The 115,343-nt window shown below is 56.1% G+C and carries 109 protein-coding genes, 1 other RNA gene and 1 pseudogene (2 of these 111 cut by a window edge); 55 read left to right on the top strand and 56 right to left on the bottom strand.

All coding sequences use genetic code 11. The features are described 5' to 3' along the window. The 10 genes from ftsW to rnpB all read right to left on the bottom strand — a co-directional run. A protein-coding gene (ftsW, locus tag WD071_RS12490; RefSeq protein WP_368048717.1) for a putative lipid II flippase FtsW crosses the window boundary here: on the bottom strand, window positions 1-555 show its start. The gene continues 636 nt to the left of window position 1, outside the view; 555 of the gene's 1,191 nt are visible here — the first part of the coding sequence; its start codon is at window positions 553-555; the stop codon falls past the left edge of the window. Then, a complete protein-coding gene (gene murD, locus WD071_RS12495; RefSeq protein WP_368048718.1) occupies window positions 552-1,916 on the bottom strand; it encodes a UDP-N-acetylmuramoyl-L-alanine--D-glutamate ligase in 1,365 nt (454 codons plus the stop codon). The genes ftsW and murD overlap by 4 nt, the downstream gene beginning before the upstream one ends. 39 nt (window positions 1,917-1,955) lie before the next feature. Beyond that, entirely contained in the window at window positions 1,956-3,038 is a 1,083-nt protein-coding gene (gene mraY, locus WD071_RS12500; protein ID WP_368048719.1) for a phospho-N-acetylmuramoyl-pentapeptide-transferase, read from the bottom strand. Then, window positions 3,038-4,405, bottom strand: coding sequence for a UDP-N-acetylmuramoyl-tripeptide--D-alanyl-D-alanine ligase (murF, locus tag WD071_RS12505; RefSeq protein WP_368048720.1), 1,368 nt, complete (start codon window positions 4,403-4,405; stop codon window positions 3,038-3,040). Before murF ends, mraY begins: the two co-directional genes overlap by 1 nt. Further along, the gene (locus tag WD071_RS12510) at window positions 4,402-5,952 is read right to left on the bottom strand and encodes a UDP-N-acetylmuramoyl-L-alanyl-D-glutamate--2,6-diaminopimelate ligase (RefSeq protein ID WP_368048721.1); all 1,551 of its coding nucleotides are present in this window, start codon (window positions 5,950-5,952) and stop codon (window positions 4,402-4,404) included. Before WD071_RS12510 ends, murF begins: the two co-directional genes overlap by 4 nt. A gap of 5 nt (window positions 5,953-5,957) precedes the next feature. Then, a complete protein-coding gene (locus WD071_RS12515; RefSeq protein WP_368048722.1) occupies window positions 5,958-7,685 on the bottom strand; it encodes a peptidoglycan D,D-transpeptidase FtsI family protein in 1,728 nt (575 codons plus the stop codon). Next, on the bottom strand, window positions 7,678-8,046 hold the full coding sequence (gene ftsL, locus WD071_RS12520) for a cell division protein FtsL (protein ID WP_368048723.1): 369 nt from the start codon (window positions 8,044-8,046) through the stop codon (window positions 7,678-7,680). Before ftsL ends, WD071_RS12515 begins: the two co-directional genes overlap by 8 nt. Before the next feature lie 54 nt (window positions 8,047-8,100). Then, complete coding sequence (rsmH, locus tag WD071_RS12525; RefSeq protein WP_368048724.1) at window positions 8,101-9,048, bottom strand: 16S rRNA (cytosine(1402)-N(4))-methyltransferase RsmH; 948 nt, start codon at window positions 9,046-9,048, stop codon at window positions 8,101-8,103. A 53-nt stretch (window positions 9,049-9,101) separates the two neighbouring features. Next, on the bottom strand, window positions 9,102-9,557 hold the full coding sequence (mraZ, locus tag WD071_RS12530) for a division/cell wall cluster transcriptional repressor MraZ (RefSeq protein ID WP_368048725.1): 456 nt from the start codon (window positions 9,555-9,557) through the stop codon (window positions 9,102-9,104). Window positions 9,558-9,930: 373 nt separating this feature from the next. Then, an RNA gene (rnpB, locus tag WD071_RS12535) (RNase P RNA component class A) lies at window positions 9,931-10,320 on the bottom strand. A gap of 71 nt (window positions 10,321-10,391) precedes the next feature. Here rnpB and WD071_RS12540 point away from each other — a divergent pair. From WD071_RS12540 to WD071_RS12550, 3 genes are all read left to right on the top strand, one after another. Then, complete coding sequence (locus WD071_RS12540) at window positions 10,392-12,386, top strand: YdbH domain-containing protein (RefSeq protein WP_368048726.1); 1,995 nt, start codon at window positions 10,392-10,394, stop codon at window positions 12,384-12,386. A 142-nt stretch (window positions 12,387-12,528) separates the two neighbouring features. After that, window positions 12,529-12,765: a YnbE family lipoprotein gene (locus tag WD071_RS12545; RefSeq protein WP_368048727.1), complete on the top strand. Its 237-nt coding sequence runs from the start codon at window positions 12,529-12,531 to the stop codon at window positions 12,763-12,765. A gap of 31 nt (window positions 12,766-12,796) precedes the next feature. Beyond that, window positions 12,797-13,147, top strand: coding sequence for a YdbL family protein (locus tag WD071_RS12550; protein WP_368048728.1), 351 nt, complete (start codon window positions 12,797-12,799; stop codon window positions 13,145-13,147). A 45-nt stretch (window positions 13,148-13,192) separates the two neighbouring features. Here WD071_RS12550 and rsmI read toward each other — a convergent pair whose 3' ends face one another. Continuing rightward, on the bottom strand, window positions 13,193-14,068 hold the full coding sequence (rsmI, locus tag WD071_RS12555; RefSeq protein WP_368048729.1) for a 16S rRNA (cytidine(1402)-2'-O)-methyltransferase: 876 nt from the start codon (window positions 14,066-14,068) through the stop codon (window positions 13,193-13,195). A 164-nt stretch (window positions 14,069-14,232) separates the two neighbouring features. Here rsmI and WD071_RS12560 point away from each other — a divergent pair, with 164 nt between their 5' ends. The 4 genes from WD071_RS12560 (at window position 14,233) to WD071_RS12575 (ending at window position 17,846) form a co-directional block, all read left to right on the top strand. Beyond that, complete coding sequence (locus WD071_RS12560) at window positions 14,233-16,095, top strand: penicillin-binding protein activator (RefSeq protein ID WP_368048730.1); 1,863 nt, start codon at window positions 14,233-14,235, stop codon at window positions 16,093-16,095. 96 nt (window positions 16,096-16,191) lie between these two features. Further along, window positions 16,192-16,611: a YraN family protein gene (locus WD071_RS12565; RefSeq protein ID WP_368048731.1), complete on the top strand. Its 420-nt coding sequence runs from the start codon at window positions 16,192-16,194 to the stop codon at window positions 16,609-16,611. Window positions 16,612-16,683: 72 nt separating this feature from the next. Continuing rightward, entirely contained in the window at window positions 16,684-17,277 is a 594-nt protein-coding gene (locus WD071_RS12570) for an SIS domain-containing protein (RefSeq protein WP_368048732.1), read from the top strand. Then, window positions 17,274-17,846: a BON domain-containing protein gene (locus WD071_RS12575; protein WP_368048733.1), complete on the top strand. Its 573-nt coding sequence runs from the start codon at window positions 17,274-17,276 to the stop codon at window positions 17,844-17,846. The genes WD071_RS12570 and WD071_RS12575 overlap by 4 nt, the downstream gene beginning before the upstream one ends. Before the next feature lie 33 nt (window positions 17,847-17,879). Here WD071_RS12575 and WD071_RS12580 read toward each other — a convergent pair whose 3' ends face one another. The 8 genes and pseudogenes from WD071_RS12580 to zapE form a co-directional block, all read right to left on the bottom strand. Next, the gene (locus WD071_RS12580; RefSeq protein WP_368048865.1) at window positions 17,880-18,308 is read right to left on the bottom strand and encodes a ClpXP protease specificity-enhancing factor; all 429 of its coding nucleotides are present in this window, start codon (window positions 18,306-18,308) and stop codon (window positions 17,880-17,882) included. 8 nt (window positions 18,309-18,316) lie between these two features. After that, window positions 18,317-18,949, bottom strand: coding sequence for a glutathione S-transferase N-terminal domain-containing protein (locus WD071_RS12585; protein WP_368048734.1), 633 nt, complete (start codon window positions 18,947-18,949; stop codon window positions 18,317-18,319). A 67-nt stretch (window positions 18,950-19,016) separates the two neighbouring features. Further along, window positions 19,017-19,649: a cytochrome c1 gene (locus tag WD071_RS12590; protein WP_368048866.1), complete on the bottom strand. Its 633-nt coding sequence runs from the start codon at window positions 19,647-19,649 to the stop codon at window positions 19,017-19,019. 114 nt (window positions 19,650-19,763) lie between these two features. Then, window positions 19,764-21,032, bottom strand: a pseudogene (locus WD071_RS12595) (cytochrome bc complex cytochrome b subunit); the annotation flags it as partial. Continuing rightward, the gene (gene petA, locus WD071_RS12600; protein WP_368048735.1) at window positions 21,032-21,631 is read right to left on the bottom strand and encodes a ubiquinol-cytochrome c reductase iron-sulfur subunit; all 600 of its coding nucleotides are present in this window, start codon (window positions 21,629-21,631) and stop codon (window positions 21,032-21,034) included. The pseudogene WD071_RS12595 and the gene petA, both read right to left, overlap by 1 nt. Before the next feature lie 398 nt (window positions 21,632-22,029). After that, window positions 22,030-22,422 (bottom strand): 30S ribosomal protein S9, encoded by a 393-nt coding sequence (gene rpsI, locus WD071_RS12605; RefSeq protein WP_368048736.1) that lies wholly within the window; start codon window positions 22,420-22,422, stop codon window positions 22,030-22,032. Window positions 22,423-22,459: 37 nt separating this feature from the next. Further along, entirely contained in the window at window positions 22,460-22,888 is a 429-nt protein-coding gene (rplM, locus tag WD071_RS12610; protein WP_070119093.1) for a 50S ribosomal protein L13, read from the bottom strand. A 98-nt stretch (window positions 22,889-22,986) separates the two neighbouring features. Continuing rightward, window positions 22,987-24,114, bottom strand: a complete 1,128-nt coding sequence (gene zapE / locus WD071_RS12615; RefSeq protein ID WP_368048737.1) for a cell division protein ZapE — start codon at window positions 24,112-24,114, stop codon at window positions 22,987-22,989. A 198-nt stretch (window positions 24,115-24,312) separates the two neighbouring features. Here zapE and WD071_RS12620 point away from each other — a divergent pair, with 198 nt between their 5' ends. The 3 genes from WD071_RS12620 to cysN all read left to right on the top strand — a co-directional run bounded on the left by WD071_RS12620 (window position 24,313) and on the right by cysN (window position 27,688). Next, on the top strand, window positions 24,313-24,789 hold the full coding sequence (locus WD071_RS12620; RefSeq protein WP_368048738.1) for a YhcB family protein: 477 nt from the start codon (window positions 24,313-24,315) through the stop codon (window positions 24,787-24,789). Window positions 24,790-24,864: 75 nt separating this feature from the next. Beyond that, a complete protein-coding gene (cysD, locus tag WD071_RS12625) occupies window positions 24,865-25,773 on the top strand; it encodes a sulfate adenylyltransferase subunit CysD (RefSeq protein ID WP_368048739.1) in 909 nt (302 codons plus the stop codon). 1 nt (window position 25,774) lies between these two features. Continuing rightward, window positions 25,775-27,688, top strand: coding sequence for a sulfate adenylyltransferase subunit CysN (gene cysN, locus WD071_RS12630; RefSeq protein ID WP_368048740.1), 1,914 nt, complete (start codon window positions 25,775-25,777; stop codon window positions 27,686-27,688). 22 nt (window positions 27,689-27,710) lie between these two features. On the opposite strand, the gene WD071_RS12635 is transcribed toward cysN, so the two are convergent. Next, complete coding sequence (locus WD071_RS12635) at window positions 27,711-28,472, bottom strand: Nif3-like dinuclear metal center hexameric protein (protein ID WP_368048741.1); 762 nt, start codon at window positions 28,470-28,472, stop codon at window positions 27,711-27,713. A gap of 146 nt (window positions 28,473-28,618) precedes the next feature. Between WD071_RS12635 and WD071_RS12640 the strand changes: the two genes are divergently transcribed. Further along, window positions 28,619-29,803 (top strand): S1C family serine protease, encoded by a 1,185-nt coding sequence (locus tag WD071_RS12640; protein ID WP_368048742.1) that lies wholly within the window; start codon window positions 28,619-28,621, stop codon window positions 29,801-29,803. A 22-nt stretch (window positions 29,804-29,825) separates the two neighbouring features. On the opposite strand, the gene hisD is transcribed toward WD071_RS12640, so the two are convergent. The 5 genes from hisD to WD071_RS12665 all read right to left on the bottom strand — a co-directional run bounded on the left by hisD (window position 29,826) and on the right by WD071_RS12665 (window position 34,166). Then, window positions 29,826-31,154 carry a histidinol dehydrogenase gene (gene hisD / locus WD071_RS12645; RefSeq protein WP_368048743.1) on the bottom strand — a complete coding sequence of 443 codons (1,329 nt, stop codon included), beginning with the start codon at window positions 31,152-31,154 and terminating at the stop codon, window positions 29,826-29,828. Between the two features lie 50 nt (window positions 31,155-31,204). Further along, window positions 31,205-31,864, bottom strand: coding sequence for an ATP phosphoribosyltransferase (gene hisG, locus WD071_RS12650; protein ID WP_368048867.1), 660 nt, complete (start codon window positions 31,862-31,864; stop codon window positions 31,205-31,207). Window positions 31,865-31,896: 32 nt separating this feature from the next. Next, window positions 31,897-33,159, bottom strand: a complete 1,263-nt coding sequence (murA, locus tag WD071_RS12655; protein WP_368048744.1) for a UDP-N-acetylglucosamine 1-carboxyvinyltransferase — start codon at window positions 33,157-33,159, stop codon at window positions 31,897-31,899. A 56-nt stretch (window positions 33,160-33,215) separates the two neighbouring features. Further along, on the bottom strand, window positions 33,216-33,467 hold the full coding sequence (locus WD071_RS12660; RefSeq protein WP_368048745.1) for a BolA family protein: 252 nt from the start codon (window positions 33,465-33,467) through the stop codon (window positions 33,216-33,218). A gap of 93 nt (window positions 33,468-33,560) precedes the next feature. Continuing rightward, window positions 33,561-34,166, bottom strand: a complete 606-nt coding sequence (locus WD071_RS12665) for a phospholipid-binding protein MlaC (RefSeq protein WP_368048746.1) — start codon at window positions 34,164-34,166, stop codon at window positions 33,561-33,563. A 229-nt stretch (window positions 34,167-34,395) separates the two neighbouring features. Here WD071_RS12665 and WD071_RS12670 point away from each other — a divergent pair, with 229 nt between their 5' ends. The 11 genes from WD071_RS12670 to yjgA all read left to right on the top strand — a co-directional run bounded on the left by WD071_RS12670 (window position 34,396) and on the right by yjgA (window position 43,099). Continuing rightward, on the top strand, window positions 34,396-35,346 hold the full coding sequence (locus WD071_RS12670) for a calcium/sodium antiporter (RefSeq protein WP_368048747.1): 951 nt from the start codon (window positions 34,396-34,398) through the stop codon (window positions 35,344-35,346). A 20-nt stretch (window positions 35,347-35,366) separates the two neighbouring features. Further along, complete coding sequence (locus tag WD071_RS12675; RefSeq protein WP_368048748.1) at window positions 35,367-36,341, top strand: SIS domain-containing protein; 975 nt, start codon at window positions 35,367-35,369, stop codon at window positions 36,339-36,341. Between the two features lie 74 nt (window positions 36,342-36,415). After that, window positions 36,416-36,961, top strand: coding sequence for a KdsC family phosphatase (locus tag WD071_RS12680; protein ID WP_368048749.1), 546 nt, complete (start codon window positions 36,416-36,418; stop codon window positions 36,959-36,961). Window positions 36,962-36,991: 30 nt separating this feature from the next. Beyond that, on the top strand, window positions 36,992-37,579 hold the full coding sequence (gene lptC, locus WD071_RS12685; RefSeq protein WP_368048750.1) for an LPS export ABC transporter periplasmic protein LptC: 588 nt from the start codon (window positions 36,992-36,994) through the stop codon (window positions 37,577-37,579). After that, on the top strand, window positions 37,566-38,213 hold the full coding sequence (locus WD071_RS12690; protein ID WP_368048751.1) for an LptA/OstA family protein: 648 nt from the start codon (window positions 37,566-37,568) through the stop codon (window positions 38,211-38,213). The genes lptC and WD071_RS12690 overlap by 14 nt, the downstream gene beginning before the upstream one ends. Next, entirely contained in the window at window positions 38,213-38,938 is a 726-nt protein-coding gene (gene lptB / locus WD071_RS12695; RefSeq protein ID WP_368048752.1) for an LPS export ABC transporter ATP-binding protein, read from the top strand. Before WD071_RS12690 ends, lptB begins: the two co-directional genes overlap by 1 nt. A 254-nt stretch (window positions 38,939-39,192) precedes the next feature. Beyond that, window positions 39,193-40,743 carry an RNA polymerase factor sigma-54 gene (locus WD071_RS12700; protein WP_368048753.1) on the top strand — a complete coding sequence of 517 codons (1,551 nt, stop codon included), beginning with the start codon at window positions 39,193-39,195 and terminating at the stop codon, window positions 40,741-40,743. Window positions 40,744-40,823: 80 nt separating this feature from the next. Next, complete coding sequence (gene ptsN, locus WD071_RS12705) at window positions 40,824-41,291, top strand: PTS IIA-like nitrogen regulatory protein PtsN (RefSeq protein ID WP_368048754.1); 468 nt, start codon at window positions 40,824-40,826, stop codon at window positions 41,289-41,291. A gap of 81 nt (window positions 41,292-41,372) precedes the next feature. After that, a complete protein-coding gene (gene rapZ / locus WD071_RS12710; protein WP_368048755.1) occupies window positions 41,373-42,251 on the top strand; it encodes an RNase adapter RapZ in 879 nt (292 codons plus the stop codon). Beyond that, on the top strand, window positions 42,248-42,514 hold the full coding sequence (locus tag WD071_RS12715; RefSeq protein ID WP_368048756.1) for an HPr family phosphocarrier protein: 267 nt from the start codon (window positions 42,248-42,250) through the stop codon (window positions 42,512-42,514). Before rapZ ends, WD071_RS12715 begins: the two co-directional genes overlap by 4 nt. A gap of 9 nt (window positions 42,515-42,523) precedes the next feature. After that, on the top strand, window positions 42,524-43,099 hold the full coding sequence (yjgA, locus tag WD071_RS12720) for a ribosome biogenesis factor YjgA (protein ID WP_368048757.1): 576 nt from the start codon (window positions 42,524-42,526) through the stop codon (window positions 43,097-43,099). 34 nt (window positions 43,100-43,133) lie between these two features. Here the strand turns inward: yjgA and WD071_RS12725 are convergent, their stop codons facing one another. Together WD071_RS12725 and WD071_RS12730 are read right to left on the bottom strand one after the other, a co-directional pair. Further along, the gene (locus WD071_RS12725) at window positions 43,134-45,362 is read right to left on the bottom strand and encodes a prolyl oligopeptidase family serine peptidase (RefSeq protein WP_368048758.1); all 2,229 of its coding nucleotides are present in this window, start codon (window positions 45,360-45,362) and stop codon (window positions 43,134-43,136) included. 20 nt (window positions 45,363-45,382) lie between these two features. Then, on the bottom strand, window positions 45,383-46,261 hold the full coding sequence (locus WD071_RS12730) for a LysR family transcriptional regulator (RefSeq protein WP_368048868.1): 879 nt from the start codon (window positions 46,259-46,261) through the stop codon (window positions 45,383-45,385). A 142-nt stretch (window positions 46,262-46,403) separates the two neighbouring features. On the opposite strand from WD071_RS12730, the gene WD071_RS12735 reads away from it, so the two are divergent. The 4 genes from WD071_RS12735 to WD071_RS12750 all read left to right on the top strand — a co-directional run bounded on the left by WD071_RS12735 (window position 46,404) and on the right by WD071_RS12750 (window position 50,230). Then, window positions 46,404-47,099, top strand: coding sequence for a histidine phosphatase family protein (locus WD071_RS12735; RefSeq protein WP_368048759.1), 696 nt, complete (start codon window positions 46,404-46,406; stop codon window positions 47,097-47,099). 37 nt (window positions 47,100-47,136) lie between these two features. Then, window positions 47,137-48,177: a phosphotransferase family protein gene (locus WD071_RS12740; RefSeq protein ID WP_368048760.1), complete on the top strand. Its 1,041-nt coding sequence runs from the start codon at window positions 47,137-47,139 to the stop codon at window positions 48,175-48,177. 89 nt (window positions 48,178-48,266) lie between these two features. After that, window positions 48,267-48,560, top strand: a complete 294-nt coding sequence (locus tag WD071_RS12745; RefSeq protein WP_368048761.1) for a DUF4212 domain-containing protein — start codon at window positions 48,267-48,269, stop codon at window positions 48,558-48,560. Continuing rightward, window positions 48,557-50,230: a sodium:solute symporter family protein gene (locus WD071_RS12750; protein ID WP_368048762.1), complete on the top strand. Its 1,674-nt coding sequence runs from the start codon at window positions 48,557-48,559 to the stop codon at window positions 50,228-50,230. The genes WD071_RS12745 and WD071_RS12750 overlap by 4 nt, the downstream gene beginning before the upstream one ends. A 1-nt stretch (window position 50,231) precedes the next feature. Here WD071_RS12750 and apbC read toward each other — a convergent pair whose 3' ends face one another. Next, window positions 50,232-51,053, bottom strand: a complete 822-nt coding sequence (apbC, locus tag WD071_RS12755) for an iron-sulfur cluster carrier protein ApbC (RefSeq protein ID WP_368048763.1) — start codon at window positions 51,051-51,053, stop codon at window positions 50,232-50,234. Window positions 51,054-51,213: 160 nt separating this feature from the next. Here apbC and WD071_RS12760 point away from each other — a divergent pair, with 160 nt between their 5' ends. Next, window positions 51,214-51,831 carry a hypothetical protein gene (locus WD071_RS12760; protein ID WP_368048764.1) on the top strand — a complete coding sequence of 206 codons (618 nt, stop codon included), beginning with the start codon at window positions 51,214-51,216 and terminating at the stop codon, window positions 51,829-51,831. 29 nt (window positions 51,832-51,860) lie between these two features. Here WD071_RS12760 and WD071_RS12765 read toward each other — a convergent pair whose 3' ends face one another. Further along, the gene (locus WD071_RS12765) at window positions 51,861-52,478 is read right to left on the bottom strand and encodes a hypothetical protein (RefSeq protein WP_368048765.1); all 618 of its coding nucleotides are present in this window, start codon (window positions 52,476-52,478) and stop codon (window positions 51,861-51,863) included. Window positions 52,479-52,683: 205 nt separating this feature from the next. On the opposite strand from WD071_RS12765, the gene WD071_RS12770 reads away from it, so the two are divergent. The 3 genes from WD071_RS12770 (at window position 52,684) to WD071_RS12780 (ending at window position 55,744) form a co-directional block, all read left to right on the top strand. Next, entirely contained in the window at window positions 52,684-54,069 is a 1,386-nt protein-coding gene (locus WD071_RS12770) for a hypothetical protein (RefSeq protein WP_368048766.1), read from the top strand. A gap of 68 nt (window positions 54,070-54,137) precedes the next feature. Then, window positions 54,138-55,376, top strand: a complete 1,239-nt coding sequence (locus WD071_RS12775; RefSeq protein WP_368048767.1) for a cystathionine gamma-synthase family protein — start codon at window positions 54,138-54,140, stop codon at window positions 55,374-55,376. A 23-nt stretch (window positions 55,377-55,399) separates the two neighbouring features. After that, window positions 55,400-55,744 (top strand): Rieske (2Fe-2S) protein, encoded by a 345-nt coding sequence (locus WD071_RS12780; RefSeq protein WP_368048768.1) that lies wholly within the window; start codon window positions 55,400-55,402, stop codon window positions 55,742-55,744. A 6-nt stretch (window positions 55,745-55,750) separates the two neighbouring features. Here WD071_RS12780 and WD071_RS12785 read toward each other — a convergent pair whose 3' ends face one another. Next, complete coding sequence (locus WD071_RS12785; RefSeq protein WP_368048769.1) at window positions 55,751-57,040, bottom strand: aminotransferase class I/II-fold pyridoxal phosphate-dependent enzyme; 1,290 nt, start codon at window positions 57,038-57,040, stop codon at window positions 55,751-55,753. Window positions 57,041-57,359: 319 nt separating this feature from the next. Between WD071_RS12785 and dksA the strand changes: the two genes are divergently transcribed. From dksA to WD071_RS12840, 11 genes are all read left to right on the top strand, one after another. Then, window positions 57,360-57,806: an RNA polymerase-binding protein DksA gene (gene dksA / locus WD071_RS12790; RefSeq protein ID WP_368048869.1), complete on the top strand. Its 447-nt coding sequence runs from the start codon at window positions 57,360-57,362 to the stop codon at window positions 57,804-57,806. 10 nt (window positions 57,807-57,816) lie between these two features. Then, window positions 57,817-58,716 carry a tRNA glutamyl-Q(34) synthetase GluQRS gene (gluQRS, locus tag WD071_RS12795; RefSeq protein ID WP_368048770.1) on the top strand — a complete coding sequence of 300 codons (900 nt, stop codon included), beginning with the start codon at window positions 57,817-57,819 and terminating at the stop codon, window positions 58,714-58,716. 11 nt (window positions 58,717-58,727) lie between these two features. Further along, a complete protein-coding gene (locus tag WD071_RS12800) occupies window positions 58,728-58,904 on the top strand; it encodes a hypothetical protein (RefSeq protein WP_368048771.1) in 177 nt (58 codons plus the stop codon). Then, window positions 58,894-61,821, top strand: coding sequence for an ATP-binding protein (locus WD071_RS12805; protein ID WP_368048772.1), 2,928 nt, complete (start codon window positions 58,894-58,896; stop codon window positions 61,819-61,821). The genes WD071_RS12800 and WD071_RS12805 overlap by 11 nt, the downstream gene beginning before the upstream one ends. Before the next feature lie 36 nt (window positions 61,822-61,857). Further along, window positions 61,858-63,249, top strand: coding sequence for a sigma-54-dependent transcriptional regulator (locus tag WD071_RS12810; RefSeq protein WP_368048773.1), 1,392 nt, complete (start codon window positions 61,858-61,860; stop codon window positions 63,247-63,249). A gap of 543 nt (window positions 63,250-63,792) precedes the next feature. After that, complete coding sequence (gene pcnB / locus WD071_RS12815) at window positions 63,793-65,349, top strand: polynucleotide adenylyltransferase PcnB (RefSeq protein WP_368048774.1); 1,557 nt, start codon at window positions 63,793-63,795, stop codon at window positions 65,347-65,349. Continuing rightward, entirely contained in the window at window positions 65,349-65,996 is a 648-nt protein-coding gene (locus WD071_RS12820) for a deoxynucleoside kinase (RefSeq protein WP_368048775.1), read from the top strand. The genes pcnB and WD071_RS12820 overlap by 1 nt, the downstream gene beginning before the upstream one ends. 43 nt (window positions 65,997-66,039) lie before the next feature. Continuing rightward, complete coding sequence (gene panB / locus WD071_RS12825) at window positions 66,040-66,852, top strand: 3-methyl-2-oxobutanoate hydroxymethyltransferase (RefSeq protein ID WP_368048776.1); 813 nt, start codon at window positions 66,040-66,042, stop codon at window positions 66,850-66,852. Between the two features lie 28 nt (window positions 66,853-66,880). After that, window positions 66,881-67,735: a pantoate--beta-alanine ligase gene (panC, locus tag WD071_RS12830; protein WP_368048870.1), complete on the top strand. Its 855-nt coding sequence runs from the start codon at window positions 66,881-66,883 to the stop codon at window positions 67,733-67,735. Between the two features lie 26 nt (window positions 67,736-67,761). Continuing rightward, window positions 67,762-69,699: an acetate--CoA ligase gene (gene acs / locus WD071_RS12835; protein ID WP_368048777.1), complete on the top strand. Its 1,938-nt coding sequence runs from the start codon at window positions 67,762-67,764 to the stop codon at window positions 69,697-69,699. Window positions 69,700-69,799: 100 nt separating this feature from the next. Continuing rightward, window positions 69,800-70,978, top strand: a complete 1,179-nt coding sequence (locus WD071_RS12840; protein ID WP_368048778.1) for an acetyl-CoA C-acetyltransferase — start codon at window positions 69,800-69,802, stop codon at window positions 70,976-70,978. 8 nt (window positions 70,979-70,986) lie between these two features. Here the strand turns inward: WD071_RS12840 and WD071_RS12845 are convergent, their stop codons facing one another. Continuing rightward, window positions 70,987-72,699: a SulP family inorganic anion transporter gene (locus WD071_RS12845; RefSeq protein ID WP_368048779.1), complete on the bottom strand. Its 1,713-nt coding sequence runs from the start codon at window positions 72,697-72,699 to the stop codon at window positions 70,987-70,989. 74 nt (window positions 72,700-72,773) lie between these two features. Further along, window positions 72,774-73,202 (bottom strand): TIGR01244 family sulfur transferase, encoded by a 429-nt coding sequence (locus WD071_RS12850; protein WP_368048780.1) that lies wholly within the window; start codon window positions 73,200-73,202, stop codon window positions 72,774-72,776. A gap of 281 nt (window positions 73,203-73,483) precedes the next feature. Here WD071_RS12850 and WD071_RS12855 point away from each other — a divergent pair, with 281 nt between their 5' ends. From WD071_RS12855 to WD071_RS12875, 5 genes are all read left to right on the top strand, one after another. After that, window positions 73,484-73,996 carry a GbsR/MarR family transcriptional regulator gene (locus WD071_RS12855; RefSeq protein WP_368048781.1) on the top strand — a complete coding sequence of 171 codons (513 nt, stop codon included), beginning with the start codon at window positions 73,484-73,486 and terminating at the stop codon, window positions 73,994-73,996. Between the two features lie 38 nt (window positions 73,997-74,034). Next, window positions 74,035-75,219: an efflux RND transporter periplasmic adaptor subunit gene (locus WD071_RS12860; RefSeq protein WP_368048782.1), complete on the top strand. Its 1,185-nt coding sequence runs from the start codon at window positions 74,035-74,037 to the stop codon at window positions 75,217-75,219. After that, window positions 75,216-78,359 carry an efflux RND transporter permease subunit gene (locus WD071_RS12865; protein ID WP_368048783.1) on the top strand — a complete coding sequence of 1,048 codons (3,144 nt, stop codon included), beginning with the start codon at window positions 75,216-75,218 and terminating at the stop codon, window positions 78,357-78,359. Before WD071_RS12860 ends, WD071_RS12865 begins: the two co-directional genes overlap by 4 nt. A gap of 278 nt (window positions 78,360-78,637) precedes the next feature. After that, on the top strand, window positions 78,638-78,970 hold the full coding sequence (locus WD071_RS12870; protein WP_368048784.1) for a hypothetical protein: 333 nt from the start codon (window positions 78,638-78,640) through the stop codon (window positions 78,968-78,970). A 106-nt stretch (window positions 78,971-79,076) separates the two neighbouring features. Then, the gene (locus WD071_RS12875) at window positions 79,077-79,274 is read left to right on the top strand and encodes a CsbD family protein (protein WP_368048785.1); all 198 of its coding nucleotides are present in this window, start codon (window positions 79,077-79,079) and stop codon (window positions 79,272-79,274) included. An 81-nt stretch (window positions 79,275-79,355) separates the two neighbouring features. On the opposite strand, the gene WD071_RS12880 is transcribed toward WD071_RS12875, so the two are convergent. The 3 genes from WD071_RS12880 to coxB all read right to left on the bottom strand — a co-directional run bounded on the left by WD071_RS12880 (window position 79,356) and on the right by coxB (window position 83,504). Next, the gene (locus tag WD071_RS12880; RefSeq protein WP_368048786.1) at window positions 79,356-80,054 is read right to left on the bottom strand and encodes a cytochrome c oxidase assembly protein; all 699 of its coding nucleotides are present in this window, start codon (window positions 80,052-80,054) and stop codon (window positions 79,356-79,358) included. 116 nt (window positions 80,055-80,170) lie between these two features. Continuing rightward, window positions 80,171-82,708, bottom strand: coding sequence for a cytochrome c oxidase subunit I (gene ctaD / locus WD071_RS12885; protein WP_368048787.1), 2,538 nt, complete (start codon window positions 82,706-82,708; stop codon window positions 80,171-80,173). Beyond that, entirely contained in the window at window positions 82,701-83,504 is an 804-nt protein-coding gene (gene coxB, locus WD071_RS12890; protein WP_368048788.1) for a cytochrome c oxidase subunit II, read from the bottom strand. The genes ctaD and coxB overlap by 8 nt, the downstream gene beginning before the upstream one ends. Before the next feature lie 96 nt (window positions 83,505-83,600). Here coxB and WD071_RS12895 point away from each other — a divergent pair, with 96 nt between their 5' ends. Beyond that, on the top strand, window positions 83,601-84,092 hold the full coding sequence (locus WD071_RS12895; protein ID WP_368048789.1) for a DUF2231 domain-containing protein: 492 nt from the start codon (window positions 83,601-83,603) through the stop codon (window positions 84,090-84,092). A gap of 14 nt (window positions 84,093-84,106) precedes the next feature. On the opposite strand, the gene WD071_RS12900 is transcribed toward WD071_RS12895, so the two are convergent. Then, window positions 84,107-84,559, bottom strand: a complete 453-nt coding sequence (locus WD071_RS12900) for a CopD family protein (RefSeq protein WP_368048790.1) — start codon at window positions 84,557-84,559, stop codon at window positions 84,107-84,109. A 188-nt stretch (window positions 84,560-84,747) separates the two neighbouring features. On the opposite strand from WD071_RS12900, the gene WD071_RS12905 reads away from it, so the two are divergent. Next, a complete protein-coding gene (locus tag WD071_RS12905) occupies window positions 84,748-85,158 on the top strand; it encodes a CBS domain-containing protein (protein ID WP_368048791.1) in 411 nt (136 codons plus the stop codon). A gap of 333 nt (window positions 85,159-85,491) precedes the next feature. On the opposite strand, the gene WD071_RS12910 is transcribed toward WD071_RS12905, so the two are convergent. Genes WD071_RS12910 through ssb form a run of 4 tightly spaced genes read right to left on the bottom strand, consistent with a single transcriptional unit; the run spans window position 85,492 to window position 88,996 of the window. Continuing rightward, the gene (locus tag WD071_RS12910) at window positions 85,492-86,265 is read right to left on the bottom strand and encodes a hypothetical protein (RefSeq protein ID WP_368048792.1); all 774 of its coding nucleotides are present in this window, start codon (window positions 86,263-86,265) and stop codon (window positions 85,492-85,494) included. Between the two features lie 43 nt (window positions 86,266-86,308). Then, a complete protein-coding gene (gene glp, locus WD071_RS12915) occupies window positions 86,309-87,529 on the bottom strand; it encodes a gephyrin-like molybdotransferase Glp (protein WP_368048793.1) in 1,221 nt (406 codons plus the stop codon). Beyond that, window positions 87,522-88,427, bottom strand: coding sequence for an NAD(P)-dependent oxidoreductase (locus WD071_RS12920; RefSeq protein ID WP_368048794.1), 906 nt, complete (start codon window positions 88,425-88,427; stop codon window positions 87,522-87,524). The genes glp and WD071_RS12920 overlap by 8 nt, the downstream gene beginning before the upstream one ends. Before the next feature lie 26 nt (window positions 88,428-88,453). Continuing rightward, on the bottom strand, window positions 88,454-88,996 hold the full coding sequence (gene ssb / locus WD071_RS12925; protein WP_368048795.1) for a single-stranded DNA-binding protein: 543 nt from the start codon (window positions 88,994-88,996) through the stop codon (window positions 88,454-88,456). A 185-nt stretch (window positions 88,997-89,181) separates the two neighbouring features. On the opposite strand from ssb, the gene uvrA reads away from it, so the two are divergent. Together uvrA and WD071_RS12935 are read left to right on the top strand one after the other, a co-directional pair. Further along, window positions 89,182-92,034, top strand: a complete 2,853-nt coding sequence (gene uvrA / locus WD071_RS12930; RefSeq protein WP_368048796.1) for an excinuclease ABC subunit UvrA — start codon at window positions 89,182-89,184, stop codon at window positions 92,032-92,034. Next, window positions 92,003-92,764 carry a hypothetical protein gene (locus WD071_RS12935; protein ID WP_368048797.1) on the top strand — a complete coding sequence of 254 codons (762 nt, stop codon included), beginning with the start codon at window positions 92,003-92,005 and terminating at the stop codon, window positions 92,762-92,764. The genes uvrA and WD071_RS12935 overlap by 32 nt, the downstream gene beginning before the upstream one ends. Before the next feature lie 105 nt (window positions 92,765-92,869). Here the strand turns inward: WD071_RS12935 and WD071_RS12940 are convergent, their stop codons facing one another. Both WD071_RS12940 and WD071_RS12945 read right to left on the bottom strand, forming a co-directional pair. Then, entirely contained in the window at window positions 92,870-95,053 is a 2,184-nt protein-coding gene (locus WD071_RS12940; RefSeq protein ID WP_368048798.1) for a PQQ-dependent dehydrogenase, methanol/ethanol family, read from the bottom strand. A gap of 129 nt (window positions 95,054-95,182) precedes the next feature. After that, on the bottom strand, window positions 95,183-95,920 hold the full coding sequence (locus tag WD071_RS12945; protein ID WP_368048799.1) for an SIMPL domain-containing protein: 738 nt from the start codon (window positions 95,918-95,920) through the stop codon (window positions 95,183-95,185). Window positions 95,921-95,956: 36 nt separating this feature from the next. Between WD071_RS12945 and pxpB the strand changes: the two genes are divergently transcribed. The 5 genes from pxpB (at window position 95,957) to WD071_RS12970 (ending at window position 100,449) form a co-directional block, all read left to right on the top strand. Beyond that, the gene (gene pxpB / locus WD071_RS12950; RefSeq protein WP_368048800.1) at window positions 95,957-96,703 is read left to right on the top strand and encodes a 5-oxoprolinase subunit PxpB; all 747 of its coding nucleotides are present in this window, start codon (window positions 95,957-95,959) and stop codon (window positions 96,701-96,703) included. After that, complete coding sequence (locus WD071_RS12955; protein ID WP_368048801.1) at window positions 96,700-97,686, top strand: biotin-dependent carboxyltransferase family protein; 987 nt, start codon at window positions 96,700-96,702, stop codon at window positions 97,684-97,686. The genes pxpB and WD071_RS12955 overlap by 4 nt, the downstream gene beginning before the upstream one ends. Further along, entirely contained in the window at window positions 97,683-98,456 is a 774-nt protein-coding gene (gene pxpA / locus WD071_RS12960; protein WP_368048802.1) for a 5-oxoprolinase subunit PxpA, read from the top strand. The genes WD071_RS12955 and pxpA overlap by 4 nt, the downstream gene beginning before the upstream one ends. Window positions 98,457-98,572: 116 nt before the next feature. Further along, window positions 98,573-99,205 (top strand): uridine kinase, encoded by a 633-nt coding sequence (udk, locus tag WD071_RS12965; RefSeq protein WP_368048803.1) that lies wholly within the window; start codon window positions 98,573-98,575, stop codon window positions 99,203-99,205. Window positions 99,206-99,240: 35 nt separating this feature from the next. Further along, complete coding sequence (locus tag WD071_RS12970) at window positions 99,241-100,449, top strand: NupC/NupG family nucleoside CNT transporter (protein WP_368048804.1); 1,209 nt, start codon at window positions 99,241-99,243, stop codon at window positions 100,447-100,449. Between the two features lie 60 nt (window positions 100,450-100,509). On the opposite strand, the gene gspN is transcribed toward WD071_RS12970, so the two are convergent. The 14 genes from gspN to WD071_RS13040 form a co-directional block, all read right to left on the bottom strand. After that, window positions 100,510-101,313, bottom strand: coding sequence for a type II secretion system protein N (gspN, locus tag WD071_RS12975; protein WP_368048805.1), 804 nt, complete (start codon window positions 101,311-101,313; stop codon window positions 100,510-100,512). Between the two features lie 4 nt (window positions 101,314-101,317). Next, window positions 101,318-101,812, bottom strand: coding sequence for a type II secretion system protein GspM (gene gspM / locus WD071_RS12980; RefSeq protein ID WP_368048806.1), 495 nt, complete (start codon window positions 101,810-101,812; stop codon window positions 101,318-101,320). Then, complete coding sequence (gspL, locus tag WD071_RS12985; protein ID WP_368048807.1) at window positions 101,809-103,098, bottom strand: type II secretion system protein GspL; 1,290 nt, start codon at window positions 103,096-103,098, stop codon at window positions 101,809-101,811. Before gspL ends, gspM begins: the two co-directional genes overlap by 4 nt. Window positions 103,099-103,115: 17 nt before the next feature. After that, window positions 103,116-104,180 (bottom strand): type II secretion system minor pseudopilin GspK, encoded by a 1,065-nt coding sequence (gene gspK / locus WD071_RS12990; protein WP_368048808.1) that lies wholly within the window; start codon window positions 104,178-104,180, stop codon window positions 103,116-103,118. Continuing rightward, window positions 104,177-104,911: a type II secretion system protein GspJ gene (locus tag WD071_RS12995; RefSeq protein ID WP_368048809.1), complete on the bottom strand. Its 735-nt coding sequence runs from the start codon at window positions 104,909-104,911 to the stop codon at window positions 104,177-104,179. Before WD071_RS12995 ends, gspK begins: the two co-directional genes overlap by 4 nt. 1 nt (window position 104,912) lies before the next feature. Further along, entirely contained in the window at window positions 104,913-105,317 is a 405-nt protein-coding gene (gene gspI / locus WD071_RS13000; RefSeq protein ID WP_368048810.1) for a type II secretion system minor pseudopilin GspI, read from the bottom strand. Next, on the bottom strand, window positions 105,314-105,880 hold the full coding sequence (locus WD071_RS13005) for a Tfp pilus assembly protein FimT/FimU (protein WP_368048811.1): 567 nt from the start codon (window positions 105,878-105,880) through the stop codon (window positions 105,314-105,316). The genes gspI and WD071_RS13005 overlap by 4 nt, the downstream gene beginning before the upstream one ends. 24 nt (window positions 105,881-105,904) lie before the next feature. Beyond that, window positions 105,905-106,357: a type II secretion system major pseudopilin GspG gene (gspG, locus tag WD071_RS13010; RefSeq protein ID WP_368048812.1), complete on the bottom strand. Its 453-nt coding sequence runs from the start codon at window positions 106,355-106,357 to the stop codon at window positions 105,905-105,907. 41 nt (window positions 106,358-106,398) lie between these two features. Then, window positions 106,399-107,619, bottom strand: coding sequence for a type II secretion system inner membrane protein GspF (gene gspF, locus WD071_RS13015; protein ID WP_368048813.1), 1,221 nt, complete (start codon window positions 107,617-107,619; stop codon window positions 106,399-106,401). A gap of 37 nt (window positions 107,620-107,656) precedes the next feature. Beyond that, the gene (gspE, locus tag WD071_RS13020) at window positions 107,657-109,168 is read right to left on the bottom strand and encodes a type II secretion system ATPase GspE (RefSeq protein ID WP_368048814.1); all 1,512 of its coding nucleotides are present in this window, start codon (window positions 109,166-109,168) and stop codon (window positions 107,657-107,659) included. Next, entirely contained in the window at window positions 109,165-111,207 is a 2,043-nt protein-coding gene (gspD, locus tag WD071_RS13025; protein WP_368048815.1) for a type II secretion system secretin GspD, read from the bottom strand. Before gspD ends, gspE begins: the two co-directional genes overlap by 4 nt. Window positions 111,208-111,246: 39 nt before the next feature. Further along, the gene (locus WD071_RS13030) at window positions 111,247-112,101 is read right to left on the bottom strand and encodes a type II secretion system protein N (protein WP_368048816.1); all 855 of its coding nucleotides are present in this window, start codon (window positions 112,099-112,101) and stop codon (window positions 111,247-111,249) included. 126 nt (window positions 112,102-112,227) lie between these two features. Next, entirely contained in the window at window positions 112,228-114,900 is a 2,673-nt protein-coding gene (locus WD071_RS13035) for a TonB-dependent receptor (RefSeq protein WP_368048817.1), read from the bottom strand. Between the two features lie 109 nt (window positions 114,901-115,009). After that, on the bottom strand, window positions 115,010-115,343 hold the end of the coding sequence (locus WD071_RS13040) for a hypothetical protein (RefSeq protein WP_368048818.1). It continues 1,313 nt past the right edge of the window; the window shows 334 of its 1,647 coding nt (coding positions 1,314-1,647); its start codon lies beyond the right edge, outside the window — the gene reads right to left on this strand; the stop codon is at window positions 115,010-115,012.

The following is a 115,343-nucleotide window of genomic DNA, read 5'->3' on the forward strand; positions in this document are numbered from 1 at the left end:
CATGATGATGACCATTGCACCGTGGTCCGGCTCAAAGTGCAGCAGCGCGATAACAGCACCCAGAATGATCATCGGTTTCATGAACCCTGACCAACGTTCGTGAACCTCATCGCGGTGGCGCTGAAGGAATGCCGCCATGTACATTACCATTGAGATCTTTGCCATCTCCGATGGTTGCAGGCGATAGAATCCCAGATCAATCCAGCGGGCGCTGCCGTTGACCACGGTACCGACACCCGGCACCAGCACCATTGCCAGCAGCACCACTGCCAGACACAAGAGCAACGGACTGCTGCGATACCAGATATCCATGTCGATATGCAGGGTGACAAGCATCAGCAACAATGACAGCCCAATAAAGAATACCTGGCGCTTGAAAAAATAGAATGGATCGCCTGCGAGGCTGTTGGCTATCTCCATGGAAGCGGACGTCATCATTATCAATCCGCTGCCGAGCAAGAGAAACAATACCAGCATCAAAGTGTTGACCGGTTGCGGCGTATCCCTGGCACTGACGCGAACAGCACCCTTGTTTTTGCTCATCATCACGCTCATTGCAAGGCCTCCACTGCTGCAGCGAAGACCCGACCACGATGGGCAAAATCTTTGAACATATCAAAACTGGCGCAAGCAGGTGACAGCAATACCGCGTCGCCGTCAACGGCACTGCTGGCAGCCTCCGCAACGGCCTCTTCCATCGTGGTCGCGCGCATGATGTCAGCGCGACTGCCAATCAACCTGGCCAGTTTGTCAGCGTCGCGGCCGATCAGCACCACACGTTTCACGTAACTTTCCAGCGCAGGCAGCAGTGGAGAGAAATCGGCATCTTTGCCAATGCCACCGGCTATCAGCACAATCTCGCCGCGGGTGCGCTCGGCAACCGATTCGATCGCTACCAGAGTCGCCCCGACATTGGTGCCTTTTGAGTCATTGTAATAATCCACGCCGCGCAAATTGCGAAGCAACTGACATCGATGCGGCAAACCGGCAAATTCACGCAGCGTGGTCACCATGGCTGAATCCGGAATACCGACCGCATGCCCCAGAGCAAGCGCAGCCATGGCATTGCTCACATTGTGCCGGCCCAGCAGATTGATCTCGCGTGTTGGCATCAGACGATTGGACCCACGCATCAACCAGGTCTCACCATCTCTGTACAGCAGACCATAGGCTTGTTCATCGACCGCCTCATTCATGCCGTAAGTCCAGCGTCGGCCTGATTCTTTCAGCCAGGGTTCGCTGGCTGAATCATCTCGATTTACCAGCACCTGGCGGGCACCGATGAATATCCGCTGTTTGGCCGCAGCGTAATCCTGCATGGACGCATACCGGTCCAGATGATCCTCGCTCAGATTAAGAATCACTGCTACTTCGGCATTCAACCGGGTGGTGGTTTCCAGTTGAAAACTCGACAGCTCAAGGATGTACAGGTCACGCTCACCGCTACGCAGCAGATCAAGTGCCGGCATGCTGGCCCTGCCATCAAGATTTCCGCCGACAGCAACCCGGATACCAACCTGCCGGGCCATCTCTGATACCAGTGTTACCACCGTACTTTTGCCATTGGAACCGGTCACGGCAATGACCGGGGCATCAACCTCATGACTGAAGATATCGATATCACCGGTCACCGGCACACCCTGACTGATGGCAAAAGCGATTTCCGGTGTCTGCAGACTGATGCCCGGACTCAGGACGATTTCACCGGCCTGTAACAACGCTTCCTGCGAAAAACCACCCAGTTCTATGACCGCCCCCGGGAACTCGGTTTCGAACTCAGCAAGCGCAGGTGGGCTGAAACGGCTGTCGATGACTTTGAACGAACGACCTCGCGCATGGAAATAACGCGCGCATGACAGCCCGGTCTTGCCCAGACCGACTATCACTGCATGTTTTTTATCCATCGCCTGCGTCATCGACGCGTCTCCGTTACCAAAATATATTTGCCAAACCCGTTATCGAAGTTTCAGTGTGGCCAACCCAAACAGGACCAGCATCACAGTGATAATCCAGAACCGCACGATCACGCGCGGTTCCGGCCAGCCTTTCAATTCAAAATGATGGTGCAGCGGTGCCATACGGAAGATGCGCTTGCCGGTCAGCTTGAAGGAAGCTACCTGCAGAATCACCGAAACCGTTTCCATAACAAAAATGCCACCCATGATGAACAAGACAATTTCATGACGCGAAATCACCGCAACGATGCCGAGGGCAGCCCCTAGTGCCAGTGCGCCGACATCACCCATGAACACCTGCGCGGGATAGGTATTGAACCAGAGAAAGCCAAGACCGGCCCCGAGCAGGGCACCACAGAAAATGACCAGTTCACCGGCACCGGTTACTGTGGGTATATGAAGATAAACCGAGAACTCAGCGTGTCCGGCGAGATAGGCAATGATCCCCAGCGCACCACCGACCATCACTGTCGGCAGTATGGCCAGGCCGTCAAGACCATCGGTCAGGTTCACAGCATTGCTGCTGCCCACGATGACAAAATAGGTGATAACAACAAACAGCAAACCCGTTTCGATGGCGACATCTTTGAAGAAAGGCACGATATAGGCTGTCTGTACCGGATCGGTCGCGGTGTAATACAGAAACAGCGCCGCTCCCAGGCCAATGACTGATTGCCAGAAATATTTCCATTTTGCCGGCAGGCCTTTAGGGTCCTTGCGGAAAACTTTTCTGTAGTCATCAACCCAGCCAATAGCGCCAAACAGCACAGTTACCAGCAAGGTGACCCATACGTAGACGTTGCGCAGATCAGCCCAGATCAGAGTACTCAGAGCAATGCTGACCAGAATCAGGGCCCCACCCATGGTCGGAGTACCCGCTTTGCTGAAATGGCTTTCCGGCCCGTCGGCTCTGACTACCTGACCTATTTGATGATAGTTCAGCCGCCGTATCATCCATGGGCCTATCATCAGAGAGATGATTAGCGCAGTCAGAATGCCCATGATGCCGCGCACGGTTATATACTGAATGACAGCAAAACCGGAATTGATCTGTATCAGGTATTCCGCGAGCAGTACCAGCATCAGACACTCTCCCTGCTGCGTAATTGTTGAACAACGTAATCCATACCGGCGCTGCGCGAGCCTTTGACAAGCGCGACCGATTTTTCGTCAAGATTTTCGGTGGCGAAGCTGATCAGGGTGTCTCTGTCCTGGAAGTGCCTGCCGCCCGAGCCAAAGGCCTGGCTTGCCAGTTCGCTGCAGGCCCCTGTACTCCATAACTCGTCAATGCCCAGATCGCACGCGTAGCGTCCGACATCACGATGTGCCTGCACAGTCATCGAACCTAACTCCGCCATGTCACCCATAATAAGAATACGGCGGACATGGTTTGTGTCATTGACCGTCGCCAACACATCAATGGCAGCCTTGAACGATGAAGGACTGGCGTTGTAGCTATCATCAAGCAACCGGCTATTTTGAATACCGGCTGCCGGGCACAGACGCCCGGGCACCGCCTTGACACGGGCCAGGCCATCACAAACGCTGGCAGACATAGCGCCTGCCTCAATGCAGAGCGCGGCGGCGGCCAGGGCATTTGCGACATTATGCCGACCCGGCAGCGGCAAAAAGCAGGCTATTCGCCCGCGTGCAGATACGATATCGAAACGGCTGCCATTGGCAGTCATGGAGAGATTAACCGCTCTGTAGTCGGCTGTTGTGTCCAGACCAAATGTCACACATCGCCGTCTGCCAGCGCGTTCGCGCCAATCTGCCGCGTTGACGTCATCGGCATTCAATATCACGGTATGAGTCGATGCTGCTGAATCAATAATTTCACCTTTGGCCTTTACCACGCCCGCCAGGCTGCCAAACCCTTCCAGGTGCGTCTCCGCCGCATTGTTGATCAACACAATGTGGGGGTCACTGAGCGCGGCCGTCCATGCTATTTCGCCAGCGCCATTTGCGCCCAGCTCGATCACCGCCTGCTGATGCGACTGATCAAGCTCAAGCAACACCAACGGCACTCCGATAGCATTGTTAAGATTGCCACGCGTTACCAGAACCTTGTATTGCTGAGACAAAATAGTGCCGGCTATCTCTTTTACCGATGTTTTTCCCTGACTGCCGGTTACAGCGACAACATTGGCGCGGGAGCGTTTACGATTGATATGGCCCAGCCAGCCAAGTGCAGCGGTGGTGTCTTCAACGACCAACTGAGGTATCGAAGTGTCCTGCTTTTTGCTCACGATAGCGGCCGCGGCCCGTTTTTCGGCAACCTGGGGCACAAAGCGGTTGCCGTCAAAATTTTCTCCACTGAGGGCAACAAACAGATCACCTGCCTCAAGCACACGCGAATCAGTACTGACGCGGGAAAACGACACATCATCGCCGACCAGGGTGGCAGGCATGTAGTCAGAAACTGCAGCCAGGTTTATCGTCCCGATCATGGCTGCACCCCATTTTTCGACGCTTGGCGGGCACGCTTCTGTAGTGCCAGACGAACCTGCGCGGTATCACTGAATGCCATACGCTGGCCGCCAACGTCCTGATAACTTTCATGGCCTTTACCAGCAATCAGAACGATATCGCCGGGTGCGGCCGCAGAGATGGCATATGCAATCGCACTGGCTCGATCTCGCTCCACAAACACACCTTCTCGTGAATTAAAGCCCAGAAGAATCTGACGAATAATGTCGTCCGGGTTTTCGTTGCGCGGGTTGTCGTCTGTCAGCATCACAAAATCTGCCAGTTCCTCGGCAACTTCGGCCATCAGTGGTCGTTTACCCTGATCCCGATTGCCGCCACAGCCAAAGACACACCAAATGCGTCCATCGACATGTTCATGAATGGCTTTCAGGGCAGAGCGCAAACCATCCGGCGTATGCGCATAATCAACCACAGCAGTCACATCCGAGCCCGCATCGCCAAGTAGCTCCATGCGCCCGTTGACGGGTTTTAACAACGCCGCCTGTGCCAGCACCTGTTCCAGCGTCATCTCCTGCGGCAATGTCATCACCGCAGTAATGGCCGCCAGCACGTTGCTAAAATTGAAAGATCCCAAAAGACGGCCCTGTATCTCGCCTTCACCCCAGGGTGTATGCACACAGGCACGATATCCGTCCGGCTCGAAACTCAGCTCCCGGGCGTAAACATCAGCACGCTGATCAGTCAGACTGTAGGTCAGGCTCTGAGCCGAGCGCGGCAGCGCATTTAACATACAGGCAGCGTAGCTATCATCAGCATTGACGATGCCAACGCGCAACGCGTCGTGCTCAAAAAGTCGACGCTTGGCCTCGGCATAGGCAGCCATACTGCCGTGATAATCCAGATGATCCCGTGTCAGATTGGTGAACACTGCACTGTGAAATCGAACACCATTCAGCCTGTGCTGGTGCATGCCTTGAGATGACACTTCCATGGCAACACACGAGGCATTTTGCTGCAGAACATCAGCAAGCGCGGCCTGTAATATGATGGGATCAGGTGTGGTAAATCCGGTATCTGCCAGCGCCGGGAAAATACCATACCCCAATGTTCCCACTACCCCACAACGCTGTCCGAACCCGGACAGGATCTGGCCGATAAACTGCGTACAACTGGTTTTTCCATTGGTGCCGGTCACACCGACAACCGGCAGATGTTGTGACGGATAGGCATAAAACTGAGCTGCAATGTGTCCCAGCCGCACACGAAGACTGTTTATTGCGATAACCGGCACGTTGCCATACCAGCGGCAGCCCTGCCACTGCCCGCCTTCGTCAGCAAGCACTGCAGCCGCACCACGCTTCAGGGCCAGATCGATGTAATCGCGGGCATCATGATTTTTGCCAAAAAGGGCGACAAAAATTTCGCCTGGATTGACCTGACGACTATCCAGCGTCATGCCCCGAACGGATATGCCCGCGCATGCCTGCCGACATTCAGCATCCAGAGCAATACCCTCGACCAGCGTAAGCAGTGGCATTTCTACGATTGTCTGTTGAGCGGTATTCACAGCTCTCACCTCGCGCTCAAAGTCATAATGCGTGATGGATCAATTGTGTCCGGCGTTACATCAAGCAGGCGCATGGTACCGGCGGCTATTCGGGCGAAAACCGGGGCAGCAACCTGACTACCATAGTGCTGCGCACCTTTGGGTTCATTGACAACGATAATGACAACAACCCGGGGGTCGTCAGCCGGCACAAAGCCTGCAAACATGGAGTTGTGGAGATTGGCTTCGTAACCACTGGCACCGACGACACGGGCCGTGCCGGTTTTACCGGCCACACTGTAGAAAGGTACGCTGGCACCATCAAATCCACTCCGTTCAGGGTCGACAACGGCCTCCAGCATATCTCTGACCTCTTCAATCACACTGGCGTCGACAACACGCTGTGGCTCGCCGGCACCCGCCATTTCGTTGCCATTCTTCAACAAGGTCACGGGCATGCGCAGCCCGCCATTGGCAATCACCGAATAGGCCTGGGCAAGCTGCAAGGTGGATGTTGACATGCCATATCCAAAAGACAGAGTCGCCAGTTCAATATCGTGCCAGATACGGTGATTGGGCATGACACCCGCGCGTTCGCCGGGAAACCCACTGGCAGGGTTTTCACCGAAGCCAACCCGCAGCAGAACATCGCGCAGCGCCTCATGACCGACTGCCAGCGCTATTTTCGCCGACGCAATATTGCTGGAATTGACCAGCATGCCTTCCAGCGTCACGTCACCAAAATTCAGTCCCCGATCCTGAACCACATCGCGCCCCACGCGCATTCTGCCCGGATGAGTACTGATGATGGAGTTCCGGTCATACAGACCCGATTCCAGCGCTGCAATGGTGGTAAAGGGCTTCAAGGTTGACCCGGGCTCAAACAGATCTGTCACCGACCGGTTACGCAGTGCCCCGAAATCGGCCAGGCTCGCGCGGTTGTGCGGGTTGAATGATGGCTGGTTGACCATCGCCAGCACCTCACCCGTTTTTACATCCAGGACTACCGCGGAAGCAGCACGCGCATTCCTGTTCATGAACTCTGCCTTGAGTTCTTTGTAAGCCAGATTCTGGATACGAAAATCGATACTGAGCTCAAGCGTATTGCCGGGCTGAGCCGTCTGAATGGTGTCGAGCTCACGGATGATACGTCCGCGACGGTCCTTGATGACCTGTTGACGACCCGGCACACCCTTTAACCATTCGTCAAACGCAAGTTCCAGACCTTCCTGACCGATATCATCAACATTGCTGAAACCCAGCACATGAGCGGTGACCTCGCCCTGTGGATAGTAGCGCTGGTATTCCTGCCGTGAATAAACTCCGGGCAATGACAGAGCCAGCACAGCATCCGCTTCTGCCGGAGGCATGCGACGACGCACATAAAAAAATTCGCGGCCGGCACTGGCCTGAACCGATGCCAGCAGGCTGTCTTCATCTATTTGCAGAGAACGGGCGAGACGACGAATCGCATCCTGGTCACCGGCGATTTCTTGTGGATTTACCCAGATGGACTTGACGGGGGTACTGATGGCCAGCGGTTCACCATTGCGGTCAGTGATCATGCCGCGATGCGCTACCAGAGGCTCGACGCGAATGGTGCGCGCATCCCCCTGCCCCTGCAGAAAGTCCCGCTCAACCAGCAACAGGGTCAATAGCTTCCACAGCAGCGCCAGCACCGCCAACGCCAATGCCAACCAGACCAGCGACAAACGCCAGCCCCCAAAACGTTTCACTGTCTGCGAATCACTCATGGCGCACCATTATTATTCTTGACCAATCCGGCAGTGTCATATCCAGCTCTTCCATGGCTTTTTGCTCTATCCGCCCCTCCAGACCAAAGGTGCTTTGCTCAATCAGCAGTTGCCCCTGCTGTACATCCAGCGCATTACTTTCCGCACGTAATTTCTGCAATTCATGGAATACCGTTCGACTTTTGAAACTGGTATTGACCACGGCCAGCGCAGATACCATCACGGCCGCCAACAATATCACCAGACCCAGATGGCGCGATGAGAACAACTGCAACCAGCCAAATACAGACACAGGCGCCTCAGTCACCGTGGTCTTCGCCGGCGCGTCTGATTCGTTTCTGCTCTGCTCTGTTCTCATCATGACATCTTGTCTGTTATAAATTTTCCTGCATCTGGCCCTGGATAGACTGAATAGTCAGGCCGGTTTTTCTGCCACCCTCATCACTGCGCTGCGCGCCCTGGGGTTGTGTCTAATCTCCTGTTCCGACGGTTTTATCGCCTTGCCTACCTTGATCAGCTTCGGGCTCAATGCCGACACCGGCACGGGCAGGTCTCGCGGAAAGTCGTCGCCCTTGCTTTGCTTGTGTATGAACTGCTTTACCAGGCGATCCTCCAGAGAATGAAAGCTGATCACAACCAACCGACCACCTGGCCTGAGCGCTGCCAACGCTTTCTCCAGCACATTCTCCAGTGACACCAGCTCCTGATTTATATGAATACGGATCGCCTGGAACGCCCGTGTGGCTGGATGCTTGTGCTTCTCCCATGCCGGATTAGCCTGTTTTACAATCTCTGCCAATTGCAGCGTTCGGGTTATAGGCGCCACTTCACGCTCTTTAACAATGGCTCGTGCAATGCGCCGCGAAAACCTGTCTTCCCCATAACGATAGATGACATTCGCAATATCCTGCTCGGCGGCGGTCGCCAGCCAGTCAGCAGCACTCATACCTGACTGCGGATCCATCCGCATATCCAGCGGACCATCCTGCGTAAAACTGAAACCACGCGCTGCCTCATCAAGCTGTGGCGATGAAACCCCCAGGTCCAGCAATATGCCATCGACCTGACCGGAAACACCCGAATCAACAAGCATGGCATCCAGTTCGTCAAAAGATCCCTGACGAACAGTGAAGCGCTTATCCTGCGCCATCAGCGCCAGACCAGCCTCAATCGCCACCGGATCCTTGTCAATCCCCAGCAACGAACCTTCTTGATCAATACGTTCCAGAATAAGGCGAGAATGACCGCCACGACCGAAAGTGCCATCAATGTAAAATCCGGCAAGATCGGTCAACAGAGCGTCCACTGCCGGCTGCAACATGACGGTTTCATGAGCGTGTGTTTCATGAGTCTGTGTAGCCATAACGCACCGTTCCGAGAAGACTGACGCCCTGTTCCTGCAAAATAACAATCAACTTACAGCGACAGACTCAACAGCTCCGGCGGTAACTCCGCCTCGCCAGTTGTACCGGCGAACCAGCTGTCTGCCTGTTCGTTCCAGTTCTCTTCACTCCAGATCTCAAATTTCATGCCCTGCCCTACCAGGGCCAGGTGCTTGTCCAGCTGCGCACGCGTGCGCAATATCTGCGGCAGCAACAAACGACCACTGCCGTCCATCTCCAGATCATGGGCATGACCAATCAACATGCGCTGGACGCGTCGACTCGCCTCGTCAAAGCTGGACAGGCTCTCGACTTTCTGTTGAATCACTTCCCATTCATCAATCGGGTAAAGCAGCAGGCAGCGGCCGGTAAAATCGACAGTCGCCACCAGGCGACCCCCGTATTTTTCCGTCAACATATCCCGATAGCGCGCCGGCATGGCCATGCGCCCTTTTGCATCGAGATTGATTGTATTGACACCTCTGAACACGTTGCTGCTCCTGAGCATTGGGCCCGGCTTGCCACTGCCGACACCCTAAAACCCACTTTGATACATATTTATCCACTTCACGCCACTTTGCGACACTATATGCACAGCAATAGGCAAGCGCAAGCACTATTTGCACTTTTTCAGCGCCTAAAGCGTCTGAAATTACAGGGAAAATTGCTCAATCTTGAGAAGGCAAACGAAGTTGACTGACAAACAAAATGATTATCAGCAGGCTAAAGAAAATACTTAAAGTAATTTATAGGAATGCATTGGCGGACGAAGTGACCACAAATTCAAAAAGTCGAAATGTCGGCGCAGGACACGCCTTTCAACCTGATTGTATAACCCGCCCCTGGCGGGGCGAATCTGGATATGAGTGAGTCAGCCGATAAGCCGGGTTCTGTCGTGGACAGTCATTCATCTGGGACCAGCATCACTGCTGGCCTCAAGCAGCCTACCCGGATCCAGTGCGAGCCACACCGTTGGATCCCTATTTGGCCTTGCTCCGAACGGGGTTTGCCATGCCACGAACTGTTACCAGTCGCGCGGTGCGCTCTTACCGCACCCTTTCACCCTTACCTGTCCAGCGCTTGCGCACATGAACCGGCGGTCTACTCTCTGCTGCACTTTCCGTAGGCTTTCGCCTCCCAGGCGTTACCTGGCGTTCTGCTCTATGGAGCCCGGACTTTCCTCCACCAGGTGCCTCAGTTACCACCGAAACGGTAATAGACGCAGATCTGGCAGCGACTGCCTGGCCGACTCGGCGGCAAGATTAAGCGAGCCCGCCCGCAAAGACAAGTGTTTTATCCCGTTGCACCATGTCAAACTGGCACCATGACAACAGAAACTTCAGAGCAGGTTCATATCCGACCGGCAACGCCCCGGCGCTGGTGGCTTTGGCTTGTTGTGATCACAGCCACGCTGGCAGGCTTGGCGCTGTATGCCTACCAGCAGCGCATCACACTTTTTACTAATGCGGCCGATACCCTGTTGCAGCCCTACGGCCTCCGCGTGGAGACGCTTGACGGCCTGCAACCGGGTACGACCTCGTTGCGCATCAACCGCCTGGAACTAATTCACCATAACAGTGGTGCACTGCAGAGCCTGAGTGACATCCGCGTTGAATTCACCGTCACCGGGCTGCTCGCGAGCCGAATCAGCAGCATTTCGATAGCCAATGCCGAACTCACGCTGCCTGAAACCTCTACCAGCATCACTGGCAATGGCGCCGATGCTGCTTCGGGCACGCAGGCCATGGGCGACATTCTCGCTGCCATACCTTTTTCTCAGCTCTCAGTTGCCCGACTGCAGGTTACCGCCAGCGAACTGACAACAGAGACCATACTGATTCAACACCTGTCAGCAGACCTTGGGGCTCTGGTGCTGGACTGCCAGCCTGATCGGTGCCAGCTAACCTCCGATCTTGAACTGTCCGTCGATACGCTGCGCTACCGGACTGTGCCGAACACCCTTGACGCGGATACTCTGACACTGGATCTGGTCGCGCTCGACACTCCCATCAACCTGACCCTGGATGCACGCACCAACACCGTGTCACTGGGTGCCCGCGAGGCTTTACTGACAATGCCCTCCATCCGCGCGGGCGGCTACCTGACCGGTCTGGTGGGCAACATTCGACGCATCGATCTGTCGTACCCACTGATCTCGCAGAACTTTGACCCTGCCGGACTTTACCTGCAGACAGAACTGTCGGTCAGTGAACTTTACACCAATCTGGTGGATATCAACTTGTGGACCATGCAGCTTAACCAGCATCTGACCTGGCAAGATGGTGTTGTATATACAACTGGCGCACTGTTTGAAGAAAACCGGCGCCTGATGGCAAACGACCTGAATCACAACCTGGCGCTGGGAAGCGGTCAGGGGACATTCGAGGTGCCACTTATCGAATTTAATGACAGCAACAACAAACTGTCCGACCTGCTGTCACCCCTGCCATGGCAGGGTGATATTCTGGCCGGATCGGCCAGTGCCAACATCAATCTCAACTGGCTGACCAGCCAAGGCAACCCTGCCACCGTCACCGGCACCGTGCAGGCGTCCCTGAACGACCTTGGCGGATACGTCAACGAAATTGCTTTCCTGCGCCTGAACACGGATTTTGCCGCAGAACTGTTACCGGACTGGCACTTGCGTAGCACCCGCCCTGCATCTTTCAGCCTGGCCTCACTGGATGCCGGTATCGAAGTCACCAATATTCACAGCCGCTATACGGTCAATTCCGAGCCGGCTTCGATCTTGCTGAGCGATACGTCTCTGGAACTGTTCGGGGGCACCGTCAGCAGCGAACAACTGAGCTACCATCTGCAGGACAATGACAGCCACTTTACAATTGTCATAGACAGCATCGACCTGGATCGTGTGCTCGGCATGAGCGCTTACCAGGGCGTCAGTGCCACGGGCCTGGTCAGCGGTAATTTGCCGGTGCACCTGCAAGGACTCAGGCCCAGTATCAGTGGCGGCACACTGACGGCCCAGCAACCTGGAGGGACCATACGCTATGGATCGGGTGCGACCGAAGGCGGCAACCAGAGCCTGAATCTGGTTTACCAGGCGCTGGAGCACTATCGCTTTGATATCATGGAAACTCAGGTTGATTATCAGGAAAGCGGGGAGCTGGATCTGGCAATTCGCATGGAGGGCATCAGTCCTGAGCTTAACGGCGGGCAACGCATCAATCTTAACCTCAACATCAACGACGATATTCCCGCCCTGCTGCAAAGCCTGCAGGCCGCGCGCTCAGTCACTGACAGTATTCAGGCACGGCTGGATGCCCGGCGAGGCAACACAAGCGACACATCGCCATAGCACCACTCGCACAAACCCGCACAAAACAGTCTGTTGCGCCGTTCAGCGATTATTAAGCCCACTCTGGTATAGTAGGGTTATAGTAAGCTCAACAAAACAGGTATTGCCAACACACGTCATCATAACTTCAGAGCTGAGCACCATGACAATACAAGGAAGAACACTCACCAACCCACTGTCTGCAGGTAAACTGACCCTGCAAGTACTGGCAGCAACAATAGCGCTTGCCGGCGCTGCAGCCTGCACGCCAACTGTCCGGGTTGAGGCACCAACTGAACCGATTACCATCAACCTGAACGTGCGCATCGAACACGAAATCCGCGTCCGGGTCGATCGGGAACTGGATGATATCTTTGCCGCCGATAGCGGTCTGTTTTAACCTGTCCGAGGACACTGGCATGAGAGCAATCATGAGAGAAAATACCTGCATCAAATTCATTACCCGGACAACAGCGCTCGCTCTGTTTCTGCTAGCCAGCCTGGCGTTTGCGCAAAGCCTGGATGACGCCAAGGCAAGTGGCCAGATCGGCGAAAAAAATGACGGCTATATTGGACTGGTTCAGCCCGATGCACCTCAGGCCCTGGTCGACCTGGTCGCGGAAGTCAATCGACAGCGACGGGAGCGCTACCAGCAGATAGCCCGTGACAACAATATTTCGGTCAATGAGGTAGCACAACTGGCCTATGCGCGCGCGGTCGAAGCAACCCGGTCAGGCCATCTGGTTGAGGATGCCAACGGCCGCTGGGTACGCAAGCCCTGAGCTGAAGCCGGCCAATGGCGGGCTATGGCCGATGCCCTCCGCCAGTCAAGGGGGGCTCGCGGCCAGCTCCAACCCCCTTTTGTACAGAGCATTCTTTTTGTTGCCGGTAATCTCCGCGGCCAGTGCCGCTGCCTGTTTAAGCGGCAGGTCGCGCATCAGGATCTTCAAGGTTCTCTCTGTCTCCGGGCTCAGCGCCAGTTGCTCCACTTTGGCAGCACCGTGCACCAGCACCACGAACTCACCTCGGCGATTATTGTCATCCTGCTGCAGCCAGTCACACAGACCTGCCAGTGAATCCCCGTGAATGGTTTCCCAGGTCTTGGTCAGCTCCCGGCAAATGACAGCCTGCCGGTCGCCACCAAAAGCAGCAGCCATGTCAGCCAGCGATTCGCTTATCCGGTGCGGTGATTCGTAGAACACCAGGGTTCGCTGTGCGCTGGCAAGCGACTCATACAGTTGACGCCGCCCGGATGATTTGTGTGGCGGAAACCCTTCGAACGAAAAACAATCGCTGGGCAGACCCGCCGCGCTGATGGCCGCCGTAATGGCGCTGGCGCCGGGCACCGGCAACACCGGATAGGATCCGGCACGCACTCGCACAACCAGGCCATATCCCGGATCAGAGATCAGCGGCGTGCCGGCATCCGAGATCAGGGCCACTGCCTTACCCTCTCCCAATGCCCGCAGTATGGCATCCTCGCGCGCGCTGGAGCTGTGTTCATGATAGGACACAAGCCGCGTAGCGATCGCAAAGTGCTGCATAAGGCGGCCACTGTGCCGGGTGTCCTCAGCGGCAATCAGATCAACGCTCTTGAGCGTATCAATGGCGCGCTGGCTCATGTCTCCGAGGTTGCCTATCGGGGTGGCGACCACATAAAGTGCTGGCCGGAGAAGCGTTGCGTCGGTATAGGTCTGCGTCATCGTCGTTGCCTGGTCGTCTGGTCGCCTGTACAGCCAGTCTGGATAGCCAGCCTGCACCAGTGAAGTGACATGATACCGGTTTGTTCACAGTCGCAACAACATGAGCCGCCTGCTATGATCTACAATACAATCATGACTGTAATGGTCCTCTTGCCGTGAGTTATATGAAAGCCATTTATCGATGTGCATTTTTCCTTGGCGCTACAATGTTGTTAAGTCATTGCGGCAGCAGCACCGTTACGCCAGACATCAGTGACATGCCGGCACCAGGCACTCGCGCAGAAAACCTCACCATCAACGAGCTGCTGACACTGGCCTCCGACGCCCAGTCCCCGCAGGCAGAGGCTTATATCCTGCAGGCCAGTGCCATCGCGCTGCGGGCCGGTGACCTCGACAACACCGCTGCAATTCTGTCAGGCATAGAACCGGTTGATGACCTGCCAATAGAACTCGCTATCGAGGCGACGCGACAACAGGCTGAATTGGCGCTTTTGCGCAATGATGCGCAGAACGCGCTCGAGCTCGCCAACAGCAGACTGCTGGAGCGTACGGCGGAACTTCCGGCCGATACCCGGCGATCATTGATGCGCCTGCGAGCCGCCGCGTTTATTGAGCTGGAACAATATCTGGCAGCTGCCCGGGAACATACCCGAATGGCAGAGACGCTGACCAGCCCTGAGCAGATTGCCGACAACAATAATCATATCTGGCAGATACTGACAGCGGCACCGGCCGGCAGTCTCGACAGTCAATCAACGCTGGTGGACTCCTACGAGCTGCGCGGCTGGCTGGAGCTGATCAATGTCGTCAATAGCGAACAAAACAATATTGAAAGACAGGTAGCCGCCATCACCCGCTGGCGGGATCGCTGGAATCAGCACACGGCAGCCTCGATTCTGCCGGACGCGCTGGCATTTGCTGTTGAACTGCTCAATAGCCGACCACAACATATCGCATTGATGCTGCCCCTTGGCGAGCCTGCAGGTCAGGCCGTCAACGAGGGTTTCATGGCAGCTTATTACCACGCGGTCAGCCAGAATCAGCAAGTACCCATGGTAGAGATCATTGATACCAGCGGCGTCAGGGATGTCGCCAGCCTCTATCAACAAGCGGTTGGGCTGGGGGTTGACATGATCATAGGGCCTTTGCACAAAGAATCCGTAAGACAGCTGCAGAGCATGGAGCAACTGCCGGTGCCGACGCTCGCACTCAACTACGGCGACGACTGGCGCAGCAATCCACTGGGGTTTTATCAGTTTGGGCTGGCCCCTGAGGACGAAATTCGGCAGGCAGCACGCATGGCCTGGCAGGCGGGTCATCGCTACGCGGCCGTGCTGACACCGGCCGGAGAGGATTATCGACGCATTCAGGACGGCTTTGTCGAATATTGGCAATCACTTGGTGGCGAAGTTGTAAGCCAGGCCAGTTTCGGCGGCGCAACAAGTTATTCTGACGTTATCAGACAACTGATGAGCATTGATGTCAGCGAGGCCCGGGCTGAACGCCTGCGTGAAGTTCTGCCTCGGGACAATATCAACTTCACACCAAGACGGCGACAGGATGTGGATTTTATCTTCATGCTTGCCAACCCGGCCGAAGGTCGCCAGTTGAAACCTACCATGGCTTTCCACTTTGTCGGGGATGTCCCGGTGTATGCCATGCCTGCCATTTACGATGGCCGCACTGACGCAAACGGCAACAGAGATCTTAACGGCATCACCTTTGTCGACGCGCCGTGGGTCCTTGGCAGTGACGATCCACTGCGAATCAGTACCGGTGAGGTCTGGTCTCCGGCCTCAGGGCCAGTGCAGCGCCTGCGCGCCATGGGCATCGACAGCTTCCGCCTGTACGCCCGCATGTCACAATTGGAAAATTTTCCCGGTATTCGTCTGCAGGGCGCCACCGGTATTTTGTCGATGCGCGAGGATGGCAGCATCAGGCGTGAGCTGATTGGCGCACGCTTTGTCGATGGCATGACGACCGTGTTGCTGCCCGAAACACCTATGCCGGATGTTGCCGGCAACTAGGGTCGCTGCAACAACCGGAACAGCCTGCCCATCAACGGTTACGGCAAGAGAATTAAACAACGCAGAATTAAACAACGCAGAAAAGGATGCCTGCGCATGAACCACACTGATGATCGGAAAAAAATACATCGACCCGTTGCGCCCGACAAAAGGCGGCAGGTTGGCTTTGACCATGAAACCCGCGCAGCGCAATTTCTGTCCCAACAGGGACTGACACTGATCGAGAGCAACTTCAGCTGTCGTCTGGGCGAAATTGACCTGATCATGCAGGATGAAGAGACACTGGTATTTGTTGAAGTTCGATACAGAACCCGTGCCGACTTCATGGACCCCGTCACCAGCATTGATTATCGCAAACAAAAAAAGCTTTTACGCAGCGCCGCGACTTATCTCAAGTATCGCGGGCTCACTGATCGTGTACCCTGCCGCATTGACGTTCTTGGTATCAGGCAAACCGGCGGTCCTGGCGAAACCGAATTCAACTGGATCAAAAATGCCATACAAGCAACCTGTTAAGTGCTGCTGACAAACAACACAAAACGAGCCGATTACAGTAAACTGGAAATCTGATTACCACCGGACATCACCATGGAACCGCAACAAAGAGTGCAGCAACAAGTCCAGCACAATATTGCGACGCTGCGCGAAACGCTGGGCAGCCAGGCCGATGTGCTGTGCGCAGCCGCCAATCGCATGGCAACCGGACTCGTGCAAGGCGGCAAAATACTGATTTGCGGCAATGGCGGGTCAGCGGCGCTGGCACAATACCTGTCGGCACTGTTTATCAATCGCTTTGATCGCGAGCGGCCAGGGCTACCCGCCATTGCCCTTTCCGCCGACTCGGTCTGCCTGTCAACTATTGCCACTGACCAGCAATACAAAGCCGGATACGCACAACAAATCCGGGCTCTGGCGCAACCGGCTGATATACTTTTTGTTATTTCGGCGAGCAAAAGCAGCGCGAACTTGCGCGAGGCTATCACAGCTGCGTATGATCGCGACATCGCCGTGATTCTGCTCAGTAGCGAAGAAAGCAGCAATCTGGCGGAGATGCTGCAGGCTGATGATATAGAGATCCGGGTTCCGGCTCGTATTGCCTATCGCAGCCAGGAAGTCCACCTGGTACTGATTCATTGTTTGTGCGACCTGATCGACATTGATATTTTTGGAGAAGAGTTGTGAGCATCAAACGAATATCGATTATTGCGTTGCTGTTGAGCACCACAGCATGTACCACTGTCCTGACGCAAACCACGGGCGAAGAAGGCATCCGCGAAGATCCATACCTGCGCACAGCAGGCACCGTGGTTGAAGATGAATCCATTGAAACCAAAGTAGTGGTAAATATGCGATCCCGGAATGACGCTTTCGGGGATGCGAGTTTTGATGTAGTCAGTCACAACGGTGTGGTACTGCTGGTCGGCCAGGTACAATCGGAGGCCCTCAAGAGCGAAGCAACCCAGATCGCATCCGAGGCCAGCGTCCATGTACGTCGCGTCCATAACGAAATGGAAGTGGCCGGGCGTCGCAGCCTGCTCTCGCGCGGAAATGACACCTGGCTGGCCACCAAAGTCCGGACGCAGTTGACAGCCAACGACGGCATCAATGCCAACCGTATGCGCGTAGTTGCCAATAACGGCACGATTTATCTGATGGGCATTGTGGGCCGGGAAGAAGGCAACCGGGCGATCGAGCTGGCACGTAACGTTGGCGGCGTGCAACGTGTGGTCAACGTCTTCGAATATCTTTGAGGGTTGTGGGTGGGGCAATAGCAGAGCAGCCCGCTATTTCACCACTCGCAATGACGGACGGGACCGGCTCTTGGATTCCGACGCTTTCGATTTGTCCGGCTTGTTTTCATTTTTGACGGACTTGGGGGCTGGCGGAGGCGGTTCAGGTGACGGGTTTTCCGTTTCAAATACCATACCCTGCCCGTTCTCTCGCGCGTAAATACCCATGACCGCTGTCACAGGCACGTAGACCGGGGTTGGAATGCCGGAAAACCTGCCATTAAAGTTGATTGCCTCGTTGGTCATCTCCAGTGCATGAACCGCCGACGGAGAGATATTGAGGATAATCTGCCCGTCCTTGACATATTCCTGCGGCACCATCACCTCATTGGCGTAGGCATTGACCACAATGTAAGGCGTACACTGATTTTCCAGAATCCACTCGTACAGGGCACGCAGCAGATACGGGCGACTCGACGTCATGCTCACACTTACACCATCTCTTTTTCCTGATCCGACAGACTGGCTCTGACTGAATCACGGGAAAACAGGCGTGCTCTGTATTGCAGCAACGGCTGAACGGATTTATGGTTGCCCAGATCTATACCCAGTGACGGCAGACGCCACAGAATGGGCGTCACGCAACAATCAACGATCGTAAATTCATCACTCATGAAAAAGGGTTTTTCGGAAAAAATCGGTGCAATCGAGATCAGACTCTCGCGCAGCTCCTTTTTCATCTTTTCCTGTTGAGCAGCTGTACCTTTGCCCGCCGTCAGGTCATCAACTACCTGACACCAGTCACGCTGGATACGGTACATCCACAGGCGACTCTGCGCCCTTGCTACCGGGTATACCGGGAACAAAGGCGGGTGCGGGAACCTCTCGTCGAGATACTCCATCATGATATTGGCTTCATACAGCACCAGATCACGATCCACGAGAGTGGGCAGACTGTTATAGGGATTCAACGAAGCCAGATCTTCTGGTGTGTTCGCCGGGTCAACATTGACAGTTTCAACGGTAACCCCTTTCTCGGCCAGGACTATCCGCACCCGATGGCTGTACTGAGAACTGCCATCAGAATAGAACGTCATGGAAGAGCGCTTTGCTACAACACCCATAAACCTTTCCTCAAAAAATCGAATTAGCCTGATCGCTACATCACGCGCTTGTCAGTGCAAAGCACCCTTAGTGGATGCGCCGCCAGTATTCACGGTTAAGCAATGTCACCAGCACAAACAGTATGGCCAGGAAACCCAATACATAGACACCTATTGACTGACGCTTGAGACGCACAGGCTCACCGATGTAGTAGAGGAAATTAACCATGTCATAGATAAAAGCGTCGAACTCTTCGGGTGACAACTCACCGGTACCGGGAACGTGACTTAATTCACAGTCTTCAGGCGCTTCAGCATTGTTACTGCAGACCACTTCTCCCTGCAGATCATACAGGACGTTGGGCATACCGACGTTCGGGAACACGGTGTTGTTGACACCCCATACCCGGCTCGAATCCGTATAGAACGAGCGCAGGTAACCGTACAACCACGCAGGGCTGTGCAACCGGCCAGCCAGGGTCAGATCCGGAGGTGTTTTGCCGAACCAGTCGTTGCTGTCTACCGGATCCATGTTGTTTTCCATCAGATCACCGATAGCCGCATCACCGAACACCAGGTTGTCCATCACCAGTTCGACCGGAATTCCCAGATCGTCGGCAGTACGCTGGTAACGCGCATACTGCAAGGAGTGACATGAATGGCAGTAGTTCATGTAAGACGTGAAGCCGCGCTGCAGGGATGCCTCATCGCGCAGGTCCATCTCCACCGGCTCCAGATCCACTGTCACTTCAGCGCCCACTGCTTTCAGTGGCAGGAATACCAGGGCCGCCAGCAATGCCAGCGTAATGGCGAGCTGCTTGTTGGTGATCCAGCGACCGGTCACACGCTGAGGCTCAGTAAAGGTCTTCTCTGCCTTGGTATACCAGGGCATCAGGAAGAAGAACAGGAAGTAAAGTACGGTGCAGAACTGCGCCAGTGCAATACGGCCTGCGCTGGTGCCCAGCGTGCCCAGATAGCCCAGAATCAGGAAGCTGGCCGTGAAGATCAGCAACGCGATGCGGCTGTACCAGCCTTTGTAGCGGATCGAGCGTACCTGGCTGCGATCCAGCCACGGCAGCACGAACAGGATGGCGATGGCGCCAAACATGACGATCATGCCCCAGAACTTCGCATCAATACCAAACAGCGGCACCGTCACGGCACGCAGCATGGAATAGAACGGCGTGAAGTACCAGACTGGCGGTACGTGCTCCGGTGTGACCAGCGGGTTGGCTTCCTGGAAGTTTGGTGGCTCAAGGAAGTAACCGCCCATCTCCGGGGCAAAGAAAATCACAAAACAGAACACAAACAGGAAGACAGTGATGCCGACCAGATCGTGCACGGTGTAGAACGGATGGAAAGGCACCCCATCAACCGGGATCCCGTTGGCATCCTTGTTCTTCTTGATGTCGATACCGTCAGGGTTGTTGGAACCGACTTCGTGCAGCGCCAGCAGGTGCAATACCACCAGACCGATCAGAATGATGGGCAATGCCACCACATGCAGGGCAAAGAAGCGGTTCAGGGTGGCCCCGGAGATCAGGAAGTCACCACGCACCCATACCAGCAGATCTTCACCAATGATGGGGATCGCGCCTACCAGAGACACAATGACATTGGCCCCCCAGTAAGACATCTGGCCCCAGGGCAGAACGTAGCCCATGAAACCTTCCATCATCAATATCAGGTAGATGGCCATGCCAAACACCCAGATCAGCTCGCGTGGCTTTTTGTAAGAGCCGTACATCAGGCCACGGAACATGTGCAGATAAACCACTACAAAGAAAGCGGATGCACCAGTGGAATGGATGTAACGCAGCAGCCAGCCGAATTCGACATCACGCATGATGTATTCAACCGATGCGAACGCGCCCTCGGCGCTGTTGGTGTAGTGCATGGTCAGGAAAATGCCTGACACCAGCTGAATCACCAGAACAACCAGTGACAACACACCAAAGAAATACCAGAAGTTGAAGTTCTTCGGCGCGTAGTACTTGCTCATATGCTTTTCCCAAGCATTTACAATGGGCAAGCGGTCGTTGGTCCAGTCTCGTAAACCCACCAGGGAAGATACGATAAAGCCTTGTTTCTTAGTATCGCTCATTATGCATCCACCCCGTCTTCACCAATCACCAGGATATTGTCGGATTCAAAGTAGTGAGGTGGTACTTCCATATTGCGTGACGCAGGCGAACCATTGTACACACGGCCTGCCATATCAAACTTGGAACCATGACAGGGACAGTAGAAACCACCTTTCCAGTCAGCCTCAAACGGCTCCGCCCGGATTGACAGACGAGGCGTCGGCGAACAGAACAGATGAGGACAGAGACCGATCAGCACCAGCACTTCGGGGCTGCGCGAACGATACTGGTTGGTTGCATATTCCGGTTGTTCCGGCTGCTCCGAATTGGGATCCTGAACCTCGGAATCCAGAGTCGGCAGGGCATCCAGGGCTTCCTGGGTGCGGCGCACGACAAAAATGGGTCGTCCGCGCCATGCGGGAATCGGGCCGAGAATGGCGCCCTCTTCGATACGACTGATGTCAACTCTCACCGGCGCTCCCGCTGCGCGCGCCTTGGCGCTGGGATTCCAGGAACCGACGAAGGGAACTATGGCCCCCACGACACCGGCTGCCCCTACGACCGAGGTTGACCCCAATAAAAACCGTCTGCGGCCAGAATCAGTACCGTCTTCACTCACCGTGTATTCTCCTGAGCTTTGTCGTCTTCAAAAAAGAGTAGTGCCTGCCCTGGTACTGGACCAGAGCCGGGCGAAAATCTGCTAATGCTGCGTTGCTGCGCTTATTATTATGCTGGCCTCTTGACCCCGGAACCCACTATCCGCCCCGGATCGACAGCGTCTGTCCCTGCTGTCTGACTAACTATGATACTGGCTGAAAGGCGCAAACCGGCAAACGGGCAGAATGGTAGTCAATTTTGCGATTTTTTTCAAGCACGCATTCACAACAAATGCAGTTAAGCGCTTGAATAAAAAAGAGATTTATTTTTTAACAAAACAAAAAAAGCGCCTGCCTCTCGGCAACAGCGCTTTTTTTGCGAATCAAGAGCTGACAAGGCCGGGATAACCCCCGGTCCGGATCAACGCTTGGAGTACTGAGGACGCTTGCGAGCTTTACGCAGACCAACCTTTTTACGCTCAACCTCACGGGCATCGCGGGTTACAAAGCCTGCTTTACGCAGCGGAGACCGAAGCTCTTCATCATAGGCAATCAGGGCCCGGGTCAGACCGTGGCGAATCGCGCCCGCCTGACCAAAACTACCACCGCCTCTGACAGTCACCTTGATATCGAACTTGCCAGCCATTTCCAGCAGCTCAAGCGGCTGCTGCACGATCATGCGGGCAACTTCGCGGCCGAAAAAGCCGTCCAGTGTGCGCTGGTTTACCGTGATGTTACCACTGCCTTTGGTGATAAACACTCGTGCAGTCGCTGTTTTACGTCGGCCAGTGCCGTAGTATTGTGTCGTTGCCATAGGAATTCAGTGAGCCTCGTAAATCCTTTGTATATTCTTACAGTTGCAGTGCCTGCGGCTGTTGGGCCGCATGAGGGTGCTCAGTACCAGCATAAACCTTGAGCTTTTTGAACATTGCCCGACCCAGCGGCGTGCGAGGCAACATGCCCTTCACAGCCAGCTTGAGCACACGCTCCGGAGAACGGTCAATGAGCTTTTCAAAGCTAAAAGTTTTCAGGCCACCCGGATATCCGGAGTGACTGTAATACATTTTGTCTTTTGCTTTTTTGCCGGTTACCCGGACCTTCTCAGCATTTACCACAACAATAAAGTCACCGGTATCCACGTGAGGCGTGTACTCAGGTTTGTGTTTTCCACGCAGGCGGCTGGCGATTTCAGTTGCCATACGCCCAAGCGTTTGGCCTTCTGCATCTACGAGCAGCCAGTTATGTTCTACATTCTGTGGTTTTGCACTAAAAGTCTTCATGTAACGTCACCGAACGGGCATTATCTTCAGGGAGCGCGAATACTACCGAAGCGCCTGTCATTATTCAAGCATTTTATGGATAGAAAGTATTAAATTGATCAGGGGCGGTGCTCGCGGGCCAGATATTCTTCTGACTGCATCTCCAACAGGCGACTGCGGGTACGCTCAAACACGAATGCCAGACCTTGCCCGACATATAGATCCGGCAAGGGTACCGCAGCGGACAGAATCAATTTTACATGGCGATCATACAGCTCATCGACCAGACTGACAAATCTTCGTGCCACATCGTCCTGCGCTGCCCCCATCTGAGGCACATTGCCAAGTACCACTGCATGGTAGACCTTTGCCAGTTCGATATAGTCGTAAGCGCTGCGGGCACCATCACACAAATCATCGAAATCGAACCAGACCACATCATCGGCAACCTGACGCACCGGCAGCGCCCGCTCCAGAATCTCGATCTCGCCGCCCAACTGTGAGTCAGCATGCTCGGGGGCCAGCCGGGAGAAAGCGGCGTGCAGCGCCTGCTCTGCATCATCGCCCAGCGGCGAAAAATACAGACAGGCCTGCTTCAGGGCCCGCAAGCGGTAATCCACGCCACCATCCAGCTCCACAATACTGGTATGTTTGTGCAGCAAGGCTATTGCAGGCAAAAAACGCTCGCGCTGGAGACCATTGGCATACAGCCCATCCGGGTGGATATTGGAGGTCGCAATCAGCACCACACCGGCATCCATCAGATGCTCCAGTAATCGCCCAAGAATCATCGCATCGCCAATATCGGAGACAAAGAATTCATCAAAACACAGCACCCGGGCCGTTTCAGCAATATCAGCGGCCACCTGCTCCAGCGGATTTTTCTGACCCTTCAGAGCAGTCAGGCGACCGTGTACCATTTGCATGAAACGGTGAAAATGCGTGCGCTGCTTGTTGGCCAGAGGCAGGCATTCATAGAACGTATCCATGATGTAGGTCTTGCCGCGCCCGACTCCGCCGTAGAAATAGATGCCCTTGACTGCGCCCTTTGCCCTGGATCCGAACAGGCCGGCCCAGCCCGACGGCGACAGCAAACGGCCAAAATCAAACCCCTTGCCGGCCCGCCTGTCTGCAGCCAGCACCTCATCATAGACCCGCTGAACATGCATGATTGCCCGTGCCTGCGCCTCATCAGGCAACAATGCGCCACGGGCCAGATCATCGTGATAACGCTGTAAAGGTGTCATGATCGGGAAACCGGCAATGGTCCAAAGCCCCGCATTCTAGACGCCTAATGGGGACGGAGGGAATAAAAAATATTCCCTCCGTCCCCATTAGGCGCCGGCCGTTCAACACGGGGCGGACATCATGTTAGAATAGGCGCAGGTCATCCGACCGTTTTCGCGTTATACTTGCGCCTACACAAGCGAAGGAAGAGTTTTAATATGTTGTGGTTAACCGGTATCGTTTGCCTGGCTGTCGGCCTGGTGGCGGGCTTGCTTATTGCCAGGCGAATCAGTGGCAGCAGCCCTGCCAAAGTCTCCGAACTGGAAACACGTATCCAGGAGTTGCAGCGTCATCACGCCCAGTATCGCGAGAACGTCAGCGATCATTTCAATACCACAGCGGAACTGGTCCAGCACATGACCGAGAGCTATCGCGATGTATACCAGCACCTGGCCGGTGGCGCGCAGGACCTGTGTACTGAGGATGTCGCCAGCAAGTTGCTGCCCGCGGCAGAACAGACAATGTTCTACCCTGCCGATGATGATTCGCTGGAACCACCCAAGGATTACGCCCCCAAAAAAGCGCCCGGGCAGTCCGGCGCGCTGGCTGAGAATTTTGGACTGGATCCCGACAACGGTCAAAGCAAGGAAAAGAGCAACAAAAACAACAATAAGCAGACCGTCAACGACGACTGACCAACTCCCGAACCCTTTTGATACACCGCAGCGCCGGCATGACGGAATCGCTGCAGCACCCGGTACGAATACATCATGGCTGATTACAACCTGACACACCTGAAGCAACTGGAAGCCGAAAGCATCCACATCATTCGCGAGGTCGCCGCTGAATTCAGTAACCCCGTCATGCTCTACTCCATTGGTAAAGACTCCTCGGTGATGCTGCACCTGGCGCTGAAAGCATTTTACCCGGGCCGGTTGCCCTTCCCCCTGATGCACATCGACACGACCTGGAAGTTCCGTGAAATGATCCAGTTCCGCGACGCACAGATGGAAAAACTGGGCCTGGATCTGATTGTGCATATCAACCAGGAAGGCGTTGATGCCGGTATCGGTCCGTTCACACACGGCAGTGAAAAACACACGGATGTGATGAAGACCCAGGCCTTACGTCAGGCCCTCGATAAACATAAATTTGATGCTGCGTTTGGTGGCGGTCGCCGTGACGAAGAAAAGTCACGGGCAAAAGAACGCGTATTCTCATTCCGCGACAAAAACCACCGCTGGGACCCCAAGAATCAGCGCCCCGAGCTGTGGAATATTTACAACGGCAAAGTGAACCGGGGCGAAAGCATCCGTGTGTTCCCGCTGTCGAACTGGACAGAGCTGGATATCTGGCAATACATCTATCTGAACAACATTGACATTTCGCCCCTGTATTTCGCCAAGGAGCGCCCGGTGGTCAATATGGATGGTATTGACATCATGGTCGACGATGACCGCATGCCCATTCCGCCCGGCAAAGAAATCCAGCAAAAGATGGTCCGCTTCCGCACCCTGGGCTGCTACCCGCTGACCGGGGCAGTCGAATCCGCGGCAACAACCTTGCCGGATATCATTCAGGAGATGCTGCTGACCACCAGTTCGGAACGCCAGGGACGACTGATCGATTCCGATCAGGCCGGCTCCATGGAAGAAAAGAAACGCAAAGGGTACTTCTGACATGTCACATCAATCAGAGCTTATCAGCACCGATATCACCGCCTATCTGGCACAACACGAACGCAAAGAGATGCTGCGCCTGCTGACCTGCGGCAGCGTGGATGACGGCAAAAGTACCCTGATCGGTCGCCTGCTGCATGACTCCAAGATGATTTACGAAGATCAGCTGGCCGCCATCACGGCCGACAGCGTCAAATCCGGCACCACCGGCGGCAAACTTGACCTGGCCCTGCTGGTTGATGGTCTGCAGGCCGAGCGGGAACAAGGCATTACCATTGACGTAGCCTACCGTTACTTCTCGACTTCCAAGCGCAAGTTCATCATCGCCGACACGCCCGGTCACGAGCAGTACACTCGTAATATGGCCACCGGCGCATCGACCTGCGACCTGGCGATCATCCTGATTGACGCCCGCCACGGTGTGCAGGTTCAGACTCGCCGTCATAGCTTCATCACCTCGCTACTGGGTATCAAGCATATTGTGGTGGCGATCAATAAAATGGACCTGATGGACTTCAGTGAAGAGGTCTTTGACAGAATCAAAGCGGACTATCTCAAGTTCAGTGAAAAGCTGCGGGATGCCGAATTCCATTTTATTCCCATGTCAGCCCTTAACGGCGACAACGTGGTTAACGCCAGTGAACACATGCCATGGTACGACGGCCCGACCCTGATGTCGCTGCTTGAGCACGTACAGATCGCCGAAAACCGCAACTACGACGATTTCCGATATCCGGTGCAGTATGTGAACCGCCCCAACCTGAATTTCCGTGGCTTTTGCGGCACCATGGCTTCCGGCGTCGTGCGCAAGGGCGATGAAATCACCGTATTGCCCTCAGGCAAGAAAAGCCGTATCAAATCCATTGTCACCTTCGACGAGGAACTGGAGCTGGCGCATGCAGAAATGGCAATCACACTGACACTTGAGGATGAGATAGATGTCAGTCGTGGCGACATGATTGTGCACCGGGACAATCAGCCAACCATCACCGAAGAGTTTGACGCCACCGTTGTGTGGATGACTGACGCCGCCATGTTGCCGGGCAAGCTCTACGACTTCAAACTGGGCAGTAAAACGGTCAGCGGCCGTGTGACTGCACTCAAGCACCAGATTGATGTCAACAGCCTGGAAGAGAAACCTGCGCCCGGACTGGAACTGAACGAAATCGGCTTATGCGAAATAAGTGTCGATCAGCCCGTCTGCATCGACAGTTACGAAAAAAATCGCAGCACCGGCGCCTTTATCGTCGTTGACCGATTGACGAATGTCACCGTTGGCGCAGGCATGATCAATCTGGAAAGTGCCGCAGCTCGCCGACGCCGGGCCCGTAGCAGCACAACTCACGTCACACGCGAAGAACGTGCAGCACGATACGGCCAGAAGCCAGCCACGCTGATGTTCATCGGTGTCTCCGGCGCCGGCAAATCTACGCTGGCGCACGGACTGGAGCGACGCCTGTTTGACATGGGCCGGGTCAGCACCGTGCTGGATGGCAAGGCCATGCGACTGGGCATCAGCAAAGACCTGCCGCACGATGCCCAGGGTCGCGCCGAAAATCTGCGCCGCAGTGCCCATATCGCCCGCTTCCTCAACGATTCCGGGATGATCTGTTGTGCCGCGTTTGTTGCCCCCAATCCCGATTCGCGTGAACATGCAGTCAGCGTGATCGGCAAGGACAACTGCCACATCGTATACCTGAACCCGCCGATCAGTGTGTGCCAGCAACGCGACCCAAGTGGTATCTACGCGGCCGCCGAGTCTACCGGTTCAGCTGATATACCCGGCATTTCCTTCCCTTACGCACCACCGGAGAAAGTGGACCTGGAGCTGGACACTGAAGCACTGTCAGTCGAAGATTGCCTGGACAAGGTCGTTGCCCTGATGCAGGAAAAAGGCATCATCAAGAAGAGCTGACACCAGAAAGCGCACTAACGCCTCAAACCGGATTATCGATATCGATAAACTGGTGGTGCAGACCAAAGCGCTGGGCAAGCAGACTGCCCAGCGCCTGCACACCGTAGCGCTCGGTGGCATGGTGGCCGGCAGCAAAATAATGTATCCCGTATTCGCGCGCGATATGAACTGTCTGCTCGGATATTTCACCCGATATGTACGCATCGGCACCTGCGGCGATCGCCTGCTCAATGTAGCCCTGCGCAGCGCCCGTACACCAGGCTACCGTGCGTATGGGGCCCTCAGTGCCGGCAATATGCAAAGGCTCGCGCAGCAAGCGCCGGGCCAGCAGCCTGGCCAAATCTTCGCCCGCGACTGATTCCGGCAAATGCGCCAGCAAGCCCATATCATGATTGTTCTGCCGCGTCAGCGGAGCAGCCGGCGTAAACCCCAGCACCTTTGCCAGCTGCACATTGTTACCCAGCTCGGCATGCGCATCCAGGGGCAAATGGTAGGCGATCAGGCTGATATCGTGCTGCATCAGGGTTTTTATGCGCTGACGCTTCAATCCGGTCAGGACCGCATCTTCACCACGCCAGAAATAACCATGATGCACCAGTATCGCATCGGCATTTTGCTCGATCGCGGCATCAATCAGGGCCTGGCAGGCGGTGACGCCACTGACCAGCCGCGCTACCTGCGCGCGACCCTGAACCTGCAAACCATTAGGGCAATAGTCCTTGAACTGTTCCGGTTTCAACTCGCGTGTCAGCGCGGCCATTAACTCATCAAGACTGACAGTCATTCCGATTTACCTTCACATAAGCAGCAATTATTCGCATAATGCATCAACATAGTCACCGAGTATCAAAGAAGTCGGCGATTATAGCAATTCACACGAACGACAGCGGCCTTATGAAGAAATTTCTGCAGTTTATAAGCTGGCCTGTAATGACCGGTGTACTCCTCGCTGTTGTGCTGCTGCAGTACCAACAATTGCAGAACCTGTCCCGACCAGTCACTGGCAGCACAACACCACCCGCAACCCAGATATCAGCTACCGATATGCAGGATTTTGCCCTGCCCTCATTCGCAGATGCCGTAGAGCGGGCAGCACCGTCCGTTGTCAGCATTCACTCAACCATTCGAGAGCAGATCGAGCTGCCACCGGCGGACGAGTTACCCCCGGCTTTTCGCGAATTACTGCAAACCCTGCCTTCCGAACGCCTGTGGGACAGCCTGGGTTCAGGTGTCGCTGTCAGCGCAGAAGGTCACATTCTGACCGCTCTTCATGTTATCGAAGGCGCCGAAGACATTGAGGTGCATTTCAGTGACGAACAGGGCAACAGCGTGAATGCCCGGGCCCAGTTGATCGGGTCTGACATCAGCACAGACCTGGCATTGCTGAAAGTGGACAGTACCGTGCTGCCGCCACCTGTGCCGATTGGCACCTCTGATGGTATTCGCGTTGGCGATTCGGTACTGACCATCGGCTATCCTCGCCGGGACCTGATGAATCAGAAATCAGTATCACGCGGCATCGTAAGCGCACTGGGTATTCCACGTGACGGACTACCCATTGTTGAGTATATCCAGACCGATGCAGCAATGAATTATGGCAACTCGGGTGGCGCACTGATTGATGCCAGCGGCTCACTGATTGGCATCAATTCATTTATCTATTCCGAATCCGGTGGTTCGGATGGCATCGGCTTTGCAGTACCCGTTAACAAAGCCATGATCATTGTTGAGCAGTTGATTCAGCACGGGGTAGTGACATCAGGTTACCTGGGTGTCATAACAGGTGAGTTGCTAACCGAAGAGTCAAGTCGCACTTTTTTCGGCAATGCAGATATTGAAGGCTTGCTGATAGAACAGGTAACCAATGGCAGTCCGGCCGAGCGTGCTGGCATTGCGGCCGGAGATGTCATGGTGGCAATTGACGGAACGGCCATCAGCAGTGTTATCGGCGCCATCGAGCAGATCAACAGGAAAGCGCCCGGTCAGACCGTGGATCTGAATATATTCCGCGCCGGCGAATACCAGACTATCTCAGTGACTCTGGGCACCGGCACGGCGCAATACCGCACCCGGCTCAACGATGACACACTGCTTCCGGACAGCAACCTCGACTGAACCGGGTGCGTGTTCAAGACCATTATTTGCGGCCGGGAATTCGCCACGCTGCTGACAGCGCATGCGCCTGAAGGTGTTCATTCTGCGCCAGCTTTTCCGCAATCGGCGCCAGTCTCGCCGCCCCTGCAGCCGAGCAGTTTATGATCGAACTGCGCTTCTGAAAATCATATACCCCCAGCGGTGAAAAGAATCGTGCGGTGCCTGACGTCGGCAGCACGTGGGAGGGGCCGGCACAATAATCACCCAGGGCCTCGGGCGTGTAGCGTCCCAGGAAAACCGCGCCCGCATGACGCACCTTCTTGAGCCACAACTCGGGCTCGTCCACCGACAACTCCAGATGCTCCGGAGCAATCCTGTTACACGCGCGCATGGCTGCATCCTGGTCTGCCGCGTAGATCAATGCACCACGGTTCTGCATTGACGTGCGAATGATATCCCGACGTTCCATCGTCGGCAGCAAACGCTCAATGCTGGCCTGAACCCGGTCGAGAAATTCCCGGTCTGTGCTGATCAGTATGGATTGTGCCTTCTCGTCGTGCTCGGCCTGTGAGAACAGATCCATGGCTACCCAGTCGGGATCGGTTTTACCATCACAGACAATGGTCAGCTCTGACGGGCCCGCAATCATATCGATACCGACCTCACCAAAAACCTGCTTTTTGGCCGCCGTCACATACACGTTTCCGGGCCCCGTGATTTTGTCGACTCTAGGAATGGTCTGCGTGCCAAATGCCAGGGCGGCAATCGCCTGGGCACCGCCAATGGTGAACAGCCTGTCAACACCCGCCACCGCAGCGGCAGCAAAAATCAGCCGTCCGGCCCCCCCTGCATCCGCACCGTAAGCAGTGGGCACCACGGCAATAACTTCGTCGACACCGGCCACTTTGGCAGGAATCGCGTTCATCAGCATTGATGAAGGGTAGTTGGCTTTGCCGCCGGGCACGTAAATGCCCACTCGCTCCAGCGCGGTGACGTACTGACCATAAACGGAACCGTCGTCCTCCTCGTACTGCCAGGATGGCTGCAACTGCTTCTCATGGTAGAGGCGTATTCTATCTGCTGCCGTGTGCAGGGCCTGCAGAAGCTCTTTGTCGAGGCTGTCCAGTGCCGCCTGCATTTGTGCCTTGCTCACTTCCAGCTCGCTGACGGCCTTTGCTTCAGAACGGTCAAACCGGCGACTGTAATCCAGTACTGCCTCATCACCGCGAGTCCGGACATCGTGCAGGATATCAGCAACGACTTTGCTGGTGCCCTGATCTTCGATCATGCGACGATCCAGCAAGGCATCAAGCGCCGTGACAAAATCTGCCTGATCAGCATCCAGCCTTGCGATCACTATTGTGTCAGTCATTCTACGCCCCGCCTGTTTCAATCTCTTTTCAGTGCCCTGTGGCACACCCATCAGTCCGCCAGAGTCTCAGCCTGCCCGGTACTGACAGCCTGCTCAATACGCAGCAGCAACTCACTAAGCTGAGCATGTTTGATCTTCATGGCGGCCTTGTTTACGATTATTCGCGAACTGATGTCTGCAATCAGCTCCAGCGGCTCAAGGCCATTGGCACGCAGTGTATTGCCGCTGTCCACAATATCCACAATCCAGTCAGCCAGCCCCATGGATGGTGCCAGCTCGAGTGCCCCGTTAAGTTTGATTATATCAGTTTGCAATCCTTGCTCGGCAAAGTAACGGCGGGCAATATTAACAAACTTGCTGGCGACTCTGACGCGTCCGCGCGGCACCGGGGCACCCACTGGCGCAGCCGTCATCAACCGGCACCGGGCTATGCCCAGATCAAGCGGCTCATAAAATGCACCTTCGCCGTACTCCATCAGCAGGTCTTTGCCAACAACACCGAGATCGGCGCTGCCAAACTCGACATATGTGGGTACATCGGAGCCACGTACGATCATGATACGCAGATCAGGCACATTGGTATCAAAAATAAGTTTGCGACTTTTACTGTGATCTTCCAGCAGGCGAATACCCGCTCGCTCCAGCAAAGGCATCACCTCTTCCAGAATACGACCTTTGGTCAGCGCCATCACAATAGGCTGATTTGACATTTCCACCATGATTTATTCCCTGCCCGTCCGACTCAGGACGGTATGCGGCGTATTTTTGCGCCAAGCGACTGCAATTTTTCCTCGATGCATTCGTAACCACGATCAATGTGATAAATGCGATCCACCAGGGTTTCGTTATCACACACCAGGCCGGCAATGACCAGACTTGCCGAAGCACGTAAATCAGTAGCCATCACCGGCGCGCCCTTTAGTTTTGCGACGCCGTTGACGATGACGGTATTGCCCTGCACCTGCATGGAGGCACCCATACGAGTCATCTCATGCACGTGCATGAAGCGGTTTTCAAACACGGTTTCAGTGATTGAACCGGTGCCGATCGCTATAGCGTTCATCGCGGTAAACTGTGCCTGCATATCGGTCGGAAAAGCCGGATAAGGGGCCGTCCGCAGTGACACAGCTTTTGGACGCCGGCCATGCATATCCAGCTCTATCCAGTCCTCACCCACACGTATATCAGCGCCGGCCTCTTCAAGTTTGCTCAGCACAGCCTCAAGAATGTCGGGCCGGGTATCTTTGATTTTGATTTTCCCACGCGTGGCCGCCGCAGCAATCAGGTAGGTTCCCGTTTCAATGCGATCCGGCATAACAGAGTAACTGCAGCCATGCAGCTTGGCTTTGCCGTTGATCACGATGGTATCTGTACCCTGGCCGTGTATATCGGCACCCATGGCGATCAGACAGTTAGCCAGATCGACCACTTCAGGTTCGCGAGCGGCATTTTCGATGACAGTTTGACCTTCCGCCAGTGTTGCAGCCATCAGCACATTCTCGGTACCCGTGACCGTGCACATATCCATGAAGATATGGCAGCCTTTCAGGCGGCCGTCGACTGATGCCTTGATGTATCCATCTTCGACCACAATATCAGCGCCCATTTTCTGCAATGCGCTGATATGCAGATTTACCGGGCGACTGCCAATGGCGCAACCGCCAGGAAGTGCAACCTCAGCCTGGCCAAAGTGTGCCAGCATCGGGCCCAGCACCAGGATAGAAGCGCGCATGGTTTTCACCAGATCGTAGGGGGCGCTGAACTGAGTGATGGAGGAGCTGTTTACTTCCACGTTGAGTCTGGCGTCAACCACCGGCTCCACACCCATGCACCCAAGCAACTCAATCATGGTCGTGATGTCGTACAGATGAGGAAGGTTACAGACCTGCACCGTGTCGCGCGTCAGCAGCGTCGCCGCGAGAATCGGCAATGCCGAATTCTTGGCACCGGCTGCACGAATTTCTCCGCTCAGGCTGGCGCCACCCTGAATTAAAAGCTTATCCATGAATGATCCTGGTATTGAGGTAGGTTGGCCAAAGGCTCAAGAAAAAGGTTCAGGAGTCAGGCCGTAGCAGATTCTTCAGGCGTTGTTAACTGCATGGAGACGGCGTGCACCGCGCCAGAGCGTATGTGCGCGTTCAGGTGCTGATAAACCAGCTGCTGTCGCTTGACGGCATTCAGACCGGCAAACGTTTCCCCCACCATGGCAAGCTGAAATTTGCCACCGCCCCCTTCAACGCGCACGTTACAGTCCGGAAAGCTGGTCTTGAGCAGCTCTTCCAACGCCTGTGCATCTACATTCAAATCCGTCATCCAGCTTTCTCCAGCATCATTTTCCAGCAACTTGCTCTAACCGCTAATTCTCGCCAACCGTCACTCTCGTCAACCGTCACTCTAGTAAACTGCTTATTGCCAGGCTTCGATCACAGCATCAATGTCATTGTTATGGCGAGCCATCAGCGCCGCAAACTGGGTGTGGTACTGGCGGCGCAAGTTGATGCCACCCACATACAGGTTGCGCAGCTTCCACTCTCTGTTTTCATTCAGAAACAGGGCATACTGCAACTCAATCCGGGTGCCGTCGGACACAATCTGCATGCGCACATTGGTCGGTGCCTCCGGGTCTTCCGGCGGATTCCGTGGCGGCATGTAATTCAGTTCCTGACCACCGTACTCGACCAGTGCAGAGCCGTAAAACCGCGTCAGGGTTGCCCGCAGCTTCTCACCAAAGGCTTCTATCTGTTCGTCCGTGGCATCTTCAGAAAAGCGCGCCATGACACCGGTCGCGACCTGACTGAAATCTACAAAGCGCCCCACTTCTTCCTGGATGCCGGCATAGTACCGCTCCTGGTCTGACTCGAAATAAGGACGCAGCTCTTCGACGCGCTTCAATAACTGCGTGATTGACTGTTCCGCAGCCTCAACCGCAGACAGCGTCGGCGCTTGCGCCGCAGCCAATGGCATGAATAACAGAGCAAAACCCAGAACAAGCAATTTATTAATAAATTTCATATAGTTAAAACTCCAATCAAGCCCGACTGCCGAGTGATGCCATGACAGACTGATATTAACGACGGATGCATTTAAATGAGAATAACGGTAGCATCTGCCGATCACCCGGGACACTGTTGCAGTGTACCTCAATTAGCGCGGCCGATAAATTACTACTTGCAAGCCAGAACAATCATCCGTCTAATGAGCGACCCGCAATGAGCCTGAACCTGATCTTGTGCTGGACCTTATGCTGTTAGACGTCTTTATTATCTGCCTGGGCTTTGCCGGCCTTATCTGGGGTGCGGACAAATTTGTGTTCGGCGCTTCCGCATTTGCCCGAAACCTTGGGATTTCGCCACTGGTTATCGGCCTGACCATCGTTGCCTTTGGCACATCGGCGCCCGAGATTTTCTCATCGGCCGCTTCCGCGCTGGCCGGTGAACCTGAGCTGGCTATCGGCAACGCAGTCGGTTCCAATATTTTCAATCTCGGCGTGGCACTGGGCGTTGCCGTTGTCATCAAACCCATCACGCCACCCAAGTCATTGTCCCGAAAAGAGATACCAGCCCTTTTGCTGGTGAGCGCGGTCTGCGGTCTGTTGCTGGCCAATCTCTACCTCGGCGTACTCGACAGCGTGATTCTGATCGGCATCATTGCCTATTTCATCTACTATCTGTTTAGCCGCAAAGCCGCTGGCCTGGAAGAGGACGACACCGAACTGCCAGACCAGATGAGCACGTTGCGGGCCGGCGGTTACCTTTTACTGGGCCTGGCGCTGCTGATCATTGGCGCCGAAGCACTGGTGGGCGGCGCGATTTCAATCGCTGGGACGCTGGGCGTGTCATCCGGCATTATCGGATTGACATTGGTCGCCCTGGGTACCAGCCTGCCAGAGCTGGCGGCCACCGTCACCTGCGCACTGCGGGGACACCATGAACTGGCCATCGGCAACATCATTGGCTCCAACATCATGAATATTCTGGTGGTATTGCCCTTCCCCGGCCTGCTGGCAGCCGGCAGTTTCCACAGCGACCTGTTCTACCGCGACTACACCGCAATGATGATCATGACTTTGCTACTGGCGGCCATCTGCTACCTGGCTATCCGCCGCGGCAAACAGATCGGACGCCTCAGTGGTATCGCATTTCTACTGCTTTATGCCGGCTGGTTCGGCATAATGTACTACCAGATCCATTAGCCAGACGGACGCCAGAGAACATGGAACAAAGGCAGTCACTGATCAACAGTGCCTTGCGCACTATTCGCATTGAGCATCAGGCCATTGGCGCGCTGGCCGAACGTATCGATGACACCTTCGTTCGTGCCTGTCAGCTGATGCTGGCCTGTGACGGGCGGATAGTGGTGACCGGCATGGGCAAATCGGGCCATATTGCACGCAAGATTGCGGCCACCCTGTCCAGCACCGGCAGCCCGGCCATGTTTGTGCACCCCGCCGAAGCCAGCCATGGCGACCTGGGCATGATAACCGCAAAAGATGTGGTGCTCGCCCTGTCCAATTCCGGCACGACAGAGGAGCTCATCAATATTCTGCCCCTGTTCAAGCGCAAAGGTGTGCCTTTCATTACCATGACCGGCAACCCGGATTCCGTCCTGGCGCTCAGCGCCGATGTCAATCTGGACACCCGGGTCGACGAGGAAGCCTGCCCGCTGGGACAGGCTCCGACCTCAAGCACCACGGCCACACTGGTCATGGGCGATGCCCTCGCCATGGCGTTGCTGGAAGCCAAAGGGTTTACCCAGGAAGATTTTGCCTTTTCCCATCCCGGTGGTCGCCTGGGTCGGCGGCTGCTGCTTAAAGTCGCTGATATCATGCATGGCGGCGATGCCATACCGCGGGTACAGGAAAATACCCTGTTGAAAGATGCGCTTTATGAGATCAGCAGTAAAGGCCTGGGCATGACCACGGTTGTCGACGACAATGGGCAGTTGGCCGGCGTGTTCACCGATGGCGATCTGCGCCGGGCCCTGGATGCTGGCCGGGATATCCTGAAAACACGAATGCAGGATGTCATGTCGCGCAACAGCAAAACCGTCAAGGCGCAAGCCCTGGCGACCGAGGCAGCAAAATTGATGGAGGATAACCGGGTGTACACGCTGGTCGTGACTGACGATGAATTGCGCATGAACGGTATTATTCGCATGCACGATCTGCTGCAAGCCAACGTTATCTGAATATCGACTTAGCGGGCCGTTAGCCCGACGACCCCATTGCAACCACGTCAACATTGCCACCGGAGCCCCAGCCGATGAAATACTATGACACCGCCGACGAGGTTCTGAAGCGCGCCGAAACCATCACTCTGCTGTTGCTGGATGTTGACGGCGTGCTGACCACCGGCCAGTTGTTCTACGGCGAACACGGTGAAGTCATGAAAGCCTTCAATACGCTGGACGGCCAGGGCATTAAACTGCTGCAGCAAAACGGCATTCATGTCGGCATTATCAGTGGTCGTAAATCAGCCGCGCTGGAGAGACGCGCTGCCGCCCTGGGCATAAACCTGATTGCCCAGGGCCGGGAAGACAAGTCCAACGCACTGGATGAGCTGCTGCAGACATACCCATGCCCACTGGATCAGATAGCCTACGTTGGTGACGATTTACCCGACCTGCTGGTGATGCGCCGCATCGGTTTGCCCATCGCGGTCCCCAATGCTCACGAAAGCGTCCACCATTGCGCCGCACTGTGCACCACCCGCGCGGGCGGCGAGGGTGCGGTGCGCGATGTGGCAGACTTTCTGTTGCGCGCGCAGAGCAAGTACGAACAGGCTGTTGCGACGTTTTATGAAAGCTGACAACAGCATTGACAAGATCCCGAGGCGAACATGAAGCGCTTGAAATATCGATGGTTATTGGCATTGATCCCGGCAATCCTGATTGCCTGGCTGCTGACTGAGCGCACCGGGGTGTCCCCGATTGAGGACAATGAGATTGATGTGCTCAGTCCGGAAGCCAGCTTCGATGGCTTTGGGCGTGGCATCCGCAGCGTCATCTATGACGAGAACGGACTGATGGCCTACACACTGTCTGCCAGCGAACAACGACTGTTCCCGGGTCAGGTGACAGAGCTCACGGAACCGGTGATGCAAATGTTCGAAGGCAGCCGGGAACGCTGGAATATTTCCGCCGCTTCAGGCAGAATTCGGGCCACAAGCGGAGGAGACATCCTGGAATTGAATTTGACCGATGCTGTTCAGATCCTGCATCGCAGTGAAGAGAACAGCAATGTTCGCCTGACCAGTGACCGGCTCACAGTAGAACCTCCCACACAAACCATGTTTACTGACGCCCGGGTCACAGTCACCGGCAACGGCCTGGAACAGACGTCCCAGGGTATGCGCGCCGACCTCAGCGCGGACACCATCACATTTTTATCTGACATACAGGGCCGGTATTATCGTGTTGACAATTAAAGGTTCCAACACTGTGTTGCGCACTGCTGCGCTGCTGATAGTTTTTATCGGCACCAGCGCGCCGCTCTGCGCCCAACCCGTCCTTGAATCCACAGACCAGGAAGTTGCCAATACCAGCGTCGCCAATACTGTCGCGCAGGAAGACAGCAATGAAGTTCTGAATGCCTCCGCCGATGGCCCGGGCAGCATAGAATCGTCAGGTAACACACGCATCACGACCCTGAGAGACAATGTTCGATTCCAACAGGGTCTGATCAGTATTTTCGGCGACACTGCACGCCTGGAACAAGACATCGAAACCGGCGATCTGATCAAGGTCACTGTTGAGGGACAACCGGCACGTTTTGTGCGCGCCGCGCAGGCGGACGTTGAGGAAATTAACGGCGACAGCGACTCAATTGTTTATTATAACGAATCCATGGAAAGCGGCCTGATGTCGGTTGTCGAGTTCATAGGCGACGCCCGTTTCAATCGCGGGCGCACGGCATTGCAGTGCTCGCAGATCAAACATGTCGTGGAATCGGGGGCCACCGACTCTCCCGGCCCCTGCAACGCCGTACTGGCCCCGACACCGCAAGCGAACGGCGCACAACAGGCAGAAGAAGTACCGACAACGGACACCAACCCTAACTGATGGATACTCTGGCAGCCAGACACCTGGCCAAATCATACAAGGGCCGCCAAGTGGTTCGCGACGTGTCCATTAGCGTCAACAGCGGCCAGATTGTAGGCCTGCTCGGCCCCAACGGCGCCGGCAAGACCACCTGCTTCTACATGATTGTAGGGCTGGTCAAGGCTGACGCCGGCAATATTCAATTGAATGATACCGAGCTTTCCGGCCTGCCGATTTATTCGCGTGCCCGCCTGGGCGTTGGTTACCTGCCACAAGACTCATCGATTTTTCGCAATCTCAGTGTTGAAGACAATATCATGGCGATCCTGCAGACCCGCAAGGATCTCGACGCCGCCCAGCGCCTGGAAAAAATGGAGAGCCTGCTTCAGGAGTTCCATATCACCCACATACGCCACAACAAGGGTATGAGCCTGTCCGGCGGTGAACGCAGGCGCACCGAGATCGCGCGCGCACTGGCCAATGATCCACGCTTCATCTTGCTGGATGAGCCCTTTGCCGGTGTCGATCCGATCTCTGTCAGTGATATCAAATCCATCATCGAACACTTGAAAACGCGCGGCATTGGTGTTCTGCTGACTGATCACAACGTCAGGGAAACGCTGGATATCTGTGAGAAAGCCTATATCGTGAGCGAAGGGGGCATCATTGCCGAAGGCAGTGCCGAACAGATACTGGCCAATCAAAAAGTGCGTGACGTCTACCTTGGCGAAAAATTCCGTATTTGACCGTGCGCAGCCTGCGGCCTGGCTGCCAGGTTCACGACATAGCATAAATTTTCCCTGGTAAAAATATTGCAAAATTCATCACAGATCGGCATGATGCTTGCTTGACGCGCGCAGAGCGGCAACAGGCCACGAAGAGCCATCATGCCTCAATAACGCCCGACAAGAGCCCAAAAGGGCCTGCGAGCGCGACCAACACAATATCTGTTATCAACGAGCAACTGTTATCAACGAGCAACAACGATGTATCTGATGCCATGAAAATTTCGCTACAGCTAAAGCTTGGTCAACAGCTGACCATGACTCCCCAGCTGCAGCAGGCAATCCGGCTCCTGCAGCTATCCACTCTGGATTTACAACAAGAAATTCATCAGGCTCTGGAATCCAACCCCATGCTGGAGGTGGATGAATCCCATGACACCGACGGCAATGACACCAGCTACGATAACGGCGACAGCGAATCGAACAGCCAGTCTGAGGGTGGCAAAGAACAGGACAGCAGCGGAAAAGATGAGGTTCGTGACACCTTTGCCGAACAGTCTTCTTCCGACGCGTCCTACGAGGCCAGCGGCGACGAATCGCATTGGGAAGACAACATCCCGGAACAACTGACAGTTGACACCAATTGGGATGATATTTATCAGAACAGCTACACGAGTGGTAGCCCGGCCCCCGATAACGACGACTTCGAATCCCGCGACACAGCGTCAGAATCATTGCAGGATCACTTGCTCTGGCAACTGAACCTGACCACCATGTCGGACACTGACCGACTTATCGCCATGGCTATCATCGACGCCGTGGACGCCAACGGGCAGCTGTCCGCCAGCCTTGAATCGATCCAGGAAGGGCTGCAGGAGCACCTGGACATAGAAGAGGATGAAGTCCTGGCCGTGTTGCATCGGGTGCAGCACTTTGATCCGGTTGGTGTAGCCGCACGGGATCTGTCCGAATGCCTGCTGATACAGCTTAACCAGATTCCGGACATCCTGGTTACCGATGCCGTGCGTCATGCCCGTATCCTGGTTAAAGACCACCTGTCACTGCTGGGCAATCGCGACTACGCTCAGGTCATGCGTCTGACTCGTCTGAAAGAGCCCGAGTTGCGCGACGCAATCGCCATCATAGAGAAACTGGATCCGCGCCCGGGCGCCGATGTTGCCCCATCCACTGCCACCTACATCGTACCGGATGTGTTTGTCAGCAAAGACCCTCGCAGCGGCCGCTGGCGTGTCGAACTCAACCCTGAGACGGCGCCCAAGCTGCGCATCAACGCGGATTACGCAGCACTGGTCAAACGCTCGGAAAACAGCACCGATAACAACTACCTGCGCGACAACCTGCAGGAAGCTCGCTGGTTTCTGAAAAGCCTGCAAAGCCGCAACGAGACGCTGCTGAAGGTTGCCAGCCGGATTGTCGAGCATCAGCAGGGCTTTCTGGAAAAAGGCGAGGAAGCCATGAAACCGCTGGTATTGCACGATATCGCGGAAGCCGTCGAGATGCACGAATCAACGATATCCCGGGTCACCACGCAGAAGTACATGCACACACCGCGCGGAATCTTCGAATTAAAGTATTTCTTTTCCAGCCACGTCAGCACCGCTGGCGGGGGCGAATGTTCGTCAACCGCCATTCGCGCCCTGATCAGGAAGCTGGTGGTGGCGGAGAACCCCCGCAAGCCGTTGAGCGACAGTAAAATCACGCAGTTGCTGGAAGACCAGGGTATCAACGTTGCCCGGCGAACAATTGCGAAATACCGGGAATCCCTGTCCATTCCGCCTTCCAACGAACGAAAAAGGCTTGTCTAGCCCCGGACTGAGCGTTGATGCATTGCCAGCGGCAGACCAAGGTTCTAGAATGGCAACCATCGGAAGACTAGGAAAACCTGATGCAACTGAGCAAAATCCTGAGCCCTGAACGCACCGTCTGTGATATGCCGGGCGTCAGCAAAAAACGCTTTCTCACGACCGTCAGTGAGCATATCGCGGGCAGCGCCAGCAGCCTGTCGGCAGACGCTATCTACAACGCATTGCTGGCGCGCGAACAACTGGGCAGCACCGGCATAGGCAATGGCATAGCAATACCTCACTGTCGCGTACAGGAATGCACCCGGATTATAGGCACACTGGTCAAACTGGATGAGGGCATCGACTTTGATGCCATTGACTCACAGCAGGTAGACCTGTTGTTTGTGCTGATTGTGCCGGCGGAGGAAACTGATGAGCATTTGCGTGTCCTGAGCGGGCTGGCGCGACTGTTCCATCAGGAAGCGTTTTGCCAGGCCTTGCGTGATGCCAAAAACAACAGTGAGCTTTACCAGACCGCGATACGGTTCAGCGAGCAGCCGCAAGACTGACCGCTGACGCCTGCCGGTACGATCAGCAGCGTGACATACACCCAAACTCAACCCAGATCCAAATGAGACAGGCGACCAATTGTGAGACTCCTGATCGTTAGCGGCCGCTCCGGTTCCGGCAAAAGCACCGCGCTAAACATGCTGGAAGATCATGGCTATTATTGTATCGACAATTTGCCGGCGAGCCTGTTGCCGGCTTTTGTCAGTCGGATATCGAGCGAAACCGTTGCCCTGCCCAGGGTAGCGGTCAGTATTGACGCGCGCAATTTACCTGATGATCTTAAAAAAGTACCGCAGATAATTGGCGAACTTCAGGTTTCGAAAATTGACACTGAAATCATTTTTCTGGATGCCAACAGCCCGACCCTGATCAAGCGTTTCAGTGAAAGCAGACGCAAACACCCCCTGACCACAGAGAGTATCGGCTTGCGTGAAGCCATCAATAAAGAGCGCGACATGCTCGAACCTATTGCTGCTCTGGCAGGCCTGTCTATCGACACCAGTACCATGTCGGTTCACGAACTACGCGCCACCGTCCGTGCGCGGGTAGTGGAGAAAAAAGACAGTTCACTGGCCCTGATGTTTGAATCATTCGGATTCAAGAACGGCGTACCGATAGATGCTGATTTCGTATTCGACGCACGCAGCCTGCCAAATCCATACTGGGAACCGGCATTGCGACCGCTGAACGGACTGGACGAACCAGTCAGACAATATCTGTCAGCGCAGGATGACGTCACGGCCATGCAAGATGATATATTTCAGTTTCTGGAAAAGTGGCTGCCGCGAATCGAACGCAGCAATCGCAGCTACCTCACGGTGGCCATTGGCTGCACTGGCGGACAACATCGGTCAGTCTATTTGTGTGAACAGTTAAAACAGGCTTTCTCGGGCCGAATCAGCAATCTGCAGGTCATGCACCGGGAGCTCGCGCGCAAGGAGGCTTCCCGAAAATCATGATCGAATCCACTATTACCATCTGCAACAAGGCGGGCTTGCATGCCCGCGCCGCTGCGCGCCTGGTCGCAGTTGCGTCACAATTCAGCAGCAGCGTTCGTATTGGCACCGAAAAGCTGGTTGATGGCAAAAGCATCCTGTCCCTGATGATGCTGGCTGCAGGCAAAGGCACGGTGCTCAACATTGTTGTTGACGGCGGCGATGAAACAGATGCCTTGCAGGCAATTCAGGCACTGGTTGACAACCGTTTTGATGAAAACGAATAAGGCACTGACATGAAAGAAACTCCAACGTTGCGGTTTGATATGGACGATGTGTCCGGACATGACGACAACACAGACGGCGGCGAAGAGAGCAAGACTCAACGCAAAAAGCGGATGACCGAGCTCCAGAAAATGGGCGAAGACCTGCTGAGCCTGAACAAAAAGCAACTGGAACAGATTGATGTACCCGAACCATTGTTGGGTGCGTTGCGCGAGTACCAGCGCCTGCCCAACCGCAACGAAGCAAAACGGCGCCAACTGCAGTTTATCGGCAAACTGATGCGCGGCAGCGATCACGAAAGCATTCGCGCAGCCCTGGAAAAATTGCGCACACCGGACCGGCAGGAGATCCGCCGCGGTCAGGATATAGAACAATGGGGTGAGCGTCTGCTCAGCGGCAGCGAGGACGACATTCAGGCCTTTGTTGAAACCTGGCCCAGTGCCGAGCGTCAGACCTTGCGGCAATTGCTGCGTCGTTACAGTCAGGTAGCGACAACTGCTGTCGACGCTGAAGAGGAAAGAAGCAGCGAAGCGGCAAAAATCCAGCGCCGGCGTCTGCTCGACTATATCAAGACCTGCATAGACTGAGACACCAACCAGACCCCGATCCTGTACCCACCGCTTATTCGGACGGCAACTGCTTTCTAAATCGACTATTCAGAAACGACCAGCGCAGCGCATAGTCATCAATCAGCGCATTGACCGTGCCGTCGGCATCGTGGCCCTGCCCTGGCGCAATATACAGCAGCGTTGCCGGTGCATCCTGGTCCCGCGTTAAATTCTGCACAGCCTGCGCATATTTGAAGCTGTGCGCCGGCGCCACAACCGGATCAACAGCCCGGGTTATCAGCAGCGTGGGTGGATGGCGAGATGGTGGATGACGAGACGGTGAATGCACAGCCGGATTCTGATCACCCGTCAACAACCGCTGATACGGCGACGACACCGACCCTTGATACTCTTCCCGCCAGAACTGCGCGCCACCAAGCGCGTGGAGCCTGGCTAAATCGAACACGGCGGCCTCCGTCACCAGCGCAGAAAATTTCTCCGGCGCCCGGTGGACAGCCTCTGCGGCCAGTAAACCACCGTGGCTGCGACCACTGATCGCCAGGTTGCCACCGTCAGTCAGCCACTTATCGCGCAAGCAGTGCACAACTGCCAGTACGTCGGCAATACTATTATATCGTTGCTCGCCACTGCCATCATCATGCCAGCGCTTTCCGTAGTCCCCGCCCCCGCGCGGCCCGGCCACAGCATAGGCGCCACCATTGGCCATCCATGTCAGGCGACTGATCGAAAACGCCGTTTCCATCGGCACGCCAAATCCGCCATAAACCTCCAGCAACAGATTTTCTGTTTTATCGTCAAGCGAACTCTGCGGACCGGCCAGCCAGACCGGAACACTGATACCTTTGTCGGATACCACCTTCAGCAGCCTGGCCTCAAAGTCAGCCGGTTTTATTCCAGGCTCATCCTGGCTCAGGACGATTCTTGTTGTGTTCCTTATATCCAGAAGTTCACTGCGTGGCGGCGTCAGAATGCCGCTGAATGTCAGCAGCAGGCGATGCTCGTCCAGGGCGCGCATGGCATCAATCCTGATCGGTGCCGGCAGGTCCGGCACACCAGCTGCTTGCACAGGACGACCGTCCAGATCGACCATACGCAGTGTCGAACTGCCATGCACCAGGTACTCCAGTACCAGAGTCCGCCCCAACACCCGTGCCGACAACAGAGGCGCATCCGTTTCTGCGACCAGCGTTTGTGACTGCTGCCCGTCGGCCAATATGATGGCGCCGGTACCGCGCCCAGCGCGGGCAAGAAATGCATGACGGCCACGGACAACACCCACGTATTGCGCACGATCGATATCATCGCGATAGTCGCGAGCAAAGGATAACCACCGGGCAGAAGCCAGATTCCCTGGCGCCGACTTGTCCAGCTGCAACACACGCCAGCCAAATAAAAGACTCCGGGAGGATGCCGCTTCAGGGACTGCTGCCACGGCCGCGAGCAAGGCATAACCGGGTGAATCATCGTCCGGTCCGGGACCCGCCCCGTCATCAACAAGGTGTAGCTGTTCGATCGGGCGCCCGGCAATTTCAATGTGGACCAGCTCAGGCTGCGCCGCACCCGGTTGGTAGGAATACACCCGCGCCTGCCAGGCGCCATTGCCATCGCCAGTCGTTGGCACAGAGACCGTAAAGAACAGCTTGTCATCACTATCGGCCCAGATCAAATGCTCCGCTGGCAAGTACCATCCCTCATGGGACACGCCTGCAGATATCGGCGCAGGCGAAGAGGATGTTAATGACTGAACGTACCAGCGGCGGTCCGTGGCACCGACCGCGGAGATATGGTTTATCTGGTAAGCCAGCCACCCGCCATCAGGGCTGATTGCGATGTCTCCGGGTCGGGTGCCGTCAACAAACACCTCTGCCCCTATCAACAATCGCGCGCTGGCACCGGGCGTCTCACCACTGCGGGCACGGTCGCCAATGAAGTCGGCATACGGCTGCTGATAGAGGCTGTAGTGATCGGCGAGCCCCGGATTGTAGTAGAAAAAAACCTGATCGTTTTTTATGTCCACTACCTGCCACTTGGGGTGATCCCAGGCGGCGTGCAATTGCTCCCGGGTTGTCTGGTAATGCGTCTGCTGACGGCGCCAGTTGCGGGTCGCTGCCATCTGTTGCGTCAACCACGCGCTTACCCGCGGACTGGTTACCGGCGATTCAAGCCAGATATAGGGGTCTGTCGAAGTGACAGTGGTTTGCCTGCAGGCTGACAGCAGTATCAGGGCCAGCAGACCGCAGACAGTTAGTAAGCGCATACCCGCAAAAGCAACTCGCGCCATGATTGGCACCCCGAATCTGATCAGAACAGCGCCAGCAGGCTTTCCCGCAACCAGCGATGCGAAGGATCACTGTCAGACTGGCGGTGCCAGTACAAATGCAGATCCAGCGGCGGCACCTCAAACGGCAACGGCCGCAACGTCAGCTTGTACTGGGATGCCAGAAATCTCGGCACAGTCAACACCTGATCCGTGCCACTGACGACCTCGGCCGCTACGCGGTAGTGCTGGACCCGCAACTGAATCCTGCGTTCTGCCTGATGTTTGAGCAGCGCCATATCAACCTGCCCCAGGCCTTTACGGCGACTGGACACATGAATATGGCGCAGGTTCAGATAGGCCTCCAGGGTCAGTTCCTGATCGGCTAGCGGATGGCCAGGACGCATGGCACAGACGTAATGATCGCTGATCAGTGACTGATGAGATACCTGAGTATCTTCAATCAGCGGCACATCAATGGCAAAGTCCAGCTCGCCGCGCGACAGATGCCGGACCAGTTCATGACGCTTGGTGTAGTAGCTCTGCAGCATCAGATGCGGCGCATTAATCTCGAAAAAAGGAAACAGGCGCGGCAGAATCACCGCTTCGGCAAGATCGGTCATGCTGAAGTGGTAGGTTCGGTCTGCCGATGCCGGGTTGAACTCTTCGCGCTCCAGTACACTGGCATTGAGCAGGCCCAGCGCTGCCGAGACATTCTGCGCGATACCATCGGCCACGGGGGTTGGCAACATGCCTTTGGAAGTGCGAACAAACAACTCATCATTGAACACACGCCGCAAACGCGACAGCGCATTGCTCACCGCAGGTTGCGTTATCGCCAGTGACTTTGCCGCCTGGGTCAGGTTACGCTCGGTGTAAATGGTGTCGAAGACCAGAAAAAGATTAAGATCGATTTTTTTCAGAACGGCCCACCTCTTGCCTGTTTCGCCAATTATTTTGCAGGGCTATGCTTACAAGCCGCATTCGTCTTCCATGTCCTATTCGTTTGATGAATAATAGCCAAATTCGCAAATAATTAAAATCAATAACCAGGGTTTTTATTGTATGAGTCAGCTCTACCTTGTGCGCCATGGCCAGGCTTCCTTTGGCGCCGCCAATTATGACCAGCTGTCACCGCTGGGCTACCAGCAGGCACAATGGCTTGGAGAACACTTTAAAGAACTGGGCATTCACTTCGACCGGGTTATCACCGGTAGTCTTTCGCGGCAACAGCAGACCGCACAAGCCATTCTTGCCGGCAATGGTCAGCAGCTGCCATTGCATGTCGAGACCGGTTTAAACGAATTCGATTTCCACGGCCTGGCTGAAATCTATTGCAAATTCAGCGACATCCCGCTGCCTGGTACCGCCAACGGCGGCCGCGATTTTTTCCAGATGCTACGCAAAGCCATGATTGCCTGGTCGCGCGGAGAGTTGCATGCGGTAGACCAGACCGCTGACAGCCCGGGTATCGAAACCTGGGATCAGTTTCATGACCGTGTTCACCACGCCATGCAGAGCCTCATCGCCCGGGAACAGGACGAAACCGTGCTTGCCGTCAGTTCAGGCGGCGCCATGGCCATGGCCTTGAGCCAGGTACTCAGCTGTGGTGTAGACACGCTGATAAATCTGAACATGCAAACCCGCAACACAGGTGTGCACCACCTGATCTACAACCAGCGCGGGTTCCAACTGGCCGGATTTAACGCACTGGCGCACTTACAACGGCCCGGGCGCCTGAACGCACTGAGCTACACCTGAGGTCAATCAACAATAAACCTGCGAGTATACGCCGACTATGTCAACGCATCAGACAAACAAAAATACCGACATAACCAATGCTGACCTGCATCAGTGGCTGGAACAGACATTGCCGGATTACACCGGGCACTTTAACCTGCAAAAATTCGCATCGGGTCAGTCCAACCCAAGTTTCCTGCTCGACATTGGCTACAATAAATACGTGCTGCGACGAAAACCGGCAGGCGAGCTCCTCGCCTCCGCTCATGCGGTGGACCGGGAATTCCGGTTGATCAGCGCCCTGCAGCATACCGACGTCGCCGTGCCGACACCCATAGCCCTGTGCGAAGACAACAACGTCATTGGCAGCATGTTCTACCTGATGAGCTTTGAGGACGGTGACATTCTGTGGGATCCCGCACTACCGGAAGTGCCGGCCGGCACTCGCCCGGCCTATTATCGGGCGTTGGTTGAGTCACTGGCCAGGTTGCACCAGGTCGACTACCAGGCACATGGCCTGGCTGATTTCGGTCGCCCGGGCAATTATTACGAGCGCCAATTGTCGCGCTGGATCAAGCAATACCGGGCGTCGGCTACGTCGGAATTGCCGCAGATGGACGCACTGATAGACTGGCTTGAGCAGCACCTGCCTGACGATGATGGTGAATGCAGCATCATTCATGGTGACTACCGGCTGGATAACGTTATTTTTCATCACGGCGAGGCCAGGATTCGCGCAATACTCGACTGGGAGCTGGCGACGCTGGGCCATCCCATGGCCGACCTGGCCTACTATTGCATGGCCCTGCGTCTCCCGCGCGCAGGAGAAATGCAGGGCCTGCAGGGCGAGGACCTGGCAGCACTGAATATCCCCGACGAAGCAGCCATTATCGAGCAATACTGCACTATCCGTGGAATAGAAGAACCCGCACACTGGACCTTCTATCTCGCGTTCAGTTTTTTCCGCCTCGCCGCTATCCTGCAAGGCGTTTACAAACGCGGACTGGATGGCAACGCTTCCAGTGACAAAGCGCTGCGTATGGGGCAATTGGTGGCGCCCCTGGCAGCGCAGGGGCTGGACACAACACGGGAGCAATAACATCTGGCGGGGAAGTGGCCAGACCCGCTATGCACCTTCTTTGTTTAGTGCTACCATCAAAAAAAATCAATAAAAACCGAGGGTAAGGCATGCGCGATGAACACGCACGGGCATACTGGAAGGCCAACGTCCGGATTCTGATCGTCCTGATGAGCATCTGGTTCTTTATCTCATTTGTCTGCGGCATTCTGCTGGCAGACTTTCTTGATAATTTCCGCTTTGCCGGTTTTAAACTCGGATTCTGGATCGCCCAGCAAGGCTCCATCTACGTCTTTGTTGTTATTATTCTGGTTTATCTGGTCTGCATGGACAGACTGGACGCCCGGTACACGCGTGACAAAAAACAGGCAACAGACAAACAGCAGCCGGAGGATCCGGCATGAGTGTTCAGATCTGGACGTATATCTTTGTTGTACTTTCCTTCGGCCTGTATATCGGCATCGCCATCCGGTCCCGCGCCGGTTCCACCAATGATTTCTATGTCGCCGGCGGCGGCGTACATCCATTGGCCAATGGCATGGCGACGGCCGCCGACTGGATGTCGGCCGCCTCCTTCATCTCCATGGCCGGGCTGATATCCTTTCTCGGGCGTGACGGTGCTTTTTATCTGATGGGATGGACCGGCGGGTATGTGTTGCTGGCCTTGTTACTGGCGCCCTACCTGCGCAAGTTCGGCAAGTTTACCGTACCCGACTTTATTGGTGATCGCTATTACTCCAACAGCGCCCGACTGGTCGCCATTTTCTGCGCCATTTCAGTATCGTTTGTTTATGTCTGTGGCCAGATGCAGGGGGCAGGTATCGTTTTTTCCCGTTTCCTGGAAGTCGACATTACCACCGGCGTCATCATCGGCATGACCATCGTATTCTTCTACGCCGTCATGGGCGGCATGAAAGGTATTACCTACACCCAGGTGGCACAGTACTGTGTGCTGATCTTTGCCTACCTGGTGCCGGCAATTTTCATATCGCTGATGATGACCGGGAACCCCATACCACAGCTGGGTTTTGGCTCCGAACTTACGCCTGAATATGGCGGCGGCTATCTGCTCGACAGACTGGACAACCTGAGCCTGGACCTGGGCTTTGCTGCCTACACTGAAGGACTGCGTCCAACTCAGGACGTGTTTTTTATTACCGCAGCGCTGATGTTCGGCACCGCAGGTCTGCCCCATGTCATCATCCGCTTCTTTACCGTGCCCAGTGTGCGCGATGCCCGCAAATCCGCCGCCTATGCCCTGGTCTTTATTGCCATTCTTTACACCACTGCACCGGCCGTGGCAGCCTTTGCCAAAACCAATTTACTTAATACCGTTAACAATGCGACGTATGAGGACCTGCCCGGCTGGTTCAGCACCTGGGAAACAACCCAATTGATTGCCTTCGACGATCTGAATGCGGACGGTGTGGTGCAGTACTCGGGTGATCCGGCGGTCAATGAACTGACCGTCAACCGCGACATCATGGTACTGGCAAACCCGGAAATCGCGGGCCTGCCCAACTGGGTGGTGGCGCTGGTTGCGGCTGGTGCGCTGGCAGCCGCCCTGTCAACAGCAGCAGGCTTGTTGCTGGTCATCTCCACGGCGGTGTCGCACGATCTGCTCAAACGCAGCCTGATGCCCGGCATCACGGAAAAACAGGAATTATTGTACGCACGGTTGTCAATTTTCGTTGCCATATTGATCGCGGGCTATTTCGGCATTAATCCACCGGGCTTTGTCGCCGAAGTCGTCGCGTTTGCCTTCGGTCTCGCCGCCGCGTCGTTCTTCCCGGCCATTGTGCTGGGTATCTTCTATCGCCGCATGAACCGCCAGGGCGCAATATCCGGCATGCTGGCTGGCTTTTTCTTCACCGCTGCCTACATTGTCTATTTCAAGTTCATATCCCCGGACACCAGCAACGCCGAGCATTGGTGGTTCGGAATTTCACCGGAAGGTATCGGTACTCTGGGCACCTTTGTCAACACGGTGGTTGCCCTGACTGTAAACCGCTTTTACCCGGCACCCCCCAAAGCTGTGCAGGATATGGTAGAGGAAATTCGTCTGCCGGGCTGATTCAGTCATCCGACACCGTTATGGTCGGCGCAGATGACTTGGCACTGTCCAGCTCCGCAACTTTGGCGGTCAGGCGCCGGGCCAGGTCGTGATACGCACTGGCAACGGCGCCATCGGGCCGGGCCAGCAATATGGGTGTGCCGGCATCCGTATGTTCACGGATGGAGAGATCCAGCGGCAATGAACCGATGACACCGACCCCGTAGTCATGCGCCAGTTGCTCGCCGCCGCCCTCGCCGAAAATTGCCTCGGCGTGTCCGCAGTTCGAGCAGATATGTACGCCCATGTTTTCCACGACGCCGAGCAAGGGGACATTGACCTTGCGAAACATTTCTATGCCCTTGCGGGCATCAAGCAACGCTACATCCTGCGGTGTCGTGACAATTACCGCACCGGTGAGACTTACCGACTGCGACAGACTGAGCTGTATGTCACCGGTGCCCGGCGGCATATCGATCAGCAGGTAATCCAGCTCTGACCACAAAGTAAACTTCAGCATCTGATTGAACGCGCCCACAATCATCGGTGCGCGCCACACCATCGCCGTGCTGCCTTCAACCAGATACCCCATTGAGTTGGTTTCGAGACCACAGGCGAGAATCGGACGCATATACTGTTTGTCGACAATCTCCGGCCGCATACCCGAACGAACGCCCAGCATCATGGGCTGACTTGGACCATAGATATCCGCATCCAGCAAGCCGACCCTGAAGCCCTGCTGCTGCAACGCTACCGCCAGATTGATTGTCGTTGTAGATTTACCCACACCGCCTTTGCCTGAGGCTATGCAGATTATGTGTTTGATTCGGGAAAGATTATCCACGTTGTCAGTACTCCTGAAAAAACCGGCGGGTCACGTGCCAGGCCCGGCCACTCCGCCTCGCCGTTGATAATGTCGAACGATAGAAACTTGATCTTGGGCCATATTCCATGTTCTATTAAAGTCCTTGATAATCCTGTCAGTATTAACGGATCTAAGCACAATGTCTGAACTCTGCACCCCAAGCACCCCGACAAAACCGATAATTGCCGCAGGCAACCTGCCTCGCACTATCGCCATGCTGGGATTGCTGGGCTGGGTGTGTATGCCGATGCTCGTGTCGGCGCAATCGAGAGACCCGCTGGCAGCGGCCCAGGAAAGCTTTGAAAGCCCGGTTAAATACGCCATCTATTCCGCAGCATGGCATCTTAACAGCAACGCCGGAATACGTGTGGTCGCTCAGAATCAGAGTGATGCAGCTGTTACTCTGGAAAAAATCGTCTTCCGCGACGAATCCGGCGGTCAGGCAGACGCCGAACTGCAGCTGGATATGGTCGTGCCCGCGCATGCCTGGGCAGAGGTCGAACTACCGTACCAGGATCTGCTGTCGGGAAATGACTGCGTCGATCGTACCATGGAGGATGACTGGAAGCTGGTCGAGATCTCCAACTACACACTCAACCCGTCTGTGCGCGGCCTGATCATCGAGAATACCCGCTCCTTCAGAATCTATCAGTGCGTGCGTAACGTCCGGACTGTTTGGTCCAGCCCCGGTGACGACACCGGGCAATCACAAAACCAGTGGCTGATGTACCATTTTGAGCGCCTGCCACTGGATTGACCCGTCAGCCGGGCTTTGAGCCCCCTCTGCTAGTTCCCCAGTTGCTGCGCTTCCCGCACCAGGGTGTCCTTGCGCGTTTCGAGCTCGGAAATAAGTGACTTCTGCAAAGGCTCCACGGTCCGGCCCTCAGCGTCGACATCTTCATACTTGAGCTGCTCGCTGGCCAGCATCTGAAGCAACTCCTCAGCTGCGGTAATAGCTTCGATCAGTTTGGCATTGGCCTGTTCGCGTCGCCGGATTCGTGCCTCAGCTTCGGTAATCTGCCGCTCCAGTGCGTCGATCCGCGCAGACTGTTGCTCCTGTATACGAGCCCGTTCAGCCGCTTCCTGCTGTGCCTGCAACGCTGCTGCCTGCCGCGCACGCTCAGCGGCTTCGCGCTCAGCGTCGGCACGTGCCTCGGCCAGCTCTGCGCGCTCCCGCTCTACCCGTTCGAGTTCTGCCCGCAATTCCCGTTCAGACGCCTCAGCCGCCAGTCGGGCTGCCTCGGCCTGCTGTGCGCGCTCCGCCATTGCTTGCGCTTCCGCTGCCGCTGCTTCCTGCTGTGCCAGCAGGGCCTCCTGCTCGGCGCGCTGTCCTGCACAGGCTGACAACACCAGCAGTAACACCAGACCACCCAGGCGCAATGGTCTATTTACGAATTTATTCATCGGTATACCTTTGAGAATCTTCGAATCCAGCACGTACTTTATAATGACTGGGTGCACGCTGGCCAGTGCCGCACGAGGAATCCTGTTGAAACCCTCATTTTAAGCCGCGTAACAGGCATATGGACTGAAAATTCGCTTCCAGTTACTTTATAATCGACTTTTGCCATTGACGCTCCATTGGCCGCCAGCCTTCGGACCCCGCGACATGACGCCACCCACAGGACGCCATCAACAGAAAGGCATTCACTATGACGGCACAGCAATGACCCTACTGCGCATTCGAAGACTGCTGACATGGCTACTGACATTGGCAACACTGGCACTGTTGCTGCTCGCCCTGGCCTCTGTCAGCCTTCGCCCTGCCGTGCCACATCCGGGCACTCTGTCCAGTACAGATATCCGCAGTATCGAACAGCTTATCGTCGACAACAGCCCGGCGCAGTTCCGCAGCCGGGGCGAGCGCGACCTGAGCCTGGATACAGACGAATTGAACCTGCTTGCCGCGTTTGCCATGGCAAACGTGCCTCAGATGCAGGACGTCGCCGCTCGGTTCAAACTTGAAGGCGATCATGCCCGGGCCTGGATGAGTATTCCGCACCGGATCGGCCCGCTTACGCTGTATCTGAATCTGCGCGCCCGCTTTGCCCAGGATCAGGGCAGAGCACGCCTGATTTCACTGCATGCCGGCCACCTCCCGATTCCCCACAGCATTGTCCGTGTCGCCGAAAACCTGGCCGGTGACAGACTGGAGACTGCCAGCGCTGCGAGCCAGGAACTGGCCGAGCTGAGGCATGGCGTCAGTTCGATTGCGCTGGGTGACGACCTGCTGCACCTGACACTGCAATGGGAACCCGAGGTATTGGCGCAACTGCGATCCCAGGCACGCCAAATCTTCGTCAGCGAAGATGACCGTCAACGCCTTTTGAGTTACTACGCCCATATCGGCGATATCGCCCGTGAAGCCGCACAGCATGGCAGAACAGTATCACTGCAGGCATTCCTGCCCGACCTGTTTGCCCAAGCCAGCGAGCGCTCGGGCAGCACCAGCGCGGTCGCCGAAAACCGCAGTCTGCTGCAGGCATTGTCCCTGTACGTCAACAATCTGAGCATCCATGAGTTGCTGGACGGCGTTGCCAATGACAGCGTTTATTCACCCCCCCAACTGCGCGTCACGCTATATCAACGGCAGGATCTGGGTCGACACTTTGTCAGTGCGGCAGCCATTGCCGCTTCTGCGGGCGCCGGCATTGCCGAGGTTCTGGCCAACAGCAAAGAAGTGTATGATGCCCGGTACACAAGCGGATTCAGCTTCAGTGACATGACGGCCAATATAGCCGGTCTGACCATGGGCGAAATGGCCACTCAGAATGAACAGATCGCGCGCGAATTGCAGTTACGGCTGCGCGATGTCAGCGCCGAGCAAGACTATATTCCGGAGCCGGATACCGAGGGTGACGGCATGTCGGAGGAGACCTTTACTGAGTACTACAGTGATCGCAACAGCCCGCGCTATCGGGCCCGGCTAGGTAATATCGAGACCATGGTCAACTCGCTGCCGCTGTATGCGACACTGAGCACGGAAGCACCGTGATCATCAGACAAACAGCAACACACAACCGCGCGACCTGCAATGGCACGTCCACAGGATAATCAGAACCGATGAGCAACGACGACCGCAGCGGGTTCACAACCTGCAACCTGCACGCCGACCGGGCCGACAAGCCTGAGCACGGTGTATTGCATAAACCCATTCATACCTCGGTGGCTTATACCTATGAAGACGCCCGCGACCTGGCGGCCGTTTTCCAGGGCAAGATGGCTGGCTACAACTATGGCCGTCAGCAAAACCCCACTGTAAATGCATTGCAGACACGCATCACAAAAATGGAGCAGGGTATCACCAGCACCGCGTTCGCTACCGGTATGGCAGCGATAGGGTCAGCGCTGTTTGCACTGCTGCGCGCAGGCGACCACATGATTGCCAGTGCCTTTCTGTTCGGCAACACCAACAGTCTGTTCAACTCGTTCCGCAACTTTGGCATTGAGGTCAGCTTTGTTGACACCACCTCTGCCAGTGCGGTGGCTGACGCCATACAGGACAACACCAGACTGGTGTTTACCGAGACCATCGCCAACCCGGTCACTCAGGTAGCCGACCTGACAGGTATCGGACAACTGTGTAAACAGCACGGCCTGATCTACATCGTTGACAACACCATGACCTCCCCCTGGTTGTTCCGGCCGATCAGTGTCGGCGCCAGCTTCATTGTCAATTCGCTGACCAAAACTATTGGCGGCCACGGCAATGCCCTGGGCGGCATGCTGACCGATACCGGTTTGTTCGACTGGAGCAGCTACGACAATATTTTTGACACTTACCGCAAGGGTGACGTCAAACTCTGGGGCACCACACAGGTTCGCAAAAAGGGTCTGCGCGACTTTGGCGCCACCCTGGGACCGGAGGCGGCACATCATCTGGCGGTCGGCTCGGAAACCCTGCCACTGCGCATGGACAGGGCCAGCGAAAACGCGCAACTGCTGGCCGAATTCTGTGACCAGCACCCCCGCATCAAAAAAGTGTACTACCCGGGTCTGCCGCACCACCCGCAGCATGAACGCGCCAGGTCTCTGTTCAGAAAAACCGGGTCCATCATGAGCATTGATCTGGCGGACGATATCGACTGTTTCGATTTCCTGAACAAGCTGCAGTGTGTCATCTCATCCAGTAACCTGGGCGATACGCGAACGCTGGCTATTCCAGTGGCACACACCATCTTTTTTGAAATGGGCGCAGAACGCCGTGCCTCCATGGGCATTGGCGACAACATGATCCGCCTGTCCGTTGGTATTGAAGACATTGAGGACCTGCTGCATGATTTTAGCCAGGCGCTGAGCTGAGCGCCCGGAGGACAAGTGACAACATGATTACCCTGTGCCATCAGAATGATATTGAAGAAGGTCGTGCCAAAGGTTTTGAGGTCAACGGCAAGTATCTGTTTGCCGTCAAAAAGGAAGACCGGATTTACGTTTACTACAACTATTGCCCGCACCTGGGCACACCACTGGAGTGGCTGGAAGACCAGTTCATGGATCCGGACGGGATATTCATCCAGTGCTCTACTCACGGCGCACTGTTTGTGGTGGAAGATGGCCAGTGCATCTCAGGCCCGTGTCGCGGCAAGTCACTCAAAACCATTGCCCATGAAAGTGGCAATGGTTTTATCATGGTCAACGAAGACGATATCGCACTGCTGGGCAGAATCTAGCAGGATTCAGCGCAGGGCCAGTTGCAGGCGCTCGGCCGCCAGTTCAAGCCGCGGCAGGCTGTTGGTAAAAGCGAAACGCACATACTTGTGAGCATCATGTCGACCAAAGTCGGTGCCTGGCGTCACCGCAACTCCGTGCTTCTCCAGCAGCATCTGACAAAACGCCTCACTGTCATCAGCAAAGCGTTCAATGCCCGCGTAACAATAAAACGCGCCATCGGCTTGCCACGGCAATGTAAAACCCACCGAGCGCAGGGCATCACACAAAAAATCGCGACGCTGCCGGAAGGCCTCGCGGCGTTGCTCCAACACCTCTGTCACATCCGCATCAAACGCACGCAAGGCCGCATGCTGGGCCGGTGTCGGGGCTGCGATAAACAGATTCTGCGCCAGAATATTGGCCGTCGCGGCCAACGCCTGCGGCACCACCAGCCAACCAACACGCCACCCGGTCATGCCAAAATATTTTGAAAAGCTGTTCACTACCAGATTGTTGGGACTATAACCCAGCGCGGTTGGCAAATTAGCCATGGTCCCAGCGGCTGGGCCATCTGATGCGCCTGCGGCTGGGCTATTTAACGCGCCTGCAGCGGCGCCATCTAATGCGCCTGCAGCTGGGCCATCTAACGCGCCTGCAGCGGGGTCATCTAAATAGTCCAGCCCCTGATATATCTCATCCATAAGCAGGTGCACATCGTGCGTTGACGCCCAGTCACTCAGTGTTTTGACTTCGTCGGCCCGAATCACCGCGCCTGTTGGATTGGCTGGCGATGCCAGCCACAAACCCTTGACTGAGCCGTCATATACCGTGTCAAGCTGGGCGGGGGTCGGCGCCGGACTGCCAGGCGTCACAGGCGGCAGCAGCACGGCCCTGCCACCCACCAGATGCACATAATTGCGATTGCACGGATAAGACGGATCAGGCATGAGGACAGTGTCGCCCGCATTCAGCAACAGGTTGGCAGCCAGTACCAGGGCACCGCTTGCCCCGGGTGTTACAAGTATCCGGGAAGGGTCGACGGTCACCCCATGATGATCAGCATAAAAACCGGCGATTCGCTCACGCAGTGCAGGCAGACCGGCGGCCGGTGTGTAGGCAGTATGCCCCAGCTCAAGCGCTTTGACGCCAGCTGCCACAATTTGGGGAGCCGTCGCGAAATCCGGCTCGCCTACCTCCAGGTGCACAATATCGGCGCCGGCAAGTTCAAGCTGCCGGGCGCGCTCCAGCACATCCATGACACGAAACGGATTAATCAGGCGGGTACGGTCCGCCGCCACGGGTCGGAAAACTGACATAAACTGCCTTTATAGTGTCCCTTTGGTCAATAACAAAAGAGGCTGGCCACAAGAGCGGCGAACATAGCATTTTTTCTGGCCTGGACGCCAATAATCTGGTAGCTTACTGCGCTTGCCGTATTGGACCCGCCTGCGCCGGAGCGCGCAGTGCCCGATCCGGCCTAGTTTCTGTTGGCAAGCGCGCAGGATCGCGCTACTGTTGAGAGTACAATTCTGTCCACCCTGTTCTGCCTTCCGGATCCTTTTGCCGGGCAGTATAAAGCAGGGGCAAGGCGTCAGAATTCTGGAAAACCCGCAAGGGTACGAGGCCTGGTTAACCATGTCCAAGAAAGAAGCACCTGCTGTTAACGCGTCAGTGTTGAAAAACTTCACTCCCTATAAAGCGAAAAAGGGAGAGGAGTACATGAACGAAAAACAGCGGGAACATTTCAAAATGATCCTGCGCCAGTGGCGCAATCAGCTAATGGAAGAAGTAGACCGCACCGTACATCACTTGCAGGATGACGCGGCCAACTACCCCGACCCCGCCGATCGCGCCACCCAGGAAGAAGAATTCAGTCTGGAGCTGCGCACGCGTGATCGTGAGCGAAAACTGATCAAGAAAATCGACTCCACTATCGAGAAGATCGCCCAGGACGATTACGGTTTCTGCGAATCCTGCGGCATCGAAATCGGCATTCGACGCCTGGAAGCACGGCCTACCGCTGACAAGTGCATCGATTGCAAAACCCTGGATGAAATTCGCGAGAAGCAGTGGGGCGCCTGACCCGGTCCTGATGACTGCCGCCAGCGACAACATCATTGGCCGGTTCGCCCCCTCCCCCAGCGGCGCTCTTCATTTTGGTTCTCTGCTCGCCGCACTGGCGAGTTTTCTGGACATCCGCTCTCGCGGGGGCCAGTGGCTGCTGCGCATGGAAGACCTTGATCCGGCGCGCGAACCACCGGGCGCCGCGGATCAGATTCTGTTTACCCTTGAAGACCTTGCTTTGACCTGGGACGGCCCGGTGCTTTACCAAAGCAGTCGGCTGGAAGCCTACTCGACAGCACTGGCAACGCTTTCAACCCGGGATTTGATCTATCAGTGTGACTGCTCACGACAGCGCGTCCGGGCCTTGGGCGGGGTCTACGACAACCTGTGCCGTGCACGCCTGACGCCACCGGCGGGCAGCAGCGCCACACGCTTCAAAGTATCGGACGTTCTTTACACACTGGAAGATCGCATACAGGGCCACTTCAGCCAGAGCCTGGTTCAGGAATGCGGAGACTTTGTCTTGCGTCGACGCGACGGCCTGTTTGCCTACCAGTTGGCAGTCGTGGTCGATGATCACTACCAGGGCGTTACCGACATTCTGCGGGGACATGACCTGCTGGACTCCACTCCCCGACAGATGGCCCTGCAACAGGCTCTGGCTTGTCCACAGCCAACGTACGCCCATATTCCGGTTGCAACCAATCAGCAGGGCCAGAAACTCAGCAAACAGCATTTTGCCCGCCCGTTGCAGCGCAACAGTGCCAGCGACTATATGTACGAAGCGCTGGCTTTTCTGCGCCAGCGGCCACCCGCTGAGCTGCGCAAGGCGCCGCCGACCGAACAGCTGGCGTGGGCAATACCAAACTGGGATATACAGCGCGTACCCAAGTTAGCTACTATTCCTGTGAATTCTTCGTTCAGTTGACAACACAGACCATGTACATACCACCATCAACGCTGATTTTTCTGGTTTTTACCTACCTGCTGTTTCTGCTCAGCGTAGACTGGGCCCTGAACGCAGATGGCGCCTGGTACCGACCTTTTATCATCTGCTTTGCCGTCATAGCGCTGGCCGCCTGGGCGTACCGGGAACAGAACGCCGATGAGCTTTGAACTCAGCACCCTGTTTGCCATCGGGATCGGTTATCTGGGCATTCTGTTCGGAATTGCATTCATCACCGAAAAAGGCTGGATTCCGGAAAAAATTGTCCGTCACCCCGTTGTTTACGTTCTGTCTCTGGGTGTATTTGCCAGTGTCTGGTCTTACTTTGCCGCCACAGGTAACGCCTTTCGCGACGGCTTTGGTTACCTGGCACCGTTCATCGGTATTTCGCTGGCGTTTCTGCTATCCCCCATTTTCCTGCGCCCGATTCTGAACCTGACCAAAACCTACCAGCTCAGTTCACTGGCCGATTTACTCGCGTTTCGTTATCGCAGCCCATGGGCCGGCACGCTGACTACACTGGTGATGATGATGGGCGTCATGCCACTGTTGTCGCTGCAGATCCAGGCCGTTGCCAATATTGTTGGCCTGTTGTCGCCGGACGCATCGCAGACCACCCTGGCACTGAGTTTCTGCATACTGATCACCCTGTTCGCCATTTTCTTTGGCACCGGCAAAGGCTCAGGCCGGGAACGCCACGAAGGCCTGGTGATGACCATCGCCTTTGAATCACTGGTCAAGCTGGTGGCACTGCTGCTGGTGGGCGGTTTTGCGGTCTACACCGGTTTTGGCAGCATGGACGCCATGGATCAGTGGCTGCGGGAACAACCCGAGCTTCTGCGCCAGCTGAAAGAGCCCGCCGCGCCCGGCACTTTCCAGGTCATGGTACTGGTGTTTTTCACCGCTGCGGTTGCCACCCCGCAGATGTTCTACATGACATTCCACGAGAACAACCATCCGCGCGCCCTGACCATCGCCAGCTGGGGACTACCGCTGTATTTTCTGCTCCTCAGTCTGCCGGTGCTGCCCATTCTCTGGGCCGGGCTGAAAGCCGGCAGCGCCAACCCCATGGAGTACTTCACCGTGACGCTGGGCATGGACTACGGCTCGGAGCTGTTTACCCTGATCGGTTTTGTCGGCGGGCTGTCGGCAGCCAGCGGCCTGATTATTGTCATTACGCTGGCGCTGTCTACCATGTGCCTGAACCACCTGATCCTGCCAGTCTGGCAACCGACCGCCAAGCAGGACATTTACCGCTGGCTGCTGTGGAAACGACGCCTGTTAATCACCGCCCTGATCTGGGGCGGCTTTCTGTTCTACTACATGCCCAGCGACAATCAGAGCATTCGCGCGGTCAGCAACATCGGCTTGATTGGCAGCCTGCAGTTCCTGCCGGCGATCATCGCGCTGCTGTACTGGCCCCGGGGCAACAAAAAAGGTTTCATGGCCGGGCTGGCCATCGGCACCGCCATCTGGTTCATCTTCCTGGTACTGCCAGTGGTGGCCGGCACCAACTTTGTCACGCTGGGCGGCCTGAACACGCGCGAAATCGTCGCTTTGTCACTGGTCTGCAATGTTGCCATGTTCATGCTGGTATCGGTGATGACACGCAGCTCCAAGGAAGAACGGATTTCAGCCGATATCTGCTCGGTGGACAACCTGCGCCGACAGCGCCGCGCCGGCCTACGTGCGGCATCAGCCGAAGAGTTTATCAGTCAGCTGACCAAACCTCTGGGCGAACGAACCGCCACTCGCGAAGTCGTTCAGGCTTTGCGCGACCTCAATATGGAGCGCAAGGACACCCGTCCGCAGTCCTTGCGCCTGTTGCGAAGCCGGCTGGAGGCCAACCTGTCCGGCCTGCTGGGACCGGCCATTGGTCATGACCTGATCGACCGGTTTCTGCCCTTCTCATCCAACAGTGAGCCCGGCACCACCGATGTCACTACCATTGAAAGTCGCATCGAGGCCTATCGCAGCAACCTGTCCGGCATGGCGGCAGACCTGGACAACCTGCGCCGCTATCATCGGCAGATTCTGATGGAGCTGCCTCTGGGGGTGTGCTCCCTGGGCCCCGAGGATCAGATCGTGATGTGGAACCACGCCATGGAAACGCTCACCGGCCTCAACAGCGACGAGGCCGTTGGTCTGCACATCAGCGAAATCGGTCAGCCCTGGTACAGTCTGATCAACAATTTCCGCAGTGCAGAGTCTGCCCACCTGCACAAACAGACCATCAACGTTCACGGCAGCAAACGCTATATCAGCCTGCACAAGGCTGTGATCGAAAAATCCGCCAGTCAACGCATACGCCAGGACGGTGTTATTGTGCTGCTGGAAGATCTGACCGAAACCGAATTGCTGGAAGAAGAGCTGGCGCACAGTGAGCGACTGGCATCTATCGGTCGACTGGCCGCTGGCGTCGCCCATGAGATCGGCAACCCGATCACCGGTATTGCATGTCTGGCCCAGAATATCCGTGACGAAACGCAGAATGACGAGTTGCGTACCATGGCCCGGCAGATCATCGAACAGACTGACAGAACCTCAAGGATCGTTCAGTCACTGGTCAATTTTGCCCACAGCGGCAGCCATAACAAAACCGAGCGGCGCCGGGAAGTGGTCAGCATTGCCGAGTGCGTGGAAGAGGCCATCACACTGGTGTCGTTGAACAAGAAAGGCAAGGAAATCGGCTTTGAAGTTCAATGCAATGCAGATGCACGCTTGCTGGGAGACTCTCAACAGCTGCTGCAGATCCTCGTCAACCTGATAAACAATGCCCGTGACGCCAGCCCACCGGACAGTATCATCAGGATTGAGTGCGAGCGCATAGCAGCCTCAGTGCAGGTCAGCGTCAGCGACGAAGGCAGCGGTATTCCCGACGAACTCAAGGATCGGGTTTTTGAGCCGTTTTTCACCACCAAGGAGCCCGGCGATGGGACCGGGCTGGGCCTGGCGCTGGTCTACAGCCTGGTTGAAAATCTTGACGGCCATATTGATATAATGAACGCCACAGAGCGCCAGGACTACCCCGGAACACGGGTAATCCTGAGTTTTCCCTGTTATGATGAAACCACACGCGAAGGCTGATCGAATCAATCCGGCCGGCCGCAATCGAGCACACACATGACTGCACAGCACAAAGTTCTGGTTGTAGAGGATGAGCAGGTAATTCGCACCGCACTTCGTCGGCTGCTGGAACGCCATGAGTATCAGGTCAGCGAAGCCGGCTCGGTAAAAGAGGCGACTGAGCAACTGGGCGACAAACAATTTGATATCGTCATCAGTGATCTGCGCCTGCCCGGTGCGCCTGGCACCGATCTGATCAAAGCGACCCGCACCCCCGTTCTCATCATGACCAGTTACTCCAGTCTGCGCTCAGCAATCGATTCCATGAAAATGGGTGCCGTTGACTATATCCCCAAGCCCTTTGAGCATGAGGAGATGCTGCAGGCGGTCGCCCGCATCATCAAGGAAAACGCCAGTCGGCAACCCGCGGCCAAATCCCTTGAGCCACCGCCCGAACCGCCAGTGCCCGGCATGATCGGCAGTTGTCCACAAATGATGGAGCTGTTTCGCCGAATCCGCAAAGTGGCACAAACCAACTCTACTGTCCTGATCAACGGCGAGTCGGGCACCGGTAAAGAGCTGGTCGCTCGCGCCATCCACGGCCTGAGTGACAGGCACGAATCGGAAATGATTTCGGTCAACTGCGCGGCCATTCCCGAAAACCTCATTGAGTCAGAGCTGTTCGGCCACGAAAAAGGGGCATTTACCGGGGCCACCGCCAATCGCACCGGCCTGGTAGAGGCCGCCAGTGGCAGCACTCTGTTCCTGGATGAGATCGGTGAACTGCCACTTGAAGCCCAGGCACGGTTACTGCGGGTGCTGCAGGAAAGCGAAATTCGCAAAGTGGGCTCGGTGCAATCGCGCAAAGTCGATGTCCGCCTTGTCGTCGCGACTCACAGGGATCTCAAGCAACTGGTCATTGACGGTGATTTTCGCGAAGACCTGTATTATCGAATCAACGTCATGGCCCTGTTACTGCCTCCCCTGAAAGAACGTGGCAATGACATCCTGGAACTTGCTGACGCCATCCTGGCGCGCACCTGCAGGCGCCTGAAGTCGCCCATGCTTCGCTTCACCGAAGAAGCAACACAGGCCATTGCCACCTACCCCTGGCCGGGCAATGTCAGAGAACTTGAAAACGCGATAGAACGGGCAGTGGTTCTCGCCGAAAACGAGGACATTGGCACCGAACTGTTGGCTATTGACCTCAGTGGCAGCAAACGTGCTATTCGCCCCCTGCTCGAACGTACGCTGGATGGCCAGGTGGCCAATGATGATGGCGATGCGGCAGAGGAACTCTCGCTGGAAGACTATTTCCAGAAGTTTGTGCTGGAGCACCAGGATCAGATGAACGAAACGCAGCTGGCGAAAAAACTCGGCATCAGCCGCAAATGCCTGTGGGAGAGACGCCAGCGATTCGGCCTTCCGCGCAAGAAAAAACAGGCCTAGAAACACCTGAGCAATAACTGTTACCGATACCCATCTACACACAGCATAAGAGAAATTTGGTAACACTTTGTGTGATCACAGTCACATCCGCAAGCACCATAAATACCTAAATCATTGATATTGTTAATAATGCATTTTGTGGCACGCTTCCTGCTCTGTATACCCCAATAAGAATAAAAACAGATAACAATAATAACGCTTAACAATAATAAAAATGACATCTGAGATAGGTGTGCAATAACAATAAAAATAATCAAAACGGGCAAGTAGACATGGTTCGGTGTGTTACCGATTAGCTACTGGTACTGTTTAGAACTCAGGCATTTAATTTAGTGCCCCCTGAACAAGAACAAAAAGAAATAATAATAAAAATAATCAAATACCTTCCTTGCGGGGGGGTCGAGTCACCCCCCAGAGCATTTCTCTCTGTAAATCCCTGCAAATCTCTGCAAAGCTCTATCACTTCAGTGTATTATTACGCTTTCTGCTTTTGTCGACACGACACTGGCGCCGACTGCTATGTGAACGGATGCAACGTATCTGATGTTTAAAAAGCTTACCCGACTGCTTTTTGGCAAAACCGACAAGGTTGATGCCGAACCTGCCAGGCCAGCAGCCCCCGCCAGATCCGCCAATACGCGCGACAGCCAGCGGCGGGGCAATCAACAGGAAGACAAGCCGAGCCACAGAAAGACACGACAAAAACCCGCCAGACGCAACCACGCGTCCGACCCCCGGGAGGATTTGCGACAGCTCAAGCTGGATATCGACGTCAGCAAAGTCACTGTTGTCCCCCGCGAACAACACAATATCTCACGCAAAGACATTTCCCCCAGCGCCCTGAAGGTCCTTTACCGCCTTAATGACGCCGGATTCCAGTCGTTTCTGGTCGGTGGCGGCGTCCGCGACCTGCTGCTGGGAGGCCACCCCAAGGACTTTGATATTTCCACCAATGCCACGCCGGAGGAAGTCAGGGACCTGTTCCGCAACTCCCGTGTCATTGGCCGTCGCTTTAAAATTGTCCACGTACGTTATGGCCGGGAAATTATCGAAGTAACGACCTTTCGTGCGCACCATGAAATCGAGACTGAAGTTGACGAAGGCGAGTCGCGCAAACACATCAAACATCTTGATTCTGCCCACTCCAGCAGCGGCATGATTTTGCGTGACAACGTTTATGGCAATATCGCAGAAGATGCCGTACGCCGTGACTTCACTGTCAACGCTCTGTACTACACAACCAATCACTTCATGATTCTGGACTTTGTCAACGGTCTGCCTGACATCGACCAGCGCCTGATACGCATGATCGGCGACCCGGAAACACGCTATCGTGAAGACCCGGTTCGTATACTGCGTGCGATCAGGCTCGCCGCCAAACTCGATTTTGGCATTGAAAAAAATACCGAAAAACCGATAACAAACCTGGTTGGCCTGCTGGAATCCATTTCCTCTGCCCGTCTGTTCGACGAAACCGTCAAACTGTTTACTAACGGCCAGGCAGAGAGGACTTTCGCCTTGCTGCGACAGTACAAGGTCGCAGACTATTTGTTCCGCCCCACCATGGCCTGCCTTCAGGATGACAGCGACCCCGAGAGCAAGCTGTTGACGCTGGCTTTGCGCAACACTGACAATCGCCTCGCCCAGGGCAAATCGGTCACCCCGGCTTTTCTGTACGCGGCCCTGTTGTGGCCCCCGCTGCAGGCCGCCATACGCGAAGAAATTGGCAACAAAATTCCAACACTGGGCACCTTGCAGGAATGTGCTGGCGATGTCATTGTTGAGCAACTAAAATACACTGCAATTCCCAAACGCTTTACGGCAATGATGCGTGAAATCTGGGAGCTGCAACTGCGCCTGAGCCCGCGCAACCGGCGCAGTGTCGAGATTGCATTCACGCACCCACGATTTCGGGCAGCGTACGACTTTCTGTTGCTGCGCGAAGAAGCCGGTGAGCAACTCAATGGACTGGGCGATTGGTGGACGCGCTTTCAGCAGGTCGATGCTGATACACAGAACACCATGATCGACGCGTTGGTACCCGGCAAGGCACCTCGGAAGCGGCGACGCAAACCACGCAAACCGGAGTCAGCTGACTGATGGCCCGCATACCACACTATATCGCCGTCGAAGGCCCCATCGGCGTTGGCAAGACCAGTCTCGCCAAACGCCTGGCAGAAACATTCAACTACGACATTGTGCTGGAAAAACCCGAAGACAATCCTTTCCTTGAGCGTTTCTATCGCAACCCGAAACAACACGCCCTGGCGACCCAGCTTTTTTTCCTGTTTCAACGATCCCAGCAATTACAGGAGCTGAAACAGGACGATCTGTTTGAGCCCGTCAGGGTTGCCGATTTTCTGATCGACAAAGATATGCTGTTTGCCCGACAGAACCTGGATCCGGACGAATTCCTGCTCTACCAGAATGTATATCAGCACCTGACCATTGATGCCCCCGTGCCGGAGCTGGTGATTTATCTGCAGGCGCCTACGCAGGTCCTTCTGCAACGCATACAGAAACGCGGCATCGCCGCAGAGCAGAGCATAGAAGCTGACTATCTTGGTCGCCTGAACGATGCCTACACCTCGTTTTTCCACTACTACGACCGCTCTCCCCTGCTGATCGTCAACAGCACCGATCTGGACCTGGTGGGGCAGGACGAAGACTACCAGCAACTGGTCAGCCAGATCATGGCAGCGCCCCAGGGAACACATTACTTCAACCCCAAACCGACCTTGCTGTGACAACAACTGTCACGCTAAGCTGACACTCAGGAGGCGGCTTCGCATGAGTTCACAATCCGCACAAAAACATATCACCCTGAGCACGCTGAACAAGATTCGCGCCGACGGGCTCAAATTTGCCTGCCTGACGGCCTATGACGCCTGTTTTGCCAACCTGCTCAATGATGCCGGGGTTGAGGTCATTCTGGTAGGCGATTCACTGGGCATGGTGTTGCAGGGCCACGACAACACATTGCCGGTAACCATGGCCGACATGGTTTACCACGTGCAATGTGTCAAACGTGGCAACAGCACCGCCTTCCTGATGGCGGATATGCCGTTCATGAGCTATTCCTCGGAAACCGAAACCCTGGAAAATGCCGCCGCGCTGATGCGAGCCGGTGCCGAGATGGTGAAACTTGAAGGCGGCGCCTGGCTGGCCAGCTCGACGCAACTGCTGGCGGAACGCGGCATTCCGGTCTGTGTCCATATGGGACTGACGCCGCAATCAATCAACCGTATTGGCGGTTACCTGGTCCAGGGCCGTGACCCTGTGCAGGCAGAAAACATGGTCAAGGAAGCCCTGCAGTTGCAGGACGCCGGCGCCAGTATTCTGTTGCTGGAATGCGTACCAACCGCGTTGGCAAAACGCATCACCGAAACCCTGGAAATTCCGGTTATCGGCATAGGCGCCGGACCACACACAACCGGACAGGTGCTGGTACTGCACGATCTGCTGGGCATTTCCCCGATCCGGCCGAAGTTTGTGAAAAACTTTCTGTCCGAATCCGACAATGGCATTGCCGGCGCCATCAAAGCGTATGCCGATGCTGTCAAACACGGCGTTTTCCCGGCAGCAGAACACAGTTTTGACTGACAGGGTGTTGAAAGCCCGGGGCACTGCCATGCAGATCATTCATCATGCCAAAGAACTCAGAACGCTGCTTGACGATACCCGTCGCAGAGGCAAGCGCATAGCCGTGGTACCCACCATGGGCAATCTGCACCAGGGTCATATCCGATTGGTGGAAACTGCCGTGGCCCGGGCTGACTTTGTGGTCAGCACCATTTTTGTCAACCCGATGCAGTTTGGCCGTAACGAAGATCTGGACAAGTACCCACGTACGCCGGATGCCGATATAGAGAAGCTGGCCGCCGCCGGTTGCGATTGCCTGTTCGTGCCCCCTGTCGACGATATCTACCCCGGCGGCCTGGAACAACATACCGTCGTCAGTGTGCCCGGCATTTCAGAGCGTCACTGTGGCGCCAGTCGCCCCGGCCACTTTGATGGTGTCGCCACCGTGGTCAGCAAACTGTTTAATATTGTGCAACCGGATACCGCGATATTCGGTTTGAAGGACTACCAGCAGTTTCAGGTTATTCGCAAAATGACCGCTGACCTGTGCTTTGACATCGATATAGTTGGCGTTGCCACCGAGCGCGACCGTCATGGGCTCGCCCTCAGTTCACGCAACGGTTACCTCAGCGACGCAGAGAAGCAGACAGCACTGTGCCTGTATGGCACCCTGACACAAACCGCCGGGCGCATAACACAAGGCGAGCGGGATTTCCGCGCGCTCGAGCGCGATGCCACCCAGACGTTTCTGGCGCACGGTATAAGACCGGACTACTTCAATATTTGCCAGGCCGATACTCTGGCGCCCGCAACTGCCGAAGATAAACGTCTTGTCATACTGACCGCCGCCTTTGTGGGCGCCACCCGACTGATCGATAACATCGAAGTGCCCCTGACAGAATAAAAAGGGCCCAACCCAAGGAGAGCATCATGTCGCACAATAACGTCTACCCGGTTGATCCTGACAAAGCCGCTCACAGCCTGATCGACATGGCCGGTTACCAGCGCATGTATGAGCAGTCCATCAATGACCCGGAAACGTTCTGGGGCGAACAGGCCGAACACTTTCTGGGTTTCTTCCAGCCCTGGAGCAAAGTTTTCACCGGCGAGTTCAAAAAGGCGGATGTGCAGTGGTTCAAAGACGCCAAACTCAACGCCTGCTGGAACTGCGTCGACCGTCACCTGCCCCAGCGCGCTGACCAGACCGCATTGATATGGGAGGGTGACGATCCCGCAGACAGCCTGCATATTACCTATCGCGATCTGCATCAAGCGGTATGCCGACTGGCCAATGTGCTGAAGCAACGTGGTATCAAAAAAGGCGACCGCGTCTGTATCTACATGCCCATGATCCCGGAGGCGGTTTACGCCATGCTGGCCTGCGCCCGCATCGGGGCGATTCACTCAGTCGTGTTCGGTGGTTTTTCACCTGACGCCATCAAAGACCGCATTCAGGACTCTGATTGCCGGTCGGTGATCACCGCCAACCAGGGTGTACGGGGCGGCAAAGTCATACCCCTTAAGGACAACGTCGACAAGGCGCTTGCTCACTGCCCTGACGTTCACAGCGTTGTTGTCGTCAGACGGACCGATGCCCAGGTGTCCTGGCAGGAAGGCAGGGATATCTGGTACCACGACGCCATCGATCAGGTCGACGATCAGTGCCCGGCAGAAGTCATGGATGCGGAAGACCCGCTGTTCATCCTCTACACATCCGGCTCCACCGGCAAACCCAAAGGCGTGCTGCACACCACCGCTGGTTATCTGTTGAGTGCTGCCATCAGTCACAAATACATCTTTGACTATCACGAAGGCGAAATATTCTGGTGCTCGGCCGATGTGGGCTGGGTTACCGGTCACAGTTATATCGTCTACGGCCCACTCTGCAATGGTGCCACGTCACTTGTTTTTGAAGGCGTGCCCACCTACCCTGACGCCTCGCGTTTCTGGCAAGTCATCGACAAACATCAGGTGAATATTTTTTACACTGCACCCACAGCGCTGCGGGCACTGATGAGCATGGGCAATGAACCGGTACTGAAATCATCCCGGCAGTCTCTGCGCCTGCTGGGCTCGGTGGGCGAACCGATCAACCCTGAAGCCTGGGAGTGGTATTACGATATTGTCGGCGAAAAGCGATGTCCGATCGTGGATACCTGGTGGCAGACCGAAACCGGCGCCAGCATGATAAGTCCCCTCGCCGGCGTAACCGCTTTGAAGCCCGGTTCCGCCACGCTGCCATTTTTTGGTGTCAAACCCGAACTTCTGGATGCCGATGGCAACATCATCACCGGCGCGGGCAAAGGCAACCTGGTCATCACACAAAGCTGGCCCAGTCAGATTCGTACCGTTTTTGGTGATCATCAACGCTGCATCGACACCTACTTCAAAGCCTACCCTGGCTACTATTTTACCGGCGACAGCGCCCGACGGGATGAAGACGGCTACTACTGGATTATTGGCCGGGTAGACGATGTCATCAACGTCTCCGGCCACCGCCTGGGCACCGCCGAAATCGAAAGTGCGCTGGTTTTACATCCCAACGTCGCCGAGGCCGCCGTTGTTGGTTTCCCCCACGACATCAAAGGTCAGGCGATATACGCGTATGTTACCCTGATGCTTGGGATTGATGAGTCAGACGCCCTGCGCAAGGAGCTGATTGCGTTTGTTGCAGACGAAATCGGCGCGTTTGCGCGCCCCGATATCATCCAGTTCGCACCCGGCTTGCCCAAAACCCGTTCCGGCAAAATCATGCGGCGAATTCTGCGCAAAATTGCTGCCAACGAGACCGACAACCTGGGAGACACTACTACCCTGGCTGATCCGTCAGTGGTTGAGCAGCTGATAGCGAACCGGCACAATCGTTGACCCGCTGATGCCCAAAGGTCTGGAAATATGCCAATGCCCGGCTCATTCAATCTGACTGAATACAATTTTCTTCATACAACAAAATAAACAGGCAACAATCATGCAAGACTTATACATCGTGGCTGCCGGTCGCAGCCCAATTGGTACATTTCAGGGCGATCTCGCAGCCATCACCGCGGCTGACCTGGGCAGCCAGGTCATCCGGCACCTGCTCGCCAGCAACAGGATCGACCCGGCACAGATCAACGAGGTCATTCTGGGCCATGTACTGACCGCCGGTTGTGGACAGAACACAGCGAGACAGGCGAGTATCAATGCCGGCCTGGGTTTTGAAACCCCGGCAATGACCATTAACAAGGTTTGTGGTTCCGGCCTCAAAGCCGTACATCTGGCCGCACAGGCCATTCTCAGTGGCGACGCTGAGATGATTGTGGCCGGCGGCATGGAGAACATGAGCCAGTCCGCGCATGTTTTGCCCAATTCCCGCTCGGGACAGAAAATGGGTCACTGGCAGGCTATCGACACCATGTTGCACGACGGCTTGTGGGATGCGTTCAACAATTACCACATGGGCATTACCGCGGAGAACCTGGCGGAAAAATACACGATCAGCCGCGCAGATCAGGATGCGTTTGCAGCCCTGTCTCAACAGAAAGCCAATGACGCCATTAATAATGGCCTGTTCAAGAACGAGATCATTGGCATCGAAATTCCGCAGCGCAAAGGGGATCCTGTTGTTGTCGACAAGGATCAGGGACCACGCGCTGGCACGTCGGCGGAATCACTGGCGCGTTTGCCCGCCGTTTTTAAAAAGGACGGTACCGTCACCGCCGGCAATGCCTCGGGCCTCAATGATGGAGCGGCAGCCGTTGTTGTTTGCAGCAAGGCCGCTGCTGAACGCGCAGGCCTGAAACCACTGGTGAAAATAAAAGCCTGGGCCAATGCCGGTGTGGATCCGAAAATAATGGGCATCGGCCCCGTCTCGGCAACCCGGCGCTGCCTGGCAAAAGCCGGCTGGACGCTGGATGAACTGGACCTGATTGAAGCCAATGAGGCATTCGCAGCGCAGTCGCTGGCCGTCGGTCAGGAGTTACAGTGGGACATGGCCAAAGTCAATGTCAATGGCGGCGCCATTGCGCTGGGCCACCCGATCGGCGCATCAGGCTGCCGGGTGCTGGTGACCCTGATTCACGAAATGATACGACGCGACGTACACAAAGGCCTGGCAACCCTGTGCATCGGTGGCGGCCAGGGCGTCGCAATCGCAGTCGAACGCTGAGTGACCCGCTAGATCAGATCCTGCACGGCCAGATGTTGACTCAGATACACCTGGCCGCTCAGGTCCTGTAGCAAGCGGGAACGCTGCAAGGCGTCCATGACCGGCCCCTTGACCTCAGACAAGTGCAGTTTGATGCCCAGTTCGTCCAGCCGTCTGTTGATGGCCTCCAGTGACTCCAGCGCACTCAGGTCAATTTCATTAACCGCGCTGCACATCAGTATTACATGTTGTAACGCACCCCGCTCAGACACCTCCTTGTATACCAGGTCTTCCAGGTAGCGCGTATTGGCGAAGTAGAGACTCTCGTCAACCCGCAAGGACAGGATATGCTCATGGGTAATCACCTGATGGCGCGCCACGTTGCGAAAATGTTCGGTGCCGGGAATCTCTCCGACAATAGCGACATGTGGCCTCGAGCTTTTATACAGATGCACCAGAATCGAGACCAGAATACCGGCAGCAACACCGGCCTCAACACCAATCATCAGGGTCACTGCAAGCGTTGCAGTGACAGCAAGAAAATCAGCCCGTGAATAGCGCCAGGCTTTGCCGACAATATCGAAGTCAAGCAGCGACCATACTGCAACGATAATTGTCGCTGCCAGTGTTGCTTTGGGCAGCCATGCCAACAAGGGCATAAGCACAAACGTCGCCGCGGCAATCAGCATGGCCGCAAACAACCCCGCCGCAGGTGTTGCCGCACCCGCATCGAAATTGACCACGGAACGCGCAAAACCGCCCGCTACCGGGAAACCACCGGAAAAGCCCGCAGCCAGGTTCGATGCACCCAGGCCGATCAATTCCTGATCCGGATCAATACGCTGTCGTTTCTTCGCCGCCAGCCCCTGGGCCACGGACACCGATTCCACAAAACCCAGTGTCGCAATCAACAGGGCCGGCCCGGCCAGGTTCATCCAGGGGATTGATGATAAATCCGGCAGCCCTGGCACCGGCAAACCGGCCGGCACGTCACCTACCAGCGCGAGACCACGCTCACCCAGGTCGAAATGCCAGGCCGCCAGGCCACTGGCAACAACTGCCACGATGGGGCTGAGCCGGGCTACGATGATCGCCCCCCGGTCTGTCATGCCAGCCCTGAGCAACAGAGCTGCCAGGCTGGTCCGCGCCCAGACCAGGTAGACCAGCGTGGCAACCCCGGTGATCAGTGTTGGAAGATTGAATTCGGGCCAGGCCGAAACGATTGCCGCACTGAGTGACTGCAGCAACTCCGGCAGGTTGTGACCTGACGCACTCAGGCCAGCAATGGCAGGAAGCTGCCCAACTGCGATCAGCACGCCGGAGGCGGTAATGAATCCGGCGATGACCGGATGTGACAGGAAATTGGCCAAAAATCCCAGCCGCAACACCCCCATCAGTACCAGGAACAGCCCTGACATCAGGGCCAGGGTCATCGCTGCGCTGACGATTTGCGCGGGCGCAGTCAGGCCCAGACCGGAAATGGCCGCCGCCGTCATCAATGAAATCACCGCCACCGGCCCTACCGACAGGGCCCGGCTGCTGCCAAAAACAGTATACGCAGCCAAGGGCAGAATACTGGCGTACAGTCCCATTTCCGGTGGTAACCCCGCCAGCATGGCGTAAGCCAGCGACTGCGGCACCAGCATCACCATAACAATCACCGATGCCAGCAGATCATCGGAAAACTGGTGAGATGTATAGGTTCGGGCCCAACTCAAAACGGGTAAATAGCGTACTGGCATAAGCAGAGCGCTCTGTTATGACGACTGTTTGCACTCACCGTTGACCCTGTTCCCGGTGTGCGTGCCCCCTGTTCTTACTCCTGCTTTTGCTGTGCCAGCCAACCAGCCACGCCGCGCAAATCGTAGCCCAGCGCAGCGCCTCGTTCGACTATTTCTTCGGGCGGCATGCCCTTGAGCCCTTTGACAAGCCCCCACAGCTGTATGGAGCGCGTACCCGAACGACAGAATGCCAGCACCGGGGTCGGACATTCATCCAGCGCCTCGGTAAAAGCGGCAATATCCTGCAGGCTCAGTTGTCCGGAGACCACAGGAATATGACGAAAAGTCAGACCATGATCCTGAGCCGCCCCCATAATTTCATAAACCGGAGGCTGCCCGACGGCCTCGCCATCAGGCCGGTTGCAGATAATGGTCTTATAGCCGGCGGCCGCCAGCACATCCACATCATCGGCGGTAATTTGCTCTGCCACCGAAAATTCTTCTGTCACTTGTTTTGCTGTCATATCCAACTCCGTGTTCACCGGTCAGAACCCGACCAGATTGTTCATTGCTCTTGTTGCGTGGCGCCATTGTAACGCGCCGCAGGATTCAAATCAGCGCTGTGTGCCCACAATCGGGCGCGGCACAAGCAAAAAAGACGGGGCGACAACCAACCACCTGACCGGATTACACCGCTATTGGTCGCATCCCGGCGCGCGACCCAAGACATCGCACGCTCCAATCGCGTAATATTCATTATATTCAGTCAGAACTAAACAACCGACAAGCCTCAATGCAGACAAACATGACCCGACCAGACGAGCATAAAACCCCGACACCGTCCCGGCAAAATCACGAAACCGATGGTGTGAACTACTTTGTTGAGCAGATGGGCCTGAATGCACAGGTCGATGGCCTGCCCAGAATCGCGGGCCGCATCGCAGGCTATTTTATCATTCATGGCGGTCCGGTCAGTTTTGCGCAACTGGCCGAAGAGCTGAAAGTCAGTCGCGGCAGTGTCAGCACCAATGCCCGCATGCTGGTCAGTATCGGCTTTATAGAAAAAGTCACCGTGCCTGGCGATCGCCAGGACTACTATCAACTCAGCGATGCGCCGTTTCTGCGCATGATTGATGGCTATCTGCAGCGAATGCGTCATATGCAGTCCATCGTGGAAACCGCAGACAGAAACATACCAGAGCACCTGACAGATACCAAAAAGCGATTGCAGGAGATGCGTCATTTCTACCGCGAGGCAGCGCTTAGCAATGAACAATTATTGGCGCGGTTATCCAGTGCGCCGGACAACCGGAACTGAATGAAATTGAAATGGACCAGAATCGTCAAGGAAACCACATGAAATCCAAATTTTGGCATCACAGTCAACGCTGGTTGCTGCCACTGCTCATCGTAGCCATTGGCAGCGCCATAACGACTGCCATGATCATGTTAAGACCGGAGCCGCCAAGCACACCTACCGCCGAACGAGTGGTGCCGGTGCAAACGCTGACAGTCACCAGCGCAGACATGAACATCAATGTCAGTTCGCAGGGCACCGTGCAGCCCAGGACCCAGACGTCGATTGTCGCGGAAGTCTCCGGCCGGGTTATGTCTGTATCCGACAAACTGGTTTCCGGAGGTTTTTTCAGTGCAGGTGACGTGATGCTCACCATAGACCCCGCCGACTACGAAGTGGCGGTAGACCAGGCCCGGGCAAATCTGCTGACTGCGCAGGCCCAGCTGGCCCAGGAACAGGCGCAGGCGGACCAGGCCGCCAGGGAATGGGACCTGTCAGGTCGTCCGCGCGAGAATGCCCCCATTCTGGCTCTGCGTACGCCCTTCCTGCGTGAAGCCGAAGCCCGCGTGCTGTACTCGGAATCCGAGCTGCGGCGCGCCCAGCGACAGCTGGACCGAACCACCGTGCGTGCCCCCTACGATGCGCTGGTGCGTGAGAAATCGGCTGACATAGGCCAGTATCTGGGTACGGGCGCACAAATTGCCGAGATTTTTGCGACTGACTATGCCGAAATCAGACTTCCCCTCAACGATGCTGACATGAGATGGCTGACATTGCCTGCGCCGGGACAACTGGCACCTGCGAATGCTACCAGGGTCACACTGCATACAAACGTGGCGGGCAAAAAACATCACTGGCAGGCAGAGATCGTGCGCACGGAAGGTGTCGTCGACAGCACCAGCAGAATGCATTATGCCGTTGCGCGCGTAAACGATCCCTATGGCATGCAAGACATGACGGAGGCACCGCCGCTACCGGCAGGCTCCTTTGTTAATGCCGATATCGAAGGCAACCGGGTCCCGGGCGTGTTTGACATCCCCCTTGAAGCGCTGCGCAATGGCAATCAGGTGCTGGTAATGGACGCCGAGCAGCGCCTGCGGCAGCGCCAGGTCAATGTTATTCGCAGTGACGCGGACCGGGTTTATGTCAATGAGGGATTGAACAACAATGACCAGGTGATCATTTCACCGGTGCCCATTCCGATTGAAGGCATGCGCGTCAACCCGGATGCAGGTCAATCATGAAACCGATACCCACGACAGAACACAAAGGTATTATTGCCTGGTTCAGCACCAATTCGGTTGCGTCAAACCTGCTTATGCTGTTCATCATCGGCGCCGGATTCGCTTCGGTATTCTTTATCAAGGTGCAGGTGTTTCCTGAATTTGAAACACGCATGATCACTGCCAGTATGGCCTACCCTGGCGCGGCACCGGAGGAAGTAGAGCTCGCCATCGTTGTGCCTATGGAAGAGGCCATACAGGGCCTCAGCGGCATCAATCGCATCAATTCGACTGCGCGGGAAGGCTCGGGCAGCATGATGATGGAAGTGTCCGGCAACTACGATGTCATCGAATTGCTGAACGAGGTCAAAAGCCGCATAGATCGAATCTCCACCTTCCCTGACGACGCCGAAAGACCGGTTGTGCGGGAAATCGAAATTACTCAGCCGGTGCTGCAGGTATCCATCTTCGGAAACCTTGATGACCGTGCCATGAAAACCCTGGCGCAGGATATCAGGGACGATATTCTTTTGTTGCCCGAGGTCAGCCAGGCTGAAATTCAGGGCGACCGCGACTACGAAATCGCCATTGAAGTGTCCGAAAACACCTTGCGCAAATATAGCCTCACCATGGGCCAGGTAGCTGCCGCCATTCGCAACGCATCGGTTGACGTGCCCGGCGGCGCGATTCGCACGGATACCGGCCGCATTCAGCTGCGCACTCAGGAGCAATCATACACGGGGACAGAATTCGGCAATATCGTGCTTCGCACCAACCCCGACGGCAGTCGCCTGTTGGTCAAGGATATTGCGACCGTCGTTGATGGATTTGTTGAAACCGAAAACTTCTCCCGCTTTGACGGTAACCGCTCCCTCAATATTCAGGTAATGGCAACGCCGGAACAAAACGTTCTCGACATTGATCGAGCCGTTTCCGACTACATCGCCCAAAATCAGGATAGTTTTCCACCCGGCGTCAACATAGACAGCTGGGGCAGCAACGCATTTTATCTGGAAGCCCAGCTCAACATGATGCTGGGCAACCTGCTCATGGGCGCCATGCTGGTGTTTCTTGTGCTGACCACGTTCCTGCGGCTGAAGATCGCGCTATGGGTGATGGTAGGAATTCCCATCAGTTTTTTTGGCGCGATATTTCTGATGCCGATGGGGCCGTTCCCGGTCGATATCAACATGCTTAGCCTGTTTGGCCTTATCCTGGTATTGGGTATCGTGGTAGATGACGCCATCATCACGGCAGAAAGCGTACATTCGGAAGTCACGCGCAACGGCCATAGCCTGGATAATGTCATCACCGGTGTAAAACTTGTAGCGGTGCCGGCAACCTTCGGCGTGCTCACAACCATCGCCGCATTTGCGCCGATGCTGCTGGTCGGCGGCCAGGTGGCACCCTTTTTTGAAGCCATCGGCATGGTGGTCATCCTGTGCCTGATTTTCTCACTGATTGAATCGAAACTGATTCTTCCTGCGCATCTTGCCCACACCCGCCTGAAAAAAATAAAACGCAAAAAGGCCAGCCCGCTGGAGCGCTATCAGCAGTGGGTCGCACGCGGGCTGTCCCACTTTATCAACAATATTTACAAACCCGCGTTGATCACAGCAGTAAACAACCGGTATGCCACCGTTGCTGCCTTTGTCACCGCACTGATTCTGAGTGCCGGCCTGGTCATTGGCGGTCTGGTTCGTTTCGAGTTCTTTCCCAATATCCCCAGTGATTTCATTCAGGCCAGCGTCACCATGAACGACGGCTCGTCGTTCCAGGCACGAAATGACGCATTGACTCGCATGGAACAGGCGATTCTGACACTGAACGAAGAATATCCCGACGAGAATCCGGTTGACCACGTCATGGTCTTCACCAACGGCGACAGCGGCGGTGAGATACTGGTTGAACTGACCAAAGCAGAAGAGCGCACCGTGAGTCCCCTGGAGATTGAACAACGCTGGCGCGAACGCGTCGCAATCATCCCCGGTGTGCGCGACTTGCGCTTCTTCTCCAGCACCAGCGCCGGCGGCGGCTCTGCGATCAACCTGCAATTGATGGGTTCAAATTATGCGCAACTGGAAATGGCAGCCAATGATCTTGAACGGGAACTGGGCAGCTACAACGGTGTTTTTGACGTCACCAATTCATACAGCCGTGGCGGTGAAGAGATCCGCCTGAACATAAAACCAAACGCTGAGCAATTGGGATTGACCGCAACCACGCTGGGCACTCAGGTCCGACAGGCATTCTACGGTGAAGAAGCACAGCGCCTGCTGCGCGGCAGAGACGAACTCAAAGTGATGGTGCGATACCCGGAAGCTGACCGTAAGTCCATTGCCAGCCTGCAAGACATGCGTATCAGAACCGACGACGGTGACGAAGTGCCCTTTAGTGAAGTCGCTGATGCCAACATCGGCGAAGGCTTCTCGACAATCAATCGCATCGACCGGCAACGCACGGTGTCAGTAACGGCCGACGTTGATCCGGAAGTCGCGCAGTCAGCGGCAGTTATCCGTGACATCATCCAGAATTACGTGCCGGAGCTCACCACGACCTACCCCGACGTGACCTTTGGGCTTGGCGGCGCCAGCCAGGAACAGGCTGAGCTGATTGAGCGCATAGCGATATGCTTCATGGCAGCCCTTTTTCTGATCTATGCTCTGCTCGCCATACCGCTGAAGTCCTATGTGCAGCCTTTTATTGTCATGGCTGTTATTCCGTTTGGCATGATTGGCGCGTTGATCGGGCACATTGTGTTCGACACGACCCTGAGCATGATGTCGTTGTTCGGCCTGGTCGCACTGGCCGGTGTCATCGTCAACGACAGTCTGATTCTGGTCGACTTTGTCAATCGCGCCCGACGTGAAGGGATGCACATGCTTGATGCTGTCGTAGAGGCAGGCACCAGCCGCTTCCGCGCGATCCTGCTGACATCGCTGACAACATTTCTGGGATTGTTTCCGATCATGTTTGAAACCAGCATGCAGGCACAAATGGTGATACCGATGACTTTGTCGCTCGGGTTTGGCATCGCCTTCGGAACCTTCCTCACCCTTTTCCTGATTCCTTCCATGTACCTTATACTGGAAGACTTGACCCGTATTTTCAGCAGCAAAAACTCACAAGAGCCGGAACCAGTCGCAGAGACTGTCATTTGAACCATTGCTGCTGACAAGAAGCAGCAACATACCTCATCAGAGTAACGGTCCATTCCGAGCATGTTGGGCCTGCTATACACCCAACCACCAATAAATCAGGCACTTGGCCATTCATCTGGCCAAGTGTCCCTCTCTCCCGACAGACTCTCTCACCGCAGCAAACTTCAAATCACCCCAAGCAATTGATAAGTATATTAATTTTAAACATGGCACGCGGACTGCATTGTATCCTGAGCAGGACGCAAAAATTAATCACTGAAAACCACGAGGATACACAGATGAAAAAATCACTTTTTATTGCATCAACTTTCCTGATTGGCATTTCAGGTTTCGCCATGGCTGGCGACCACCCCTCATTTGCTGAAGCCGACACTGACGGTAACGGCAACCTGAACCGGATGGAGCTGACGACAGCGCTGCCCGAACTGGATCTGATGGAGACTGAAGGCACCACCGAAGTAACTGTAGCTGACGTCAAACGTGCTTTGCCTGTAGTGGACTTTGCTGACGATGACGTGGCCAACGCAGAACCCGTCGGCAAAGAGCAGTATGAGCAGATTGTTGACGCAATGGATGACATGTCAGATGCCAACAATGTCAGCAACATTTAATAATGCCTGACTGTTGTAACGTTTGATTGATCACGGTGGGGGGGCGAGTACTATGTTACTGCTCCCCCGACATGTCAGTCAGGAATACTTTCTCAAGGAGAACAGCATGAATAACGATATTTTTGAAGGCAAGTGGAAACAGATGAAAGGATCCGTCAAAGCCAAGTGGGGCAAATTTACCGACAACGATCTTGACCGCATTGACGGGAATCGCGAACAACTGGTAGGTATGGTCCAGGAACGTTACGGCAAGGACAAGGAACAGGCGCAGAAAGAGGTCGATGAATACCTCAAGAACTCCTGACACAACACGCCAGTGTCCTGGTTAAACTCGGCCCCGACTGATGCAGATGTACTGACGCTGGCTAACATGGAGATGGCACACTCAGGCAGGTTGGCGGAGATACCAACGGCGCAACATCCAGCCCAGGCCCAATAAATACGGCCCACTGCCTGCCACCCACATGATCAGTCCGGCGAGTTGCTGATCCGCAACACCACGGGATTCTCCGTAGACCGGCGCTTGCGAAAAACTCAGCAATGCACCCAGAAAGCCGGTGTGCATCAGGGTGAACAATAGCGCCATCACTGCGGCCGGGAAGTTATCCGCGCTGCTACGCATCACTGCCCACCAGAAGATTCCCGCCGTTAGCAGAAAAAACGCATGTTCCAGGCCATGCCACCACGGATTATCCACCGCCAGCATATAGAAAAAAGGCATATGCCAGATCCAGATGACTGCGCCATGTAGATACGCCGCGAACATCGGATACCTGGCCAGGCGCAACGCCGCTTGCCACAGTAAAGAAACACTGCGGGCACCACCGGCCGACACCTGCGGCAACGGCTGGCTCAGCACCCACAGCGGAGCAATCACGACAATCATCAGCATGTGCTGCGCCATATGCGCGGCAGTGCTGGTTTGTGCCAGGTCATCCAACGGACCCAGAATCGTCAGCACACACAGTAAAAACGTCAGATGAAATGTCAGCGCTTTAGTCAACGCCGGCCTCACCCGAAGTGAACCACGACAATACATGAGCCAGAAGCCCAGCAGCAGCAGAGCACTGAGGACACCTGCCACCCTCTCCTGCCCCGAGCCTGTCAGTGGATTGTGCGCAAACGCAGGTAAAGCCATCGAATACAAAGTTACGCCCAGCAGTATCGCCTTCTGACTGGGGCCCTGATGTGAGCCGCACCTCATGAGCTGACTGGCCAGACCAGCGGCATACCAAAAAAAGCCAGCATGCCTGTCCAGAACACCACCGTGGTATAGATCCACATGGGTCTTACCACAATCAACTCATAAGGCATTTTTGCACCGACATAACCCGCTTTCACACGAAACAGCTGCAATAGCGTTAATACCCAGCTCAATACGCTATGGAAAACCAGGTACATCAACAGAAACAGAATCAGTGCATCATGCGTCAAGTCAGATGCCTGTAACGGCGATGTCAGCATTACCCAGACCAGGCTGACACTGTGGAAAAATCCTGCTGTCAGCACCATCAACAGCCGTGCCTGAAGTCCTTTTGCCAGACCGGCTCGCGCGCGCGTGACAACGTTCTGGTAGACAGCGGCAGACAGCAACAACAACAACCCGCTGCCAAACAGTACCGTGAAACTGATCGGCACCTCGTCCGGTACGATTCGCTGCGGAGACACTGTCCAGAAATAAAACCAGCCAAAAAGCAGAGACAGATAAAGTGTCGCATTCGCCATCAGGGTCACCACCATTCCCCACAGACCCGGGCCATCAGTGGTCCGGGAATGCAGTGGTGGATCCACCGGATCATCCGACCTTATCGGTGCCGAACCCGGATGAGCGCCGTTAACCCAGCTCCAGCGCAACAGAAATACCGCAGCAAGCACGGCAGCGCCAAGTGCCCACAGATACGCTTTTGCCAGCAGGGTGATACAGACTGTCGCCATGACCAGGGCAGTCAGTAATGGCAGCCAGGAGTTGGAAGGCAAATGGATGATCGCCTGCACACGGGCTGTCCCGGCTTCCGTTAACAGGGTTTCCCGTCGCCCGTGGCTGGTGGTGGCCAGCATATGATCACCGGCAGCAATACTCGCCGGAAGATCACTGTTATGCCACAATGGATGTCGCGTCGATATCGAAGGAATACTGGCAAAGTTATAAGGCCGTGGTGACATTGGCAGAGCCCATTCCAGCGTGTCGGCCTGCCAGGGGTTGGGCAACGCCCGCCGTCCAAAACGAAAATGCATGGCAACATCGACAATGATCATCGCCACACCAGCGGCCATAACAAACCCTCCCACGGACGACAGCAGATTCAACCCATCCCATCCCATGCCGGATTCATAGCTGTAGACCCGCCGCGGCATCCCCAGCAGGCCGGTCAAGTGCATCAATAAAAATGTCATATTGAAGCCGATAAAAGTCAGCCAGAACGCCCAGCGCCCCAGTTTGTCAGAAGGCATGCGACCGGAGAAATGCGGCAACCAGTAGTACAAACCTGCGATGAGCGGGAAAAACATGCCTCCCACCAAAACGTAATGCATGTGAGCAACAACAAAATGCGTATCATGTACCTGCCAATTGAACGGAACCAGTGCCAGCATCACGCCTGTCAGGCCACCACAGACAAATATCACCAGAAAACCGAATATCCACAACATGGGTAGGGCGAACACGACGCGACCGCTCCACAATGTGGCCAGCCAGGAAAAAATCTGGATACCGGTGGGTATTGCCACCAACATACTGGCAGCAGAAAAGAATGCCAGCGCAAACTGAGGGATGCCGACCGTAAACATGTGATGTACCCAGAGACTGAAACTGACAAAACCCATCAGCATGATGGAAAACACTACCCAGCCGTAGCCTACCATCGGGCGCCCGGCAAATACCGGAATCAGTGTCGACACCACGCCTGCAGCCGGCAGGAAGATGATGTAAACCTCCGGGTGACCAAACAGCCAGAACAGATGCTGCCACAGCAGAGGATCACCGCCACCGGCAACATCAAAAAAGGGCATGCCGGCGGCGCGCTCCAGTTCCAGCATGACACTGGCCAATATGAGAGGCGGGAAACCGAAAATAATCATCAGTGCCATTGCCAGAATGCACCAGCAGAATATCGGCATTTTCTTGAGTGTCATACCGGGGGCACGACTGCGCAGAATGGAGACAGTAAGCTCCACACCCGCTGATATGGCGGAAATCTCGACGAAAGTGATGCCCAGTAGCCAGAAGTCAGGACCTGAGCCCGGTGAGTACTGGGCGCTGCTCAGGGGGGTGTACATGAACCAGCCGGTGTCCGGCGCCATGTCGCCAAAAAGACTCATCAGGATGATCAGACCGCCAAACAGGTAGCAGTAGTATCCAAATGCGCTGAGCCGGGGAAACACCAGATCCCGTGCGCCAACCATTTTCGGAATCATGTAAATCGCCATGCCTTCAAGCACCGGAATGGCAAACAGGAACATCATCACCGTGCCGTGCATGGTGAAAATCTGGTTGTATAATGCGGCATCCAGCAGGGTATTGTCCGGTATCGCCAGCTGACTGCGCATCAGCATGGCAAGCACGCCACCGACCAGAAAAAATGCTGCACCCGTGAGCATGAACCATACGCCCACCGTGCCGTGATTTACTGAGGACAACACACCCCAGCCCGGGCGATTGGACCAGGCGGATGTCAGTTTTTGATGCAGCGATCCAGATTTTTCCCGGGCTTGCGTATCATGGGTAAGGGAATCAGTCATCTTCTGGCTGCTCCTGTTGCGCTGAAGGCTCTTGTTGCGCTGAGGGCTCCTGTTGCGCTGAAGGCTGTTGTTGCGCTGAAGGCTGTTGTTGCGCTGAAGGCTCCTGTTGCCGCTGGCGGGATAGCCACAGCGCGAAATCCTCGCGGCTGTGTGCATGTACCTCAAATTGCATCTGAGCATGCGCCAGACCGCAGAACTCTGCGCACAGGCCCCGATAGATTCCAGGTTCGTCTGCCTGAATCTGCAGTTCGTTGGTGCGCCCCGGAATCACATCCAGTTTACCGGCCAGACGCGGCACCCAAAAGGAGTGGATAACATCGGCACTCGATAAAAACAGGTGAACGGGAACGCCCGTCGGCACATGCAGACTATTCCGCACACTGACCGGCGCGCTCTCATCAGACTCAGGTGGATAATCTATCTGCCACCACCATTGGTGCGCCACAACATTTATCTTCAGAGCGTGGTCAGATTCATCGGGCAAACCTGACATGCGGTTATTGGCCGGTATACTGAAGATCAGCAAGGCAAGAATAGACAGGGACGGCAGCACAACACCTCCGCCAATTACCCAGATTTTTTGCTGCCCGGTCATAGTGCTCTCGCGCCAGTCCCGCGCCTGTGCCAACTCATGGCGACTTGGCTGACGAACTATCGCAAAGACACACAGCCCGATAACAACCACCATCACCAACAGCAAAAAACCGAATATTCCCCACCATAATGTGGCTGCGGCGTGCGCCGACGGACCCGCCGGATCCAGCGTCGACAACGGCCCACTGCACGCACTCAGCACAGCGCAAAGACCCGCAACCTGGCAACAATAGAGGAACCCGCGACCGAAGGCTGCTAAGCTGCTGGTGAATCGCTTGCTGAGGAATACCTGACATTGATGAAAAACCAAGTTCTCAGATCTATCGCCAGTCGGATGGCCGTGTTTGGTCACCCATTGCACCCGGTACTGATCCACTTCCCGGTCGCTGCACTGTTCGGTCTGCTGGCCACTGATGTTGCCTACGTGTTGACCGGCGATTATTTCTGGGCTCGCGCCGGACTGTGGTTGGCGGGGACAGGTGCCGTTGGTGGAGCGATATCGGGGAGCGTCGGTCTTCTCGATTTGCTGCTGGTGCCCCGCATACGTCGTCTGATTACCGCCTGGTGTCATGCGGTGCTGGCAGTCATGTTGCTGTCGCTCGCTTCGCTCAATTGGTTGCTCCGGTTCAGCACCGCGCCAGATGCAGCTATTTTGCCATGGGGTCTGTACATGTCGGTCATCACTGGCCTGTTGATCGCGGCGACGGGTTATCTGGGGGGACAACTGGTCTATGAGCATGCGGTAGGCGTGGATCTTGAAGAGGCCGCCAACCACGATCAAGAGTTTTAATCGGCTCTGAGGTGTCACCATGGCAAGCTCCGGACCAAATCTCCGGATTCCGGCTTTGCCAGCACCAACAACACGATGGTGACCATCAGCAACGCCACGCAGACTATCAACAACTGACTCCACGGCCGCACTTTGTGCCCGGATTCCGCCCGCAGAATGAGTGCACCTCCGAGCGTGTGGCCGATCACCAACAGCATAACCACGGTTAATTTGATGACCAGCCAGACGTTGACAGTACCCGTCAACAAAAACACGGTGGTGCCCGATACAATTGCGAGCAGGGCCGCCGGCGTGGAAACCAGTGTGAACAGAGCTCTTGCAACAGAATCATGTCGATGTGGTGTCAACACATTGTCTGTCTGTTTAAGCACAGACGGACAACCAGCGCCTGTCAATGTCAGCAGGAACAGCAGGGAAGCACACCAGACTAGCAAAGCCATGATATGTACTGCCAGGAAAAAGATCATAGCGAATCCGGGTTATAGTCACTCCTCGACAATAACGTATGTTGCTTGACATTGAAATCCGGGTATTCTTGAATCAGTCGTCTCCGGAAGGTACACTCGAAATGAATTCGGGGCCTCACGGAATCCGGAATGAGTGATAATCCATAATCCAAAACTAAAGTGCACTAAAAATAAGAAGAGAACATGACATGCTGCGCTCCGTCGACCTGAAAGACTACATGCAGGAAAAGCCGGTAACCATATCGCCCGATGCCTCACTGGTAGAGGCTGTGGACCTGATCACCAAAAACCGGGTATCCGGACTTTGCGTCATTGGCAAAGACGGCACATTACTGGGAATATTGTCCGAACTTGATTGTCTGCGCGGGATACTGGATGCCACATACAGCCAGGGTAGCGTGGGACAGGTACACGAGCATATGACGTCGGAGAACATCAATTCAGCCCGTATCAGTGACGATATTATCAACGTCGCCACCGATATGCTCGCCAAGGGACAGCGACGCAGACCCGTGGTATCGGAAACCAATCAACTGGTCGGACAAATCACCTGCCGACAGATTCTGGCTGGCATCAGAAAACTCGGCGCTACACTCTGATCCTGACAATAACAACCCGCAAGCCTGCATGCCCCGCAAGCCTCCATGACCCACAAGCCTCCATGCAAAGTCGGTTGGCAGCCGGTTGGTAGCCAGTCGCCATAAAAAAACCGGGCCAACCCTTCTGCAAGGACAAACCCGGTTTAAAATGAAGAAAACCACTACTATCAATCGGTTCAGAACCTGACGATGCTAATCACTCACCTTCCACGAAGAGTCATTGCCCAGTCACTCGGAGAAGCAAGACTGTCCCTCTTGCTACCGATAGTGAGAACAATATCAGCTTAATATTACAGAATTATGAAGCGGGCAGATGTATCGGCAATTTTTTGTTCAGGTAGTGCGCGGCAGTATCAGCCGGATTGAAGCCTGCTCACCAATCTCGATATCAGCGCGCAGGCGCGATTCAGTCATGGCCCCCTGCAACTGTGCGTATATCCACCGGCCCAATTCGTCACTGGGCGCGGTAATCAGCACAAAAGTATTGTTCTCTGCCACCAGCCTTGCGATATCCTCAAGCTGTCGGGAAATCGTCGGCTGGCGTCCCGCCAACTCGCGATTGTTCAGGGTATGAACGCTGTGAGTCTGCTCCCGGGCAGTCGCCAGTGTCTGTCTGGCAATCGCGATGGCCGGCAATTCGTCATCAACACTTTCAGCACGGCGCAGAAAGGTTTCTGCATTGTCAAACTGCCCCTGTCTTGAAGCCGTACCGGCCAGCTCCAGGTAGCGCAGGGCAATGTCGCGCATGCCCTCTAGCGCGACGGTATTGCCTGGCTCGAACGCCAGCACGCGGCTGAAATAATGGTAGGCGCTATCCTCGGCTGGCGTCATCAGCCGGTCAGTGCGTAAAGCACGCATGCCATCATAAAGTATATCGGCGATGTAACGACGCTGGCGTTCGGCGTCGGCACGTGCGGCCTCCGCCGCCAGCAGATCCTCGACCTCTTCAATCGCCGCCACGGTATCAGCGTCCGGCGCCGACACTGACTCATTCTCAAGCGGCGGCGCCAGCTCACAGGCAGCAAGCGCCAGCGTCAGACCCAGGATCACGAGCAGGCGAACGCCGGACTGTGTCGGATGGCCATTGATACTTTCGGGGGCTGTCATGGAGATTCCTGCTCGCTACTGCTGACGACGGCGCATCAGATCGTCAAACTATGTCATTAAACGCCAGGAATCTCAACTGATCGCCAGGTTCTACTGCGGTAAAGGGCGGAATGACCGCCAGCCCGTCAGCCCCGGAGACCGAACTAAGCACACCGGAACTTTGGTCAGACAGTTTCTGCAGATATCTTTCGCCACCACTACCCTGCAGGCACACGCGCAGATACTCCTGCCTGGCGCCCGACTCCGGCAGTGAGAAGCCCGAGCGCTCGAGACGCTCAGGCAGACTGCACTGCGTTGCGCCCATCATGGCCAGCAGCGCCGGTCGCACCAGCAACAGAAAGGTAACAAATGCGGAGACCGGATTACCTGGCAATCCAAACAACACGGTGTTATCGATTTGGCCGTACGCAAAGGGTTTCCCGGGCTTCAGAGCCAGCTTCCACAGCGTCAGCCGGCCGCAGCGCTGCAGCGCTGCACGCACATGATCCTCTTCCCCGGCAGACACGCCACCCGTGGTTATAATACAGTCGACCTGCTGCGCCGTGTGGCGCAATGCGGCCTCGGTTTCGGCCAGTGAATCCGGGACACGTCCGATGTCTATCGGGTCTATGCCAAGCACGCGCAGCATGGCTGCCAGCATATAGGCATTACTGTTGTAGATTTGCCCGGGCCACAGAGGCTGGCCTGGCTCAATCAGTTCATCTCCGGTTGCCATCAAGGCCACCCTGGGACGTTTGCCGACCAGCACAGACGACTGCCCCGTGGCGGCCAGCAAGCCCACGTCCTGCGGCCGCAGACGATGACCGGCGCGGAGCAAAACGCTGCCCAGCGGCACGTCTGCGCCCTGACGCCGCACATTTTCACCCGGCACGACCGGCTTACTGACAAAAACCCGGTCACCTTCCGCGCGGCAATTTTCCTGCATTACGACGGCGTCAGCGCCATCAGGCATCGGCGCACCCGTGAAGATACGGGCCGCACTTCCCGGCACAAGTGCCCCGGGCGCAGTCCCGGCCGGGATGCGCTGGCTGACCATCAGCGATGTATCAATGTGCAGCGCACGGCTATCCACGGCATAACCATCCATAGCGCTGTTGTCCCAGGGCGGTACATCACAGCCGGCGACAACATCACGCAGCAGCACTCGCGCATCCGCCTGCGACAGGGCGACGGTTTCGGGCGCTATCCGCAACCTGGCGTCATCCAGCAAACGCGTCAGCGCCGCATCAACTGGCATCAGGGAATTGACAGACAACTCAGGCATCACCGCGCGCCTTGTACCAGGATTTAACCAGCCGCTGCAGGCTACCGTGCCAGGGGCGCGGTTTGATACCAAAGGTCTCGAATATCTTTTTCGTCGCCAGTGTTGCGTTGGCTATCTGGGGGGCCTCAATACGACTGAGATTGATCGTCAGATGATCAAGCACACGATAGACCGCCTCGTCATGCTGGGCTGCGAATTTCACCAGTTGTTGGACAAACTCACTTTCACGCAGGGGTTCCAGCGCTGCGTAATGGTAAACACCCCACACATCGGCCTGGCAGTCGACCTGCTGCGATATCGCCAACAACACTCTGGCAAGGTCTTCAATGGGAGTGGGTGCAAACTTGCGGCGACAGACCGCGACACTGCCATCACCCTTTTTCAGTTCGTCAAGCCATTGCCGCAGTATTTCATCCTGCTGACGGCCAAACAGCCAGCCGGCACGAACGATAATATGCTGTTTCGTGGTAGCAGTAATTGCCTGTTCACCGGCCAGCGCGGTCTGTCCGTAAACGCCTTGTGGCTTGGGGAGATCCTGTTCGTTATAGGCGAGTTTCTTGTCGCCACCAAACACATGAGCCGTGGACAGGTGAATCAGAGGGATATGCAGATGGTCGCACACCTGAGCCACCAGTTCGGCCTGCTTGCGATTGATCAGTTCACATGCGTCGGGATGGCTTTCGGCCATTGTTAATGCGTGCTGACTGCCGGCGGCAAACGCGGCCAGATTGATGACCTGGTCAGGCGCAGCCTGAGTGATGACCCTGGCGGCTGCCAACGGATCCCTGGCCAGAATAGCGTCGGTATCCGGCGCTACCCAGCTGATCTGGCGCTCTTTGAGAAGTTTGCCTAGTTCAACACCGACACCACTGTCGGCACCAATAATTAATAGCTTCACCTGCGGTGTGTGCTCCGGCCCGCCCTTTAGAACGGTATGTCATCATCAAAATTATCAAAATCTGCCGGACGCGAAGGGTTGTTGCCGGCAGGCTGTTGCCCCTGGCCGCCGCGCGCTGCGCCTGCATTGCCACCACCGGAACTGCCGGCTGAGCTGCCACCGTAGGAGGATTGTGGCTCCTGCCGACTGTTCTGGCCAAATTGATCGTCCTGATTGCCGCCACCGCCGCCTCCACGCGAATCCAGCATCTGCATTTCATTGGCAACAATTTCGGTAGCGTACCGGGTGATCCCGTCCTGTTCCCAGCTACGGGTTTGCAGTCTGCCCTCAATGTAGAGTTTGCTGCCTTTGCGCACATATTCGTTGACAATTTCTGCCAGGCGGTTGAAGAACACAATGCGGTGCCACTCGGTTTTTTCCTGCGGCTGCCCGGTGTTCTTGTCCTTCCAGCTATCACTGGTGGCCAGCGTTACGTTGGTCACCGCGCCGCCACTGGGCAAATAGCGTGTTTCCGGATCCTTGCCTACATTTCCTACCAATATCACTTTGTTTACGCCGCGACTTGCCACCTTGTGCTGTCCTCCTGTCCGGTTATGCTTGATTTGTCTTAAGAGCATAGCATGAATACGGCATTGTCGCCGACAACAGCACAAAATGCAGACAAACCAGAATCGCCTTTGCGATATCGACCAATATTGCCCATAATTGCCTGTTTTGTTGTTGCGCCAATGGCGCGGGGAAGTGCGGGAAAATCATGGACAAGATCACGATACGGGGTGCCAGAACCCATAACCTGAAAAATGTGAATCTGACCATCCCACGCAACAAGCTGGTGGTCATCACGGGTTTGTCCGGGTCCGGCAAATCGTCCCTGGCCTTCGACACGCTGTATGCCGAAGGCCAGCGCCGTTACGTGGAATCGCTGTCCACCTATGCGCGCCAGTTCCTGTCCATGATGGACAAGCCCGACATTGACCACATCGAGGGTCTGTCGCCCGCCATCTCTATTGAGCAGAAATCCACCTCACACAACCCGCGCTCCACCGTCGGTACCATCACCGAAATATACGACTACCTGAGATTGCTGTACGCCCGCGCTGGTGAGCCCTTCTGCCCGACTCACCATAAAAAACTGCAGGCACAAACCGTCAGTCAGATGGTGGACCAGATCCTGGCCCTGCCCGAAGGCAGCAAGATCATGATTCTGGCGCCGGTGGTGCGCGACCGCAAAGGTGAGCACCTGCATGTCTTCAAGGAGCTGCTCAGCGGCGGTTTTATCCGCGCCCGTATCAATGGCACGGTCACCGAACTGGATTACCCGCCACCCCTGGAGAAAAACAAAAAACACCGGATAGAAGCGGTCATCGATCGTTTGAAGGTGCGCCCTGATATTCAGACGCGGCTGGCGGAAAGCCTGGAAACTGCGCTGCAACTGACCGACGGCCTGGTCGCGGTGGCGTTCATGGATGAAGACGATCCGCGCGACGAATTGACGTTCTCCTCGCGTTTTGCCTGCCCGGTGTGCGGACACAGCATCACCGAGCTGGAACCGCGCATGTTCTCCTTCAATAATCCGGCCGGCGCCTGCGGCAGCTGTGACGGTCTGGGCGTGAAACAGTTTTTTGACGCCCAGCGCATCATGACCGATGCCTCGCTGTCGCTGGCCGAAGGTGCCATTCGTGGCTGGGACCGGCGCAATTTCTATTATTTCCAGATGCTCAACTCGCTGGCAGCGCACTACGACTTTGCCGTCGACACCCCGTTTGAAAACCTGAGCAAGCGCCAGCAGGACATCGTGCTACACGGCAGCAACGGCGAAGATATCGATTTTCGATTCATGAACGACCGGGGCGACAGTACCGTGCGACGCCATGCCTTTGAAGGCATTCTGCCCAACATGGAGAGGCGCTACCGCGAGACTGAATCACAGACGGTGCGCGACGAACTGGCAAAGTACCTCAGCTCACACGCCTGCCCCGACTGCGAAGGTACCCGGCTGTGCCGCGACGCCCGTCATGTCTATATTGAAGGCACCACCCTGCCGGATATCACCCGCATGACCATTGTGCAGGCCTATGACTATTTTCATGGCCTGGAATTGCAGGGCTCACGCGCTACTATCGCCGACAAGATTCTGCGCGAGCTGGAGCAGCGCCTGCAATTTCTGATTGATGTGGGCCTGAATTACCTGACCCTGAGCCGCAGCGCCGACACCCTGTCCGGCGGCGAGGCACAACGCATTCGTCTGGCCAGCCAGATCGGCGCCGGCCTGGTCGGTGTCATGTACATTCTGGATGAACCCTCCATTGGCCTGCACCAGCGTGACAATGACCGGCTGCTGTCGACGTTGTTCCATCTGCGCGATATTGGCAACACGGTCATTGTGGTGGAACATGATGAAGATGCCATTCGCAGCGCCGATCATGTCATCGACATAGGCCCCGGCGCAGGTGTGCACGGCGGGCAGATCGTGGCACAGGGCCAGGTCGCTGATATTATTGCGGCTGACAATTCACTGACCGGTCAGTACCTGTCAGGAAAACGCCGCATCGAGATTCCGGCTAAGCGCAACCAGCCCGACCGCAAAAAAATGCTCACGCTAAAAAATGCCAGCGGCAATAATTTACAGAACGTTAATCTCATAATTCCACTGGGCCTGTTCACCTGTGTTACCGGCGTCTCCGGTTCCGGCAAGTCAACGCTGATCAATAACACCCTGTACCCGGTGGCAGCAACCCAGCTCAACGGCGCCACCACGCTGGAAGCGGCCCCGTACGACAGTATCGACGGTCTGGACCTGATGGACAAAGTGGTCGACATCGACCAGAGCCCGATTGGGCGAACACCCCGCTCCAACCCGGCGACCTATACCGGTATCTTCACGCCGGTGCGTGAGCTGTTTGCCGGCACCCAGGAAGCCCGCACCCGTGGTTACAACCCGGGCCGTTTCAGCTTCAATGTCAAAGGTGGACGCTGCGAAGCCTGCCAGGGCGACGGCATGACCAAGGTGGAGATGCATTTTCTGCCCGATGTCTATGTGTCCTGCGACATCTGCCACGGCAAGCGTTACAACCGCGAAACTCTGGAGGTCAGGTACAAGGGTAAAAACATCAGTGAAGTGCTGGACATGACCATTGAGGATGCGCGGGAATTCTTTGACCCGGTGCCGGCCATCGCCCGCAAATTACAGACCCTGATGGATGTCGGGCTGTCCTACATTTGCCTGGGCCAGGCCGCCACCACGCTGTCCGGCGGCGAAGCCCAGCGCGTCAAACTGGCCAAGGAGCTGTCCAAACGCGACACCGGCCAGACCCTGTACATTCTCGACGAACCCACTACCGGCCTGCACTTTGAAGATATCCGCCAGCTGCTGGCGGTGTTGCACAAGCTGCGCGACCAGGGCAACACCATCGTGGTGATTGAACACAACCTGGACGTGATCAAAACCGCGGACTGGATAGTGGACCTGGGCCCCGAAGGCGGCAATGGCGGCGGGCAGATAATCGCCGAAGGCACGCCGGAAGAGGTGGCGCGCTCAACCGTGTCGCATACCGGCCACTATCTGGCGCGCCTGTTTGCCAGCCAAGGCGCGCAACCCGTTTCTTGATCACTCCACCCGTTGGCATCATGTGCAACTTCTGCGAGGGCTTGCTAGGATAGCCGAAAATTTTCTGACTGGGGCGATAACAATGATGGAGTACGTGGCCGTGGCCATTTATCTTGCGAGCATTCCACTTTGGCTGACAATCTGGGCATCAGCCGACGGCTTCAAGCTGACGAGCGAGAACCGGATGTTACTTTTCCCGTTACTGCTCGGCATCCTGTATTTGGCCGGAAATGCCTTGTTGACGTTTGTATACACCGGGGTTGGCGATATTGCTTACGAAGAAGGGCGTTTTGCCTACATTACTGAGCGCGCTTTGATTGCTGTGCAGGCAACCGCGAGTGTATTGATTGTTGCCACTATCGTTTACGGGCTCACCATCAAGCGCGTACCCGTGCATTTCATCCGCTTCATGGTGTACTCATTCATCGCTATCCTGGGCGTGATGGCACCTCTCTTGTGGGTACCCATCGAACTGCCGGAGATGTTCTACGTGCTTCGGCATTTGCAATCAATAGCCCTGAACATGGGGCTGTTCCTGTGTGTCGCCGGTATCATTGTGCTGTTGCGTGACCTGTTGACGCACGGAGATGCAAGAATACATTTTCTCTCGGACGACGAGGAAAGCACGGACATTGACAAAGGGGGAAGTTCGAGCCTGGCCGCTTTGGGAGGCGCGAAAATTCCCCATTCACTGGCTCCTGAAGATAACGGAAAAAGCGAGAACCGTTAACAAACGCAGGTTGCTCGCTTGATACGCGCACTGCTGACGTCGTCCAGGCATCAACACAACACCTTCACCGTGAGAGGGCGGCACCCGTTGTTAGCCGCAGAGGAATCAGTTGGCCACCGACGCTGCCAGCTCCAGCAGGTAAGCGCGAATACCTTCGGCTTCAGCCGGACCAATATCAGCGGCGAAACCCGGCATACCCCGGCTGGACAGACTACCCTCCAGCACAATGCTGGCAAAACCCTCTTCACTCAGCATCATCGGCGTGTAGCGCAAATCAGGGATAGGACCCGAGGTCATGCCAAACGGGCCATGACACACAGAACAGTAAGCACCATACATGATGGCGCCGTAGTCGGCGTCACCGCTGCTCTCGGCTCCGGACACGTCCAGCGGCTCGGGCGGGGTCACCGTCACCACCGGGCTCTGCATGTCAGCGCCCAGTTTAAACGCCATCAGACGACCATTACGCTCGCGCGGATAATTGCCGGACAAACGGCCCATGGTCAGCGAAATCGCGCCGCCCTGACCGGCCAGCGCCAGCACATACTGCTCACCGTCCAGCTCATAGGTAACCGGTCCGCCCAGAATGGCATCACCCACTTCATGTGACCACAGCCGTTCACCAGTGTCGGTAGTATAGGCATGGAACACGCCGTCGGCGGAACCCTGGAACACCAGACCGCCCCCGGTCGACAGCAAGCCACTGTTACCATACACCGGATAGTTCACGCGCCAGACTTCGCGCTGTTCCACAGGGTCCCAGGCGAGCAGGGCTGACGGTGACATCTGCAGGATCCGATCGGCCTCTTCCGGATTCACCGGCGCGCCCGGGTTGGCATCCTGGCCCAGGTTCCAGCCCACCGTCTGTTCAACAAATTCATCCGGATTAGAGAACACATAGGAGGTATTCTGGGTCGGGATATAGACCAGGCCGGTGTCGGCATCAAAGGACATCGGGTACCAGTTGTGGCCGCCCAGTGGCCCAGGAATGACTACCGCGGGGTCACGCTGGTAACGCACCACTTCAGCCTCAATGGGGCGCCCGGTGACCGCGTCCAGCCCGCTGGCCCAGTTAATCTCGACATAGTTCTCACCGGAAATGAATTCGCCGGTGGCACGATCAATCACGTAAAAGAAACCATTCTTGGGCGCCTGCATGATGACTTCGCGCTGTTCGCCATCAATCTCCAGATCGGCCAGAATCATGTGCTGAGTCGCCGTGTAGTCCCAGGATTCGGCAGGCGTGGTCTGGAAGTGCCAGACATATTCGCCGGTATCAGGGCGCAGCGCCACAATGGAGGACAGGAACAGGTTGTCGCCCTCACCGTTGGAACGAATCTCGTGGTTCCACGGACTGCCGTTGCCAATGCCAACGTAAAGCAGGTTCAGCTCCGGATCGTAGGCCATGGAGTCCCAGGCTGTGCCACCGCCACCGATCTGCCACCACTCACCGGCCCAGGTTTCCGCCGCCATTTCCATGGCTGCGTTTTCAAAACCATCGGCCGGGTTGCCCGGCACCGTGTAAAAACGCCAGACCATATCCCCAGTTTCCGCGTCATAGGCTGACACATAACCGCGCACACCCAGTTCGCCACCTCCGTTGCCGATAATGACTTTGCCATCGATGATCCGTGGCGCCCCGGTGATGGTGTAGCGTTGCTCAGGATCTGCCGTCACCGTTGACCAGGCCACATCACCGGTTTCCCGGTCCAGCGCGATCAGGCGGCCATCAAGCGCGCCAAAATAAACCTTGTCACCCCAGGCCGCCATGCCCCGGTTGACCACATCACAGCAGGCGTTGGCGGCATATTCACGCGGCACCTCGGGGTCGTAGCGCCACAACTCCTCGCCGGTGCGTGCATCCAGGGCAAACGCCTTGCTCCAGGCCGAGGTCAGATAAATCACCCCATCGATGACCAATGGAGTTGCCTCCTGACCACGGTCGGTGTCCAGCTCAAAATCCCAGGCCATGCCCAGGTCCGCCACGGTGTCGCGATTGATCTGATCGAGTGGGCTGTTGCGATCTTCGGCGTACGTGCGGCCATGGGTCAGCCAGTCACTGTTGTTGTCGGCCGCACCGGTGATTCGGGTGGCGTCAACCGGCTGTATCGGGCTGCGCGTCTCGCTGCCAGCTGCCAGCGCCCGGTCCGCCGTTTCGGTCACAGATTCAGCGGCGTCCTGTTCAGTCGAGCAGGCCGCCAGTAACCCGGCGGCCAACAGGCCAAGCAGTGAGCGGTTATACAAAAAATGGCGGCGGGCAGGCCCTGGAGCCCGAGTCTGAATACGCATAAACCTTAGTCCTGTTCTTCTGTTTGTTATGGCTTTGTTTGTCAGTGATATGAGCATAAACAGCCTCAAGGCCCGGCGCAAGCGCAGAAGAGCGTCCGTTCGGTCAGCTAGCGCCCCAGCGTCTGTGCCTTATTGCGCAACAGCCTGCACGCGCACATTCAGCGTAACCTCGGTTTCGCCCGGCTCCGCGCTGGGTGGCGTCATCTCCCTGCTACCCGTATCCGCCATCGCACGCATCATCATGGGTGCCGGATAGTCGGAAGAGGTATCAACATCCAGCACGGCAATATCAACCCGTGACTTACCCAACGCCGCGGCGGCACGTTCTGCCTTCTGCGTCGCACGGGCGATGGCAGCTTCCATCAACGAGTCCCGAACCTCATCGGCGCGCTCCGTGCTCAGCTGATAGGACAACTGATTCATCAGAAACCCCATTTCCTGCAACTCACCTGCCAGCGTCAGCAGGGCCTGCGCATCTTTGCCTTGCAGCGTCAGGCTTTGGGAACCACGCCACAGAGTTTCAGCGCGACCGCCTTCCGGCTGCCGGTCGTATTGATAGACATTGTAGTAGCCGGTGCTCTGGCTGACCTCATCGACATCCCGGGCACGCTGCAGAGCCTGCTCCATAGCGGCATTGATACGATTCTGTACCGCCGATGCATCACGATCCTCGACCTCGATACGCAAACTGGCGATAACCAGATCCTGCGCCACGCTGATGCGCTCTGTCACCGACAGGCTTATCATGGTCTGACCTTCGGGCAATAACGCCTGTTGCGCCTGGACGGCGCTGCAGCCGAAACCGAGCGTGCTGATTAGCAGGACAACAAAAATTCTGACAATTCCTGACGATTTCCTATTTGTCATTTGTGATTACCCCTGAAGCTGGATTAGAGTGACGCTATGAGCATACCAGAACCCAGTATAAGTTATGTCAATGAAAGCGCAATTCTGTTGAGCTTCATCGACCCCGTACCTCCGTTTGACGCCGATGCGCCGGATGCGCAGATAACGCCAGATAAACAGGTAAGGTCTGATAAGACAGTTGAGCCGGATCAGGCTTTGCAGATTCGTATCTGCCAGCTGGCGCACGCCTTACGCAATGACCCTGACAGCGCACCCATGCTGCAAGAGGTCGCGCCCGGTCCGGGCAATCTGTTACTGGTGATGAAGCGCAGCACAAACACCGAGCAACTGTTGCAGCGCGCGGAATCCTTGTGGCAGGACTGCGATCAGCTCAGCGCAGAGTCGGCACTGATCGAGATTCCGGTCAGCTATGGTGGCAAAAACGGCCCCGACCTGCCGCACCTGTCACGCCACACCGGCCTGGCAATGGAAGAAATTGTCACACGGCATTGTGCACCGGAGTATCTGGTGCAATGTCTGGGTTTCATGGCAGGTTTTGCTTATCTTGGCGGCCTGGACCCGGCCCTGGCTATTCCCCGCAAAAAGACACCAGCGGCCCGCATTCCTGCCGGCGCCGTTGCCATAGGTGGTATTTACACCAGCATCTATCCGTCAGCAACACCGGGCGGCTGGCACATCATAGGCCACACCAACATTAGAATGTTTGACCCCCAGGGTGATCCGCCCTGCCTGCTCAGGCCCGGAGACCGGGTGCGTTTTGTGTCCGTGGAGGCCTTGTCATGATTGAAGTTTTGCGGGCTTCGCCAATGCTGACAGTGCAGGATACCGGTCGGGTTGGCTTGCGCCACCTTGGCATCCCGATGGCGGGCATGATGGACGCACCGGCGCTGATGGCAGCCAACCTGTTATTGGGCAACCCGATCGGTGCCGCTGGCCTGGAAGTGAGCTTCGGTCCGTGCTGGTTCAAGGCACATCAGGCTATTCAGATCGTGCTGATGGGTACCGATATGCGGGTACAATTGATGACGCCCGATGGCAAACACAGCATCCGGGATTATCTTGCGCCAGGTTTTATCCATGATATCCCGGCCGGACACCGCATACATTGCCAGGCTACGGCCGAGCCGGGTCAACGCAGCTGCATAGCCGTCGCGGGTGGTATCGATGTGCCGATGGCGCTGGGTTCTCGCAGTACGGATCTCAACAGCGGTTTTGGCGGTTATCAAGGCAGAACCCTGCGTGCTGGGGACATGTTGCCGGTTGGCACTATCTCCCAGCAATCCGCTAACTCCCCACAATCCGCCAAAGGTACCCGGTCTCACGGTATCCGGCAGGCGCCAGCGACCATGACACTTCGCACTGTGCCCGGCACGGATTACGACGCATTTACCGACCGCAGTCATTCGGCGCTCTGGCATACCGAATGGCAAGTGACGCCGCTTAGCAATCGAACAGGATTGCGACTGAATGGTGAACGCCTGAAACTGCTGCAACCGCAAGTCCGGCCATCAAGTGGTGTGGTACCCGGCGTCATCCAGGTGCCACCTGACGGCCAACCGATTGTCCTCGCCAGCGATGGCCAGACCACCGGAGGCTACCCGCATATCGCCAGTGTTGTTACTGCCGATCTGTGGCAACTGGCATACCTGTCTCCGGGCACCGTCATCAATTTCATGCAGGTCAGTCTCGACGACGCCCGGGCACTGGCAGCGGCCCAGACACTCAAGCTCAACCAGTTGGAACTGTGGCTGGGCTGGCCGACATGACATCTGCCAGAACCATAGACCTGAACGCCGACCTCGGCGAAGGTGGTGCATTTGATGCAGAATTGCTGGCCCTGGTGTCATCGGCAAATATCAGTTGCGGCGCCCATGCCGGCGAAGCTGATGACATTACCAGCGCCATCAGGCTCGCCTTGCTGCACGATGTCAAAATTGGTGCTCATCCCTCGTATCCGGACCGTCTGAACCACGGCCGGGTTTCACAACGCCTGAGCGTCGTGCAGCTGCAGGATACCATTCGGCAACAGCTGACCTGGCTTCAGGATCTGGTTCATTCGGCAGGCGGTGAGCTGAATCACGTCAAACCCCACGGCGCTCTGTACAATGACGCCGCCCGGGACCGACACCTGGCTACAGCGCTGGCCGGCATTGTGCATGACTTCAACAAAACGCTGACACTGGTCGGTCTGGCCGGCAGCGAACTGGTCCGGGCGAGCCGGGAAGCAGGCCTGCATACACTGGAAGAAGCCTTTGTTGATCGCCGCTACTGCTCCGATGGCAGCCTGGTGCCAAGAACACAACCGGGGTCGGTCATCGATGACCCGCAGGTCGCTGCGCGGCAGGCACTGGATATCATTGAGAGCGGGCGAATTGCCGCTATCGACGGTAGCATTGTCACTGTATCGGCGCAGACACTGTGCATCCACGGGGATACACCTGGCGCGGTTGCATTTGCTGTGACTTTGCGAGACGCGCTGTTGCGCGCCGGCATCACTGTCAATGATCCAGCCAAGCCTGTCAATGCTCCAAACTAGCAGGCTGTGAGTCAATCACCTTACCCATCGATCGCCTTTGCGTATTCCTATAGCGCACAGAATTCGCCATAATCATCAACAGTTCCCGTGCACTCACTCAACTTGCAGGCGGATCAGTGTCAACAACAAGCATTATTGCCATCACCGGACCCTCGGCGTCCGGCAAGAGCCTGTTTGCCTCCACAGTCTATCAGGAGCTTGTTGCCGAGCTCGGTGGGGAATGCATCGCGATGCTGTCCGAAGATGCCTACTATCGCGACCAGAGCCACCTGTCTCTGGAACAACGCACCCTGACCAACTACGACCATCCTGCTGCATTCGAACACGAACTGCTGGCCAGGCATTTGCAAGCACTCAGACAGGGACACAGTATTGCAATGCCGCAGTACAACTACAAAACCCATACCCGACAAACGGAAACCATCAGCGTACATCCGGCCAGCGTTATTCTGGTGGAAGGTATTCTGCTGCTCACGGCAGCGAAACTACGCGATGAATTTGACATCAGTGTGTTCATGGATACACCTCTGGATATCTGCCTGCTGCGCCGAATGAAGCGCGATACGGTCGAGCGCGGAAGAACGCTTGATTCAGTCATGGCACAATATGAAACCACGGTCAGACCGGCATATTTCGAATTTATCGCACCTTCACGACAACATGCCGATCTCGTGGTTACCGGTGGCGGTCGCAATCAGGTTGCCATTGATATCATTAAAACCAAAATCCGCCAACTGAGCACTGAATAGCAACGGGCTATACATATGATGGGACTACCGGACATATGATGGGACTACTGGGCATATTGTTTCTGTTGCTGCTGGCATACGCAGCTTCGGCCCATCGCAGTCGTATTAACTGGCGCACCGTCGGCGGCGCGTTTGCCATGCAACTGTCGATAGCAGCGTTTGTGTTATATATTCCCTTTGGTCAGGACGTGCTGTACAACATCTCCGGGGTGGTCAGCAATGTTCTCGGCTATGCCAATGCCGGCATTATCTTTATCTTCGGCGAACTGGGGGACTATTCGCAAGGTTTTGTGTTTGCCATTCACGTATTGACCATCATTGTGTTCTTTTCGTCGCTGATCTCGGTGCTGTATCACATCGGCATCATGACCTGGACAATTCGCATTATTGGTGGCGCTTTGCAGAAACTGCTGGGCACAAGCCGCCCGGAGTCCATGTCTGCCGCCGCCAACATTTTTGTCGGCCAAACCGAAGCGCCTTTGATGGTCCGCCCGTTCATACCTACCATGACGCGCTCGGAATTGTTTGCCGTCATGGTAGGCGGCCTGTCGTCCATTGCCGGCTCCGTAATGGCCGGTTACGCCGGCATTGGCGTTGACCTGAAGTACCTGATTGCGGCCAGTTTCATGGCTGCACCTGGTGGATTCCTGATGGCAAAACTGATCCTGCCGGAAACCGATGAACCCAAAAACGACCTCTCTCAAATCAACATGGAAAAACCCCACATCAACGTCATTGACGCCGCAGCCGCAGGCGCATCCAGCGGCATGCATCTGGCACTCAACGTGGGCGCGATGTTGTTGGCGTTTGTTGGACTCATCGCCTTGCTTAACGGCATACTCGGCGGTATAGGCAACTGGGTGGGTATCGAAAACCTGACCCTGCAAGGCCTTTTTGGGACTGTGTTCCAGCCGCTGGCATTCGTGCTGGGTGTTCCGTGGGATGAGGCCCGGCAGGCGGGCAGTTTTATCGGCCAGAAGCTGGTGATCAATGAATTTGTCGCGTATCTCGACTTCGCTCAGGTCAGGGACCAGTTGAGCGAGCAGACCCAGGTAATCGTCACCATTGCGCTGTGCGGTTTTGCCAATTTCGCATCCATTGCCATTCTGCTCGGCGGCATCGGTGGTATGGCACCAAACCGGCGCAGCGACATTGCCGAACTTGGTCTGAAAGCGCTGTTGGCAGCGACACTGGCCAATCTGATGAGCGCAGCCATAGCGGGATTTTTCTTTTCACTGGGCTAACCAATTGGAGATTGGTGCACACCGATCTTTGCCAGCGGGCCAGACACCGTCCTGCCCTGGTCAGATATTCTGACTGCGCAGCTCCAATGTAAATTCGCCGGGACCTGTCGGTTCAGCCAGCACATTCAATAACTCGGCCACATCATCGGGCGTTTGTGGCTGCGTCTTCAGTTGTGCCCGGGTGAAAAAATCACCGCCAAACGACACTGTCGACTGCAGGGAAATGTGCAAGGGAATGTCCTGATGTTGTGTCAGCAGGTCGCTGTTGTCCAGGTGCAGGACCAGACTGGCATCGCTCTCCCGACGAAAATTAAAGGGCAGCGTTTGCAACGACATAGTCAACTGATCAGACAGAATCCTGGCATCGGTCCACAAACCTTCGCCTTTTAAATCCAGCAGCAAACCCGACCGCCATTCCAGCGTTGTCAGTTGACCGGAGATCTCACCGCCCAGACGCAGGTCCGGTGAACGCAGAAATATGTCGGCCGGCAGATCGAAAATGACGTCGCGCATGGACACGGTACCATCGCTTGAGACGCATGCCAGACCGGCAACAACGCCGACTGATGCACTGGCACCGGATGCCTGTGCAGCGTCGTAATCTATACTGAAATCAACACAGGGCGACAACCGCAACAATGACAGTGGCCTGACGCGCCAGTCAAGCCGCCCCTGCGCCAGCAGCCCGTCATCATCGACCAGCCCTGCCTGCAGCACGGCACCCGCCCATATACGACCTGTGATGCCCTGTAACACCAGGGGAGTATGGGCCGGTAGCAGCCGCACCATGATGTGCGCGGGGGCCAGCACCACTACCCAGATCAGGGCTGACAGCAAGACCACAAAAAGAAGTTTGTATTTCATCGGTTCAGGTACCACGCAAACGCAAACTGACCGCAACATTGCCGGGCGTTGGCACGGGTGCCATGGTCAACGAATCAATGCTCATAGTGCCAGTGCGCTCTATTTCGAACAGCCACGCCAGTACAGCCGCCATACCAACATCATTAAGGCGAACCGAGACCGACGAATTGTCCGCTGCCGGCTCCAGAGACGCGATGCGCAGCCCCAATGCTGATGCCGACTCATCCAGTGTTTGCGCAAGACTGCCGGACCCTGCTACCCCACCGGATGCCGGGTTCTCACGGGCATCGGCAAGTTCCTGTGCCAGGCCGCGGACGACAAGCAATGACTGTTCGGCGCTGGCAACCCGCTGAGCGGACAACTCCCGTGCCTGTAACATTGGCTGCCACAATAGCAGCCAGATCAGATACAACATTACCACACCAACGCCGGCCAGCAGGACCAGCTGCTCGCGGGATGTCTTCTGACTGAACCAATGCCCCGGCTTTGTCGCTGTCATGGCGCAACCTCCGTAATGATCATGCTGGCCTGCTGCCGACTGCCAGCCTGGGTCATGTTCTGTGCCCGCGCCTGCAGGCCACTGCCATTGAGCTGCTCACTGAATTGCAGAATATCGGTGTTGCTGGCCGCTTCTATGCTGAGCTGCAGTTCACTTTGTGAGCCGGCTGTGTTGGCGCCGTTAAAGCTCAGGCGATTGATGCTGATCTGCGTATTCTGCGACAACTGCGGCGTAATCTTGTTCAACATGGCCAATACACTGGCGCCTCGGGACCCACTACCCAGCTGTCCCAGTTGTGCGCGTAGTTGTTGTTCCGCATCCACCAGAACACCCGCTGGTACCGCCTCCCGGTACACCGATTCAATTTCCTGTTGCAGATTGCGGAAACGTTGATTGTTCAACTGGGTTTCGATCACCGATACGACTGCGAACGCTACCGCCGCCAGCACTGCAGCAAGCAGCGGGACGCGCGCCGGTCGCCAGTATTTGCGCCAGCGCAGCGGACGAACAAACGCCCCCTGCCGCAAATCGGGAATACTCGCCGAAACCCGGGCGGCGGGGCTGCCAGCGCCTTCAATGCCGTCCCACGCGCATTGCAGGCGCTCGCTGCGCATCTCGGGTCTTGTGCCTTGCATCCATGCTGAGGCTGTTACCAGGGCGCCCAGTCGCTCCAGGTCAGCGTCGGTCAGACCTTGAAGCCGCAGCGATTGCGGCGCGGCAGCCGCCCCATGTTGCAGTGCAGCCAAAAATGTCGGCAGCATGGCGGCATCCACGCTCGCTGCACAGCCGTGTCCCCAGCTGATATCAACCTGTTCACCGACAAGGCGAAAAATCCAGCAGGCTTCAGTTGCCGGCAGCAACAACGGTTCGGCGTAACAATGCCTGACATCAAAGCCGGCACTCTCCAACGCAGTGATCTGCACACTCAGGGTACGTCTGTCTATATAGGACAGAATGACGTCGGGTGAGTTTTCAACATCATCGCTTTTGCCTGCCGATGCAGCAGCACCCAACGCAATATGAAGTCCACCAATGTCCTGGGCAAGCTCGGTTTCCAGTTGGTAGGGCAGCAATCGCGCCAGGTGACTTTTTTCTTCTGGCTTGAACGCCATGCGCCGGCTGGGACAGTCAATGCCTGATACCAGCAGCGTTACAGTAGCTTCCGGCCAGCGCGCTGCCAGTTCTGGCAGCGCACACATACCCTGTTCGCCCGATTCGCAGTGGCGCCAACGATAAGGGAATTGTTCAGCATCACTGACGGCTGCCATTACCCATAAATCAGACATAAAATCTTCCTGTCGTGCTATAAACCATAAGTTCTGGATACGGTGCGCACACCGGTTTCATCACGTTTCAACAGCGCTGTCATATGCCGGGAGCGGTCACCGATAGTGGCGCTGGCGTAGACAACAAAGTATTGACTGGCAACACCATACGGCCGGCTTTGACCCTGCTCGTCCGCGCCACTGCTGTTGCTTTCACTCATGACAATGTCTGCGCCGATGCCCTGCAACGCCGGCACCATGGCCAGCGCCGCAGTTTCACTGAGAGCGGACTGCGCCCGATGCTGCGCCAGCGCCGATACCGTCTCTGGAGGCAATGGCTGCAGGTTTTGCCCGGCATTGATCACTGCCAGCACGTCGGGCGCAGCGGTATTGATATTCAACGCCGTGACCGTTGGCAAAGCCGTCAGCAGCGGCCGCATTCGGGTCAGCAGCGCCGAGTTCATATGCCGCACCAGTGCCAATTCGCTGACATCGGAGGCGAACTGATTGGCCGCGTTCATCGTTATCGGCTCCGCGCTGTAATAAAGCGATTCGGCACCTCCCGGTCCGCCGGTCTGATCGTCTTCATCCAGCCAATCGATCACCGCTTCGGTTATTTCAATGGCCTCGGCTTCGCTCAGCGGGTAGTCGGCAAAACTCTGCAGCAGGCGAATAAACTGCTTCTGCATTTCACTGAAACGTTGCGCTGGCGGTGCTGACAGATCGTCGTGGTAGGCACTTTTCACCGTCAGATTATTAATGTTGTACAATCCCTGGGCATCAAGCAATTGCACCTCCAACCAGCCGTCGTCGGTCGGGAACGGCGGCAACTGTGCGGCCCATGCTTCCTGCAGGTGATCAACCGGTGACTCCATACCATCACGGGCAAGTACCTCGGCTGCCAGCGTTTCAGCACCGTGCAGGTAAGACGTAAAACGCGCCTGCAACAGCCCGTTCTCGGTGCGATTCGCCTGCAATACAAACGCCTGGGCAAACTGCACTGCCAGCACGGCAACCAGACCGGCAACCAGCAGCGCCAATATCAGCGCACTGCCACGACTGCGACCCGGCGCATCTATCCTGGCGTTTAATACACGGCTCATGATGCCCCCGGCAACAAAAATATCCTTCGCACTTCTCCGAGCGCCGCGCTAAGCAGTCGCACCTCAACCGCGGCGGGTAATCGAGACGCCAGTTCATCACCGCCGGTTGCGGCCTCTGAATCCTCACCCGCAGGTATAACCGGTGGCCACTCGGAGAGCCAGGCATCCTCAACCGGCGTGCTGCCGATGGGCAGGAAGCGGAAACTTAACGCCTCCACGTCCTGAAGCAGCAGCAGGCTGCCTGCGGCGGCCTCAGTCAGGCTCTGATTGCGTTCCGGCCAGAAGTCCCGATACAGACTGCCATCATCAAGGCGGTAGGCCACTCGCTGTAATTCGGAGCGCTGTTGTTGTAGCGGGTTGCTCCAGCCTGCGCGCACAAACCACAACATCGCACCCGGCCGCTGCAGCGTAGCCGGCAAAGATACACCCGCGCCCGACTGACTCAGCATGGCCGGTCTGCCCTGTGGCAGATAATCGGTGGCTGCCAGCGCGTCTACACCGGTAGCAGGCCTGGCCGCTGAGCGGCTACTGGCCTGTTCCAGATCGGCCGCCAATAGCAACCACACACGCTCCAGTTCGTTGATCTGTTGCAGAGCTTCTTCACCCTGTTCCGATACCGCCATTGCGGTGTCCAGAAAACGGTATGACATGGCGCCTATCAACACGGTCAAGGCCATTGCAATCAACAATTCGATCAGGGTAAAACCACGCTGGGCGACCGGTGCGATCATGCTATTGCACCTCATTAGCGTTTGACTCGCTGGCAAACGCAGTGATCACGACAAACGCATCGCGCTGCCGTTGCCGTGCCGTGACGTCCGGGTAAACACTGACTGTCTGCCGCACCATACCGGGCACCGGTGTTGCCTCTGTGGTCAGGGACCATGGCCATTCGCGCCCCGCCAGTTGCCGCTCGCCCTGCAGTTCACCCGCAGCACTGCCAGCAGACTGTAATTTATGAATCGCCAACTGATCCTGTGCCACCCACGATGCAATCGACTTGTCGCGCAAGACCTCAGTGCTGCTGAGCTGAGTACCCAACTGGAACATCAGGGCAGGTAGCGCCACAGCAACCACAAACAGTGCCACCATAACCTCGACCAGAGTGAAGCCCTGTGAATCCGGCGGTAACCTCACGGCTGCCTCCTTTCTATCTCACCCGTAGCGGCGTTGGTCAAGGTGATGCTCTGCTCGTCCCGCGCCAGAGTCCAGCTGAAACCAGTGGTTTCGCCAGTGGGATAAAACACCAGGACCGGCACTGCAGCGCTGCTGGCAAACGAATGCGGATCGATCAATTCGCCCTCAATAACCAGATCACTGCTGATGGCCGTGGCCAATGGCAGCGCCTGCAAACCAGTGTCCGCTGACACCGGCTGCCAGACCGGCTGTCGGGTGCGCACGGATCCGCCAGCCGGTCTGCCATAGCGCAACCATGACACCGCAACACCTTCCTCTTCCGTTGCCGCAGATATGGCAAAGCTCAACGCCAACGGCTCACCGCTGAGAATCGCTTCGGCCGATGCGGTTGACATCAACAACATCAACTTGTCAGCGAATACCTCTGCTGAGTCATCGTTGCCGTCAGACGAATACGGGGACAGGACACCCGACGACAGAGTCACCACGCTGACAATAAGACCCATGATGGTCATCACCACCAGCATCTCGATCAGACTGAAACCCCGCGTCTTGCTCATCATCGCTGTCGTGCCTGAAACCACGTGTTATTCCGCGTCCTGCCAGTTGCCGTAGTCTGCGTTCTGACCGTCGCCACCACGGGTGCCATCGGCGCCATAGGTAAAGATGTCATAAGGCCCGTTCTGACCCGGATTCAGATAAAGATAAGGACTGCCCCAGGGATCTACTGGCAACGATTCCAGGTAACCATCACTTTTCCAGTTCGCCGGCACCGGCGCCAGCGTGGGTTGCTCTACCAGTGCACTAAGCCCCTGCTCGCTGCTGGGATAGGCATAGTTGTCCAGGCGATACATTCTCAGCGCAGTCTCGATAGCGCTGAAATCGGCGAACACCTTTTGCACACGTGCTTCATCGGCGCGGCCCAGTACATTGGGCGCGATGATGCTGATCAGCAGCCCCATGATGACCAGCACCACCAGTATTTCGATCAGGCTGAAACCGCGCTGACCGGCAATTGACTTTCCTGCTACCCATTTCATTTGCATACTCTCTGTTTCCCCGTCAACTAAATCCCAAACCCTCAGATCAGGGTGTTAATGTCGAATATTGGCAGCAACACCGCCAGCATAATCAGAGTGACCAGCCCGCCCATGAGGACAATGGTCAGCGGCTCCAGCAAGGCCATGGTGGTGCCCAGGCGCATCTGCAACTCGCGCTCCTGATTGTTGGCGGCATAGGCCAGTTGTCTGGCCAGCGTACCGTTGGCTTCGCCATTGGCTGCCATCTGCACCAAAAGTGGTGGAAAAACATCAGCCTGCTGCATGCTTTTGCTGAAACTGCCACCTTCCTGCACGCGCATTGCCAGTTCCTCTGTGGCGGCACGCATGACCTCATTGTCCAGCACCTGCGCGGCAATGCGCACCGACTCCAGCAACGGCACACCACTGCTCAACAGGATAGCCAGAGTCGACGCAAAACGGGCACTGTCGGTTTGTCTGAATATCTCGCTGAGCACCGGCACCCGCAGTAGAAATCTATGCCAGCGCATTCGTGCGCCTGCCTGCCGCAGGCGCCAGCGAAACCCGGCTACCGCTACGACTGACAATGCCAGCAACAGGAGTGCCCAACCCGATGACATGAAATCGCTGACCGCGATCAGGCCTCGGGTCAGGCCAGGCAGTTCCCGGTTCGAGCTGGCGAACATGCTGACCAGGCGCGGCACCACAAATGTCATTAGCAGAGTCACCACCAGCACACTGACACCCAACAGCGCGAACGGATAGATCAGTGCCATCTGCAATTTTTGCCGGGACTGCTGACCGCTTTCGGTATACTCGGCCAGGCGCTCCATGACTTCACCGAGAAAACCAGCTGACTCACCAGCGCGGACCATGGCGCAGTACATGCGATCAAACGCCGCCGGGTGCTCGCCCATGGCCTGCGCCAGCGTGTGCCCTTCCAATACCCGCGAACGCACCTGCGACAACAGGGTTTTCACGCGAATGCTGCGGCTCTGACGAACGCTGATCTGCAGGGCTTCATCCAGCGGCAAACCGGACTGGATCAGCGATGCCAGCTGCCGACTGACCAGCGACAACTCGGCGATGGTCAAGCGTTGTTGCCGCTTAAAGAGGCTGGCCAGCCCGGCTGTTGCTGCCGGCGCCTTGCCCGACGTCACCGCCAGTGGTTTCAGTTTTTGTGCGCGCAGCCGCGCCCGCACCTGCCGCTCGCCATCGCCTTCCATCACGCCATTGACGCGTTTGCCCTCAGCATCGAGTGCCTGATAAGTAAATGACGCCATGACTAACCAGCCCCTGCCAACGACATCAACCTGACCGTTACGACCATGTTGTCACCCGTAATACTTCTTCCAGACTGGTGTCACCGGCCAGCACACGCTGTCGGCCATGTTCGTCGATGGCCGGACTGGTGGCGCGAAGATGCGCCAGCATGGTCTGTTCGCCAGCGCCATCATGAATCAGGCGGCGCAGCTCCTCATCAATTTCTATCAATTCGTAGATACCGGTTCGGCCTTTATATCCGCTCTGATTACAGGCCTCACAGCCTGGCGCGCGATACACCACCGACCCAGCTGGCAGTCCAAAGCGTTGCTGCTCACTGAGGTCCGTTGCCACCGGTTCGCGGCACTGCCTGCACAAACAACGCACCAGGCGCTGCGCCAGAATCACCTCGATGCTGGACGACAGCAGGAAGGGCTCTATGCCCATATCCTGCAAACGGGTGACGGCACCAATGGCAGTATTGGTATGCAGGGTTGATAACACCAGATGTCCGGTGAGCGATGCCTGCACGGCAATCGCAGCGGTTTCCTGGTCCCGGATTTCACCGACCATCACCACATCCGGATCCTGCCGCAGAATCGCGCGCAGGCCGCGGGCAAAACTCATGTCGACCTTGGTATTGACCTGGGTCTGACCGATGCCGGGCAGCAGATACTCCACCGGATCTTCAATGGTGAGAATATTGCGCTGACGATTGTTGATATGGTGCAGCCCGGCATACAGGGTCGTGGTTTTGCCCGACCCGGTAGGCCCGGTGACCAGGATGATGCCATGCGGCTTCTGCAGGGCACGGCTGAAGGCCTGATAGACCTGCGCCGGCATCGCCAGTTGTTCCAGGTCCAGTTGACCGGCGGCCTGATCCAGCAAACGCAGCACCACGCGCTCACCAAACGACGACGGTATGGTGGACACACGGATATCCACGGCGTGCCCGGCCAGCCGCACACTGATGCGGCCATCCTGCGGCAGGCGCTTTTCGGCAATATCCAGACGCGCCATGACTTTCAGACGCGACACCAGCACCGGGCCCAGCTCCGCTTTCGGGGCGAGCACGTCCCTGAGTACGCCGTCGACACGAAAGCGCACTGACACTTTGTGTTCAAACGGCTCGATATGAATATCGGAGGCTTTTTCGCGGACCGCCTGCGACAGCACGGCATTGATCAAACGGATAACCGGGGCATTGTCGGCACCTGACATCAGGTCGCTGTTTTTCGGAATATCATCAACCAACGCGCCCAGGTCAAAATCGTCGCCCAGCTCATCGGCCGCCCGCTGGGCCGCATCGGCGCCACTTTGATACAGGCGCGTCAGCTGCTGCTGAAAGCTGTCTGCGTCCAGAGCGACCGGCGCGAATGGCTGTCCCAGCACACGCCGCAGCTCCATCAGCACGGGCACTGTCAATCCGGGTCTGTGGTAAACCACACCTTCGTCGACGATGACGCCATGGGTGTCTGCAAAATCATAGGGCAGCAGGGTAAAGTCCGTGGCTTGGGCAGGCTGTTGGCTCAAGGCTGTCTCTTCGCTCAAGGCTGTCTGTTCGCTCAAGGCTGCCCCCCGGTATCCGATTCTGTGCTGGAAGCGCCAGGCGACACACTTTCCCAGGGCGGCAGCACGGGCAATTCGCCGGCATCAAACAGGAAACCATGCAGCGGTGTCTGTTGCAGCTGCTGATCACGGATCAGTTGATATTTTTCGGCGGTGGCACCGCGCAAAGCATCATCATTGCGTAGTATCGTTGGCCGGATAAATACCAGCAGATTGGTCTTCTGCACGGAACTGCTGCGCGAGCGAAACAGATTCCCCACACCGGGAATACTGCCCAGCAGGGGCACGCGGGTTTCGCTTTGCACCACGTTGTCACGTATCAGACCACCCAGCACCACCGTTTCGCCATCAGCCACGGTGACCCGGGTTTCAATCTTGCGCTCATTGGTGATCAGATCAACGGCGCCGGCTTTCTGCGAAATGCTGGAGATCTCCTGGCTTATATCCAGTGCCACGCGGTCGCCCCGATTGACATGCGGTGTGACTCTCAAAGTCGTACCTACATTCTGACGATTGATGGTCTGGAAAGGATTCTCCGCGCCACCACTGCCGCCCGGTGTGGTAAATGAACCGGTCAGGAAGGGCACGCTTTCGCCTACCGTTATCAATGCCTCGGTGTTGTCGGTGGTCAGAATGTTCGGCGTGGACAGGATATTGGCCCCTGAGTTGGCCTGCAGCAGGTCAATCAACGCCAGCAGATCGGTGCTGCCGCCCAGGCGCCCCAGACCGATGGTCTGACCGGCCGAACCGGCAAGACCGGCGGCGATACCCGTCAATGCTTCCGTGCGGTCTTCATTGAGTGCGCCTTGAACCACCCCGTTCAATTGCTCCAGATTGTTGCCTGCATTAAAACTGCTGGCAAAAGCGCCGCTTTCGTCCCTGAACAACCATTGAATACCCAGGTTCTGGCCCACGTCGTCGTTTATCTCCACGATGACTGCCTCGACCAGCACCTGAGCACGTTGAATATCCAGTCGCTGCACCACGTCCAGCAAAGAGTCGATGATATCGAGCCCTGCCGTGATGATCAGCGCATTATTGTCCGGGTCCGCTTCAATGGTTGCGCGCCTGCCTGCCTGACTGTCAGCCGCTTCACTGTCATCCAGACCAAACATGTTAAGCACCACTGAACTCAGAACCTCGGCGATTCGTGTAGCGTCAGCATACTCCAGGTACACAACCCGGGTATTGCCGCTTTGTTCACGTGGCTGATCCAGCAGCCTGACCAGATCCCGGATATTGTCACGCTGGCGTTGACCACCGGTGATCAACACCGAGTTGGTGCGCCGGTCGGCGCTGATCTGCAGGCGGTTGCTGGCCGATTCCTGGTCAGCCACTTGCGGGTCTTCGTTCATTTCCCGCAATAACTCGACGATGGTGGCTGCCTCGGCGAACTCCAGACGGACTATTTCCGTTTCCGGTATAGATGTTTGGTCAATACGTTCCAGAATGCGGCGAATACGTTCAATATTGGCCACAGTATCAACCAGTACAATCATGTTTCCGCTGGGATAAGCGGACATCTGACCATTGCTTTGCGACACCAGCGGCCTGAGCACCGGCAGCACCTCGGCAACAGAGACATTGTCGAGCTGGATGGCTTCAGTGACATAACGATTGCTGTCGGCAGCATCATAGTTGGCAAACGGCAACGGTGCGGAGCGGGCCTCCTGCGTGGGCAGGATACTGACCATGTTGTCGCTGGATTCCACCGCCGTGAAGCCGTTTATGTCGAGGGCACGCAGGAAAATGCTATAGTAGCCCTGCGCGTCAACCGGTTCACTGCTCATCACCGTGATCTGGCCACGCACACGCGGATCAATGATCATGGTCTTGCCGGTGACATCCTGCACGGCACGAATCACTTCCAGAATGTCGCTTTCCCGAAAATTCGGCGTCCAGCTTTGCTCCTGAGACATAGCACCGGGCGCCAGCGCAAACATGAGTACTAACATCAGCACTGACATCAGCCGGGCCATCAGAACAGGGCCGCCAGATCGTCGACGCAACGCTGAAGCGCTAGGGATTCTGATATTCATTAGGGTCTGCTTTATCATTAAAAGTTCCTGGTATTATCGTCAGAACGCAAACGCGTCACGGTTTACCGCCAAGGTCATTGTTGCGCCATTGCGTATCAGGTCGAGACTGACCTGATCGCGGCCCTGGAATTGAGCGTTCAAGGCAGACAACTCGTTGCTGCCGGTTATGGCAACACCGTCAATCGCCGTCACAATATCGCCGACCTGCAATCCGGCAGCACTCAACAAAGCCGCATCGCTATCTTCCCGGATCTGCACACCCCGGACAGTGCCGTTGTCGCGATACAGTCGTATCTGAACACGCGCTTCACGCTGCGCAGTGCTCGACGCATCAGGGCTCAGCGTGTTAACGCGCTGCGCGGCTGTCACACCCGTCAAGGCGGACGTGGGTGTGGTCTGGGATTGGTCCTGTGCTTCATACATCCACAGCGATTCACGGCGACCGTTGTTATTGAGCACAACATAGTTGGCATGAACGCTGTCGAGCGTAACGCCTGGCGTGGTAAATTCCAGCTCATCACCAATAAAATAGACCCGTTGCTGATCACCGCTGGCAATAATGGCGGACGACCCCGCGGGGTCACTACCGGCAACCGCGCCGCGCAGTACCAGACTAAGCCGGGTGCTGGTGGTCAAAGCAGAGTCATTTAATACAGTGCCGGACGCAGCATCGTCAGTGCTACCGCCAAGCCGGAAGTTTTCCTGCAAAAAGGCGATGTCAACGCTGTCCAGTTGACCGCTACGTCGCGTCGCAGTTGAGGTGGACGGCAATACTGTACCGGCCTGTTCGGAAACCTGCAGAGGAATGAATAACCAGAAAAGTCGCGCCAGACTGTGACCGGCCCAGACCAGCATCGCGACAATCACTATCGCGGTGAGACCCGGGCGCAGCACGGCGGCAAAACTCTGTCGAGTTTTTTGATAGATCGTGTTCAGAATACTCTCCCAAATATGCTGATCGCGCTCGGCCGTTTCCGGCTATGTCGGACCGCTCCGCAGGGTTGCGGAGCGGGTGTTACCTTACAGATTCCATTGCAGATCCAGTCGCAGGCGGGCGCCGCTTTCTACATCTATGATTCGCACATCGTCACGGTAAAATTCACGGTTCTCGTTAAGCAGATTCTGTGCGCGCAAGCGTAACGTCAGATTGTCCGTAGGAAAATACGAATAGGTCAAATCCAGCGAATGGAACGGATCTTCGAACGCATCAGGCGACGGCGAGCGGCCACCAAAGAATACGCGTTCGCCGAACACGTTGTACAACAAGGATGCCGAATGTTGACCGTTTTCTGAGTCATAACCCAGCTGGGTATTAACTACGTACTCCGAATGGCCCGTCAGGCGGCGCTTAAGGCTGGTCTGTGAACTGGCTTCGGTAAACGTCAATTCTGAATCACTCAACACCAGGTTGCCGCTGACAAAGAAACCGGCCCCGATAACTTTCAGACCTTCAAATTCAACGCCGTAGATTTCGCCACCTTCCGCATTCTCAAAGCTGAGCAAACGGGCATCCTGTGGTCCCGGACGCTCGACCCGCTCAATCGGGTTGGTGATATCCTTGTAGAACAGCGACACCGTGATGTTGTCGCCGTTGTCGAAGAACAATTCCGTTCGTAAGTCGATATGGTCGATATCAGAGAACTTCAGGTTCGGATTACCCGCAACGCGATCGTTCAGCTCCGGATCAATGAAGGTGATATCAGCGTACTCGCGCAGGTCAGGACGCACCACAGTTTTACCGTAACCCAGGCGCACCTGGAAGTTCTCGGTACCCAGAAAACCATCCTGCATATAGGTCAAAGCCGCAGCCGGATAGAAATCATCATCCCGCACAGCAAACGTCTGGTTTGCGCTTTGCATGTCTTCGATGATGCCGTTTATTGACTGACCGCTGTAGTCCAGCAGGTCCAGCGGCAGCACTCCGCGGGTAAAGTCTTCCCAGCGGACACCGACAGTGGCGCGCCAGTTATCCATAAAGAAGGCATCAACAGAACCAAATGCGGCGGCCTTGGTTTCACCGGCAAGATAACTTTCGGTGCCGAAATTGGAGCCCATATCAAGGAAGAAACCATTAGTCAGATCAGACAGATTATCATCGCTGAAAACCTGTGCCGGGTTACCATCACGACCCTGGGCGCCCATCACGATATTGGCGGTATAACCCAGGTAATCGCGTGATTTTCGACTGCGCGTATAACCACCACTAAACGTACCGTTGGTAAAACCGAGATCAAACGGCGCGTCAACCTGATAACCCCAGCTTTCCACCTGATCATTCAGATTCAGAAAACTGAACTGGGCGGAGGAACCGGTATTGACCTGAGTCATCAACAACTCATCGGTGTCCGGGTCGCGCTGATTGATGGCCTGCACAGAGGACGAATTAGGTACGTCGGTGCTGGCACGAGCATCGGAATAGAACCAGTTGACGTCCAGGCTGGTGATAAAATCGAACACCGCCGGGATAGTCATGAAGTCCAGGTCGTAACGCTCAAATGTGTGTTCGCCGGTGACCTGGTTAACGACCAATTCCCGCTTCTCAAGACGCGTGATGTTGGTCTTGCGCTGACGACCGCTGTCCTGCTGAAAGTCCGAGTTATAACCCAGAACAATTGAAGACTGATCTTCGTCGTCACGCAGCAGGTAACTATTCGTGCCGATACGGTGGCGATCCTGATAGTTCAGACTCAGGTTCAGCGCTGCAGTCGTGTTTTCATTATTAAAGGTACGCTGGATGTTGCGAAACGATTGCTCCGGATCGGTAAAGTTCTGCTCAAACTGATCCGAATTACGGCTGGATTCGCCAATCGAAACATTGGCCAGCGCACCAACAGACAGATCATTGTTGATATCCCAGGCATTACCTGCGGTGGCGGAAATGTTGCGATCCGGATCCAGATCCGTCTCACGGTCAATATCGATATTGCGATTCAGGTCCAGCATCAGGTCACGGTTGATTGCAACGCCTTCTGCCTGCTGAGCTGCTGTTGGCGTGCCGCCGCCAGGATGCTCAAAGCGGGTGATGTTGGCCGGACTGATGTCGCCCTGGTACGTGTTCAGGGCCTGCATGATGGATGAAGGCATTGCGCCCTGATCACCCAGAGTGGGCAGACCTTTGCCGGAATTCTCGGTGTTCCAGCCGGTGCCTACACCAATATCAAAGACCAGTTCGTCAGGCGTACCACGGGTACGGATATTGACATTACCGCCACCAAAAGCAGCCGGTTGGTCAGCTGAATAAGCTTTGCTGATTTTGACCGACTCCAGGATGGATGCCGGAATATAGTCCAGCGGAATGACGTTGCGGCTCAACTCAGGTGAGGGGATCTCCGCGCCGTTCAGCGTGGCACTGGAGTATCGCTCACCCAGACCGCGCACATAAATGAACTTGCCATCCACCAGGGTCAAACCAGTAACCCGGCGCAGCGCTGAAGCGACGTCGGAATCGCCGGCACGCGAAATCTGCTCAATGCCAACAACTTCGGCAGCAAACGGCTGCTCGATTCGCTCCATAATGAGTGATCGCGCAGCATCTCGTAATCTGCCGGAGACCACAATTTCTTCAATCTGGGGTGCCGCTTGCGCAGCGCCTGTATCCTGGGCGAACACCGACGGCGCCGCGGTAACACCAGACACTGTCAACGCGACGGCCAGCGCCAGTTCCCGTTTCTGCCAAAGCATGTGTTTTTTCATGATCGTAACCTGTAATTTTGTCAGCATCTTTAAGCCCGAACGGGGATAAGTCCATGATCGGCCTTATCCCCGTGAGTCTGCGTCCATAAATCGGACACAATCGGCGGTGTTACAGGCCGGTGGTCCAGCCTGATACCCAGTCTTCACCTTCTTTCACTGCGCCGATGAAATCGACTTCTTCGAAGAAGGAGCTGCTACCCGAGCCACCCAGCGCCGGTGCAGAGGCTGCGTCGAAGTTGTTATTCAGACGCGTCACATCAAACACACTGACGTTTATGGCAGCGCCATTGGCATCCGTCAGGTTTGTCGCAGTGACGTAGGCTGTCGGGTTAGAAGCGCTCAGACCCTGGATGACATTGGCAGGCAGGTCGGCAGCGGCGTCCACTACAGCATTGCCGCCATTAACCCACCAGCTACGTATATCGAAACCAGCATCAGCTTTC

The sequence above is a fragment of the Pseudohongiella sp. genome, from assembly GCF_040877505.1.
GTDB lineage: Bacteria > Pseudomonadota > Gammaproteobacteria > Pseudomonadales > Pseudohongiellaceae > Pseudohongiella.

Coding starts and splice junctions, on each gene's coding strand:
- murD (WP_368048718.1), bottom strand. CDS start 1,916: ATGACGCAGGCGATGGATAAAAAACATGCAGTGATAGTCGGTCTGGGC.
- mraY (WP_368048719.1), bottom strand. CDS start 3,038: ATGCTGGTACTGCTCGCGGAATACCTGATACAGATCAATTCCGGTTTT.
- murF (WP_368048720.1), bottom strand. CDS start 4,405: ATGATCGGGACGATAAACCTGGCTGCAGTTTCTGACTACATGCCTGCC.
- WD071_RS12515 (WP_368048722.1), bottom strand. CDS start 7,685: ATGAGTGATTCGCAGACAGTGAAACGTTTTGGGGGCTGGCGTTTGTCG.
- ftsL (WP_368048723.1), bottom strand. CDS start 8,046: ATGATGAGAACAGAGCAGAGCAGAAACGAATCAGACGCGCCGGCGAAG.
- rsmH (WP_368048724.1), bottom strand. CDS start 9,048: ATGGCTACACAGACTCATGAAACACACGCTCATGAAACCGTCATGTTG.
- WD071_RS12540 (WP_368048726.1), top strand. CDS start 10,392: ATGACAACAGAAACTTCAGAGCAGGTTCATATCCGACCGGCAACGCCC.
- WD071_RS12545 (WP_368048727.1), top strand. CDS start 12,529: ATGACAATACAAGGAAGAACACTCACCAACCCACTGTCTGCAGGTAAA.
- WD071_RS12550 (WP_368048728.1), top strand. CDS start 12,797: ATGAGAGAAAATACCTGCATCAAATTCATTACCCGGACAACAGCGCTC.
- rsmI (WP_368048729.1), bottom strand. CDS start 14,068: ATGACGCAGACCTATACCGACGCAACGCTTCTCCGGCCAGCACTTTAT.
- WD071_RS12560 (WP_368048730.1), top strand. CDS start 14,233: ATGAAAGCCATTTATCGATGTGCATTTTTCCTTGGCGCTACAATGTTG.
- WD071_RS12565 (WP_368048731.1), top strand. CDS start 16,192: ATGAACCACACTGATGATCGGAAAAAAATACATCGACCCGTTGCGCCC.
- WD071_RS12570 (WP_368048732.1), top strand. CDS start 16,684: ATGGAACCGCAACAAAGAGTGCAGCAACAAGTCCAGCACAATATTGCG.
- WD071_RS12580 (WP_368048865.1), bottom strand. CDS start 18,308: ATGACGTCGAGTCGCCCGTATCTGCTGCGTGCCCTGTACGAGTGGATT.
- WD071_RS12585 (WP_368048734.1), bottom strand. CDS start 18,949: ATGGGTGTTGTAGCAAAGCGCTCTTCCATGACGTTCTATTCTGATGGC.
- WD071_RS12590 (WP_368048866.1), bottom strand. CDS start 19,649: ATGGACCTGCGCGATGAGGCATCCCTGCAGCGCGGCTTCACGTCTTAC.
- rpsI (WP_368048736.1), bottom strand. CDS start 22,422: ATGGCAACGACACAATACTACGGCACTGGCCGACGTAAAACAGCGACT.
- rplM (WP_070119093.1), bottom strand. CDS start 22,888: ATGAAGACTTTTAGTGCAAAACCACAGAATGTAGAACATAACTGGCTG.
- zapE (WP_368048737.1), bottom strand. CDS start 24,114: ATGACACCTTTACAGCGTTATCACGATGATCTGGCCCGTGGCGCATTG.
- WD071_RS12620 (WP_368048738.1), top strand. CDS start 24,313: ATGTTGTGGTTAACCGGTATCGTTTGCCTGGCTGTCGGCCTGGTGGCG.
- cysD (WP_368048739.1), top strand. CDS start 24,865: ATGGCTGATTACAACCTGACACACCTGAAGCAACTGGAAGCCGAAAGC.
- cysN (WP_368048740.1), top strand. CDS start 25,775: ATGTCACATCAATCAGAGCTTATCAGCACCGATATCACCGCCTATCTG.
- WD071_RS12635 (WP_368048741.1), bottom strand. CDS start 28,472: ATGACTGTCAGTCTTGATGAGTTAATGGCCGCGCTGACACGCGAGTTG.
- WD071_RS12640 (WP_368048742.1), top strand. CDS start 28,619: ATGACCGGTGTACTCCTCGCTGTTGTGCTGCTGCAGTACCAACAATTG.
- hisD (WP_368048743.1), bottom strand. CDS start 31,154: ATGACTGACACAATAGTGATCGCAAGGCTGGATGCTGATCAGGCAGAT.
- hisG (WP_368048867.1), bottom strand. CDS start 31,864: ATGTCAAATCAGCCTATTGTGATGGCGCTGACCAAAGGTCGTATTCTG.
- murA (WP_368048744.1), bottom strand. CDS start 33,159: ATGGATAAGCTTTTAATTCAGGGTGGCGCCAGCCTGAGCGGAGAAATT.
- WD071_RS12660 (WP_368048745.1), bottom strand. CDS start 33,467: ATGACGGATTTGAATGTAGATGCACAGGCGTTGGAAGAGCTGCTCAAG.
- WD071_RS12665 (WP_368048746.1), bottom strand. CDS start 34,166: ATGAAATTTATTAATAAATTGCTTGTTCTGGGTTTTGCTCTGTTATTC.
- WD071_RS12670 (WP_368048747.1), top strand. CDS start 34,396: ATGCTGTTAGACGTCTTTATTATCTGCCTGGGCTTTGCCGGCCTTATC.
- WD071_RS12675 (WP_368048748.1), top strand. CDS start 35,367: ATGGAACAAAGGCAGTCACTGATCAACAGTGCCTTGCGCACTATTCGC.
- WD071_RS12680 (WP_368048749.1), top strand. CDS start 36,416: ATGAAATACTATGACACCGCCGACGAGGTTCTGAAGCGCGCCGAAACC.
- lptC (WP_368048750.1), top strand. CDS start 36,992: ATGAAGCGCTTGAAATATCGATGGTTATTGGCATTGATCCCGGCAATC.
- lptB (WP_368048752.1), top strand. CDS start 38,213: ATGGATACTCTGGCAGCCAGACACCTGGCCAAATCATACAAGGGCCGC.
- WD071_RS12700 (WP_368048753.1), top strand. CDS start 39,193: ATGAAAATTTCGCTACAGCTAAAGCTTGGTCAACAGCTGACCATGACT.
- ptsN (WP_368048754.1), top strand. CDS start 40,824: ATGCAACTGAGCAAAATCCTGAGCCCTGAACGCACCGTCTGTGATATG.
- WD071_RS12715 (WP_368048756.1), top strand. CDS start 42,248: ATGATCGAATCCACTATTACCATCTGCAACAAGGCGGGCTTGCATGCC.
- yjgA (WP_368048757.1), top strand. CDS start 42,524: ATGAAAGAAACTCCAACGTTGCGGTTTGATATGGACGATGTGTCCGGA.
- WD071_RS12725 (WP_368048758.1), bottom strand. CDS start 45,362: ATGGCGCGAGTTGCTTTTGCGGGTATGCGCTTACTAACTGTCTGCGGT.
- WD071_RS12735 (WP_368048759.1), top strand. CDS start 46,404: ATGAGTCAGCTCTACCTTGTGCGCCATGGCCAGGCTTCCTTTGGCGCC.
- WD071_RS12740 (WP_368048760.1), top strand. CDS start 47,137: ATGTCAACGCATCAGACAAACAAAAATACCGACATAACCAATGCTGAC.
- WD071_RS12745 (WP_368048761.1), top strand. CDS start 48,267: ATGCGCGATGAACACGCACGGGCATACTGGAAGGCCAACGTCCGGATT.
- WD071_RS12750 (WP_368048762.1), top strand. CDS start 48,557: ATGAGTGTTCAGATCTGGACGTATATCTTTGTTGTACTTTCCTTCGGC.
- WD071_RS12760 (WP_368048764.1), top strand. CDS start 51,214: ATGTCTGAACTCTGCACCCCAAGCACCCCGACAAAACCGATAATTGCC.
- WD071_RS12765 (WP_368048765.1), bottom strand. CDS start 52,478: ATGAATAAATTCGTAAATAGACCATTGCGCCTGGGTGGTCTGGTGTTA.
- WD071_RS12770 (WP_368048766.1), top strand. CDS start 52,684: ATGACGCCACCCACAGGACGCCATCAACAGAAAGGCATTCACTATGAC.
- WD071_RS12775 (WP_368048767.1), top strand. CDS start 54,138: ATGAGCAACGACGACCGCAGCGGGTTCACAACCTGCAACCTGCACGCC.
- WD071_RS12780 (WP_368048768.1), top strand. CDS start 55,400: ATGATTACCCTGTGCCATCAGAATGATATTGAAGAAGGTCGTGCCAAA.
- WD071_RS12785 (WP_368048769.1), bottom strand. CDS start 57,040: ATGTCAGTTTTCCGACCCGTGGCGGCGGACCGTACCCGCCTGATTAAT.
- dksA (WP_368048869.1), top strand. CDS start 57,360: ATGTCCAAGAAAGAAGCACCTGCTGTTAACGCGTCAGTGTTGAAAAAC.
- gluQRS (WP_368048770.1), top strand. CDS start 57,817: ATGACTGCCGCCAGCGACAACATCATTGGCCGGTTCGCCCCCTCCCCC.
- WD071_RS12800 (WP_368048771.1), top strand. CDS start 58,728: ATGTACATACCACCATCAACGCTGATTTTTCTGGTTTTTACCTACCTG.
- WD071_RS12805 (WP_368048772.1), top strand. CDS start 58,894: ATGAGCTTTGAACTCAGCACCCTGTTTGCCATCGGGATCGGTTATCTG.
- WD071_RS12810 (WP_368048773.1), top strand. CDS start 61,858: ATGACTGCACAGCACAAAGTTCTGGTTGTAGAGGATGAGCAGGTAATT.
- pcnB (WP_368048774.1), top strand. CDS start 63,793: ATGTTTAAAAAGCTTACCCGACTGCTTTTTGGCAAAACCGACAAGGTT.
- WD071_RS12820 (WP_368048775.1), top strand. CDS start 65,349: ATGGCCCGCATACCACACTATATCGCCGTCGAAGGCCCCATCGGCGTT.
- panB (WP_368048776.1), top strand. CDS start 66,040: ATGAGTTCACAATCCGCACAAAAACATATCACCCTGAGCACGCTGAAC.
- panC (WP_368048870.1), top strand. CDS start 66,881: ATGCAGATCATTCATCATGCCAAAGAACTCAGAACGCTGCTTGACGAT.
- acs (WP_368048777.1), top strand. CDS start 67,762: ATGTCGCACAATAACGTCTACCCGGTTGATCCTGACAAAGCCGCTCAC.
- WD071_RS12840 (WP_368048778.1), top strand. CDS start 69,800: ATGCAAGACTTATACATCGTGGCTGCCGGTCGCAGCCCAATTGGTACA.
- WD071_RS12845 (WP_368048779.1), bottom strand. CDS start 72,699: ATGCCAGTACGCTATTTACCCGTTTTGAGTTGGGCCCGAACCTATACA.
- WD071_RS12850 (WP_368048780.1), bottom strand. CDS start 73,202: ATGACAGCAAAACAAGTGACAGAAGAATTTTCGGTGGCAGAGCAAATT.
- WD071_RS12855 (WP_368048781.1), top strand. CDS start 73,484: ATGACCCGACCAGACGAGCATAAAACCCCGACACCGTCCCGGCAAAAT.
- WD071_RS12860 (WP_368048782.1), top strand. CDS start 74,035: ATGAAATCCAAATTTTGGCATCACAGTCAACGCTGGTTGCTGCCACTG.
- WD071_RS12865 (WP_368048783.1), top strand. CDS start 75,216: ATGAAACCGATACCCACGACAGAACACAAAGGTATTATTGCCTGGTTC.
- WD071_RS12870 (WP_368048784.1), top strand. CDS start 78,638: ATGAAAAAATCACTTTTTATTGCATCAACTTTCCTGATTGGCATTTCA.
- WD071_RS12875 (WP_368048785.1), top strand. CDS start 79,077: ATGAATAACGATATTTTTGAAGGCAAGTGGAAACAGATGAAAGGATCC.
- ctaD (WP_368048787.1), bottom strand. CDS start 82,708: ATGACTGATTCCCTTACCCATGATACGCAAGCCCGGGAAAAATCTGGA.
- WD071_RS12895 (WP_368048789.1), top strand. CDS start 83,601: ATGAAAAACCAAGTTCTCAGATCTATCGCCAGTCGGATGGCCGTGTTT.
- WD071_RS12900 (WP_368048790.1), bottom strand. CDS start 84,559: ATGATCTTTTTCCTGGCAGTACATATCATGGCTTTGCTAGTCTGGTGT.
- WD071_RS12905 (WP_368048791.1), top strand. CDS start 84,748: ATGCTGCGCTCCGTCGACCTGAAAGACTACATGCAGGAAAAGCCGGTA.
- WD071_RS12910 (WP_368048792.1), bottom strand. CDS start 86,265: ATGACAGCCCCCGAAAGTATCAATGGCCATCCGACACAGTCCGGCGTT.
- glp (WP_368048793.1), bottom strand. CDS start 87,529: ATGCCTGAGTTGTCTGTCAATTCCCTGATGCCAGTTGATGCGGCGCTG.
- uvrA (WP_368048796.1), top strand. CDS start 89,182: ATGGACAAGATCACGATACGGGGTGCCAGAACCCATAACCTGAAAAAT.
- WD071_RS12940 (WP_368048798.1), bottom strand. CDS start 95,053: ATGCGTATTCAGACTCGGGCTCCAGGGCCTGCCCGCCGCCATTTTTTG.
- WD071_RS12945 (WP_368048799.1), bottom strand. CDS start 95,920: ATGACAAATAGGAAATCGTCAGGAATTGTCAGAATTTTTGTTGTCCTG.
- pxpB (WP_368048800.1), top strand. CDS start 95,957: ATGAGCATACCAGAACCCAGTATAAGTTATGTCAATGAAAGCGCAATT.
- WD071_RS12955 (WP_368048801.1), top strand. CDS start 96,700: ATGATTGAAGTTTTGCGGGCTTCGCCAATGCTGACAGTGCAGGATACC.
- pxpA (WP_368048802.1), top strand. CDS start 97,683: ATGACATCTGCCAGAACCATAGACCTGAACGCCGACCTCGGCGAAGGT.
- WD071_RS12970 (WP_368048804.1), top strand. CDS start 99,241: ATGATGGGACTACTGGGCATATTGTTTCTGTTGCTGCTGGCATACGCA.
- gspN (WP_368048805.1), bottom strand. CDS start 101,313: ATGAAATACAAACTTCTTTTTGTGGTCTTGCTGTCAGCCCTGATCTGG.
- gspM (WP_368048806.1), bottom strand. CDS start 101,812: ATGACAGCGACAAAGCCGGGGCATTGGTTCAGTCAGAAGACATCCCGC.
- gspL (WP_368048807.1), bottom strand. CDS start 103,098: ATGTCTGATTTATGGGTAATGGCAGCCGTCAGTGATGCTGAACAATTC.
- gspK (WP_368048808.1), bottom strand. CDS start 104,180: ATGAGCCGTGTATTAAACGCCAGGATAGATGCGCCGGGTCGCAGTCGT.
- WD071_RS12995 (WP_368048809.1), bottom strand. CDS start 104,911: ATGATCGCACCGGTCGCCCAGCGTGGTTTTACCCTGATCGAATTGTTG.
- WD071_RS13005 (WP_368048811.1), bottom strand. CDS start 105,880: ATGATGAGCAAGACGCGGGGTTTCAGTCTGATCGAGATGCTGGTGGTG.
- gspG (WP_368048812.1), bottom strand. CDS start 106,357: ATGAAATGGGTAGCAGGAAAGTCAATTGCCGGTCAGCGCGGTTTCAGC.
- gspF (WP_368048813.1), bottom strand. CDS start 107,619: ATGGCGTCATTTACTTATCAGGCACTCGATGCTGAGGGCAAACGCGTC.
- gspD (WP_368048815.1), bottom strand. CDS start 111,207: ATGAATATCAGAATCCCTAGCGCTTCAGCGTTGCGTCGACGATCTGGC.
- WD071_RS13035 (WP_368048817.1), bottom strand. CDS start 114,900: ATGAAAAAACACATGCTTTGGCAGAAACGGGAACTGGCGCTGGCCGTC.